At 57.2% G+C, this 92,421-nt stretch carries 82 protein-coding genes; 32 read left to right on the forward strand and 50 right to left on the reverse strand.

The window, feature by feature from the left end:
* Positions 1 to 75: 75 nt before the first annotated feature.
* Positions 76 to 984, reverse strand: a complete 909-nt coding sequence (locus PMI28_RS21425) for a LysR family transcriptional regulator (protein WP_033063167.1) — start codon at positions 982 to 984, stop codon at positions 76 to 78.
* A gap of 104 nt (positions 985 to 1,088) precedes the next feature.
* Here PMI28_RS21425 and PMI28_RS21420 point away from each other — a divergent pair, with 104 nt between their 5' ends.
* The 5 genes from PMI28_RS21420 to PMI28_RS21400 all read left to right on the forward strand — a co-directional run bounded on the left by PMI28_RS21420 (position 1,089) and on the right by PMI28_RS21400 (position 5,647).
* The gene (locus PMI28_RS21420) at positions 1,089 to 1,955 is read left to right on the forward strand and encodes a pirin family protein (RefSeq protein ID WP_007984212.1); all 867 of its coding nucleotides are present in this window, start codon (positions 1,089 to 1,091) and stop codon (positions 1,953 to 1,955) included.
* A gap of 93 nt (positions 1,956 to 2,048) precedes the next feature.
* Positions 2,049 to 2,732 (forward strand): isochorismatase family protein, encoded by a 684-nt coding sequence (locus tag PMI28_RS21415; RefSeq protein WP_007984214.1) that lies wholly within the window; start codon positions 2,049 to 2,051, stop codon positions 2,730 to 2,732.
* 55 nt (positions 2,733 to 2,787) lie between these two features.
* Complete coding sequence (gene ycaC, locus PMI28_RS21410) at positions 2,788 to 3,414, forward strand: isochorismate family cysteine hydrolase YcaC (protein WP_007984216.1); 627 nt, start codon at positions 2,788 to 2,790, stop codon at positions 3,412 to 3,414.
* A 213-nt stretch (positions 3,415 to 3,627) separates the two neighbouring features.
* Positions 3,628 to 5,070: a mechanosensitive ion channel domain-containing protein gene (locus PMI28_RS21405; RefSeq protein ID WP_007984218.1), complete on the forward strand. Its 1,443-nt coding sequence runs from the start codon at positions 3,628 to 3,630 to the stop codon at positions 5,068 to 5,070.
* A 136-nt stretch (positions 5,071 to 5,206) separates the two neighbouring features.
* Complete coding sequence (locus PMI28_RS21400; RefSeq protein ID WP_007984219.1) at positions 5,207 to 5,647, forward strand: carboxymuconolactone decarboxylase family protein; 441 nt, start codon at positions 5,207 to 5,209, stop codon at positions 5,645 to 5,647.
* 22 nt (positions 5,648 to 5,669) lie between these two features.
* Here PMI28_RS21400 and PMI28_RS21395 read toward each other — a convergent pair whose 3' ends face one another.
* Positions 5,670 to 7,262: a DHA2 family efflux MFS transporter permease subunit gene (locus tag PMI28_RS21395; RefSeq protein ID WP_007984221.1), complete on the reverse strand. Its 1,593-nt coding sequence runs from the start codon at positions 7,260 to 7,262 to the stop codon at positions 5,670 to 5,672.
* Positions 7,259 to 8,380, reverse strand: a complete 1,122-nt coding sequence (locus tag PMI28_RS21390; protein ID WP_007984223.1) for an HlyD family secretion protein — start codon at positions 8,378 to 8,380, stop codon at positions 7,259 to 7,261. Before PMI28_RS21390 ends, PMI28_RS21395 begins: the two co-directional genes overlap by 4 nt.
* A 355-nt stretch (positions 8,381 to 8,735) precedes the next feature.
* On the opposite strand from PMI28_RS21390, the gene PMI28_RS21385 reads away from it, so the two are divergent.
* Positions 8,736 to 9,464, forward strand: a complete 729-nt coding sequence (locus PMI28_RS21385; protein ID WP_007984224.1) for a class II aldolase and adducin N-terminal domain-containing protein — start codon at positions 8,736 to 8,738, stop codon at positions 9,462 to 9,464.
* A 1-nt stretch (position 9,465) separates the two neighbouring features.
* Here PMI28_RS21385 and PMI28_RS21380 read toward each other — a convergent pair whose 3' ends face one another.
* The 5 genes from PMI28_RS21380 to PMI28_RS21360 form a co-directional block, all read right to left on the reverse strand.
* Positions 9,466 to 10,530, reverse strand: a complete 1,065-nt coding sequence (locus PMI28_RS21380) for a GlxA family transcriptional regulator (RefSeq protein ID WP_007984226.1) — start codon at positions 10,528 to 10,530, stop codon at positions 9,466 to 9,468.
* 9 nt (positions 10,531 to 10,539) lie between these two features.
* The gene (locus PMI28_RS21375) at positions 10,540 to 12,201 is read right to left on the reverse strand and encodes a choline dehydrogenase (RefSeq protein WP_007984228.1); all 1,662 of its coding nucleotides are present in this window, start codon (positions 12,199 to 12,201) and stop codon (positions 10,540 to 10,542) included.
* A gap of 151 nt (positions 12,202 to 12,352) precedes the next feature.
* Complete coding sequence (locus PMI28_RS21370) at positions 12,353 to 13,522, reverse strand: aromatic ring-hydroxylating oxygenase subunit alpha (RefSeq protein ID WP_007984230.1); 1,170 nt, start codon at positions 13,520 to 13,522, stop codon at positions 12,353 to 12,355.
* 281 nt (positions 13,523 to 13,803) lie between these two features.
* Positions 13,804 to 14,985 (reverse strand): acetyl-CoA C-acyltransferase family protein, encoded by a 1,182-nt coding sequence (locus PMI28_RS21365; RefSeq protein WP_007984232.1) that lies wholly within the window; start codon positions 14,983 to 14,985, stop codon positions 13,804 to 13,806.
* Positions 14,982 to 15,764, reverse strand: a complete 783-nt coding sequence (locus PMI28_RS21360) for an enoyl-CoA hydratase-related protein (RefSeq protein ID WP_007984235.1) — start codon at positions 15,762 to 15,764, stop codon at positions 14,982 to 14,984. Before PMI28_RS21360 ends, PMI28_RS21365 begins: the two co-directional genes overlap by 4 nt.
* A 215-nt stretch (positions 15,765 to 15,979) precedes the next feature.
* On the opposite strand from PMI28_RS21360, the gene PMI28_RS21355 reads away from it, so the two are divergent.
* From PMI28_RS21355 to PMI28_RS21345, 3 genes are read left to right on the forward strand one after another with little or no spacing between them, the layout of a single operon-like run.
* Positions 15,980 to 17,086, forward strand: coding sequence for a polyamine ABC transporter substrate-binding protein (locus PMI28_RS21355; RefSeq protein ID WP_007984237.1), 1,107 nt, complete (start codon positions 15,980 to 15,982; stop codon positions 17,084 to 17,086).
* Between the two features lie 39 nt (positions 17,087 to 17,125).
* Complete coding sequence (locus PMI28_RS21350) at positions 17,126 to 18,544, forward strand: aminotransferase (protein WP_007984239.1); 1,419 nt, start codon at positions 17,126 to 17,128, stop codon at positions 18,542 to 18,544.
* Complete coding sequence (locus PMI28_RS21345; RefSeq protein WP_007984242.1) at positions 18,541 to 19,449, forward strand: helix-turn-helix domain-containing protein; 909 nt, start codon at positions 18,541 to 18,543, stop codon at positions 19,447 to 19,449. Before PMI28_RS21350 ends, PMI28_RS21345 begins: the two co-directional genes overlap by 4 nt.
* A 147-nt stretch (positions 19,450 to 19,596) precedes the next feature.
* On the opposite strand, the gene PMI28_RS21340 is transcribed toward PMI28_RS21345, so the two are convergent.
* Positions 19,597 to 20,334 (reverse strand): anti-sigma factor family protein, encoded by a 738-nt coding sequence (locus PMI28_RS21340; protein ID WP_007984244.1) that lies wholly within the window; start codon positions 20,332 to 20,334, stop codon positions 19,597 to 19,599.
* Positions 20,327 to 20,839, reverse strand: coding sequence for a sigma-70 family RNA polymerase sigma factor (locus tag PMI28_RS21335; RefSeq protein ID WP_007984247.1), 513 nt, complete (start codon positions 20,837 to 20,839; stop codon positions 20,327 to 20,329). Before PMI28_RS21335 ends, PMI28_RS21340 begins: the two co-directional genes overlap by 8 nt.
* 165 nt (positions 20,840 to 21,004) lie before the next feature.
* Between PMI28_RS21335 and PMI28_RS21330 the strand changes: the two genes are divergently transcribed.
* The 5 genes from PMI28_RS21330 to PMI28_RS21310 all read left to right on the forward strand — a co-directional run bounded on the left by PMI28_RS21330 (position 21,005) and on the right by PMI28_RS21310 (position 26,557).
* Positions 21,005 to 21,973: a metallophosphoesterase family protein gene (locus PMI28_RS21330; RefSeq protein WP_007984249.1), complete on the forward strand. Its 969-nt coding sequence runs from the start codon at positions 21,005 to 21,007 to the stop codon at positions 21,971 to 21,973.
* A gap of 13 nt (positions 21,974 to 21,986) precedes the next feature.
* Positions 21,987 to 22,295 (forward strand): cupredoxin domain-containing protein, encoded by a 309-nt coding sequence (locus PMI28_RS21325; protein ID WP_007984252.1) that lies wholly within the window; start codon positions 21,987 to 21,989, stop codon positions 22,293 to 22,295.
* 215 nt (positions 22,296 to 22,510) lie between these two features.
* On the forward strand, positions 22,511 to 23,011 hold the full coding sequence (locus PMI28_RS21320) for a sigma-70 family RNA polymerase sigma factor (RefSeq protein WP_007984254.1): 501 nt from the start codon (positions 22,511 to 22,513) through the stop codon (positions 23,009 to 23,011).
* 40 nt (positions 23,012 to 23,051) lie between these two features.
* The gene (locus PMI28_RS21315; RefSeq protein ID WP_007984256.1) at positions 23,052 to 24,035 is read left to right on the forward strand and encodes a FecR family protein; all 984 of its coding nucleotides are present in this window, start codon (positions 23,052 to 23,054) and stop codon (positions 24,033 to 24,035) included.
* A 98-nt stretch (positions 24,036 to 24,133) separates the two neighbouring features.
* A complete protein-coding gene (locus PMI28_RS21310; RefSeq protein ID WP_007984258.1) occupies positions 24,134 to 26,557 on the forward strand; it encodes a TonB-dependent siderophore receptor in 2,424 nt (807 codons plus the stop codon).
* Positions 26,558 to 26,824: 267 nt separating this feature from the next.
* Here PMI28_RS21310 and PMI28_RS21305 read toward each other — a convergent pair whose 3' ends face one another.
* A complete protein-coding gene (locus PMI28_RS21305; RefSeq protein ID WP_007984260.1) occupies positions 26,825 to 27,976 on the reverse strand; it encodes an MFS transporter in 1,152 nt (383 codons plus the stop codon).
* 165 nt (positions 27,977 to 28,141) lie between these two features.
* Here PMI28_RS21305 and PMI28_RS21300 point away from each other — a divergent pair, with 165 nt between their 5' ends.
* Positions 28,142 to 29,134 (forward strand): diaminopimelate epimerase, encoded by a 993-nt coding sequence (locus PMI28_RS21300; protein ID WP_007984262.1) that lies wholly within the window; start codon positions 28,142 to 28,144, stop codon positions 29,132 to 29,134.
* Positions 29,135 to 29,260: 126 nt separating this feature from the next.
* Here PMI28_RS21300 and codA read toward each other — a convergent pair whose 3' ends face one another.
* The 4 genes from codA to mfd all read right to left on the reverse strand — a co-directional run bounded on the left by codA (position 29,261) and on the right by mfd (position 37,393).
* Positions 29,261 to 30,505, reverse strand: coding sequence for a cytosine deaminase (gene codA / locus PMI28_RS21295; RefSeq protein ID WP_007984265.1), 1,245 nt, complete (start codon positions 30,503 to 30,505; stop codon positions 29,261 to 29,263).
* Positions 30,506 to 30,649: 144 nt separating this feature from the next.
* Positions 30,650 to 33,343, reverse strand: coding sequence for a DEAD/DEAH box helicase (locus tag PMI28_RS21290; protein ID WP_007984267.1), 2,694 nt, complete (start codon positions 33,341 to 33,343; stop codon positions 30,650 to 30,652).
* Positions 33,344 to 33,354: 11 nt separating this feature from the next.
* Positions 33,355 to 33,933 (reverse strand): CsiV family protein, encoded by a 579-nt coding sequence (locus PMI28_RS21285; protein WP_007984270.1) that lies wholly within the window; start codon positions 33,931 to 33,933, stop codon positions 33,355 to 33,357.
* Positions 33,934 to 33,943: 10 nt separating this feature from the next.
* The gene (mfd, locus tag PMI28_RS21280) at positions 33,944 to 37,393 is read right to left on the reverse strand and encodes a transcription-repair coupling factor (RefSeq protein ID WP_007984272.1); all 3,450 of its coding nucleotides are present in this window, start codon (positions 37,391 to 37,393) and stop codon (positions 33,944 to 33,946) included.
* 363 nt (positions 37,394 to 37,756) lie between these two features.
* On the opposite strand from mfd, the gene PMI28_RS21275 reads away from it, so the two are divergent.
* The 3 genes from PMI28_RS21275 to sthA all read left to right on the forward strand — a co-directional run bounded on the left by PMI28_RS21275 (position 37,757) and on the right by sthA (position 42,022).
* Positions 37,757 to 39,220: a glyceraldehyde-3-phosphate dehydrogenase gene (locus tag PMI28_RS21275; RefSeq protein ID WP_007984273.1), complete on the forward strand. Its 1,464-nt coding sequence runs from the start codon at positions 37,757 to 37,759 to the stop codon at positions 39,218 to 39,220.
* 183 nt (positions 39,221 to 39,403) lie between these two features.
* Positions 39,404 to 40,420, forward strand: a complete 1,017-nt coding sequence (locus PMI28_RS21270; RefSeq protein ID WP_007984275.1) for an FAD:protein FMN transferase — start codon at positions 39,404 to 39,406, stop codon at positions 40,418 to 40,420.
* Between the two features lie 207 nt (positions 40,421 to 40,627).
* Positions 40,628 to 42,022 (forward strand): Si-specific NAD(P)(+) transhydrogenase, encoded by a 1,395-nt coding sequence (gene sthA / locus PMI28_RS21265; protein ID WP_007984277.1) that lies wholly within the window; start codon positions 40,628 to 40,630, stop codon positions 42,020 to 42,022.
* Between the two features lie 42 nt (positions 42,023 to 42,064).
* Here the strand turns inward: sthA and PMI28_RS21260 are convergent, their stop codons facing one another.
* Entirely contained in the window at positions 42,065 to 42,787 is a 723-nt protein-coding gene (locus PMI28_RS21260) for a glycerophosphodiester phosphodiesterase (protein ID WP_007984279.1), read from the reverse strand.
* A gap of 14 nt (positions 42,788 to 42,801) precedes the next feature.
* Positions 42,802 to 43,383 (reverse strand): PilZ domain-containing protein, encoded by a 582-nt coding sequence (locus tag PMI28_RS21255; RefSeq protein WP_007984281.1) that lies wholly within the window; start codon positions 43,381 to 43,383, stop codon positions 42,802 to 42,804.
* 94 nt (positions 43,384 to 43,477) lie between these two features.
* On the opposite strand from PMI28_RS21255, the gene PMI28_RS21250 reads away from it, so the two are divergent.
* From PMI28_RS21250 to PMI28_RS21240, 3 genes are all read left to right on the forward strand, one after another.
* Positions 43,478 to 44,728, forward strand: a complete 1,251-nt coding sequence (locus PMI28_RS21250) for a lipoprotein-releasing ABC transporter permease subunit (RefSeq protein ID WP_007984283.1) — start codon at positions 43,478 to 43,480, stop codon at positions 44,726 to 44,728.
* 7 nt (positions 44,729 to 44,735) lie between these two features.
* Complete coding sequence (gene lolD / locus PMI28_RS21245) at positions 44,736 to 45,419, forward strand: lipoprotein-releasing ABC transporter ATP-binding protein LolD (RefSeq protein ID WP_177318956.1); 684 nt, start codon at positions 44,736 to 44,738, stop codon at positions 45,417 to 45,419.
* 63 nt (positions 45,420 to 45,482) lie between these two features.
* Positions 45,483 to 46,727: a lipoprotein-releasing ABC transporter permease subunit gene (locus PMI28_RS21240; RefSeq protein WP_007984286.1), complete on the forward strand. Its 1,245-nt coding sequence runs from the start codon at positions 45,483 to 45,485 to the stop codon at positions 46,725 to 46,727.
* Positions 46,728 to 47,051: 324 nt separating this feature from the next.
* On the opposite strand, the gene PMI28_RS21235 is transcribed toward PMI28_RS21240, so the two are convergent.
* Together PMI28_RS21235 and PMI28_RS21230 are read right to left on the reverse strand one after the other, a co-directional pair.
* On the reverse strand, positions 47,052 to 48,401 hold the full coding sequence (locus PMI28_RS21235) for a heavy metal sensor histidine kinase (protein WP_007984288.1): 1,350 nt from the start codon (positions 48,399 to 48,401) through the stop codon (positions 47,052 to 47,054).
* Entirely contained in the window at positions 48,401 to 49,081 is a 681-nt protein-coding gene (locus tag PMI28_RS21230) for a heavy metal response regulator transcription factor (protein WP_007984290.1), read from the reverse strand. The genes PMI28_RS21235 and PMI28_RS21230 overlap by 1 nt, the downstream gene beginning before the upstream one ends.
* A gap of 155 nt (positions 49,082 to 49,236) precedes the next feature.
* Between PMI28_RS21230 and copI the strand changes: the two genes are divergently transcribed.
* Both copI and queF read left to right on the forward strand, forming a co-directional pair.
* A complete protein-coding gene (gene copI, locus PMI28_RS21225; RefSeq protein WP_007984292.1) occupies positions 49,237 to 49,773 on the forward strand; it encodes a copper-resistant cuproprotein CopI in 537 nt (178 codons plus the stop codon).
* 61 nt (positions 49,774 to 49,834) lie between these two features.
* Complete coding sequence (gene queF, locus PMI28_RS21220) at positions 49,835 to 50,665, forward strand: NADPH-dependent 7-cyano-7-deazaguanine reductase QueF (RefSeq protein WP_007984293.1); 831 nt, start codon at positions 49,835 to 49,837, stop codon at positions 50,663 to 50,665.
* Between the two features lie 171 nt (positions 50,666 to 50,836).
* On the opposite strand, the gene PMI28_RS21215 is transcribed toward queF, so the two are convergent.
* Together PMI28_RS21215 and PMI28_RS21210 are read right to left on the reverse strand one after the other, a co-directional pair.
* On the reverse strand, positions 50,837 to 51,100 hold the full coding sequence (locus PMI28_RS21215; protein WP_007984295.1) for a DUF4404 family protein: 264 nt from the start codon (positions 51,098 to 51,100) through the stop codon (positions 50,837 to 50,839).
* 109 nt (positions 51,101 to 51,209) lie between these two features.
* Positions 51,210 to 51,830: a hypothetical protein gene (locus tag PMI28_RS21210; protein WP_007984298.1), complete on the reverse strand. Its 621-nt coding sequence runs from the start codon at positions 51,828 to 51,830 to the stop codon at positions 51,210 to 51,212.
* Between the two features lie 201 nt (positions 51,831 to 52,031).
* Between PMI28_RS21210 and PMI28_RS21205 the strand changes: the two genes are divergently transcribed.
* The 3 genes from PMI28_RS21205 (at position 52,032) to rssC (ending at position 54,773) form a co-directional block, all read left to right on the forward strand.
* Positions 52,032 to 52,721 carry an MlaA family lipoprotein gene (locus tag PMI28_RS21205; RefSeq protein WP_007984299.1) on the forward strand — a complete coding sequence of 230 codons (690 nt, stop codon included), beginning with the start codon at positions 52,032 to 52,034 and terminating at the stop codon, positions 52,719 to 52,721.
* 388 nt (positions 52,722 to 53,109) lie between these two features.
* The gene (rssB, locus tag PMI28_RS21200; RefSeq protein WP_007984301.1) at positions 53,110 to 54,291 is read left to right on the forward strand and encodes a two-component system response regulator RssB; all 1,182 of its coding nucleotides are present in this window, start codon (positions 53,110 to 53,112) and stop codon (positions 54,289 to 54,291) included.
* Positions 54,291 to 54,773, forward strand: a complete 483-nt coding sequence (rssC, locus tag PMI28_RS21195) for an anti-sigma factor antagonist RssC (protein ID WP_007984302.1) — start codon at positions 54,291 to 54,293, stop codon at positions 54,771 to 54,773. The genes rssB and rssC overlap by 1 nt, the downstream gene beginning before the upstream one ends.
* A 254-nt stretch (positions 54,774 to 55,027) precedes the next feature.
* Here the strand turns inward: rssC and tal are convergent, their stop codons facing one another.
* Positions 55,028 to 55,954 (reverse strand): transaldolase, encoded by a 927-nt coding sequence (gene tal, locus PMI28_RS21190; RefSeq protein WP_007984304.1) that lies wholly within the window; start codon positions 55,952 to 55,954, stop codon positions 55,028 to 55,030.
* 470 nt (positions 55,955 to 56,424) lie between these two features.
* Here tal and PMI28_RS21185 point away from each other — a divergent pair, with 470 nt between their 5' ends.
* Positions 56,425 to 56,799 (forward strand): hypothetical protein, encoded by a 375-nt coding sequence (locus tag PMI28_RS21185; protein ID WP_443200721.1) that lies wholly within the window; start codon positions 56,425 to 56,427, stop codon positions 56,797 to 56,799.
* 72 nt (positions 56,800 to 56,871) lie between these two features.
* Entirely contained in the window at positions 56,872 to 57,501 is a 630-nt protein-coding gene (locus PMI28_RS21180; protein ID WP_033063168.1) for a hypothetical protein, read from the forward strand.
* Between the two features lie 37 nt (positions 57,502 to 57,538).
* On the opposite strand, the gene PMI28_RS21175 is transcribed toward PMI28_RS21180, so the two are convergent.
* The 16 genes from PMI28_RS21175 to PMI28_RS21110 all read right to left on the reverse strand — a co-directional run bounded on the left by PMI28_RS21175 (position 57,539) and on the right by PMI28_RS21110 (position 76,035).
* Positions 57,539 to 58,000 carry a hypothetical protein gene (locus PMI28_RS21175; RefSeq protein ID WP_007984310.1) on the reverse strand — a complete coding sequence of 154 codons (462 nt, stop codon included), beginning with the start codon at positions 57,998 to 58,000 and terminating at the stop codon, positions 57,539 to 57,541.
* Positions 58,001 to 58,068: 68 nt separating this feature from the next.
* Positions 58,069 to 58,902 (reverse strand): UTP--glucose-1-phosphate uridylyltransferase GalU, encoded by an 834-nt coding sequence (galU, locus tag PMI28_RS21170; protein ID WP_007984312.1) that lies wholly within the window; start codon positions 58,900 to 58,902, stop codon positions 58,069 to 58,071.
* A gap of 122 nt (positions 58,903 to 59,024) precedes the next feature.
* A complete protein-coding gene (locus PMI28_RS0128370) occupies positions 59,025 to 59,414 on the reverse strand; it encodes a VanZ family protein (RefSeq protein WP_007984314.1) in 390 nt (129 codons plus the stop codon).
* Positions 59,411 to 61,495, reverse strand: coding sequence for a YjbH domain-containing protein (locus PMI28_RS21165; RefSeq protein WP_007984316.1), 2,085 nt, complete (start codon positions 61,493 to 61,495; stop codon positions 59,411 to 59,413). Before PMI28_RS21165 ends, PMI28_RS0128370 begins: the two co-directional genes overlap by 4 nt.
* Complete coding sequence (locus PMI28_RS21160) at positions 61,492 to 62,259, reverse strand: capsule biosynthesis GfcC family protein (protein WP_007984318.1); 768 nt, start codon at positions 62,257 to 62,259, stop codon at positions 61,492 to 61,494. The genes PMI28_RS21165 and PMI28_RS21160 overlap by 4 nt, the downstream gene beginning before the upstream one ends.
* Positions 62,256 to 62,915: a YjbF family lipoprotein gene (locus PMI28_RS21155; protein WP_007984321.1), complete on the reverse strand. Its 660-nt coding sequence runs from the start codon at positions 62,913 to 62,915 to the stop codon at positions 62,256 to 62,258. The genes PMI28_RS21160 and PMI28_RS21155 overlap by 4 nt, the downstream gene beginning before the upstream one ends.
* Positions 62,916 to 62,928: 13 nt before the next feature.
* The gene (locus PMI28_RS21150; RefSeq protein WP_033063171.1) at positions 62,929 to 64,041 is read right to left on the reverse strand and encodes a polysaccharide biosynthesis/export family protein; all 1,113 of its coding nucleotides are present in this window, start codon (positions 64,039 to 64,041) and stop codon (positions 62,929 to 62,931) included.
* Between the two features lie 1,098 nt (positions 64,042 to 65,139).
* Positions 65,140 to 66,246, reverse strand: coding sequence for a UDP-N-acetylmuramate dehydrogenase (gene murB, locus PMI28_RS29435; RefSeq protein WP_007984325.1), 1,107 nt, complete (start codon positions 66,244 to 66,246; stop codon positions 65,140 to 65,142).
* Between the two features lie 94 nt (positions 66,247 to 66,340).
* Positions 66,341 to 67,081 carry a WecB/TagA/CpsF family glycosyltransferase gene (locus tag PMI28_RS21145; protein WP_007984328.1) on the reverse strand — a complete coding sequence of 247 codons (741 nt, stop codon included), beginning with the start codon at positions 67,079 to 67,081 and terminating at the stop codon, positions 66,341 to 66,343.
* Positions 67,078 to 68,070, reverse strand: coding sequence for a glycosyltransferase (locus PMI28_RS21140; protein ID WP_007984329.1), 993 nt, complete (start codon positions 68,068 to 68,070; stop codon positions 67,078 to 67,080). Before PMI28_RS21140 ends, PMI28_RS21145 begins: the two co-directional genes overlap by 4 nt.
* Entirely contained in the window at positions 68,051 to 69,244 is a 1,194-nt protein-coding gene (locus PMI28_RS21135; protein WP_177318957.1) for a hypothetical protein, read from the reverse strand. The genes PMI28_RS21140 and PMI28_RS21135 overlap by 20 nt, the downstream gene beginning before the upstream one ends.
* A 144-nt stretch (positions 69,245 to 69,388) precedes the next feature.
* Positions 69,389 to 70,453, reverse strand: coding sequence for a polysaccharide pyruvyl transferase family protein (locus tag PMI28_RS21130; RefSeq protein ID WP_007984337.1), 1,065 nt, complete (start codon positions 70,451 to 70,453; stop codon positions 69,389 to 69,391).
* Positions 70,450 to 71,715, reverse strand: a complete 1,266-nt coding sequence (locus PMI28_RS21125; RefSeq protein ID WP_007984339.1) for an oligosaccharide flippase family protein — start codon at positions 71,713 to 71,715, stop codon at positions 70,450 to 70,452. The genes PMI28_RS21130 and PMI28_RS21125 overlap by 4 nt, the downstream gene beginning before the upstream one ends.
* 160 nt (positions 71,716 to 71,875) lie before the next feature.
* A complete protein-coding gene (gene wecB, locus PMI28_RS21120; RefSeq protein ID WP_033063172.1) occupies positions 71,876 to 72,994 on the reverse strand; it encodes a non-hydrolyzing UDP-N-acetylglucosamine 2-epimerase in 1,119 nt (372 codons plus the stop codon).
* 334 nt (positions 72,995 to 73,328) lie between these two features.
* Entirely contained in the window at positions 73,329 to 75,557 is a 2,229-nt protein-coding gene (locus PMI28_RS21115; RefSeq protein ID WP_007984343.1) for a polysaccharide biosynthesis tyrosine autokinase, read from the reverse strand.
* A gap of 37 nt (positions 75,558 to 75,594) precedes the next feature.
* On the reverse strand, positions 75,595 to 76,035 hold the full coding sequence (locus tag PMI28_RS21110; RefSeq protein WP_007984345.1) for a low molecular weight protein-tyrosine-phosphatase: 441 nt from the start codon (positions 76,033 to 76,035) through the stop codon (positions 75,595 to 75,597).
* A 648-nt stretch (positions 76,036 to 76,683) separates the two neighbouring features.
* Between PMI28_RS21110 and rfaH the strand changes: the two genes are divergently transcribed.
* A complete protein-coding gene (gene rfaH / locus PMI28_RS21105; protein ID WP_443200722.1) occupies positions 76,684 to 77,214 on the forward strand; it encodes a transcription/translation regulatory transformer protein RfaH in 531 nt (176 codons plus the stop codon).
* Positions 77,215 to 77,699: 485 nt separating this feature from the next.
* Here the strand turns inward: rfaH and PMI28_RS21100 are convergent, their stop codons facing one another.
* The 5 genes from PMI28_RS21100 to PMI28_RS30485 all read right to left on the reverse strand — a co-directional run bounded on the left by PMI28_RS21100 (position 77,700) and on the right by PMI28_RS30485 (position 82,210).
* A complete protein-coding gene (locus PMI28_RS21100; RefSeq protein ID WP_007984349.1) occupies positions 77,700 to 79,094 on the reverse strand; it encodes an undecaprenyl-phosphate glucose phosphotransferase in 1,395 nt (464 codons plus the stop codon).
* A 351-nt stretch (positions 79,095 to 79,445) separates the two neighbouring features.
* Positions 79,446 to 80,132, reverse strand: coding sequence for a winged helix-turn-helix domain-containing protein (locus tag PMI28_RS21095; protein ID WP_007984353.1), 687 nt, complete (start codon positions 80,130 to 80,132; stop codon positions 79,446 to 79,448).
* Positions 80,133 to 80,166: 34 nt separating this feature from the next.
* Entirely contained in the window at positions 80,167 to 80,754 is a 588-nt protein-coding gene (locus PMI28_RS21090) for an EAL domain-containing protein (RefSeq protein WP_177318958.1), read from the reverse strand.
* A gap of 185 nt (positions 80,755 to 80,939) precedes the next feature.
* A complete protein-coding gene (locus PMI28_RS21085) occupies positions 80,940 to 81,680 on the reverse strand; it encodes a winged helix-turn-helix domain-containing protein (protein ID WP_050548686.1) in 741 nt (246 codons plus the stop codon).
* Between the two features lie 203 nt (positions 81,681 to 81,883).
* Entirely contained in the window at positions 81,884 to 82,210 is a 327-nt protein-coding gene (locus PMI28_RS30485; protein ID WP_157395756.1) for a hypothetical protein, read from the reverse strand.
* Positions 82,211 to 82,288: 78 nt separating this feature from the next.
* Between PMI28_RS30485 and PMI28_RS21080 the strand changes: the two genes are divergently transcribed.
* Positions 82,289 to 83,122, forward strand: a complete 834-nt coding sequence (locus PMI28_RS21080) for an undecaprenyl-diphosphate phosphatase (RefSeq protein ID WP_007984360.1) — start codon at positions 82,289 to 82,291, stop codon at positions 83,120 to 83,122.
* Positions 83,123 to 83,172: 50 nt separating this feature from the next.
* Here the strand turns inward: PMI28_RS21080 and dusA are convergent, their stop codons facing one another.
* Positions 83,173 to 84,168 (reverse strand): tRNA dihydrouridine(20/20a) synthase DusA, encoded by a 996-nt coding sequence (gene dusA, locus PMI28_RS21075; protein WP_007984363.1) that lies wholly within the window; start codon positions 84,166 to 84,168, stop codon positions 83,173 to 83,175.
* 211 nt (positions 84,169 to 84,379) lie between these two features.
* Between dusA and PMI28_RS21070 the strand changes: the two genes are divergently transcribed.
* Entirely contained in the window at positions 84,380 to 84,601 is a 222-nt protein-coding gene (locus PMI28_RS21070; protein WP_007984365.1) for a hypothetical protein, read from the forward strand.
* A 277-nt stretch (positions 84,602 to 84,878) separates the two neighbouring features.
* Here the strand turns inward: PMI28_RS21070 and PMI28_RS21065 are convergent, their stop codons facing one another.
* The 6 genes from PMI28_RS21065 to PMI28_RS21040 form a co-directional block, all read right to left on the reverse strand.
* Entirely contained in the window at positions 84,879 to 85,640 is a 762-nt protein-coding gene (locus PMI28_RS21065) for a transporter substrate-binding domain-containing protein (protein WP_007984367.1), read from the reverse strand.
* Positions 85,641 to 85,746: 106 nt separating this feature from the next.
* Positions 85,747 to 86,670: a copper homeostasis membrane protein CopD gene (copD, locus tag PMI28_RS21060; protein WP_007984369.1), complete on the reverse strand. Its 924-nt coding sequence runs from the start codon at positions 86,668 to 86,670 to the stop codon at positions 85,747 to 85,749.
* Positions 86,671 to 86,673: 3 nt separating this feature from the next.
* A complete protein-coding gene (gene copC / locus PMI28_RS21055) occupies positions 86,674 to 87,057 on the reverse strand; it encodes a copper homeostasis periplasmic binding protein CopC (protein WP_007984371.1) in 384 nt (127 codons plus the stop codon).
* A 52-nt stretch (positions 87,058 to 87,109) separates the two neighbouring features.
* Positions 87,110 to 87,973, reverse strand: coding sequence for a copper resistance protein B (locus tag PMI28_RS21050; protein WP_007984373.1), 864 nt, complete (start codon positions 87,971 to 87,973; stop codon positions 87,110 to 87,112).
* A gap of 10 nt (positions 87,974 to 87,983) precedes the next feature.
* Positions 87,984 to 89,690: a copper resistance system multicopper oxidase gene (locus tag PMI28_RS21045; protein ID WP_007984375.1), complete on the reverse strand. Its 1,707-nt coding sequence runs from the start codon at positions 89,688 to 89,690 to the stop codon at positions 87,984 to 87,986.
* A 108-nt stretch (positions 89,691 to 89,798) separates the two neighbouring features.
* Positions 89,799 to 90,500: a murein L,D-transpeptidase catalytic domain family protein gene (locus tag PMI28_RS21040; protein WP_007984377.1), complete on the reverse strand. Its 702-nt coding sequence runs from the start codon at positions 90,498 to 90,500 to the stop codon at positions 89,799 to 89,801.
* A gap of 81 nt (positions 90,501 to 90,581) precedes the next feature.
* Here PMI28_RS21040 and PMI28_RS21035 point away from each other — a divergent pair, with 81 nt between their 5' ends.
* Positions 90,582 to 92,339 carry a L,D-transpeptidase family protein gene (locus tag PMI28_RS21035; protein ID WP_007984379.1) on the forward strand — a complete coding sequence of 586 codons (1,758 nt, stop codon included), beginning with the start codon at positions 90,582 to 90,584 and terminating at the stop codon, positions 92,337 to 92,339.
* The last annotated feature ends 82 nt before the right edge of the window (positions 92,340 to 92,421 follow it).

Below are 92,421 nucleotides of genomic sequence, written 5' to 3' on the forward strand. Positions count from 1 at the left end.
GGGCTTGCTCGCGAAGGCGGCGCCGCGGTTTTGAAACCTTACCCCTGCGCCCCAATCAACTTGCCGCTGCTGCCATCAGGCAATATCACTGCGGCTGAATTCTTCCCCGAGAAAGTCGATCAACGTGCGCACCGATGGCAACAAGCCGCGACGCGAAGGGAAGATCGCATGGATGACACCGCTTTTCGGTGCCCATCCCGGCACCAACTCGACCAATTGTCCGGTGGCAATTTCGTCGCGCACCACCACGCTGGGCAGATGCACGATGCCGATTCCGGCAACTGCCGCATGGCGCAAGGCCAACAGGTCATCGGTGACCATGCGCGGTGCATGCCGGATCATCGCGGTGCTGCCATCTGCACCGAACAGTTCCCACTGATACTCGCGTTGCGCCGCGCCCCAGTGCAGGCTCGGCAAGCCGCTGAGGTCGGCCGGGGAGGCCGGTGTCGACAGGCGCGAGACAAAGGCCGGGCTGCCGACCACGCTCTGGGTGCTGTTGCCCAGCACCTTCATCACCATGTCGGTGTTCTCCAGCGGGGGGAAGCGCACCCGCAGGGCAATGTCGAAGCCCTCGTGGATCAGGTCGACCCGGCGGTTGGTGCTTTCGATGAACAACTCCACCAGCGGGTACTTGAGCATGTAGCGGGTCAGCATCGGCCCGACCCAGGAGTTGAGCAGCGCCGTCGGGCAACTGACGCGCACCAGGCCTTGGGGCTCGGAGCGGTTGCGCTCGATCAGTTCGGCGGCGCTTTCCGCTTCCACGCGCATGGCCAGGCAGCGCTGGTAATAGGCCTGGCCGATTTCCGTCAATGAGCAATGCCGGCTGGTGCGGTGCAGCAGGCGTACACCAAGGCGCTCTTCGAGTTCGGCGATGCGTCGGCTGAGCTTGGACTTGGGCATGTCCAGTGCGCGCCCGGCCGCCGCGAAACCGTGGTGCTCCACCACTTGGGTGAAGTAGTAGAGGGTGTTGAGGTCTTCCATCATCGTTCTCCAAATAGAACGCTAAAGCTGATTTTTGCAGTCTAGCGCAGCAAAGGTCACGGTTTTAAGCTTTGTCCATGGCTTCACTCACCTCATCAGGAGACACCATGAAAAACATCATCGGTATCTACACCAGTCCACGGACCCATTGGGTTGGCGACGGTTTTCCGGTTCGCACGCTGTTTTCCTACGACAACCTGGGCAAACACATCAGCCCGTTCCTGATGCTGGATCACGCCGGCCCCGCTGAATTCACCCCGACCACCGAACGGCGTGGTGTTGGTCAGCATCCCCATCGTGGCTTCGAAACCGTGACTGTCGTTTACAAGGGCGAACTGGAGCATCAGGACTCCACCGGCAGTGGCGGCAAGATCGGCCCCGGCGATGTGCAATGGATGACCGCTGGCTCGGGGATCCTGCATGAAGAGTTTCACTCCGAAGGTTTCGCCAAAAGCGGTGGCACCCTGGAGATGGTGCAACTGTGGGTCAACCTGCCGGCCAGGGACAAAATGGCCGACCCCGGCTACCAGACGATTCTCGATCGCGACATCCCGGGCATCGCCTTGCAGGACAACGCCGGCAGCCTGCGCCTGATCGCCGGTGAGTTCGACGGTCACAAGGGCCCGGCGCGCACTTTCACCCCGGTCGACGTATGGGACATTCGTTTGAATGCCGGCAAGTTGCTCACCCTTGATCTGCATGAAGGGCGTAACACCGCACTGGTGGTCCTGCGCGGCACCGTTCAGGTCAACGGCCTGGAGTCGGTGCGCCAAGGGCAGTTGGCCCTGTTCGAGCGCAAGGGCGATCAAATGACCCTTGAAGCCGGCGAAGACGCAGTGGTGCTGCTGCTCAGCGGCGAGCCGATCGACGAGCCGATCGTCGGCCACGGACCGTTCGTGATGAACACCGAGCAAGAAATCCACCAGGCCTTCGCCGACTTCCAGTCCGGTCGCTTCGGCCGGATGCACGCTTAACCCGTTCCGTTTCAACCACCCCGTTCTACACAGGATGCGTAGGCCGGTCCGAGGCCAGGGATGGCTGTTGCCTGTAATAAAGAGGAAACACACATGAGTACTGTCAACGCGGCCAATTTCAACGGCCAGAAACCGACCATCGACCCCAACGATGCCGCCATGTTGTTGATCGACCATCAGAGCGGACTGTTCCAGATCGTCAAGGACATGGACGTGCCACAACTGCGCGCCAACGCCATTGCCCTGGCCAAGGCCGCGACCCTGCTGAAAATGCCGGTGATCACCACCGCTTCCGTTCCCCAGGGGCCGAACGGGCCGCTGATTCCGGAGATTCACGAAGCCGCGCCCCATGCGCAATACGTGGCGCGCAAAGGTGAAATCAACGCCTGGGACAACCCGGAGTTTCACGCGGCGGTCAAAGCCACCGGCAAGAAAACCCTGGTGATCGCCGGCACCTTGACCAGTGTGTGCCTGGCGTTCCCGTCCATCGCCGCCGTGCATGAAGGCTACAAGGTGTTTGCGGTGGTCGACGCCTCCGGCAACCACTCGAAACTGGCCACTGATCTGACCGTTGCCCGTTTGTCTCAAGCAGGGGTGGTGCCGATCGACATCATGGCTACGCTTTCTGAGCTGCAAGGCTCGTGGAACCGTCCTGATGCCGAGCAGTGGGCCGCTGTCTACGCCCAGGCCATGCCGCATTATCAATTGCTGATCGAGAGCTACCTCAAGGCTCAGCAAGTGGCGAGCGAACACGAGGCACTGGACTCCCAGCGCTAACCGGTTACCCCACGCCGATTTCACTCGGCATCGATAACATGCGAGGACTACTGCAATGAGTACTTCCTACAAGCGTCTCGACAAGAACAACGCCGCGGTTTTGATGGTTGATCATCAGGCGGGTCTGCTGTCATTGGTGCGCGACATCGAACCGGATCGTTTCAAGAACAACGTGCTGGCCCTGGCCGACCTGGCCAAGTACTTCAAGCTGCCGACCATCCTCACCACCAGTTTCGACACCGGCCCCAACGGCCCCCTGATGCCGGAGCTCAAGGCACTGTTTCCGGACGCGCCGTACATTGCCCGCCCGGGCCAGATCAACGCCTGGGACAACGAAGACTTCGTCAAGGCGGTCAAGGCCACCGGCAAGAAACAACTGATCATCGCTGGCGTAGTGACAGAAGTGTGCGTGGCGTTCCCGGCACTTTCGGCACTGGCCGAAGGTTTTGAAGTGTTCGTGGTCACCGACGCCTCCGGCACGTTCAATGAACTGACCCGCGATTCGTCGTGGAGCCGTATGACCGCTGAGGGCGCGCAATTGATGACCTGGTTCGGCCTGGCCTGTGAACTGCACCGTGACTGGCGCAACGACATCGAAGGGTTGGCCACGCTGTTCTCCAACCACATTCCGGATTACCGCAACCTGATGACCAGCTACAGCACGCTGGCCAACAGCAAGTAACTCCGGCATCACTCATCCCCCTGTGGGAGCGGGCTTGCTCGCGAATTCAGTGTGTCAGGCAACGTTTATGTTGTTTGACACACCGCTTTCGCGAGCAAGCCCGCTCCCACATTTGTTTTTGTGGCGATTGCAGAATCCAGCGAAATCAATTGCTCCTACACTAAGGCCAATCCATGCGATCTTTGCATTATTGGCCCTGGCTGGAGTTGCTTGATGCTGTCATTGCTCACCGAACACCCGCTGATCTGCGCGATGGCGCTGATCCTGATCGATCTTGGTTTGTGGTACTTGCTCAGTGCCCTTGGCAGTGCCTGGCGGCTGCTGGTGCGGGTGGTGATTTTTTCATTGTTCAGCCTGCTGCTGTTCAATGAAGGCCTGAACCCGATGGAGCCGCCGCCCTGGGCCGACAACGTAGCGTTGCACCTGGCGGCCACCGGATTGCAGATTGGCTGGTGGTTGTTCGGCGCGCGGACCCTGACCGTGCTGATTGGCGCGGTGATGATGCAACGGGTCGGGCATACCGGGCGATTGCTTCAGGATTTGCTCGGTGCGGTGATTTTCCTGATCGCGATCATTGCCGCCCTGGCCTATGTACTCGATCTACCGGTCAAGGGCGTGCTGGCAACGTCCGGTGCGTTGGCGATCATTGTCGGCCTGGCCTTGCAAAGTACCCTCAGCGATGTGTTTTCCGGGATCGTCCTGAACACCACCAAACCCTATCAACTGGATGACTACATCTCCATCGATGGCATGGAAGGCCGGGTCACCGACATCGACTGGCGCGCCACGCGCCTGCAAACCTCCCAGGGTTGCATGGCGGTCATACCCAACTCCCTGGCCGCCAAGGCCAAGATCATCAATTTCAGTCGGCCGAACGACATGTTCGGTATCTCCGTCTCCCTGGAAGTGAGCCCGCATGCGCGCCCGAGCACGGTGATCGAGGCCTTGGAGCGGGCCATGCAAGGTTGCCGTGCGCTGCTGGATACACCGTCGCCAAGCGTCGGCCTGAAAACCGCCAGCAACACCGGAGCGGTCTACGAAATCAGCGGTTTTGTCGCGTCGATGGACGAGAAGCGTTCGGTGCGCAATCAACTGTTCGACCTGGCCTACCGGCACTTGCAGGCGTCCGGCGTCAACCTGCTGTCGAGCGTGGAACCCAATCCGCCGATCAATTCGACACGGAAACGGGCGTTGCTGGACAGCTCGCCGATTTTCTCCACCCTGCGTCAGGAAGAGAAAGACACGTTCAGCCAGAACATGACCCTGCAAACCTTTCGCGCCGGGGAGGTGATACTGGAAGCGGGGGAGGTCAGCGATCACTTGTTCATTATCGAGTCCGGCGTGATTTCGGTGACCTTGATGCGCCACGGAGCGCCATACGAATCCGGACGCATGGGGCCGGGGGAGGTGATCGGCGAGGCGGGTATTCTCACTGACAGCGCGCTGCCTGCGCAGTTTACCGCCAAGACATTCTGTGGCCTGTACCGTATCGAAAAGTCATACCTCAAGCCGTGCCTGGATGCTCGTCACGACATCAACAATGCAATGAAGGCCTTGCTCGATTACCGGCTGCAAAAAGCGAAAATCCTGACTCAGGAGCTGCCGGTGACGGTGGCGAAAAAGGGCTTTCTGCAGTGGTTGCGCAATCGGGTGTAAAGGGGGGGGGCAGGTAGGCGCGCTCAAGGTCCAGACGGCACCAGTGGCCTCCTCGACTTCTGAAAAATTGGCTATTTGTGTATGCCGACCGAGGGACTAACGTAGCGACACACCCACTTGCCCTGGAGCACACACCATGCAATCGCGTACCGATTTCTACACCGCCAGCCCCGACGCCCTCAAAGCGATGATCGCCCTGGAAACGGCTGTTTCCAAACTGCCGCTGGAAAAAAACCTGGTCGAACTGGTCAAGCTGCGCGCTTCGCAGATCAACGGCTGTGCCTTCTGCATCGACATGCACACCGCCGATGCGATCAAGGGTGGCGAAACCCCGCGTCGTCTGTTCGCCGTGACGGCCTGGCGCGAGGCGCCGTTCTTCACCGAGCGTGAACGCGCTGCGCTGCTGTGGACCGAATCCCTGACCCAGCTCAGCCTGACCCACGCCCCGGACGAAGACTACGAAGTGGTCAGCGCGCAGTTCACGCCCAAGGAAATGGTCGACCTGACCGTCGCCATCAGCACCATCAACAGCTGGAACCGCCTGGCGGTCGGCTTCCGTAAAATGCCTCAGGCCTGATGTTCAACAAACCGCCGATGCCTCAATGGGCATCGGCACTCGGCGCGGCCGGTGGTTGCACCTTGCGCATCAGGGGCACCATCGCCGTGGCAATGATGAAGCAGACCATGATCATCAAAAACGCGTCGCCATAGGTTTGTGTCTGGGCTTCGCGGTAGGTCAGCAACCATAGTTGATGCAGGCTGGCGGTGACCCCGGCGTCACCGCTCTGGCCGAGGGCGGCGAAGTTGTTGCCGACCTGGGACAGCCATTGGTTGAGCGCCTCGTTGGTGCTATTGAGGTTCTCCGCCAACCGGGTGAAATGCAGGTTGGTGCGGTCGTTGAGGATGGTCGCGCACGCAGCGATACCGATAGCCCCACCCAGGTTACGCATCAGATTGAACAATCCTGACGCATGTTTGAGCCGGGCCGGCGCCAGGCCGCCGAGGGTCAGCGTTACCGCGGGCGGCACCGCCAGTTGCTGGGCAATCCCGCGAAAAGCTTGCGGCAGCATCAATTCCCTGGCCCCCCAGTCATGGGTGATCGGGCTGAAATCCCACATCGATAACGCGAACAGCCCAAGGCCGGTCATCATGATCCAGCGCAGGTCGACGCGGTTGGCCAGAAAGGCGTACAGCGGAATCGCCATGATCTGGAACACCCCGGTGGAGAAAACCGCCAGACCAATGTCCAGCGCGCCATAACCACGCACCCGGCCGAGGAACAGCGGCGTCAGGTAAATGGTGGCGAATAGGCCGATGCCAGTGACAAACGAGAAGAAACAACCGAGGGCGAAATTGCGATCCTTCAAGGCGCGCAGATCGACAATCGGGTTGGCCACATGCAGGGTCCGGCCGATGAACGCCAGGCCGGCCAGGCCGCTGATCCACGCGGTGGTCAGTATCGTGCGGTCGCTGAACCAGTTCCAGCGCGGGCCTTCTTCGAGGGTGTATTCCAGGCAGCCGAGGAACAGCGCCAGAAACACCATGCTCAAGTAATCCGCGCCTTTGAGCAGCGACAGTTCCGGTTGGTCGATCTTGACCAGCATTGGCACGGCGACTGCGACGAAAATCCCCGGCACCAGGTTGATGTAGAACAGCCAGTGCCAGGACGATATGTCGGTGATCCAGCCACCGATCACCGGTCCCAGGGTTGGTGCCAGGGACGCCACCGCGCCGATGGTGGCGGCAGCGATGACCCGTTGCTTGCCAGTGAAGAACACGAAGGCCGTGGTGAACACCAGCGGAATCATCGAGCCGCCCAGAAACCCTTGCAGGGCGCGGAAGGCGATCATGCTCTGGATGTTCCAGGCCACGCCGCACAGCAGGCTGGTCAGGGTGAAACCCACCGCCGATGCGCAAAACAGCCAGCGCGTCGAAAATACCCGCGACAGCCAGCCCGACAGCGGGATCACGATGATTTCGGCGATCAGGTAACTGGTTTGCACCCACGCGGTTTCGTCGGTGCCGGCGGAGAGCCCGCCGCCGATGTCACGCAACGAAGCCGAGACAATCTGGATATCCAGCAGCGCAATGAACATGCCGATGCACATGCTGGCAAAGGCGAAGACCTTGGTCGCCGTCGCCATGTTCGCGGCATTGAACGGTTGCGCCGGGGCGGCGAGGGCGCGGCTCATGGCGCGCTGGCCACGGCTGGCGCTTCAGGCGCTTTGCGCGTGTCCACTTCAGCGGTCACCGACAGCCCCGGACGCAGGTGGCCGAGTACGCTGTCGGCCGGGTCGAGGTGAATCCGCACCGGCACCCGCTGCACGATCTTGGTGAAGTTGCCGGTGGCGTTTTCCGGTGGCAACACGCTGAATTGCGAACCGCTGGCCGGGGCGAGGCTGTCGAGGTGACCGTGGAATTCCTGACCCGACAGCACGTCGGCATGAATCACCACCCGTTGCCCCGGCACCATGTGTGCCAGTTGGTCTTCCTTGAAGTTGGCATCAACCCACAGACCGCTGGTCGGCACCACCGAGAGCAATTGTGAACCGGCCTGGGCATAGGCGCCGACCCGAGCCCGGCGATTGCCGATCACACCATCAACCGGTGCCTTCAGTTCGGTGTAGCCGACATTCAATTGCGCCAGATCGCGTTCAGCCTTGGCCTGGATCAATGCGGCCCGGGCTTGTTGTTTCTGGGTGTCGATCACATTCAACTGGCGTTGCGCGGCCAGCAGTTCAGCCTGGGCGCGGTTACTTTGAGCCTGGGCCGTCTTGAACGTGGTATTGGCCCGCTGGGCGCTTTCCACCGAGACGGCGTTGGTGATCACCAGTTTTTTGTAGCGGGCATCGTCATCCCGCGAACGGGCGGCTTCGGCACCGGCGGCGTCGATGCCGGCGCGGGCCTGGCCGATGACGGCCTGTTGCAGTTGTTCGGTGGCGTCGAGGTTGGCCAGCAAGGCTTCCTGGGCGGCCACAGCGCCTTCGGCCTTGGCCAGGTTGGCACGGTAGTCGCGCGAATCGAGACGAATCAGCACGTCGCCAGCCTTGACCTTCTGGTTATCGGTCACCAGCACTTCCTCTATATAGCCCGCCACTTTCGGCCCGATCACCGTCACATCGCCACCAATGTAGGCGTCGTCGGTTTCTTCGATGAAACGTCCGGCGCTCCACCAATGCGCGCCATACACACCGGCCAATACCAACACTGCGATGCCCACTGTTGGCAAAAGCAGACGTTTGAGCAGGGGAGGCTTGGCGGCAGTCACCGGGGCAGCCAGGTCGGGTTCAACGGTGGGCATGCTGGTCATGGAGGGTTACCTGTTGGAACGGTGGTCAATTATGATGGTTGTAATATGACGCGTGTAATATTTTGTGGCAAGTGGTTTTTGCTGCCGGTCGTCAGGTAGATTTTCCGGGAAGATGAGCTTCTATGTGCGCTGGAGAACCCCTGTGGGAGCGGGCTTGCTCGCGAATGCGGTGTGTCAGCCAACATCGTCGCGGCCTGACACTCCCTCTTCGCGAGCAAGCCCGCTCCCACAGGGGATCCCGGCTGCTTACCCTGACGAGCTGGCGGATAACGGCAATCCGTGTCGTTTCCCGTCAAGTACGTGCAAGGCGTCGCTCTACACTGCCAGGCAACCGATCAACATCCGGGAGCCGGGGATGAATCAATCTGTCGAACAATTGCGAATCCGTCTGGCCTGCGCGTTCCGCTGGGCGGCGCGGCTGAATCTGCACGAGTCCATTGCCAACCACTTCAGCGTCGCGGTGTCGGGGGACGGTCGGGAGTTTTTGATCAACCCTTACGGCGTGCATTTCTCGCGGATCAAGGCCAGCGACTTGCTGCTGCTCAACGCCGATGAGCCCGCCCGCCTCGATCGCCCGGACGCGCCGGACATCACCGCCTGGGCGCTGCACAGCGCCTTGCATCGCAACCAGCCGCATGCCCGTTGCATCCTGCATACCCATTCAAAATATGCGACGGCGCTGGCCTGTCTGGCGGACTCGCGACTGCCGCCGATCGAGCAAAACTGCATGCGCTTTTTCGAACGGGTGGTGATCGACGAGGGCTTTGACGGCATGGGGTTGGGCGACGAGGCCGAACGGGTCAGCCACCTGTTAGGCGACAAGCCGATTCTGTTGATGGGCAACCATGGCGTACTGGTGGCGGCGCCGAGCATCGCCCAGGCGTTTGACGATCTGTATTACTTCGAGCGTGCCTGCGAGACCTACATCACCGCGCTTTCGACCGGCCGCGAACTGCGCATCGCCAGCGACGAAATCGCCCGCAAGACCTGCCGGCAATGGCTCGACTATCCGGGCTTTGCCGACAAGCATTTCAACGCCTTGATGGGGATTCTCGATGAAGAAGAGCCGGGTTATCGCCTGTGAGTCAGTCTGCCTCGAGCGGCCGGTGTTCCTTGCGCAACGGCTGGCGCATCACCGGCGCGGTCCAGACCTGGCTGCGGTCTTCGCTGGGTGGGCAGCCGAAGCGGGCACGATAGGTGCGGGAGAAATGTTCCAGTGAACCGAACCCGGAACAGGCCGCCACTTGCGCGACGCTCAGGCGTGTTTGTTGCAGCAGGCTGTGGGCCTTGGCCAGGCGCAAAGTGATGTAGTACTTGAGCGGCGACAGGCCGGTCTGATGCTTGAATTGCCGCTCCAGTTGCCGTCGCGACAGGCCGACCTGAGCGGCTATCGCTTCGCAATCGAGCGGTTCTTCCAGCGCCTGTTCCATCAACCCGATGGCACGGCGAATCTTGCTGCCGTACAGCCCGGTGCTGGTCAGGCCGCCATCGAGTTGCTGGTCGGCCGGTGCGCGCACAGGCCCCATCAGCAGATGCATGCCGATTTCCCGGGCCAGCTCGCTGTCGAGGCTCTGGCCGATCCAGCCCAGCAGCATGTCGAGGGTGCTGGTGGCGCCGGCGCACGTCATGCGCTGACGTTCCAGAGTGTAGAGCTGTGGCTTGGCGTGGACCCGTGGATAACTCTCCTGAAACCCTTGCAGATTGTCCCAATGCACGGCGGCTGCGTAACCGTCGAGCACGCCGGCCGCCGCCAGCAGTTCAGTACCGGTTTCCACGCCCATCAGCACGGCGCCGAACAACGCCTGTTTGCGCAGCCAGCTCTTGAGCGCCAGATTGCCGCTGTGTTTGTGCACATCGAAACTGGCAATCACCAGGCACACATCAAAGCCCTGGTCGGCCTTCAATCCGTCATTGGCGACGGTGGTCAGGCCGTTGCTGGCCTGCACCGGCTGGCCGTCCAGGGACAGCAGCGACCACTCGAACAAGGGGCGTTGAGTCAGCCAGTTGGCAATGGCCAACGGTTCCAGCACCGCAGCCAGGCCGAAGTTGGAAAACGATGGCATCAACAACACCGCGACCCGCAGCGGCGTGACCTCGCCGCGCCGCCAGGTGAAGGGTGCCTCTGTGCTATTGGACGACTGATTGCTCATGAGTGAACTCTATCGTTGTTGCGTCTGCCACTGTGGATGAATCCACACCGGTACCTCGGCGGCGGGTAGCGACGGCCGGCCACTAATCAGGTCGCTGGCCTTTTCCGCGATCATCACCGTCGGCGCATTGGTGTTGCCACTGACGATCACCGGCATGATCGACGCGTCCACCACTCGTAAACCGTCCAGGCCATGCACCCGCAATTGCGCATCGACCACGGCTTCGGCATCGCCCGCCGGGCCCATCTTGCAGGTGCCGCTGGCATGGTAGCCGGTTTCCGTGACCTGCCTGGCCCAGGCGTCCAGTGCTGCATCACTTTGCGCTTGCGGGCCGGGCACCAGTTCTTCACCCCGGAAAGCGGCCATGGCCGGTTGCGCGATGATCTCGCGCACCAGCCGCGCACCGGCACGCATGTCGGCTCGATCCTGCTCGGTTTTCAGGTAATTGAACAGGATGCGCGGCGGCTGCCTGGGGTCGGCGCTGTTGAGCGTGACGCTACCCAGGCTGGTGGGGCGCATCAGGTCGATATGGATCTGGAACGCATGGCCCGGCACCAGATCGACGCTGCCGGGTTTGACCGCCAAGGGCATGAAGGTCAGTTGCAGGTCGGGATGTTCAATCCCGGCCCGGGAGCGGATGAACGCCCCGGCTTCGAAGTGGTTGCTCGCCGCCAGGCCGTCGTGAGTGGCGAACCAGCGTGCGCCGATCCACCACTTGCCCGGTGCGGTGGTCCACGGGTAGAGCGACACCGGCTGCTTGCAGCGGTATTGCACCACGGTGTCCGGGTGATCGTTGAGGCGCCGGCCAACACCGGGCAAATCATGTTTGACCGTGATCCCCAGATCCCGCAGTTCCGCCGCCGGGCCGACTCCAGATAACAGCAGTAATTGCGGCGAGTTGATTGCCCCGGCGGTCAGTAATACTTCGCGCCGGGCAAAGGCCTGGCGGATCTCGCCGTTGTGCTCGTACTCAATGCCGACGGCGCGTTTGCCGTCGAACAGAATGCGCAAAGCCAGGGCATCGGTGCGCACCTGCACATTGCCGCGGGCCAGGGCTTCACGCAGATAGCCACGGGAAGTGCTCCAGCGCCGTCCGTCGCGGGTGGTGCGGTCCACCGGGCCAAAGGCTTCCTGACGATACCCGTTCAGATCATCGCTCAGGCCATACCCGGCTTCGGCCCCGGCCGCCAGAAACGCCGCGCACAACGGCGTCGTTGTATCGCCCGGGGTGACATGCAGATGGCCTGTCGCGCCGCGGTAATCGTCCGCACCATCGGCATGGGTTTGCGCACGCTTGAAATACGGCAGCACATCCTGATAACTCCAGCCGTCGCAGCCCTGTTCGGCCCAGCCGTCGTAGTCCCGGGCATGGCCACGGATGTAGACCATGCCATTGATCGACGACGAACCGCCCAGCGTGCGGCCTCGCGGCGTGCCGATCCGGCGACCGTCCAGATACGGCTCCGGCTCGGAGCTGTAGCTCCAGTTGTAGCGCGTGCCGCCCACCACCAGGCCCACGGCGGACGGCATGTCGATGGTCCAGCTCTGGTCCGCCGGACCGGCCTCCAGCAACAGAATCCGCACCGTCGGGTTTTCGCCCAGACGATTGGCCAACACGCAGCCAGCGGACCCTGCGCCCACGATCAGGTAATCAAATTCATGATCGGACATGGTTTGGGGTGCTCCCTCAATGAAAGGTCAGGACACAAATCCCTGTGGGAGCGGGCTTGCTCGCGAAAGCGGAGTATCAGGCAATGAAAATGTCGACTGACACTCCGCTTTCGCGAGCAAGCCCGCTCCCACAGGGACTGCATTCGTCCGGTCAGTTCGCGGTCGACCCATGAATCCCGTTAAACACCAACCGATGAAAGTGATGCACCAGATGCTCACTTTCATTGCTGCGCTGGGCATCGATCATGTAGCGGCCCTGATCGTAACCGAGCGAATGCAGGCCTTTCTGCACCGAGATGTTCAGGGCGATGTCCTCCGGCCCCAGATCCTCGTTCATCCACTTCATGCACGACGTACTCACCGCCGCAGTCTCGGCATTGCTGGAGTAGTAGCCGAAGCGCAGTAGCGAGCGCTCGGCGTCCAGCGGAATCATGATGAACGAGCCCAGGAACTCCGAGAACGGGAAGGTGTAGAAGGTATTGTTCGGCCACATGCCGATGTTGAAGAAGCACTCGTCCGGGTTCAGGTCCTTGCGCAGCGGCACGCCGTAGGCTTCGGTCACTGAGAGGTTGGCCGGGGCGATGTAGGTCCACCAATTGTCGCGTTTGCTCAATTGGTAGCCCTTGAAGTCAATCAGCCGGGCCAGGTCGATGTGGCACGGCCCCGACAACTTGAAGTGATAACCCTCGATGGAGTTGTCCATGATCACCTTCCAGTTGGCCGGTACGATCACGTCTTGCTCTTCGATCAGGCGCATGTCGGCCAGGTCTGGAAACACCCGACGCATTTCCTCGTCCGCGCCGGGGAACAAATCCCGCAGGGACGGCGCGGCCGGGTCGAGGTTGAAATAGATGAAGCCACCCATTTCTTCGGTGCGAATCTGCGGGATGTTGAACTGCTGCAACTCGAAGTTCTTCATCTTCTCGCAACGGGGTGCGCTTCGCAGGCTGCCGTCCATTTCGTAGCACCACGAGTGATAGGCACATCGCACCACGCCACCGGTGGTGCCGCGCCGTTCTTCGAGCAGGCGATTGCCGCGATGCTGGCAAACGTTGTGGAACGCGTGGATCTGGCCCTGACGGTTTTTCGCCACCACCACGCTCTGGTCGAACAGATCCGTGACCACATACTGACCCGGCTCGGCGAACTCACTGACGTGCCCGGCCACGTGCCAGGCGTGCATGAAAATGTTGTCGCGCTCGGCCTTGAACAGGGTTTCGTCATAGAAGTAACGCGAGGGCAGGGTGAAGGCTTCTTCCGGGTCCTGATGGTCCCAGCCGTCGATCGGGCTCTGCTGCTTACGGTTCTGGAAACTGTGCATGGGGCGATCTCCTCAGTGACTGGCCGCGCGGTACGGCTTCGTGTTCTGGGAGCTAATCTAGGGTGCGGGGCGGGGGCGGTATTGATCGATTGCGACCAGTTGCGCGGGGAAATCATCAAGTGCCGGTCGCTCCTGTGGGGGCGTTACACGGTCAAATGTGGCGAGGGAGCTTGCTCCCGTTGGGTCGCGCAGCGACCCCGGCTCTTGAAAAGCAGGGCCTGCTGCGCAGTCCAACGGGAGCAAGCTCCCTCGCCACAGGTTTTTCAGCGATTGTTCGGGGCTTAGACGCGTTCGAAAATCGCCGCAATCCCCTGGCCGCCACCGATGCACATGGTCACCAGTGCATAACGGCCACCGGTGCGATGCAGTTCGTGGATGGCCTTGGTGGCGATGATGGCGCCGGTTGCGCCCACCGGGTGGCCCAGGGCGATGCCCGAACCGTTCGGGTTGACCTTGGCCGGGTCGAGGTCGAGTTCCTGGCTGACGGCGCAGGCCTGGGCGGCGAAGGCGATGTTGGCTTCGATCACGTCCAGGTCGGCGACGGTCAGGCCGGCGCGCTTGAGTGCCAGACGGGTGGCCGGGATCGGGCCCAGGCCCATGAATTCCGGTTCGACGCCGGCGTGGGCGTAGCTGACCAGGCGGGCGAGTGGTTTCAGGTTGTTGCCTTGAACCGCCGTACCGGTGGCCATGACCAGTGCGGCGGCACCGTCGTTGAGGCCCGAGGCGTTGCCGGCGGTGACCGAACCGTCCTTCTTGAACGCAGGCTTCATGGCTGCCAGTTGTTCCAGGGACGTGGCGCGCGGGTGCTCGTCGACGCTGAACAGTTTGACGCCTTTGCGATCCTGGATTTCCACGGTTGCGATCTGCTCGCTGAAGTAGCCGTTGGCAATCGCATGGGCCGCGCGTTGCTGGTCTTCCAGGGCCAGGGCGTCCTGCATTTCACGGGTGATGCCGTTGCGCGCAGCGACGTTCTCGGCGGTGATGCCCATGTGGATGCCATGGAACGGGTCATGCAGGATGCCCAGCATGTAGTCGATGACCTGGGCGTTGCCCATGCGCGAACCCCAACGGGCGGCTGGCATCAGGTACGGGCCACGGCTCATGGATTCGGCACCGGCGCCGACGACGATGTCGGCATCGCCGAGCATCAGTGTCTGCGCGGCGTTGATGATGGCTTGCAGGCCCGAACCGCAGAGGCGGTTGACGTTGTAGGCCGGGGTTTCCTTCGGAATGCCGGCGTTCATCGCCGCGACGCGGGAAATGTAGGCATCGCGGGTCTCGGTCGGGATCACGTTGCCCATCACCAGATGGCCAACGAGTGCCGGGTCCACGGCGGCCCGTTGCAGGGCGGCTTTCACGGCCGTGGTCGCGAGGTCGGCCAGTGGCACGTCCTTGAGCGAACCGCCGAACGTACCGATGGCGGTACGGGCGGCACTGACGACGTAGATTTCCGGAGTGTTCATGGCTGGTTTCCTTTCGGTGGATTCTTATCTGTACTGCGATTGAGCAGGGCGTTCAAGGCGGATTTCGCCTCGTCGGTATTCAGGCGCTGGATGAACAGCGTGTTCTCTTCGCGCAGGGTGGCTTCCAGTTCCGGCAACGTCGCCTGTTTCATCAGTTGACGGGATTGGCGCAAGGCCTCCTGGGGCATCGCCAAAAAGCGCTGGGCGATTTTTGTCGCCGCCGCCAGGCATTGCTCGCCGTCATCGAAAGCTTCGTTGGCCAGACCCCAGGCCAGCGCTTCGTTGCCGTCCAGGCCGTTGCCCAACAGCAGCAAACTCGCGGCACGGGCATGGCCGAGCCGGCGTGGCAGCAACAGGCTGGCACCGAACTCGGGACACAGGCCGATGTTGACGAACGGCATGCGCAGCTTGGCATTGCGGGTGACCAGCACCTGATCGCAATGCAACAGCAACGTGGTGCCAATGCCGATGGCCGCCCCGCAGACTGCCGCGATCAGCGGTTTTTGCAGGTGCGTGACGACTTTCATCAGGCGAAACGCCGGGGCGTCCAGATGAGTGGGCGGATTCTGGAGAAAATCCACCAGGTCATTGCCGCTGGTAAAGCAGGCCGGGCCACCGGTGAGGATGATCACGCCGGTTTGCGCGTCTTCGTCGGCGGCCAGCAACAGGTCGGCCAGTTGCGTGTACATGGCATTGTTCAGTGCGTTGAGCTTGTCCGGGCGGTCGATGGTCAGCGTCAACACGCCGTCGTGTCGCTCGTGTTTGATCAGGTCGGTCATCGCAGGCTCCGCAAAGTCGGTTCAGGCTGCCACTTTAAGCGCCGGACAAACCCCGGATCTATGGCAAAACGGGTCAACTGCACTGCCGCTTTTTGCCATGCCGGTGCGCCAAAAGCGACACACACCCATTCGGGGTATGGCTGCGCCCGGCGAATCCGCCAATAGTGGGGGCATCCGCTCATCCAGAGCCGAACTCGCTATAAGGTGCATTTGCTATGGGCAAGACGCTGCTTAAGGTGATTTCCAGTCTGTTTGTTGTACCGCTGACTTTGAATGCCTACGCCGCTCAAGTGGACGACAGCAATACGCTGCGGCTGTACAACTGGGCGGATTACATCGGTGAAAAAACCGTGGCCGACTTCGAAAAGGCCAGCGGCATCAAAGTCATCTACGACACCTTCGATGCCTACGAAACGGTGCAGGCCAAATTGCTCACCGGCCACTCCGGTTATGACTTGATTGTGTTGAACGCGTCCCTCGCGCCGCCGTTGATCAAGGCCAAGGTGTTCCAGCCACTGGATAAAAAGTTGCTGCCGGGCTGGAGCAATCTTGACCCGAAAGTCTTGCAGGACCTGCAGGGCTTTGATCCGGGCACCACCTATTCGGCGCCCTACACCTGGGGCAGCAATGGCGTCACGTACAACGTCGACAAGATCAAGGAACGCATGCCGGACGCGCCGATCGGTTCGCTGGCGATGATCTTCGATCCGAAGATCGTCTCGCGCTTCGCCGACTGCGGCGTGACCCTGCTCGATGCCCCGACCGAAGTCATTCCCATGGCCTTGAAGTACCTGGGACGTGACCCGAACAGCGCCGCCCCGGCAGATCTGAAAGCCGCCCAGGACTTGCTGTTGTCCGTGCGGCCGTACATCCGCAAATTCGACTCGGTCAATTACCTGACCAGCCTGCCCAACGGCGACGTGTGCATGGCCATGACCTGGTCCGGCGATTACGCCACGGCCATGGCCCGCGCCGCAGAAGCCAAGAAGCAGATCAACCTGGCCTACTTCATCCCCAAGGAAGGCTCGCTGATCTGGTTCGACAACATGTACATCCCGGCCGACGCGCCCCATGTCGCCAATGCCCACAAATTTCTTGAGTACCTGATGCAGCCGCAGGTGATGGCGGATGTAAGCGATTTCATCAATTACGCCAACAGCAACGCGGCGGCCACGCCGTTGTTGAGCGCCGATGTGCGCAACAACCCGGCGATCTACCCGGACGCGCAAACCCGCGAGCGCCTGTTCCCGCAGAAGACCCAGGATGCCAAGGACATGCGGGCGATCACCCGGGTCTGGAGCACCGTGAAAAGCGGCATCTGATTTGTTCGATCGTTAGTCAATTCGGTTAGAGGTTTATTTATGGCGACGCCAACACGCAGCGTTTTTTCCCCAGCGGACGAGTCCCGGCTGGTCAAGGCCGACAAGGCTCACCATATGCACGGTTATCACGTGTTCGACGAACACGCCGAACAAGGCTCGTTGAACATCGTCGCAGGCGTAGGCGCCTACATCTACGACACCCAGGGCAACCGTTTTCTCGATGCGGTGGGCGGCATGTGGTGCACCAACATCGGTTTGGGCCGTGAGGAAATGGCCGAGGCCATCGCCGATCAGGTGCGGCAACTGGCCTATTCGAATCCGTTTTCCGACATGTCGAACAACGTGGCGATTCAGCTGTGCGAAAAGCTCGCCAGCCTGGCCCCCGGCGACCTCGACCATGTGTTCCTGACCACCGGCGGCTCCACCGCCGTGGACACCGCCTACCGGTTGATTCAGTACTACCAGAACTGCCGTGGCAAACCGGAGAAGAAGCACGTCATTGCCCGGTTCAACGCCTATCACGGCTCCACCACCCTGACCATGTCGATCGGCAACAAGGCCGCCGACCGGGTGCCGGAGTTCGATTACGCCAACCCGCTGATCCACCACGTCTCCAACCCGAATCCGTACCGCGCACCCGATGGCATGGACGAGGCGCAGTTCCTCGAATTCCTGGTCAAGGAGTTCGAAGACAAGATCCTGTCGATTGGCGCGGACAAGGTCGCCGGGTTTTTCGCCGAACCGATCATGGGCTCGGGCGGGGTGATCATTCCGCCCCGGGGCTACCTCAAGCGCATGTGGGAGGTCTGCCAGCGCTACGACATCCTGTTCGTCGCCGACGAAGTGGTGACCTCGTTCGGGCGCCTGGGCAAGTTCTTCGCTTCCTGGGATGTGTTCGACGTGCAGCCCGACATCATCACCACGGCCAAGGGCCTGACCTCGGCTTACCTGCCGCTGGGCGCGTGTATCTTTTCCGACCGCATCTGGAAAGTCATCGCCGAGCCGGGCAAGGGCCGCTGTTTCACCCACGGCTTCACCTACAGCGGCCACCCGGTGTGCTGCACGGCGGCGCTGAAGAACATCGAAATCATCGAGCGGGAAAACCTGCTGGCCCATGTCGACACGGTGGGCGCTTATCTGGAAGAGCGCCTGGCCACCCTGCGCGACTTGCCGCTGGTGGGGGATGTGCGCTGCCAGAAACTCATGGCCTGCGTGGAGTTCGTCGCGGACAAGCGCACCAAGGAATTGTTTGCCGACGAAATCAACATTGGCGAGATGATTCACTCCCGAGCGCAAACCCGGGGCTTGCTGGTGCGGCCGATCATGCACCTCAACGTGATGTCGCCACCGTTGATCCTGACGGTTGTCCAGGTCGATGAAATCGTCGAGACCCTGCGCGTGTGCATTCTGGAGGTGGCGGCGGAGCTTCAGGCCAGCGGCCAATATGGCGGCCAATGAATTCGCCCTACAGGCTGTTATCAAGGGCCTGCGCACCCGCTAGACTGCGGGGCATGAGCAAACCAGACGACGATACGCTGATCGCAATGCCCTTCGGGGCCTTGCACAAATGGCATGGGGGAATGCGCGAGGCATTCGCCCATATCGATGAGCCTGACGCCTTGCAATACCTGGCGTCAGCGTTGGCGCAACTGGTGTCCGTCGAGTCGATGATGATCAGCCTCGAGCGCAAGGACCGCGCACCACAGCTGCTGCATCAGCGCGGGATTGCCCAGGAGTACCAGGTCTCGATTCTGGAGCGCTATTTTGCCGGGGGCTATTTGCTCGACCCTTTCTGCCTGGCAGTGGAGCAAGGGTTGGCACAAGGGTTCTATCACCTGGAAGAGATCGCGCCGGACAACTTCTTCGACAGCGACTATTACAAGACCTACTACCTCAAGGCAGGTTGTTCGGAAGACAGCTACTACATCGTCGATACCGGCAATGACACGAAGATCTCCGTCAGCCTGTTTCAAGGTTTCGGCGGTGAATGTCTGGGCGTCGAACAGCTGAATCTGTTGCGCGCCGTCGAACCGTTGGTGCGCGAATTCATCAGCGAGTTCAGCCAGCGTGGCATGCATCGCAGTAGCGGGTTCGGGAGCGATAACGAGCAAGGCCTGCGCGATGATCTCAAACATCGCGTACAGGCGGCTTTCGAGAACTTCGGTTGCGAGTTGTTGACCGAACGCGAGCGGCAAGTGGCGCACATGGTGTTGCGCGGGCATTCAGTGAAGTCCACGGCCAGCCAGATGAGCATCTCGCCGGAAACCGTGCGCATGCACCGCAAAAACCTGTACCTGAAACTGGAGGTGGGTTCGCAGTCGGAACTGTTTGCGCTGTTTATCGAGTGGTTGCGCAAGCATTGAGCAAAGTGGAGATCAAATGTGGGAGCGGGCTTGCTCGCGAAGAGGGAGTGTCAGTCGACATCATCATTGACTGACATACCGCTTTCGCGAGCAAGCCCGCTCCCACAGGGTTTTGTGTCATCTGTTTCGGTGCGATTCATTAGAAATCTACGGTTTGAGCATTTGGCTGAACGCCTCCAGCTCACTTTTCTCCAGATCGGAAACCAGCACGAAGCGCATGTGGTTTTCTTGCCAGGACACGACGTTGAAACCTCGGATCGTCTGGCTCTGTCGCGGCTTGTCGGCCTCCTGCACGGGCAATATGAACACATTGATTATGTGCCTGGCCCGGCCATAACTCAGGGCCGCCGTGGTCTGATGCTGCAGATAATCCAGCCGTCCGCCCAGCAGGGGAAAACCTTGTGCGGAGTAATCGAGTACCGGCGGCGAGAAGTCGAGTTTGCCGGTGAACCAGGGTTTCACGGTGTGGCGGTCGGACGACACCACATCGTTCAAATGCTCGCCCATCAACGAGCGCACATGGCTGGAAACCGCCTCGTCCATCAACGGCTGTTCGCTGCCCGGCGTCGCTACATACAACACCACCGCCAAGGCCAGCGCCGCCGCTGAAAAAGCGGGTGCGAACCATTGGCGCCAACGCTCGACGAAGCTGGCTGCCGGGGGATCAGGGGCGAACACCCGGGCAGTCAATGATGCAGGTGCCGCGTAATACGGCGCCCGTTGCTTCACACCGGCCTTCAGCAGCTTCGTCTGATCACGCAACCGCGCGCACTCGGCGCACTCGGCCAGATGCCCGGCCACATTCGCAGCCGTCGCCGAATCAAGTTCCTGGTCCAGATAGCCATGCATCAGCGTCTGGCAAACCGTGCAGTCGAGTTCATTCATGATCGTGCAACTTCAGTAGTTCGAGCTTGAGCATGGCCCGCGCCCTGGCCAGCCTCGACATGACGGTGCCGATGGGAATGTCGACCACCAGGGCGATGTCCTTGTAGGGCATGTCTTCGAGTTCCTTGAGCACGATCACCTCACGAAACGCCGGCGGCAGGGCGCACAGGGCTTGCTGGATCAGCGCCGCATTTTCGCTGTGGATGGCCAGCAGTTCCGGGGTCTGGCTGTGACTGAGCGTCTTGTCGTCTTCGGGGAGTTCATCGCCGATGGCGACCCAATGGTGGCCGGCCGAAGCCTTGAGCCAGGTGTAGCTTTCGTTGCGCACGATGGTCAGGAACCAGGCCTTGGCGTTGCCATCGGCGAAGCGGTGCAAAAACCTGAAGGCGCGCAAGGCGCTTTCCTGCACGACATCGGATGCGGCGCTGTCGTTGCCGGTGAGCCAGCGCGCGAGGTTGTAAGCGGCGTCCAGGTGGGGCGCAAACAGTTCCTCAAATCGCTTCATAGTGGTTCCCGCACTGTCCCACCCCTAATAACCGTGGTGCGGCGCATTTTATTCCCGGAAAAAAACTTATTTTTCATCTGGAATAAAGTCCCGTTCCGCTCGGTTTACCTCGTGTCAGCTACATCACCCGCTTCACCACTGTAGTACGCCACCGAGGGCATACCGATGGACATTCATGCAAAAAACCAACGACGCACCGACGGCCCGCTCAACCCCGACCGCCGGACGCTGCTCAAGTGCTCGGCATGGGCCGGGGCAGGCGTGATCTGGGCCCTGAGCGGCGGCATTCCCCGGGCCTTCGCCCTGGATGAGGCGGGCAATGTTTCCGACCCCAAGGCGCTCGCCAGCACCTTCCACTTCGTGCAGATCAGCGACTCGCACATCGGTTTCAACAAGGAGGCCAACCCGGAACCGCTGAAGACCTTGCAAGTGGCGATCGACAAGGTCATTGCGCTGCCAAAACGGCCCTCGCTGATCCTGCACACCGGCGATATCACCCACCTGTCCAAAGCCGACGAGTTCGACACCGCCGCACAATTGCTCAACGGCCTGCCGTCCACCGTGCACTACGTGCCGGGCGAGCACGACACCCTCGACGAGGGCGGCGGCAAGCTTTATCTGGAGCGCTACGGCAAGGGCACCAAAGGCAATGGCTGGTACAGCTTCGATGACCATGGCGTGCACTTCATTGCGCTGGTGAACGTCTTCAACTTCCAGGCGGGCCGTGAAGCGACCCTGGGCGCCGATCAACTGGCCTGGCTGGCCGACGACTTACGCGCGGTGACCAGCAGCACGCCAATCGTGGTGTTTACCCATATTCCGTTGTGGACGATTTATCAGCCATGGGGCTGGGGCACCGAGGATGGTGATCAGGCGATTGCCATGCTGCGCAAGTACGGTTCAGTGACGGTGTTGAACGGGCATATCCACCAGGTCATCCAGAAGGTCGAAGGCAATATCACTTTCCATACCGCTCGCGGCACGGCTTATCCACAACCCGCGCCGGGTACGGCGCCGACACCGGGGCCGATGACGGTAGCGGCTGATCAGTTGCGCAATTATCTGGGGATTACCGATGTGCGAGCGACCCAGGGTGAGCACCCGCTGGCGCTGATCGATTCGACACTGGTTTAGGGGAGGAGGCGCAATGAAAATGCGATTGTTGGCCGTTGCCTGCCTGATGGTATCGATGCCGGTGTGGGCTCAGGAGGTGAAAATCGATATCAAGGAATTCATGTTCGGGCCCAAGGATCTGGAGGTAGCCGTGGGCACCAAAGTGACATGGGTTAACGACGACGAGATCCCGCACACGGTGGCGGAAACCCACAAGGTGTTTCGCTCCGGGGCGCTGGATACTGGTGACAGTTATTCCTGGGTGTTCAACACGCCGGGGGAGTTCGAGTATTTTTGTGCGTTGCACCCGCAGATGATCGGGAAAATTGTGGTGAGTCAGTAGGCGCGCCGCAGGCTGCGATCTTTTGACTTTGGGGTTATTGAGGGCTGTTGAGGTTCAACGTCGGCGTTTTTCTTTGGTTCTGTGCCGCCATCCAGCGTTCCTGACGAATTGCACAATGGCAGGCAGGCAAGGTCATCGACCACGGGGCCGCAAACCATTGCTTCTGGTTAATAGGAAGCATTATTATTCGCGCCCCGTCTCCACAGCACACCGCAATGACCCTCAAGCTGCCCCGCAGACACGGCTTTTTCGAGCATTACGAAGAGTTGGTTGGCACCTGGACCCGTCGCCTGAGAAATCGTCAGCAGGCCGAGGACCTGGCCCACGATACCTTCGTGCGGGTGCTTGAGTCCGATTCGGCGCTGGTGGAGCAGCCCCGGGCGTATTTGCACCAGACCGCGCGCAACATCGCCGTGGATGGTTATCGGCGTGAGGACCGGCGGGGCGCCATGGAGTCCGAGGCGATTGATCTCAGTGAGTCGCCGACCGGCGACCCGGAGCATTTCATGCACGCGATCCAGTTGGCTGATTCCATCGAACAGGCGCTCACCGAGCTGCCGGTCAACTGCCGCAAGGTGTTTGTCTGGCAGAAAATCGAGGGCCTGACCCAGGCAGAAATCGCCGAACGCCTGGGCCTGTCCAAGAACATGGTGGAAAAGTATATGATCCGCACGCTTCGGCATCTGCGCGATCGCCTGGACGGGTTGCAGTCATGATCGGCCGCGCCATCTCCTCCCCAGCCAGACAGGAACTTCCATGATGGATACTCGTGATTGCGCGTGCGGGCAAACAACGGTGCGCGATGACGCGGCGCAGTGGTTTGTGCGTTTGCAGGAGCCTGTCACCGATGTCGCGGTGCGTCGCCAGTTTCAGGCCTGGCTGGACGAACACCCCCAACACCGAAACGAATTCAAAGTACTCCAGGATTTGTGGGGCGCCGCCGACCTGGTGTCGGCGGCGCGTTTGCGGGCTTTGTGCGAAGCCCCGGCGGTGCTGAAAAAACGTCGTCCTGTGCTGCGTTACGCGGTGGCTGCCAGTGTGCTGGCCGTGGCGCTCGGCCTGGGCTTGTTCAGCGGCCTGAATCATCCGGCGCCTTACTCCGCCGAATTTTCAACGGCCCTGAATGAGCGCCGCCATGTGGTGCTGCCGGACGGCTCGATGGTCGACCTGGACAGCCGCAGCCGGATACAAGTGCGGTTTGAAAAGGATCGTCGCAACGTCGTTTTGACCGCGGGCGAAGCGATGTTCAGCGTCGAACACGACACCAGCCGACCTTTTGTGGTCGAGTCGGGCAGCGGCAAGGTCACGGTGACCGGCACCCGTTTCGATGTGCGTCGTGGCGCCAGCGAAACCCGGATCGTGGTGGAGCAGGGCACCGTCAAGGTTCAAGGGCGCGACGCCGCCGACAACGACTTCATCAATCTGACAGCCGGCCTTGGCACCCATGTCGATGCCCAGGGCAAGGTCGCGGCCGCCTACGCCGTCAACCCGACGGAAATGACTGCCTGGCGCGGCGGCAAACTGGTGTTCAACAATGCCAGCCTGGCCGATGTCGCAGAGCAGGTCTCGCGCTATCGGGAGAAACCGCTGAAGGTCGGCAACACGGCGGTGGGCAACCTGCGCCTGACCAGCGTGTTCAAGTCCGATAACACCGATGCGCTGCTCAAGGCCTTGCCAGGCATCCTGCCGGTGGCCGTGCGCACCCTTGGCGACGGCAGCCAGGAAATAATTTCAAAATAAAATTCAGGTTTTTTTCGAGTTCATCGTCTTCCTGTTCAACTGCAACTGGTTTGCATTAACAAACGCACACTCTTGCGATCCACAGGACTACGTTCGACGTGAAAAACTCCACCGCTAAAAACAACAAGCTCCCTTGGTTACCGCTGGTCCTCGCGCTGGCGGTCAACGCTGCGCTGCCCCAGGCCTTTGCTGCCGACGGCATCCACATCCCGGCGCAACCCTTGGGGCAGGCCTTGAGTCAGTTGGGCCAGCAAACCTCGCTTCAGGTGTTCTTCAGCCCTGAACTGGTCGCTGGCAAACAGGCTCCGGCGGTGGATGGCAACTTGTCTGCGGAAGACGCACTGCGCCAGTTGTTGCAAGGCAGTGGCCTGCAATACCAGATCGATGAAGGTTCGGTGACGTTGATGCCGGCGCCGACTTCGGCGGCAAACGGTCCATTGGAACTGGGCGTGACCGACATCAAGGTGGTCGGCGACTGGCTCGATGACGCCGATGCCGCCTTGGTGCAGAACCACCCCGGTGCACGAACCGTGGTCCGCCGCGAAGCCATGGTCGAGCAGGGTGCGATGAACGTCGGTGACGTGTTGAAGCGCGTTCCTGGCGTGCAAGTGCAAGATGCCAACGGCACCGGTGGCAGCGACATTTCCCTCAACGTCGGCGTGCGCGGCCTGACCTCGCGCCTGTCGCCACGCTCCACCGTACTGATCGACGGCATCCCGGCGGCGTTCGCGCCTTACGGTCAGCCGCAACTGTCCATGGCGCCGATTTCCTCCGGTAACCTCGACAGCATCGATGTGGTGCGCGGTGCCGGTTCCGTACGCTACGGACCACAGAACGTCGGCGGTGTGATCAACTTCGTGACCCGCGCGATCCCGGAAAAAGCCTCCGCGGAAATCGGCACCACCCTGGAAACTTCGCAGCGCGGTGGCTGGAAGCACATCGACACGGCGTTCATGGGCGGTACCGCCGATAATGGCATGGGCGTGGCGCTGTTGTACTCCGGCGTGAACGGCAACGGTTACCGTGAAAGCAACAACGGCAACGACATCGACGACGTGATCCTCAAGACTCATTGGGCGCCGACCGATGTCGACGATTTCAGCCTCAACTTCCACTACTACGATGCCAAGGCCGACATGCCCGGTGGCCTGACCCAGGCGCAATTCGACGCCGACCCGTTCCAGTCCGTGCGTGACCACGACAACTTCAGCGGCCGCCGCAAGGATGTGTCGTTCAAGTGGGTGCGGCAGATCGACGATCGCACCCAGGCCGAAGTGCTGACCTACTACACCGACAGTTTTCGTGGCAGCACCATCGCCTCTCGTGACCTGAGCACACTTAACTCCTATCCGCGCAGCTACTACACCTACGGTATCGAACCACGGGTGTCCCATGTGTTTGATGTGGGCCCGACCACCCAGGAAGTCAGCGTCGGTTACCGTTACCTGAAAGAAGCGATGCACGAAGAGGCCAGTCGCGTGGCGCTGGTCAACAACGAGCCAGTCGTGCGTCCGGGGGCGGACGGCCATGTCTATCAGGACCGCACCGGTGGAACCGAGGCCAATTCGGTCTACGTCGATAACAAGATCGACGTCGGCAACTGGACCGTCACCCCGGGTATTCGCTTTGAGCACATCAGCACCGATTGGCACGACCGCCCGGTGCTCGATAACGCCGGTAAACGGGTGCCGGAGAAAAAACGCAGCATCGAAAGCAACGAACCGCTGCCGGCCCTGAGCGTGATGTACCACATGTCCGAGGCCTGGAAACTGTTCGCCAACTACGAAACCTCGTTCGGCGCGCTGCAGTACTTCCAGCTGGGGCAGGGTGGCATTGGCAACAACACCGCCAACGGCCTGGAGCCGGAAAAGGCCAAGACCTACGAAATCGGTACGCGCTACAACGATGACGTGTGGGGCGGCGAAGTGACGCTGTTCTACATCGACTTCGACGATGAACTGCAATACATCAGCAACGATGTGGGCTGGACCAACCTCGGTGCGACCAAGCACCAGGGCATCGAAACGTCGGTGCACTACGACCTGGCTGCGCTGGACCCACGCCTTGACGGCCTGACCGCCAACGCTGGCTTTACCTACACCCGTGCCACCAGCGAAGGTGATATCCCCGGCTTCAAGGGCCGTGACTTGCCGTTCTACTCCCGTCAGGTGGCCACCGCCGGCCTGCGCTACGACATCAACCGCTGGACCTGGAATCTCGATGCGTTCGCCCAGTCCAAACAGCGCTCGCCAGGCACCGGGGTGAACGCCGACGGTAGCTTCAACGGTAACTACATCACCGAAGGCACCGCCGACGGCCAGTTCGGCGACATTCCGGGTTACGTGACCTGGAACGTGCGTGGCGGCTATGACTTCGGCCCACAGGTGTCGAACCTGAAACTGGGTGCGGGGGTGAAAAACATCTTCGACAAGCAGTACTTCACCCGTTCCAGCGACAACAACTCGGGCATGTACGTCGGCGCGCCGCGCACGTTCTTTGTGCAGGCCAGTGTCGGGTTCTGATCAACACCGAGCAACCTGTGGGAGCGGGCTTGCCCGCGAAGAGGCCATTACATTCGAGATGAATGTGGGCTGACACACCGCCTTCGCGAGCAAGCCCGCTCCCACAATGACCGCATCGTTCACAAATCATGTGTACGACGCCAACCCTGTGGGAGCGGGCTTGCTCGCGAAGAGGCCGTGCCAGTCGCTATCAATGTTGACTGTCAGACCGCTTTCGCGAGCAAGCCCGCTCCCACATTCGCTTCGCAGGCATTCCGGTGGGACTTTTCAGACCTTCAACACCTTCCCGCCAATCGCCACCGCCACCAGCAACAGCGCCATCAAGGCAAAGGCAAAACTCAAGCTGCTGCCATGGGCGATGAAGCCGATGACGGCAGGGCCTGCCAGGATGCCGGCATAACCCAGGGTGGTAATGGCCGGCACGGCGATGCTTTCGGGCATGACGGTCTGTTTGCCCACAGCGGTGTACAACACCGGCACAATGTTCGAGCAACCGGCACCCAGCAGCGCATACCCCAATAGCGCGGCTTCCCAACCCGGCGCGAACGTTGCCAGAAACAGTCCTGAAGCGGCCGTCAGCCCACCGAACACAATCACCCGTGTCGCGCCCAGCCGTCCTACGATTTTGTCGCCGGTCAAACGCCCGGCCGTCATGGTCAAGGCAAACGCCGCATAACCGAGCCCCGCATACGCCGTGTCGATGCCACGTTCCTGCGCCAGGAACACCGCGCTCCAGTCCAGTGCCGCGCCTTCGGCGAGAAACACGATGAAGCACATCCCGCCAATGAACAGGACAATGCCATGGGGCACCGCGAACGCCGGCCCCGAACGCTCACTGCCGTAGGGCAACAGATGCGGCACGGCCCTGGCCAGCGCGATCAGCAGCATCACGATCACCACCAGTGTGGCCCCCAGTGGAGAAATACCCAGGCCAAGCAACCCGCTGACGCCCGCCGCCCCGACAATCCCGCCCAGGCTGAACAGGCCATGGAAACCCGACATCATGTTTTTGCCGCTGGCGCGCTCGACGATCACCGCTTGCAGGTTGACTGTCGAATCCACCGTGCCGAGACCCGCGCCGAACATGAACAAGGCAGCGATCAAGGCCGGAATCGACGACACCGTCGCCAGCAGCGGCAGGGCGGCACAGATCAGCAACGTTCCGCCAGCCGTCACCCGCCGGCAGCCGAAGCGCGTGGCCAGGATCCCGGCCAACGGCATCGCCAGGATCGAGCCTGTCCCCAGACACAACAGCAACAGGCCCAGGGTGCCTTCACTCAGTCCGGCCCGGGCCTTGGCATAAGGCACCAGCGGTGCCCACGCGGCGATACCGAACCCGGCGATGAAAAAGGCGATGCGCGTGGACATTTGCTCCAGGCGGCCGGGAACGAAGGTGGTTTGGTTGTTGAGGCTGGTCATATCAATCCCTGGCAAAAAACGTCACGTCCTCAACGGACAGTGATCGACCGGCGAGGGTTCGATCAGTGCCCGGAAAGTTTGCGGAGCAATCAGCGCGACATCGTTACACAGCGCCGGTGTTTTTCGCGATATGTTGAGCCATTCCAATGACACGCGGAGGGCGCCATGGCGCAGAGGTACGATGCACGGGGCAATATTTATATCGTGGTAGCTCCCGAAGAACTGCGCCGCCAGGGCATTGACCTGCCCAAACAGGCCAGCCAGGCAGCGCAAACACTCGAAGCCTGGGCGCTGGCCGCCATCGAGGCTTGCTGTAGCTGGGCTCCCGGCACGCAACCGTCCGGCAGCAAGGAGCATCGCAGCGACGGTTTGCTGGTCGGCCCCTTTCAATCATCGCCCCCTTTTGATCTGTTGATCGTCAACACCGACGGCACCCTGGCCGAGCGCAGCGGCAACGGTCTGACGATTTTTTCCCAGGCGTTGAGCGACCAAGGGCTTTTACTCCGCGACGAAGCCTGTCTGCTCAGGGTTCACCACGACAAATCCGACACGCCCTCACCGGGACAGACTTCGGTGAGAACCGCACAAGTCGAGGGCGCAAAGGGTTTCTGGCTTGATCTGGGCCAGCCTGGGTTCGGGCCTTCGGCGGTCAGTGCCGTGGGGGTTGAAACAGCGCTGTTGAATGGCCGCGAACTCAGCCACCTTGAGCAATTGTCGGCACTCAATGGCGCATGGTCGCGCAGCCAGTTCGCGCGGGTCGGTAATCCGCATTGCGTGACGCTGGTCGAAAACGCCGACGACTTGCCGAGCAATGAGCAGATGCGAGAAGCGCAATTGGGTGAAGGGCTGATGCGCATCGCCTACGCGATGCCAACCGGGGCAGGGCGGCCCTGCGTGGCAGGGGTCAATCTGCAATGGGCAATGCGCTTGTCTGACGGGCATATCGCTGCACGGGTGTTCGAGCGGGGCGAGGGACCGACGGAGTCGTCGGGGACCAGTGCCAGTGCGGTGGCATGCGCGGCGTGGCGGGTGGGTTGGGTGACGGCTGGTGAAGTGAAGGTGACGATGCCGGGTGGCACGGCGCCGATCTTGCTGGAAGAGGAGCAGGGGGAGTTGAGTCGGGTCAGCCTGTTTGGTACGGCTCGGTTGATCGATTGACTTCAAAATAGCCTTCGCGAGCAAGCCCGCTCCCACAGGGTTTTGTGAACGACACAAATCCCTGTGGGAGCGGGCTTGCTCGCGAAGAGGCCAGATCAGTCAACACCAAACTCAGCTCAGCTCAGCTCAGCTCAGCTCACTGAACTCCACCACCGGCATCGTGCGCTTCATCAACACCTTGCCATTGCGCACCGAGTACAGCGGCAATCCCTGGCTGCGGATCACCTCGTAATCACTCTCCGCCGACAGAATCAGCAGATTCGCCGGCCGTCCACGCTCCAGGCCGTAGCGATCGCCGAGGTTCATGGCTCTGGCGCTATTGTCCGTCACCAGATCCAGCGCACTTTGCAGGTTGCGATAGCCGAGCATGTGGCAGATATGCAGCCCGGCTTCGAGCACCCGCAAAATGTTGCCATTGCCCAGCGGATACCATGGGTCGACGATCGAATCCTGGCCGAAGCACACGTTCATGCCTGCTTCCAGCAACTCGTTGACCCGGGTTACGCCCCGGCGTTTCGGGAAATTATCGAAGCGCCCTTGCAGGTGGATGCTTTCAGTGGGGCAGGAGACAAAGCTGATCCCCGAATGCCCGAGCAAGCGAAACAGTTTGGCGCAGTAGGCGTTGTCGTAGGAGCCCATGGCCGTGGTGTGGCTGGCCGTCACCCGCGAACCCATGTCGCGGCTGCGAGCCTCTTCGGCCAGTACTTCGAGAAAGCGTGAATGCGGGTCGTCGGTTTCGTCGCAATGCACGTCCACCAGGCAACCGCTGCGTTCAGCCAGGTCCATCAGGAACTTCACCGAACTGACGCCCTGATCGCGGGTGTATTCGAAATGCGGAATGCCACCCACCACGTCCGCGCCCATGCGGATGGCTTCCTCCATTAATTGGCGACCATTGCGGTAGGACTCGATGCCTTCCTGGGGGAACGCGACGATTTGCAGGTCGACCAGGTGTCGGCTTTCCTCGCGCACTTCGAGCATGGCTTTAAGCGCGGTCAGATGCGGGTCGGTGACATCGACGTGGGTGCGCACATGCTGGATGCCGTGGGCGGCGAGGGTCTGAATGGTTTTTTTCGCCCGGTTCTTGGTGTCTTCCAGGGTGATGGTCGCCTTGCGCTCGCCCCAGCACTCGATGCCTTCGAACAGCGTGCCGCTCATGTTCCAGCGCGGTTCACCGGCGGTCAGGGTCGCATCGAGGTGGATGTGCGGCTCGACAAAGGGCGGCACCACCAGATTGCCACCGGCATCCAGATCGTCAGGGCCCAGCGTCGGGGCTTCGATCTGGCGGGTGACGCTGCTGATCAGGCCGTTTTCCAGGTACAACTCATGCAGGCCTTCCTGGTTGCGCAGACGGGCATTGATGATATGCATCAGGCAGATCCTTTTAGCGAGTCGAGTAGTCAATACCTTTACGTTAGCTCGGGGGTGGCAACCCCTGCCAGTGACATTGATCAGCACAATCCAAATGTGGGAGCGGGTTTGCCCGCGAAGAGGCTGGTTCAGGTACCGCCAATCTCAGCGTTTTTCGAGGTTTTCCGGAAGTGGCGCAAACAACGCCTCGATATCATCGCTCTGCAGTTTCCAGTCCCCGGCCTTGCGCCCATCCAGCACGCCGGCCGCGAGGTCGGACTTTTCCTTTTGCAGGTGCTGAATCTTTTCTTCCACCGTACCGCGCGCAATCAATTTGTAAACGAACACCGGCTTCTCTTGGCCGATGCGATACGCCCGGTCGGTCGCCTGGTTTTCTGTCGCCGGGTTCCACCAGGGGTCGTAATGAATCACGGTGTCCGCTTCGGTCAGGTTCAGGCCAACGCCACCGGCTTTCAGGCTGATCAGAAAAATCTGACGTTTGCCGCTTTGGAATTCCTTCACGGGTGTGCGGCGGTCACGGGTCTGGCCGGTCAGCAGGGCGTAGGCCACGCCGCGTTTGTTCAGCTCGTCTTCGATCAGCGACAGCATTGAAGTGAACTGCGAGAACAGCAGGATCCGCCGACCCTCCTCGAACAGTTCTTCGAGCATTTCCATCAGGCTGTCGAGCTTGCCTGACGTGCTGCCACGGCTTGGCAGGGTCGCCTCATTGACCAGGCGCAAATCGCAGCACACCTGACGCAGCTTGAGCAGTGCTTCCAGAATGATGATCTGGCTGCGGGCCACGCCTTTGCGGGTGATCTCGTCGCGGACTTTCTTGTCCATGGCCAGGCGCATGGTTTCGTACACATCGCGTTGGGCCTCGTTGAGTTCGACCCAGTGGATAATCTCGGTTTTCGGCGGCAACTCGGTGGCCACCTGTTCCTTGGTGCGGCGCAGCAGGAAAGGTTTGATCCGGCCGTTGAGGTGCTGAAGCCTGACCTCGCTGGTGCGTTTTTCAATCGGCACGCGGTAATCGCGGTTGAAGCTTTTGACGTCGCCAAGCCAGCCAGGCAAGAGGAAGTGAAACAGCGACCACAGTTCACCGAGATGGTTTTCCAGCGGTGTCCCGCTCAGGCACAGGCGCTGCCGGGCATTCAGCTCGCGGGCAGCCTGGGCGGCCTTGCTGCCGGGGTTCTTTATGTATTGCGCTTCATCCAGCACCAGGACGTGCAATGGCTGCGCGGCCAGGCGTTCGACATCCTTGGGCAGCAGCGCATAGGTGGTCAGGATCAGATCGTAATCAGCCAGCTTGTCGAAGTGTTTTTTGCGGCTGGCACCGCAGAGCGCCAGTACTTTGAGCTGCGGCGTAAAGTGTGCCGCTTCGTCGAGCCAATTGGGGATCAGGCTGGTCGGCATCACGACCATGCACGGCCGATCGAGGCGGCCGGCGTTTTTCTCGCTCAGAACGTGCGCCAGTGTCTGTAGGGTTTTGCCCAGGCCCATGTCGTCCGCGAGAATTCCGCCCACGTCCAGTTGCCGCAGCGATTGCATCCAGCTCAAGCCCTCAAGCTGATACGGGCGCAGCGTCGCATTCAAACCTTCCGGGGCGGTGGCCGTGTGGTCCTTGATGTCGCGCAAGCGCTGGGCAAAGGTGCGGATCTGTTCTCCACCCTCCCAGAGCAGTGGCATGTCTTCCAGCGGGTTCAGGCGCGTGGCATCGGCCTTGCTCAGACGCAGCGTGGTTTCGCCGGGCTCCTGCAGGTAGAACTCGCCGAGAGTTGCCAGTACCGGCTTCAAGCGGCCAAAGGGCAGGGCGACTTGCAGCGGGCCGTACTCGGAGTTCGGACGATTGGGGATGTTGACCAGGATCAACTCGTCGTCGCGTCGTCGGGCCAGGCGTTCCGGGTTGAGGATTTCGGTGTGGGAGCGCATCAGGTTGAGCAGGATCGGCAACAGGCTCAGGCGTTCGCCGTTGACGATGATCCCCAGTTCCAGATCGAACCAGTCGCGCTCCGGTGCCTGGTCGACAGTGGCGTACCAGTCGTCTACCGCGGTCAGGTCGAAACCGAAGTCCTCGTCGATCTGCAATTCCCAGCCTTGGGTGCGCAACTTCGGCAGTTCATTGAGAGTAAAGGTCAGCCAGGCGCTGTCATTGACCATCTCGAACAGCTCGCCGGCACTTTCCGGCAACGCCTTGCTTTGCCGGGTGGCGACTTTGAAGCCGAGGATTCGCAACTGTTCCCGGTAGGACTGTTCAACTTCCGGGTGGCGTTTTATCCGCAGCGTCTGGCTTTCCTGGCGAATCAGGATGTCGGAATTCTTCTGTCCGGAAACATATTCGTCCAGATAGCTGAAGGACAGCGCCGCGCGATGCTGAATGTAACGCTGCATTCGGCCGTTGCGCGGTTCGAAGGCGCTGAACTCGATGCTGGCCAGCCACAGGCGCGGTACCGGTTGCACATTGTCCACCAGCACTTGTGGCGGTGCTTTCGGGCTGCGGTTTTCCAGGACTGCCTGGAGTTTTTCCAGGAGTTCGGCGTCTTTGGCGGCAGCGGGGTAGTCGAGGGTTTCCTGCACTTGCAGGAGCACCGCTGCACAATGTTTGCAGTTGTTGTGGACCGGGCAGGAGCATGTGGCGTCGACCATCAGCAGGGTGCCCTTGGCTGACTCGCGCAGGCGAATGGTCTGGCGGTAAACGTTACCGCCAGAGCCCTCGCAAGCGGCGATGATCGTGGCGTCGCCGGCCTCGACGATGCGAACACGATTCTCCAGCGCGTAGCGGCGGCCACGTTCCAGGCTCTGTTCCTTGAATCGGCTGACCCAGGACGGCGCCAGGGGTTTGCTCAGGGTCGCAGACATAAGGAGGTCAATCAGTCCGGAATTTCTTCGGGGACTGGCCGAGGTGCAGGGGCGGTCAGTGAAGTGATCTTGATCAACAGGCCGAGGTGGCCGTTGTCGAGGAAGTTCAATTGGCCGTTCTTGGTGTGGCTTTCCTGTTTCAGGCGCTCGCTGGCTGTCACCATGCCATTGCCGTCGATCTGGTTAACCCAGAAATCGGCGTCGACGTCGGTGAATCGTCCGAGTTTCATGCTCAGCGTGCCCTCGATCGGGAACTGACCATATTGTTCCTTGCCGTCGCTGATCGCCACTTTGCTGGCGTTTTCGCCGAGAGTCTGTTGCCAGGCCTTGTGCAGCAATACCGTGTAGTCGGCGCTGCTGGTGAGTTTTTCCACCTCGCCATTCAGGCTTGGCGTGCGCAGGCTGTCGGGGCTGACGGGTTGGGCGCCAGCGGCCCAGTCTTCCGGTGCAGCGCGGCTGACAATCGCCGGTACGGCGTTTTGCCGGACCAGAATCATTTCGACCTGATACAGGTCATCGGCAAATGCCGTGGGTGCGACCAGCGCTGGCATCAGCAGGGTCAGCAAGGTCAGTGAGCGAAACAGGCGCATGCGGCGTCCTTCAAGCAGTTTTCGGAACGAGGCGCTCGAACAGCGCCTCTACAGTATTAAAGCGCTCTTCCGGGCGCTCCATTGGAACCATGAACTTGAACATCGTGGCGCCTTCGAATTTGTAGCGTTTTGGCTGGCTCTGGATCAGCTTGATCAGGGTCAACGGGTCGACCGGCGTTTGTGCGGCGAACTCGACGCGGCCGCCTTGCGGGCCGCCATCGACTTTCTTGATGCCCAGTTGCTCGGCCTGCAATTTCAATGCAGTGATGCGGATCAGGTTCTTGGTCGGTTCCGGCAACAGGCCGAAACGATCGATCATCTCCACCTGCAAATCCTTGAGGCCGTCCTCATCGGTGGCCGAGGCAATGCGCTTGTAGAGAATCAGGCGGGCGTGGACGTCCGGCAGATAGTCCTCGGGAATCAACGCCGGTACGCGCAAGTTGACTTCCGGACCGCCGCCGAGCGGTTGGTCGAGGTTCGGCTGCTCGCCCTTGCGGATCGACTTCACTGCGCGCTCGAGCATTTCCATGTACAGCGTAAATCCGACAGCCTGGATCTGCCCGCTCTGGCCGTCACCGAGCAGTTCGCCGGCACCACGGATTTCCAGGTCGTTGGTCGCAAGCACGAAGCCCGCGCCGAGGTCCTGGGTGTTGGCAATCGCTTCCAGGCGCTTTTCGGCGTCCGGGGTGATTTGCTGGCGCGGTGGCGTCAGCAGATAGGCGTAGGCCTGGTGGTGGCTGCGTCCGACCCGGCCGCGCAACTGGTGCAGCTGTGCCAGGCCGAACTTGTCGGCACGCTCGATGATGATGGTGTTGGCGCTCGGTACGTCGATGCCGGTCTCGATGATGGTCGAGGCGATCAGCACGTTGAAGCGCTTGTGGTAGAAGTCGCTCATCACCTGTTCGAGTTCGCGTTCGCGCATCTGCCCGTGACCGATGCCGATCCGTGCTTCCGGTACCAGCTCGGCGAGGTCGGCGGCGCATTTCTCGATGGTCTTCACGTCGTTGTGCAGGTAATAGACCTGGCCGCCACGCAGCAACTCACGCAGCAAGGCCTCTTTGACCGTGCTCTTGTTCTGCTCCATGACGAAGGTGCGTACCGACAGGCGACGGGCCGGCGGCGTGGCGATGATCGACAGGTCGCGCATGCCCGACACCGCCATGTTCAGCGTGCGCGGAATCGGTGTGGCGGTCAGGGTCAGGATGTCGACTTCGCTGCGCAGGGCCTTGAGCTGTTCTTTCTGACGGACACCGAAGCGGTGTTCTTCGTCGATGATGACCAGTCCGAGGTTTTTGATCTTCACGTCGTCCTGCAGCAACTTGTGAGTGCCGATGACGATGTCGATCTTGCCTTCGGCCAGATCGGCGACCGCCGCATTCACTTCCTTGGCCGACTTGAAGCGGCTCATCACTTCCACGGTCACCGGCCAGTCGGCGAAGCGGTCGCGGAAGCTGTTGTAATGCTGCTGGGCGAGCAGGGTGGTCGGCACCAGAATCGCCACTTGGCGACCGCCGTGGACTGCAATGAACGCGGCGCGCATCGCCACTTCGGTCTTGCCGAAGCCGACGTCGCCGCACACCAGACGGTCCATTGGCTTGGGCGCGAGCATGTCTTCGCGCACCGCTTCGATGGTGGTTTGCTGGTCGGGGGTTTCTTCGAACGGGAAACCGGCGCTGAAGGTGGCGTAGTCGGCTTTCGGATCGGCGAAAGCGTAGCCTTCACGGGCGGCGCGGCGTGCATAGATGTCGAGCAGCTCGGCGGCCACGTCGCGTACCTGTTCGGCGGCTTTGCGCTTGGCCTTTTGCCAGGTTTCGGAGCCGAGGCGGTGCAGCGGGGCCAGGGCATCGTCGCTGCCGGTGTAGCGGGCGATCAGGTGCAGGTTGGCCACCGGCACATAAAGCTTGGCGCCTTCGGCGTATTCCAGGGCGAGGAATTCAGCGGTCTGGTTGTCGATTTCCAGGGTTGCCAGGCCCAGGTAGCGCCCGACGCCGTGGTCGATGTGCACCACGGGCGCGCCTTCACGCAGTTCGGTGAGGTTCTTGATGACGGCATCGTTGTTGGCATCGGCGCGCTTTTCGCGGCGACGACGCTGCATCACGCGCTGGCCGAATAACGGACTTTCTGCGACGAGGGCAAGAGCCGGGTCGTCGAGCAGCAAGCCTTCGTCGAGCGGGGCGATGGTGATCGCCAGGCGCTCCTTGCCGGCGACAAAGTCCGGCCAGCTGTCGACGGTTTTCGGTCGCAGCTTCAGGCGTTCCAGCAACTCCAGCAGCACTTCGCGCCGGCCCGCGGATTCGGCGGTGAACAGCACGCGACCGGGAAATTCGTCGAGGAAGCTCGACAGCGCCGCCAACGGCTGGGTGGCCTTGGCTTCGATGGCAAGGTTCGGCAGTTCCCGGGAAGGGAAGCGCTCGCGACCGGCGCCGGTTTCCACGTCCTGTTGACTGGCAACCACCCGCGGCCAGTTTTTCAGGCGGGCGAAGCAGTCTTCCACCGGCAAGAACAATTCGGCCGGTGGTAATAAAGGACGGGATGGATCGACGCGGCGTTCTTCATAACGATTGCGCACGTCGTTCCAGAAGTTTTCCGCCGCTTGCTCGATGCCCGGCAGGGAAAACACTTGCGTGTCCTGGGGCAAATAATCGAACAGCGTCGATGTTTCTTCGAAGAACAGCGGCAGGTAGTACTCGATGCCGGCCGGAGTAATCCCGCTGCTCAAGTCCTGGAAGATCGGGCAACGGCGGAAGTCGACGTCAAAACGCTCACGGAAGCGTGCCTTGAAACGGGTGACCGCTTCTTTCTGTAGCGGAAATTCCCTGGCCGGCAACAGCTTGACCGAGTCGACCTTGTCGATGGAGCGCTGGTTCTCCGGGTCGAAGGTGCGCAGGGTTTCGATTTCGTCATCGAACAGGTCGATGCGATACGGCAACTTGCTGCCCATCGGGAACAGATCGATCAGCGAACCGCGAACGGTGAATTCGCCGTGCTCATACACCGTATCGACATAACGATAACCCGTGGCTTCGAGCCGGGTACGCATTTGCTCGACGTCGAGTTTCTGGCCGATATCCAGCACCAGGCTGCTGCCGAGCAGGAATTTGGTCGGTGCGAGGCGATGCAGGGCGGTCGTGATCGGCACCACCAGCACGCCATGGCTCAGTTCCGGCAACCGATACAGGCTGGCAATGCGCTGGGAAATAATGTCCTGGTGCGGCGAGAACAGGTCGTAGGGCAGGGTTTCCCAGTCGGGAAAGTGCAATACGGGCAAATCCGGGGCGAAGAAACCCAGCTCCTGTTCCAGCCGTTCGGCACTTTGGCTGTCGGCGGTCAGTAGCAGGGTAAAGCGCTTGGCAGCGCTGGCGGCCTCGGCGATGGCCAGGCTCAGGGCGGCACCGGGCAGGTTGCCCCAGTGCTGTTTACCTGCCGCGGCAGGGAGAAGCGGTAGACGCAGAACGGGCACGGAAGGTTGAGCTCCAAGCGTTGCGACAAAGTCGGTAATTGTAGCGGTCTACGATGCCGCCTGTCAGTTGCTGACTGCGTCTAATGCGCCGGTGTGGCGAAATGTAGTGGTAAAGACAAAATTCGGCGGTTTTTTACCGGGAATCACTGAATATGTAGTGGCAAATACAACGAGTGTTACGGAGGGTTACGGACAAGGAGGCATGACCTCCAAAAAATTGACTGTGCTGAAAGCCCCGGTTTTACTGGGCTGGCGCGAGGCGTAATTTTTTTGAACGACGATTTGTTACGTAATGCACGACGGGCGCGCATTGCTACGGCTGTCACTCGGCGGCATAATGTAGCCCCTTTTTTCTGCCCCTACATGTGGAAGGTTCCCGTGACTCAGAAGCCCGACCAGTGTCTTGGTGAATGGATCGACCGTGAAGCACTCGCAGAAGCGATGATTCCGCTTATCGGTCAGCTCTACCGCAATAACAACGTGGTGAGCTCGATCTATGGCCGCAGCCTGATCAATCGTTCAGTCATTGCGATTCTCAAAGCTCACCGCTTTGCTCGTCACCGTCAGTCCGACGAAAGCGAGCTGTCCGTCCACGAAACATTCCCGCTGATCAAAGCGATGAGCGAGCTCAAGCTCGGTGCCGCTTCGGTGGACCTGGGCAAGCTGGCGGCCAAATTCAAGGCCGAAGGCAATGGCCGTACTGCCGAGCAGTTCGTCCGTGAAGAACTGGCTGACGTGGTTGGCCAGCAAAATGCTTCCGCCCGCAAAGGCACTGATGTTGTCCTCTACGGCTTCGGTCGTATCGGCCGTCTGCTGGCGCGCATCCTGATCGAGAAAACCGGTGGTGGCGACGGCCTGCGTCTGCGCGCCATCGTTGTCCGCAAGGGCGCCGAGAACGATCTGGTCAAGCGTGCCAGCCTGCTGCGCCGCGACTCGGTTCATGGTCCGTTCGATGGCACCATCACCATTGATGAAGCCAACAACACCATCACCGCCAACGGCAACCTGATCCAGGTTATCTACGCCAAGAGCCCGGCCGAAGTCGACTACACCCAGTACGGCATCGAAAACGCTCTGATCGTCGACAACACTGGTGTATGGCGTGACGCCGACGGTCTGGGCCAGCACCTGGCCTGCCCGGGCGCTGCCCGCGTGATCCTCACCGCACCTGGCAAGGGCGCGCTGAAGAACATCGTGCACGGCATCAACCATGGCGACATCAGCCCTGACGACAAGATCATCTCGGCGGCTTCCTGCACCACCAACGCCATCGTGCCGGTGCTCAAGGCAGTCAACGACAAGTACGGCATCGTCAACGGCCACGTCGAAACCGTTCACTCGTTCACCAACGACCAGAACCTGATCGACAACTTCCACAAGGGCAGCCGTCGTGGCCGCGCCGCGCCGCTGAACATGGTGATCACCGAGACCGGTGCTGCCACCGCAGCCGCCAAGGCGCTGCCAGTGCTCAAGGGCAAGCTGACCGGTAACGCGATTCGTGTTCCGACGCCGAACGTGTCGATGGCCATCCTGAACCTGAACCTGGAAAAGGCTACCACTCGCGAAGAGATCAACGAGTATCTGCGCCAGATGGCCATGCACTCGGATCTGCACAAGCAGATCGACTACGTGAGCTCCCAGGAAGTGGTTTCCACCGACTTCGTTGGCTCGCGCCACGCAGGCGTAGTGGACGCAGAAGCGACCATCACCCAGGATAACCGCGTTGTGCTGTACGTTTGGTACGACAACGAGTTCGGTTACAGCTGCCAGGTGGTTCGCGTGATGGAAGACATGGCCGGTGTAAACCCGCCAGCATTCCCGCGCTAAGCCTTAGCTGCACATGAAAACGCCCCGACTTTGATCGGGGCGTTTTTGTTTGTGCTGCTTTTGTCTGTTAAGAGATGTGTTGTTCGACTGGCCTCTTCGCGGGCAAGCCCGCTCCCACAGTTCTATCGCATAATGGCTGGCCTTGGCGGCGTGTCAGGGGATGTTTTTGGGGGAGCTCGGGAATTGTTGATCAGGTGGCAGGGAGCGGTGTTTTTGCTGCTCGGCGCACTATCAGGTTGCGGCAACAGCGACACCCTGGAAAGCTTTGGCGGCCCGACCATGGGCAGCACTTATTCGATCAAGTATGTGCGCCATGCCGGCCTTCCGGCGCCGGACGAAGTCCGCGTCCAGGTTGAGCAGATCCTCGCTGACGTCGACCGGCAAATGTCGACCTACCGTAGCGACTCGGACATCGAGCGCTTCAATGCATTGCCGGCCAACCGCTGTCAGGCAATGCCGGCGTCGATCCTCGAGCTGGTCCGCGTAGGCGAGCAACTGTCAGTGCAAAGTGAAGGTTCCTACGATTTGACGGTGGAGCCGTTGTTGAACCTCTGGGGATTTGGTCCGCAGGCCCGTGAGGAAAAAGTCCCGACCGCCGAAGCGCTCGCCGAAGTCCGCAAGCGCGTTGGCCACCAGCACTTGCGCATCGATGGCGAGCGGTTGTGCAAGGATGCCGCCGTCGAGGTCGACTTCAACAGCATCGCCGCCGGCTATGCTGTGGACACGATTGCCGCAAGACTCGAGGCGATGGGCATTCGCAATTTTCTCGCCGAGGCGACGGGCGAGCTCAAGGCGTCCGGCAAGAAGGCCGACGGTTCGCCTTGGCGCATCGCATTGGAAGAGCCGCGGGATGATCGACAGGTGGCCGAGCGCGTTATTGATGTCGACGGCTATGGCCTGTCCACCTCCGGCGACTACCGGAATTATTTCGAGCAGGGCGGACAGCGTTTTTCCCACACCTTCGATGCGCGCACCGGTGCGCCGGTCTCACATGCCTTGGCGTCCGTCACGGTGATTCATCCTTCAGCGTTGATGGCCGATGGCTTATCGACGCTGTTGCTGATTCTCGGGCCGGAACGCGGTTGGGACTACGCAGAAAAACACGATATCGGTGCATTTTTTGTGATTCGCGCCGATACAGGTTTCGTCACACGCAGCAGTCACGCTTTTGAACGCCTCAGTGGCAAAAAAACCGAGTGATTGCGGCAATTTGAGCATTGAAAACTGGCGTTGTAGCGCAGGCAAAAGTAGCCTACGACGCGACCAAGGGTTAATGTGCGCGGCGTTGACGCTTCTATAGACTGTGTCCGGGTTCTGCACTGGCCCCAAATTGTTCCTTCACGCCACACTTGGGCGTGATTTAGCCGCAGGTGCCGAGGGTGCCGCGGCCTGTTCTGAGGAGTACGCATGGCTGTCTACAACTACGACGTGGTGGTGTTGGGTTCCGGCCCGGCGGGGGAAGGCGCGGCAATGAACGCCGCCAAGGCAGGCCGCAAGGTGGCGATGGTCGATAGCCGTCGCCAGGTCGGCGGCAACTGCACTCACTTGGGCACCATCCCGTCCAAGGCACTGCGTCACTCGGTGCGGCAGATCATGCAGTTCAACACCAACCCGATGTTCCGGGCCATTGGTGAGCCGCGCTGGTTCTCGTTCCCGGACGTGTTGAAAAGCGCCGAAAAAGTCATCTCCAAACAAGTTGCTTCGCGTACCGGCTACTACGCCCGTAACCGCGTCGACGTGTTCTTCGGCACCGGCAGCTTCGCCGACGAGCAAACCATCGAAGTAGTCTGCGCCAACGGCGTGGTCGAAAAACTGGTAGCCAAGCACATCATCATTGCCACCGGATCGCGTCCTTATCGCCCGGCGGACATCGATTTCCACCACCCGCGTATCTACGATAGCGACACCATCCTCAGCCTCGGCCACACCCCGCGCAAACTCATCGTTTATGGCGCCGGCGTGATCGGTTGCGAATACGCCTCGATCTTCAGTGGTCTGGGTGTATTGGTTGAACTGGTGGACAACCGTGGCCAGTTGCTGAGCTTCCTCGACTCGGAAATTTCCCAGGCGTTGAGCTATCACTTCAGCAACAACAACATCACGGTTCGCCACAACGAAGACTACGACCGCGTCGAAGGCGTGGACAACGGCGTGATCCTGCACCTCAAGTCCGGCAAGAAGATCAAGGCCGACGCCTTGCTCTGGTGCAACGGCCGTACCGGCAACACCGATCAGCTGGGTCTGGAAAATATCGGCGTGAAGGTCAACAGCCGTGGCCAGATCGAAGTCGACGAGGCGTACCGCACTTGCGTGCCGAACATCTATGGCGCCGGTGACGTGATCGGCTGGCCGAGCCTGGCCAGTGCCGCCCACGACCAGGGCCGTTCGGCCGCTGGCAGCATCGTGGATAACGGTAGTTGGCGTTTCGTGAATGACGTGCCGACCGGCATCTACACCATTCCGGAGATCAGCTCGATCGGCAAGAACGAGCAGGAACTGACCCAGGCCAAGGTGCCGTACGAGGTGGGCAAGGCGTTCTTCAAGAGCATGGCGCGGGCACAGATCGCCGGTGAGCCGCAAGGCATGCTGAAGATCCTGTTCCACCGTGAAACCCTGGAAGTGCTGGGCGTTCACTGCTTCGGCTATCAGGCGTCGGAAATCGTGCACATCGGTCAGGCGATCATGAACCAGCCGGGCGAACTGAACACGCTGAAGTACTTCGTCAACACCACGTTCAACTACCCGACCATGGCCGAAGCCTATCGGGTAGCGGCGTACGACGGCCTCAACCGGCTTTTTTGAGCGGCTCCGGCCGGTGGCCTGAGCCGGCCGGGGAGACCGATTTCAGCAATTCTCGAGCGTGGCGGTGGCCAAACCGGGAAAGTCTGTAATCAGGCTGTCAACGCCGAAGTCGGCGAGCCTGCGCATCAGCGCAGGCTCGTTGACGGTCCACACCGACACATGCAGCCCCTGACGCTGTGCCCTTTGCAGGCGTTCCGGCGTGCACAGGGTCCAGTTCAACGCCAGAATCTCACAGCCATAGCTGGCCGCGACCTTCAACGGGTCAAGCCAGGCATACTCGGCCACCAGTCCACGGGACACATCCGGCACTAGCTCCAGCGCGGCCTTGAGCACTTCACGCGAGCTCGAGGTGATCGTCACCTTGTCCATCAGCCCATGACGCTGGACCATTTCGCGAATCGCCAGCACGGTGGTCGCGGCACGCATCCGTGATGCGCTTTTGACTTCCAGTTGCCAGTGATCGAAGTCGCACTTCTCGAACAGTTCTTCCAGCGTCGGAATCGGGCATGGCTTGATCCAGCCCGGGCCGCCCTTGCGTGCGTCGTAAGTCACAAGCTCGGCCGCCGTGTGTTCGACGACTTTGCCGCGACGGTCGGTGGTGCGCTTGAGGGTCGGGTCGTGGATGACCATCAACTCGCCGTCCATGGACAGGTGCAGGTCCAGTTCGCAGCGACGCACGCCGTGCTTGAGACATTCCTGAAAGCTGGTCAGGGTGTTTTCCGGTGCTTCGCCCTTGGCGCCGCGATGGCCGTAGATGAGGGTCACGGTTCTTCCTTAAATTAATTGCCTGATTCGAGTTGTTCGCGGGCCTGGCGTCGTTCCTGGGCCTGCTTTTGCAAGATGTGGCGGGCCAACAGTTGGCGCTGGGCGTCGGTCAGGTGTTCGAACTCGGTGCCGACGTCATACCTGTCGCCCTTGCGGTCGCAATGAGTGACACGAGCGCGCAACAGCAGGCCCAGGGCTTGCGGCATCAACACCAGCTTGACCGACAGGCGTGTGCCGGTGGTAATGGGCGATGGGTGCTGAAAGTCGATACCGCCTTCGGAGATGATCACCGGCTGCGGTGCGCCGATCTGCCCGAGCACTGTCAGGGCGACGACCTGACTCAGCAAATCGATGCGTTTGTTCTGGGATTTGAGGAATGCGGCGGTCGTGCGGTCGCGTTCGCTGATCTGGCGCAACAGATGTTGCGACTCGAATTCGCTCAGGTGCAGTTCGCTGAGCAGGTTGAAGAGTGGGGACGCATCCTGCAACACTTCCTGGCCTGCGGCTTCGGGAGCGGACAGGGGCCGAATTTCCAGTGCGATCGTGTCCTCGATACGGTAGTATTCGCGGCGATCTTCTTCATCTAATGTCGACATGGCGAACCCATGGTAGCGGCGGTGGTCTGAGTGTAAAGCTGGTTATCGACCCCCGCCACAAGGACGTTCCTTTTCCCTCCGAACAAGCCCCGACATGTTCAGACCTCTCTTCGTATTTATCGGCACGCGTTACACCCGTGCAAAGCGTCGCAATCATTTTGTGTCATTCATTTCCCTGACTTCGATGATCGGGCTCGCCCTTGGCGTGGTCGTGATGATCGTAGTGCTGTCGGTGATGAACGGCTTCGATCATGAGATGCGCACCCGCGTGCTGGGCATGGTGCCCCACGCGACTATCGAGTCCGGCGAGCCGATCAGCGATTGGCAAAGCCTGGCCACCAAGGTCAAGCAGAACCCGCAGGTGACGGCCGTTGCGCCGTTTACGCAAATGCAGGGTTTGCTGACCAACAATGGCAAGGTCTCGAAAGTCCTGCTCAATGCCATCGACCCGGAGCAAGAGCGCCAGGTGTCGATCATTGATCACTTCATGACCCAGGGCAAACTCGACGACCTGGTCCCGGGCGAGTTTGGCATTGTCATCGGCGACAAGGCGGCAGCCAAACTCGGCGCGGCGGTTGGCGACAAGCTTACTTTCGTCGCACCTGAAGTCACCGTGACTCCGGCCGGGATGTTCCCGCGCATGAAGCGTTTTACCGTGGTCGGCATCTTCCACGTCGGTGCCGGTGAGCTTGATGGCTACCTCGGCGTCACCAACCTTCAGGATCTGGCCCGGCTGCATCGCTGGAAACCGGATCAAGTCCAGGGCCTGCGCCTCAAGTTCGATGACCTGTTCCAGGCACCACGCACCGCGTGGAGCATTGCCCGCGATCTGGGCGAGGACCGCTACTACGCCCGCGACTGGACCCGCACCCACGGCAACCTGTACCAGGCGATCCGCATGGAAAAAGCCATGATCGGCCTGTTACTGCTGCTGATCGTTGCCGTCGCGGCATTCAACATCATTTCAACGCTGGTGATGGTGGTGAACGACAAGAAGGGCGACATTGCGATCCTGCGCACACTGGGCGCCACGCCGGGCACGATCATGCGCACGTTCATGGTGCAGGGCACGGTGATTGGCGTGGTCGGCACGGCAATCGGTGCCGTGGTCGGCATCTTCGCCGCGTTGAACGTCAGCGCCGCGATTTCGGCCCTCGAAGGCCTGATCGGCCACAAATTCCTCAACGCCGACGTGTATTTCATCGATTACCTGCCGTCGCAAGTGCAGAGCCAGGACGTCGTCATGGTCTGCGCCGCCGCGTTGGTCCTGAGTTTCCTCGCCACCCTGTATCCAGCCTGGCGTGCCGCGCGCACCCAGCCTGCGGAGGCGCTACGTTATGAGTGAGTCGGGCATGAGTGATAAAGCAATCTTGAGCTGCCGCAGCCTGGGCAAGTCCTACGAGGAAGGCCCGGAATCGGTGGAAGTGTTGGCCGGCCTGCAACTGGAGTTGCACCCGGGAGAGCGTGTGGCGATTGTCGGCAAGTCCGGCTCGGGCAAAAGTACCTTGCTCAATTTGCTGGGCGGCCTCGATACACCGACCAACGGCAGTGTCTGGCTCGACGGTGAAGAGCTGTCGGCGCTGAGCGAGAAGAAACGCGGCCTGCTGCGTAATCGTGCCCTCGGCTTCGTGTATCAGTTCCACCACCTGCTGCCGGAATTCACCGCCCTGGAAAACGTCTGCATGCCGTTGCTGATCGGCAAGACTGCGATCCCCGAGGCGCGCCAGCGTGCCACGGCGTTGCTGGAGCGGGTAGGGCTGGGCCATCGCCTTGAACACAAGCCGGCCGAATTGTCCGGTGGTGAGCGTCAGCGCGTGGCCATCGCCCGCGCCCTGGTGAACAAACCGGGCCTGGTGATGCTCGATGAGCCGACCGGCAACCTCGACTCTCACACTGCCCAGGGCATCCAGGACTTGATGCTGGAGCTCAGCACCTCGATGCGCACGGCGTTCCTGGTGGTGACCCACGACATGAACCTGGCCCGCCAGATGGATCGCGTCCTGCACCTGCAGGAAGGTTGCCTGACTCCCATCTAACGGATTGAAACCCGATGCCTGAAAAGGCGTCGGGTCTTTTATTTTTATACGGTGCCCCAGCGAATGTTCAGACCGTTATCGATCTTTATCGGCACGCGCTATACCCGCGCCAAGCGCCGCAATCGCTTTGTTTCCTTCATCTCGATGACCTCGATGATCGGTCTCGCCCTCGGCGTACTGGCGATGATCGTGGTGCTGTCGGTGATGAACGGTTTTCAGCGCGAAATGAGCTCGCGCATCCTCGGCATGGTGCCGCATGCCACCATCGTCGGCGTCAACCCGATTGATGACTGGAAGCCCGTGGCAGCGGCCGCGATGAAAAACCCGGAAGTGACGGCGGCGGTGCCGTTCACCGAGATGGAAGGCATGCTGTCCTACAAGGGCACGATGCAGCCCATCCAGGTCAGCGGTGTCGACCCGGCGCTGGAAGGCCAGGTGTCGATCGTTGCCAAACACATCGTTCAGGGCAGTCTCGAAGCCCTGAAGCCGGGGGAATTCGGCGTGGTGATCGGCGAGATCACGGCACGCCGTTTCCGCTTGAACGTTGGCGACAAGATCACCCTGATCGTGCCGGAAGTCAGCAATGCGCCGGGCGGCATTACCCCGCGCATGCAACGGCTGAATGTGGTCGGTGTGTTCAAGGTCGGTGCGGAGCTGGATGGCACCATGGCGTTGATCAACATGGCCGATGCCGCGCAAATGCAGCACTGGGAACCGAACCAGGTGCAGAGCGTGCGCCTGGCGGTGAAGGACCTGTATGCCGCGCCGCAAGTGTCGAGCGACATCGCCAGGGGGCTGGGCGCCGCCTACAAGGCTGACGACTGGACCCACACCCAGGGCAGCCTGTTCAGTGCGATGAAGATGGAAAAAACCATGATTGGCCTGCTGTTGCTGATGATTGTCGCGGTGGCGGCGTTCAACATCATCGCGACCCTGATCATGGTGGTGAACGACAAGGGCGCGGACATCGCGATCCTGCGCACCATCGGTGCCACGCCGCGGCAGATCATGGCGATCTTCATGGTGCAGGGTACGGTGATCGGGATTGTCGGCACCTTGATTGGCGGTGTGTTGGGTGTGATTGCCGCGCTGAACGTCAGCGAGATGGTCGGCTGGATCGAGCGTGTCAGCGGGCAACACATCTTCAGTTCCGACGTGTATTTCGTCAGCAACCTGCCGTCGGAGCTGCAAGGCGGCGATGTGGCGTTGATCTGCACGGCGGGCTTTGTCCTGAGCTTCCTGGCCACGGTTTACCCGGCATGGCGGGCGGCGAAGATCGAGCCGGCTCACGCGTTGCGCTATTCGTAAGCCGTTACACCGCTTTCGCGAGCAAGCCCGCTCCCACAGGGGAATGCATTCCAAATGTGGGAGCGGGCTTGCTCGCGAAGGGGCCGGTACTGCCGGCCTCAATCCCCTCTTGGTAACTCAATCACAAACCTGGTCCACCCATTCTCCCACAGGGGAATGCATTCCAAATGTGGGAGCGGGCTTGCTCGCGAAGGGGCCAGTACTGCCGGCCTCAGTCTCCTTTTGGTAACTCAATCACAAACCTGGTCCACCCATTCTCCCACAGGGGAATGCATTCCAAATGTGGGAGCGGGCTTGCTCGCGAAGGGGCCGGTACTGCCGGCCTCAATCCCCCCTTGGCAACTCAATCACAAACCGCGTCCACCCATTCTCCGATTCGCAACGAATCTGCCCGCCATGGGCGCGGATGATCGACCGGGTGATCGCCAACCCCAATCCTGCATGTTCACTGCTGCCTTCGCGGCGTGCTGGATCTGCACGGTAGAAGCGGTCAAATAGCCGCGGCAGTAACTGGGCGTCTATTGCGCTCCCTGTGTTTTCGACGCTCAATCTCAGGTCATTCGCTTGCTCGACAATGTTTACCCGAACCTCGCCATCGACGGGGGTAAAACGTAGCGCGTTATCCAGTAAGTTGGACAATGCTCGCCTCAACATACTGCGGTCGCCTTCCAGGCACCCATGGCCTTCCCGTGCGAGCGTCACCTGCGCGTCTTCGGCCAGCGGTGCAAAAAACTCCAGTAACAGATCCGCTTCCTGTCCCAGCTCCAATGGCTCGCGTTTGGGGATCAACAGTCCATGGTCAGCCTTGGCCAGATAGAGCATGTCGTTGACCAGTTGCGCCATCCATTGCAGTTCTTCAAGGTTGCTGTGCAGGGCTTCGCGGTAGTCTTCGATGGGGCGAGGGCGGGTGAGGGTGACCTGGGTGTGGGTCAGCAGGTTCGACAATGGCGTGCGCAGTTCATGGGCAATGTCGGCGGAGAAGGCGGACAGGCGCTGAAACGAGTCGTCGAGGCGTCCGAGCATGGCGTTGAAGTTGTGGGCCATTTCCGCCAGCTCCGGCGGCATGTTTTCTTCAGGCAACCGCGCGTTCAGCGATTGCGCGGAAACACCGCTGGCCACCGCACTGATCCGCCGCAACGGGCGCAAGCCGCTGCGTGCCGCCCAGGCGCCAAGCAGTGCGGTGGCCAGGGCTGACAGGCCGACGGTCAGCCAGATCAAATGCTGCATGCGTTGCAGAAAGTGCTGGTGGTGTGTGATATCCAGCAACAAAGTCAGTTGCGGTGAATCGGGTTTGTCCGCGAAAAGCGGTGCATTCAGCACGCGGTAATCCGTGCCTTCATGGCTCACCGTCGACAATCCCGGCTGGCGCGGCAATGCCTGTGGAATGGTTGTCGAGCTGTCATACCAGCGCCGGCCGTCGCTGCCAGTGATTCGCAGGGACAAATCAGCCTGTCGGCTCAATTCTTCTGCCAGCTGCACTTCGCTATCTCTGGACTGAAAGTCGTGCAGGTCCCGGCGCAAGCCCATCAGCTTGCCGTCCAGCAGTTGCTGGTCGAGTTCAATGAAGTGCGCTTCGCTGGCGCGGCTGAACAGCACGCCGGCGAACAACGACACCACGGCGGTGCAGGCGGCAAACAGCAGCGCCAGGCGGCTGCTCAAGGACAGCTGGCGCATCAGGCGGGGCGCTCTTCAAGGACGTAACCCATGCCGCGCACGGTGTGGATCAGTTTGTTGGGGAATTCATCGTCGATCTTCAGGCGCAGACGGCGGATCGCCACCTCGATGACATTGGTGTCGCTGTCGAAATTCATGTCCCAGACCTGGGACGCAATCAGCGACTTGGGTAAGACTTCGCCCTGGCGGCGCAGGAGCATTTCCAGCAGGGCGAACTCCTTGGCGGTCAAGTCGATACGCTGCCCGCCGCGTTCGACCCGGCGACGGATCAGGTCCAGGCGCAAATCGGCCAGTTGCAAGCTGGTTTCCTGTGGCGTGGCACTCCCGCGGCGCAACAGGCTGCGGACCCGGGCCAGCAGTTCGGAGAAAGCAAACGGTTTGACCAGATAGTCGTCGGCGCCCAGTTCGAGGCCATGAACCCTGTCCTCCACGGCGTCCCGCGCGGTCAGAAAAAGTACCGGGGTGTCCAGGCCAGCGCTGCGCACCGCTTGAAGAATTTGCCAGCCATCTCGACCGGGCAGCATCACATCGAGAATCAGCAGGGCATATTCGCCGCTGAGGGCCAGTTGCTGGCCGGTGCTACCGTCGGCCACCAGCTCCGTGTTGAAACCGGCCTCGGCCAGGCCCTGGCGCAGGTAATGGCCGGTTTTCGGTTGGTCTTCGACAATCAGCAGTTTCATGGGCGGCTCATGGCAAATGGAACGAACGCTTTATACCGTGGGAAGCATTCGCACAGGGCAACCTGACAAAGTTGTAATCTGGCTGTCAGGTTACGGGCAGTGGCAGCAGTTTAGAGTTTTGCGCACGCTGAGCCTTATCTTGTTGGAGTATGACGATGTTTTTACGCAAATTCGTGGCGCCAATCGTTTGTTTGCTGGCGCTGAGTTCACCGGTGTGGGCGGACGCCGGGCATACCTACGATTTCGGTCAACCGGCCCCGGCGGCCAAGGCGACCCGCAGCGTCGAGGTGGTCATGGGTGACATGTCCTTCACGCCGAAGGCCATCGACATCAAGGCCGGGGAAACCGTGCGCTTCGTGCTCGTCAATAAAGGCCAGTTGTTGCATGAATTCAATCTGGGTGATGCGGCGATGCACGCCAGACACCAGCAGGAAATGTTGCAGATGCAACAGAGCGGGATGCTGACGCCAACCGGTATGAAAGCGATGGACCACGGCAACATGGCTGGCATGGATCACGGCAAAATGGACCACGGCATGAAACATGAAGACCCGAACAGCGTGCTGGTGGAACCGGGCAAGACTGCTGAGCTGACCTGGACCTTCAGCAAGGCCACCAATCTGGAATTTGCCTGCAATATCCCCGGCCATTACCAGGCTGGCATGGTCGGCAAACTGACTGTCAGTCAGTAAGCACTCAAAGGCTGGAGCAAAGGCTGATAGAATCCGCTGATTCTTCAGTCAGGTTTCCGCCATGCATCCCGCAGCCGAACATTCGCCGCTGGGCAAATCCAGCGAATACATCGCCACGTACACACCTTCCTTGCTGTTCCCGATCCCGCGCACCGCGAAGTGGGCGGAGCTGGGCCTGACGGCCGAAACCCTGCCGTATAAAGGCGTGGACTTCTGGAACTGCTTCGAACTGTCGTGGCTGTTGCCGTCGGGCAAGCCCGTGGTCGCCATCGGCGAATTCAGCATTCCGGCGGACTCACCGAACATCATCGAGTCGAAGTCGTTCAAGCTGTACCTCAACTCCCTGAACCAGACGCCGTTTGCCGATACCGCGAGCCTTGAGGCGACGCTGGTCAAGGATTTGTCGGCTGCCGCCGGCAAGCCTGTGGGTGTGCGCATTCGCAGTCTCAAGGATGTCGAGCGCGAAGGCGTCGTGGCCTTGCCGGGCGTGTGCATCGATGAACTGGATATCAGCGTCAGCAACTACGAGCAGCCACGGCCGGAACTGCTGCGTTGCGATGATTCGCGTATTGTCGAGGAGAGCGTGCACAGCCATTTGCTCAAGTCCAACTGCCCGGTCACCAGCCAGCCGGACTGGGGCAGCGTGGCGGTGGAGTACCGCGGTGCGGCGCTGGACCACGCGAGCCTGCTCGAGTACATCGTCAGCTTCCGTCAGCATTCGGACTTCCATGAGCAGTGTGTAGAGCGGATCTTTCTCGACCTGCAGCGGTTGCTCAAGCCGGAGAAACTGACGGTGTATGCACGTTATGTGCGTCGTGGCGGGCTGGATATCAACCCGTATCGCAGCACTGAAGACGTGCAACTGCCGAACCATCGCCTGGTCCGCCAGTAAAGCTTTAATGTGGGAGCGGGCTTGCTCGCGAAGGCTGCTTCACATTCAACGATGATGTTGACTGACCCACCGCTTTCGCGAGCAAGCCCGCTCCCACAGGGGATTTGCATTGTCAGTAGAAATGAAAAAGCCCTGCTATTGCTAGCAGGGCTTTTTTGCATCTGGCGGGGTTCAGATCCCCATGTTGGCCAAGGCCAGCCCGATGTTGCGCAGGGTGCCGGCAAGTGTTGGATGTTCGAGTTCGAAGCGCTCAACGGCCAGGTTGACGCCATCGGCGAGGCTGGAATCCGGGGTTTTGGTTTCAAGCTCAAGCTTCAATTCAATCTGCTGCATGAGCTCGTACAGTTCGGCGCGTTCTTCTTCAGACAACGGAGGATTCTGGTCCAATTGCTCGCGCAGGGCATTGAGCTGTTCTTGCAGTTCGCGGGCAGGCATGGCGTTCTTCCTTCTATCGATAGGCACTGGCATAGACCAAGGCAGCACGCCAAAGGTCTATGGCTGACCTTTAGATTAATCCACTCGTGCATAACGTGCATGATCTCTGTCAGGGCTTTTCGCCCTTGAGTCGACGCAGGCAGATATCGGCCAGGCAGGTGTCGAGTTCACCGAGGTGATCGATCACCGAATGCACGCCCAGACCGAACAGTTGCATCGTGGCCTTGGCGCGTTTGATGTCGCGTTCCTGCGGGGGCAATGCTTGCCATTCCTGGGGCGTCAACCCGCACAGCGAGCCGCAGGACGCCAGGCCGATGGTCCACAACCCGGCATTGAGTCCCGATTGCAGCAAGCGGGGCTCGCCGCTCACCAGTACACAGCCGTCGAGTCGCTCGACGTTCAGGGTCATCAAGGCTTGCCAGCAGGCATTCGGGGCGGGCCATGGATTATTTGTTGCTGGATGTTGCGTGGATTTGATCCATTCCGGCAGCGCAGCGGCCAGGGATTGGCTGAGGGCCGGGGGAAGATCGTCGAGCCAGGCGCAAGGGATTTGCTGGCGCTGCAAGCTGCGCAGGCTATCCAGTGCGCCGGGTGTGGCCTCGGCGTGTTCGCTCGAGTGACTGCCGTGCCGGTGCGTGTGTGCGCCGAAATCCACCAGGCAGCCACTGAGCCCGAACAGTACGGCGGTGAGGCTGGGTGCGGTTTGGGGCAAGGCTTCGGCGAGTGGCATGTGGACGTCCCTGAAATAGCCTGAAGGCTAGCGGGCGACGGTGACAGTTGAGTGACATGGATGTGAATCGCTCACATTTGGCTCGATTCCTTCGGTCTGGATTTCGTGCAAAGTGCCTTAAACGGCGTTTACGTCTTATACTTGCCTACTTATTGCCTGGGCCAAGTGCCCGAGCCAGTACAAACCAAGGAGTTTTTTTCTATGCGCTGGAGCAATTATCTAGCCAGGATTTGTGTGTGCGCCAGTGCGATGGTGGTTCCGTTCGTTGCCCAGGCAGCGACGGAAGAGGATCCTTGGGAGAGCGTCAACCGCCCGATCTACAAGTTCAACGACGTGATCGACACCTACGCCCTCAAGCCCCTGGCCCAGGGCTACCAGTACGTGACGCCGCAGTTTGTCGAAGACGGCGTTCACAATTTCTTCCGCAACATCGGTGATGTGCGCAACCTGGCCAACGATATCCTGCAGGCCAAACCTCACGCCGCAGGCGTTGATACCGCGCGAATCATTTTCAACACCACCTTCGGCTTGCTGGGCGTGATTGATGTCGGCACCAAAATGGGCCTGCAACGCAATGACGAAGACTTCGGTCAGACACTGGGTTACTGGGGTGTCAGCAGCGGCCCTTACGTGATGCTGCCATTCCTGGGGCCAAGTACCTTGCGTGATGCGCCGTCGAAGTACGTCGACAGCTATACCGGCGCTTATCGTTACGTAAACGACATTCCGGTGCGTAACTCGTTCTGGGCCCTGGACATCATCGATACCCGGGCCAACCTGCTGTCGAGTGAGAAGCTGATCACCGGCGACAAATACACCTTTATCCGCAATGCGTATTTGCAGAACCGTGAATTCAAGGTGAAAGACGGTCAGGTCGAAGACGATTTTTAACATCGACCGGTAAATTGAGAAGGCGGCCATCAAGGCCGCCTTTTTTTGTCTGCGAAGTCCCGCATGCGGATGAAATCGCGCTTTTCGCTGTAGTCCCGACCGGTTTGACTCATGGAATCAATCCTTCCATTGGGTTACGGATTTGCCTGTTCTTATAACTCTCTGTGATTTGACAAATAAAGACGTCAAGCGACCATCGGCGTGAGCTTGAAACGCCCCGCGGATGGGAGTACCGTCTGCGCCTTAGAAGGGCACCTCTGGTGTACATGTGTGTAGGGCGAATGCCCGAAAGCGGTGCGACAGAGAGGCTAGAAAGCGAATCCAGTAGTCAGCGCCGGGTCAAACCCCCGCCTGCTACGCCAACCTAATTCTGGCGCCGTTTGCCCACATGCCAAAAACCAGTGCCACGCTGCTGATAATCGATGATGACGAAGTAGTGCGCGCGAGCCTCGCCGCCTATTTGGAAGACAGTGGTTTCAGCGTCTTGCAGGCCAGCAATGGTCAGCAGGGTCTACAGGTATTCGAGCAAGACAAGCCTGACTTGGTCATCTGCGATCTGCGCATGCCGCAGATGGGCGGACTCGAACTCATCCGCCAGGTGACCGGGCTATCGCCGCAAACGCCGGTGATTGTGGTTTCGGGCGCGGGCGTGATGAACGACGCGGTCGAAGCCCTGCGCCTGGGCGCCGCGGACTACCTGATCAAGCCTCTCGAAGATCTGGCCGTGCTCGAGCACTCTGTGCGCCGGGCCCTTGATCGCGCGCGCCTGCTGCTGGAGAACCAGCGCTACCGCGAGAAGCTGGAAAAGGCCAACCGCGAGCTCGCTGCCAGCCTGAACCTGCTCCAGGAGGACCAGAACGCCGGTCGCCAGGTGCAGATGAACATGCTGCCGGTCAGCCCCTGGGCCATCGACGAGTTCAAATTTGCTCACCAGATCATCCCGTCGCTGTACCTGTCGGGTGATTTCGTCGACTACTTCCGGGTCGACGAACGCCGGGTAGCCTTCTATCTGGCGGACGTTTCCGGTCATGGCGCCTCTTCAGCCTTCGTCACCGTGCTGTTGAAGTTCATGACCACGCGCTTGCTGTTCGAGTCCAAGCGCAGCGGCACCTTGCCGGAATTCAAGCCTTCAGAGGTCCTTGGTCATATCAACCGGGGCCTGATCAGTTGTAAGCTGGGAAAACACGTCACAATGGTCGGTGGAGTCATCGACGAGGAGACCGGTTTGTTGACCTATAGCATCGGCGGTCATTTGCCGTTGCCTGTGTTGTACACGCCAGACAGTGTTCGTTATCTGGACGGGCGTGGTCTGCCGGTGGGCCTCTTCAACGAAGCCACCTATGAAGATCACGTGCTGGAACTGCCGCCGACGTTCAGCCTGACGCTGATGTCTGATGGCATTCTGGATCTTTTGCCAGAACCCACACTCAAAGAAAAAGAAGCAGCATTGCCTCAACGGGTCAAGGCTGCGGGCGGCACCCTGGATGGGTTGCGGCAGGTTTTTGGATTGGCCACGCTAGGGGAGATGCCGGATGATATCGCCCTGTTGGTGTTGAGCAGGAATCTTTAATGAGTACCGGTAGAATCCAGTTCGCCGAGCAGGAAGGCACCTTCGTCCTGAAGTTCGTCGGTGAAGTTCGCCTGACCCTGTGTTCGGCGTTGGATGCGACTATTGAGCGGATCTTCAGCGCGTTGAATTTCAACACGATCGTGATCGATCTGACCGAAACCCGCAGCATCGACAGCACCACACTTGGCCTTCTGGCCAAGCTGTCGATCCTGTCGCGGCAGAAAGTCGGGCTGCTGCCGACCGTCGTCACCACCCACGAAGACATCACGCGTCTGCTGCAGTCCATGGGCTTCGAACAGGTGTTCAACATCGTTGACCAGCCGGTACCGTGCCCGGAGTGCCTGGACGACCTGCCAGATCAGGATCAGTCCGAAGAAGTGGTGCGGATCAAAGTGCTTGAAGCGCACAAAATCCTCATGGGCCTGAACGACACCAATCGTGAAGCCTTTCATGACCTGGTGAATGCGCTCGAACGGCACTGATTTCGCAGAGAGTGGGGCTTTTGTGGTGAGGGGGCTTGCCCCCGTTGGGCTGCGAAGCAGCCCTGAAGCAGGCAACTACATTCCTTCTGAGATACCAGGTTGCAGACTTCGCGGCTGCTGCGCAGCCGAACGGGGGCAAGCCCCCTCGCCACAAATGATCATTTTCTCTAAACCATCATCTGGCACATAATCGAGCGACACAAAAAAGGGCGAACCCACCAAGGTTCGCCCTTTTTGCATTACACCAATTCAGATCACAGCTTGGCCTGCAACAACGCCTCAAGCTTCTCCTGATCCCGGGCGAACTGACGAATACCTTCAGCCAGTTTTTCGGTCGCCATCGCATCTTCGTTGGACAACCAACGGAACTGCGATTCATTGAGGCTCAGGCGCGCTTCACCGGCATGGCCCGGCACCAGTTTGCGCTCCAGCTTGCCGGTATCCGCAGCCAGCTTGTCGATCAAGTCCGGGCTGATGGTCAGGCGGTCGCAGCCGGCCAGTTGCTCGATCTGCCCCAGATTGCGGAAGCTCGCCCCCATGACCACAGTCTTGTAGTCATTGGCTTTGTAGTAGTTGTAGATGCGCGTCACCGACTGCACGCCCGGATCATCCGCGCCGGTGTAGTCGTTGCCGTTGGCTTTCTTGTACCAGTCGTAGATACGGCCCACGAACGGCGAAATCAGGAACACCCCGGCGTCGGCACAGGCGGCCGCCTGAGCGAAGGAGAACAGCAGGGTCAGGTTGGTCTGGATGCCTTCCTTTTCCAGGATCTCGGCAGCGCGGATGCCTTCCCAGGTGGACGCGATCTTGATCAGCACGCGGTCGCGGCCAATACCGGCCTTGTCGTACAGTTCGATCAGGCGATGCGCACGCTTCAACATGGCGTCGGTGTCGAACGACAGGCGCGCATCCACTTCGGTGGAAATACGGCCCGGAATCACTTTCAGGATTTCTTGCCCCACGGCCACGCCAAAACGGTCGCTGGCCAGGCCCACATCGCCCTTGCAGTCGTTGACGCTGGCGTTCAGCAGTTCGGCATAAGCCGGAATGGCCGCAGCCTTGAGCAGCAGGGAAGGGTTGGTGGTGGCGTCCACGGGTTTAACGCGAGCGATAGCTTCGAAGTCGCCGGTGTCGGCAACTACGGTCGTCATTTGTTTGAGTTGTTCCAGCTTGGAAGTCATGGGCGTGCTCTGTCCTATGGATCTGTTGACATTACCCGAGCGCTGACAGCCACTCAAGGGTGCGTGCGTGTATCAATGCCCCCTGTGGCAACAACCTGAAAACGGGTGTTTGAAAGGTGGGCGCGGTATCGATAAATAGGATGCCAATCGGGCTGACAGGTTCAACTCATCTGACGGTTAGCGCCGTGTAATCAGATCATTCGAAGCCTGAATCCTCTGTTAACTCTCGCGGCACCTTACGTGTAATTAACGATATCGTTGAAGTCTATATAGTTCGATTGCGGGCTCAATAATTGTTATAAAAAGTCAATTAACACCTTGGTCAAGTTAGTCTTCGCGCTAGCAGGTGTAATGTTATCTGGCAGAAGTTTTGATCGTTAGAATACGTCCAGTACAAATATAAAATAAAGTGTAATGTAATAATTGGGAATGTGTGTTTGTAGAAATAACTTCACAGCGTGAAGAGGTATATGTGTTTGGATGCGTTTGATGATTTGATGCTTGGCTATGCACTAAAAAAATTGACCGACGTATTTGAAGAAATCGTGGAGGTTTCGAAAAACACCGCTTCGGACAAAGCGACGTGCTTGCTAGATATCAGACAATCCAAAACCGCAAAGAAAATCCCCATCTGGCTGGGGCGTCTGCGAGGCAACACCCCATATCAAGTGACCCATGTCCTGATCGATCAGATGCACGCCTCTCGAAAACTCAAGCGCAACCAGCGTTTCGCGGCACAAGTTGCCTTGCTGGAAGCGCTGGTAGAGGACGGACTGGCAATGCACATCGCCAGTTATTCGGTGGTTGTCGTAGAGAATCGTCTGAAGTGCTTTGTTGATCGATGAGCGTTGTATCTACTGAACACGCACCCGGTGTCCATTGCACTGGAAAATTGCATGAGGCGGTGAGGAAGTAGATTGGAGTCAAAACTGTACATCGCTCAATACGCCGGAATCACCGTCATGCTTCCAGCGGCCATGGTCGTCGCAGGTTGGTTATGGTGCATGGCATCCAGAAAACTCGCCGTCCTTTGGCTAGGCGTACTGTTCGTAGCCTATTTTGTCGTAGGCCTCAGTAAAGTGCTGTTCAAGGGCTGGGGAATCGGCCTGGAAAGCCTGAATATCGCGGTCATCAGCGGCCACGCGATGAACGCCTGCCTGGTGTCGACCGTTGTACTGAGTTTGCTATTTCGCCAACTGGATCATCGCCTTCGATGGCTGGCACTGGGGGCGGGGCTGCTGTCGACCTGGTGGTTCAGCGTCCAGTATGTCGGGCAGACGATTCATCCTCTGCCGGAAGCCATAGCCGGAGCGGTTGTGGGGTCAGCCGCGGCGTGCATATTTCTTTTCAGGCTGGAGAGTAAGGAAATCCGCAAAATTCCCCGGCAGGCGCTGGTGCTGGGGCTGGCGGTAATTCTACTGAGTACGGGGATTCCGAAGTACACCGCTGAGGGGGTCTTGAACTCGCTGGCGGTGACTCTGTCGGGGGCAGAAAAGGCGTTTATGCAGCCTCATTGGCGCTCTCCTGGTGCGTCGTCACGGTTGTAGTTTCGGTTTGATGGCGGGTTTTGGCCAGAAAACGACGCTAGGACTCACTACTGCTTTTCTCGTCAATCCGAGCCAACAGTTCTGCAGTTTTCAATTGCATCAGGGCTACATCGCCGCGACTCTCAACGGTTAGCAGGATTTCAGGCTCGGTCTCCGAAAGGTGGACTTTGAAACGCCACTCAGTGAACGTCAGGCTTAGGCCATTGCTCTCGTCCATGTCCAGTGCCTTACCGGCATACAGGGAACAGAGATGTTCTAGTACGTCAGTCGGATTGCGGACTGCACATCGAATTTCCCCGGAGGAGGGGAAGAGCCCAATGCGTTCCACCAGTAATCTGGGTTGAGTGGAGTTTGCGGAAGGTGCTCTTTCGTACGTCCGCAACCAGGCCATCAATCCACTGTTGCCCTCGGTGAACTTCTGCCCAAAAACCATATTGCCCGGTGCAAAAGGGTCCAGCGATGTATAGACAGAGTCGATCGGTGATCTGGAAGCGTTCATAGTGGTCTGCCTCGCAAAAGGTTTATGGCCGCTCAGAAACGCGGCACCCAAGAGCTAAAAATTACCGTTTACAGGCCTTTTTTATAAAAATTTTCATAACAGAAGTTGGTCGCGTCGATATAACCTTCCGCTCCGCCGCAGTCAAAGCGGTGACCTTGGAACTTGTAAGCCAACACACAGCCACTTTGTGCCTGCTTCATCAATGCATCAGTGATCTGGATTTCTCCACCCTTGCCGGGCTCGGTATCGGCAATCAAGTCAAATATATCGGCCGTCAGAATGTAACGACCAATAATGGCCAGATTGGACGGAGCATCTTCCGGTTTTGGTTTTTCAACCATACTGTTGACCCGGTAAATACCTTCGCGAATCTGCTCGCCAGCGATCACTCCGTACTTGTGCGTCTGATCGTTGGGTACTTCCTGGATGGCAACGATCGAGCACCGGAACTGCTTATAGAGCGCGATCATCTGCGACAGCACACCATCGCCTTCCAGGTTCAAACACAGGTCGTCAGCCAGCACCACCGCAAACGGCTCGTCACCAATCAACGGCCGACCAGAAAGAATGGCGTGCCCAAGCCCCTTCATCTCCACCTGACGGGTGTAGGAGAAGGTGCAAGTCTCCATCAGCTCACGAGTGCCCGACAGGAACTTCTCTTTTTCGCTGCCGCGAATCTGATGTTCCAGCTCGTAGCTGATATCGAAGTGATCTTCCAAAGCCCGCTTGCCACGACCGGTAACGATCGCCATGTGCTGAAGGCCAGCATCCCGTGCTTCCTCAACTCCGTACTGGATCAACGGCTTGTTGACGATCGGCAGCATTTCCTTTGGCATCGACTTGGTGGCGGGCAGAAAGCGCGTGCCATAGCCGGCAGCAGGGAACAGACATTTACGGATCATAGAAGCGTCCTTTACTCCAATGTATAAGAGAAACCATCATTTACTGCGGACAGCACTAAGTTGTCCCCGCCAATGGGCAGTGCCTCCCAATTCTCGTTATGCTCACGGACGAAGCCATGGTCTTAAGTATCCGTGAGCTCAACGGATTGTTTGACTGGCTGCTTACAACGCCACGCAATCAAACCGATCAACACACCGACAGTATTGGCCAAGGCGTCGTAAGGTGATGCCGTGCGCAGCGGCATCAGTGCTTGTGCATATTCGATCAGGATCCCCGTCAGCAGACAGCCCAAGGCGATCCAGCGCGCTTTGACCCGCAGGAAGGCCAACTGGCAACTAAAAGACAATGCGAAAAAACCAACCAGGTGATGCAGCTTGTCTTCCTGGGCAAAGGCTTCGGGAATCGGTTGCGCTCGCAAAGCGGCGGTCAGCAAGACCACACTGACGATGATGAAAAACAGCGTGCGTATCCATTGGGAAAGTTGTGTGGCACCCAGGAGTAACGAACTCATTCGGTGATCTTCTCAAAGTTTTTATAGAACGCATCGCTGTCGCGGCCATTGGTCATGGTGTACAGCGAATATTGGCGATTAAGACGCGCGCCACCATCACGGGTCAGCGGAGCCCAGACCAGGTTGGCGCGACGCATCGTGGAAACGCTCATCAACTCGTCGAACGGGACCGAGATATAGATACCTTTGTCGAAGCTACCCTCGCCGAACTCTTCTGACGTGGCCGTGGTGCGGGTGACCCAGCCGCCAAACTTCACGCCGTTACTGAACTCATGCGACAGATCGAACGTGGCACCCCAATCGCGCGCCAGATAACGTCCAACACTGACCGCCGCCTGCAAATCGAAAGGCAGTTCGGTATAGGTGGTGATGTGACCGGTCGCGGTCTTGTAATCGCGCAGACCAAAACCCTGGTCAAATTCGCGCTGGCGTACATAGTTCAAGTCTGCACCCACGGCCCAGCGCTCGCCCATAGGGCGGTACAACAATTCACCGCCGACCCCGGCGAACATTGACTCCAGGTAACCGCCATACACCATGCCAAACAAGTCTTGATCCAGTTGCTTGGCATGGTTGAGCTGAAATGTCGGCATCGTTACATCAGAGGTGATGACGTACTTGCGCAAATCGGTCCGCACTCGGGGCAGGTTGCTCGGTGCGTCGTACTTGAACTTTTCAAAGTTGTTCAGCAGATTGGTGCTTATGACCCCGCTCGTCCACGTACTGCGGGTAAAGCGGTATTCTGCGTCCACATCAGCAGTCAGTTGGTACAGCATGCCGTCGGGACCGCCAATGTTTTGCTTGTAACCCAAGCCGATACCATAGTTAAAACGCTCGAGGGCCTGGGTGTACAACGTGTTTTCAATGTGTGGCGTGGCCCGGTTCAATTCGGTGGTGCGGTGCAGGTCTGTAAGGTCTTGTTGGTTGTTCACCACGGCCCGGAAGGTTTCGCGCGGCACACTGGTTTCTTCCACGGGCATGTCGTAACGCTTGTTCACCATCGTGAACCAGTCGATGTCGTCATTCGCGCTGTTGTCCAGAATCCGGCTGGCCCGGCCCACGCCTTTGGCGGAGTAGAAATAGCGCGACTGTTCGCCATACACAATCAGCTCGGAATCGCGCTGAGCGATACGCTCGACCTTATAACCTGCGTTGTTTTCCAGCCGTTTGGAAACCCCCGCCCAGTCGACCTGATCGAGCGGTGTGGTTGGCTCACGTGCCGGCAGCGCTTCGACAGCGGGGTCGTAGCGTTTGGCCGGCGCCTTGCGGCTGGTGAAATTGGTATGAAAAGTAATACCGAACAACGCGGTGTTGCCGCGCTCCCAACCGGCGCTCAAATCGACTGAGTCAGTTAGCTTGAACACCGCCCCGATGTTGATGGGCGAGTCCTGCTTCAGGCTATTTTTCAGCGGCTCGTGCCTGTAGTCGTTACCGTCGAACTCGAGTTTCAAGCTCAAGGGCGACCAGGGCGTCTGATAGGCCACGCCGCCAAACAACGCGGGCGAGCCTCGAAAATACGAGCCGGTATTGACGTTGCCCGCGTCCGCGCCCGTGTTTACCGGGCGTGTATCAAAGCGCTCATCGAGGTACCCCAGCGGGTTTTCGAAATCCCCGCGGTTACCGATGTAGCCCCAAGCAACGCCCAGGCTGAAATCCAGATCATAGTAACGTTTGTTCGCCACAAAGTATTCGCTGGAAAACAGACCGGTACCCCCGACATCCCGAAAGCCGAGCGCGACCTCGGGCAACCAGTGGCTTTCTTGCCAGAGGCGGGCTTTGACATCGACCGCCTTGTCTTTATAGCTTTGGTCGCCGCTTAATGCCTCGGCCCCGTATTTACGGTCGCTGATAGCGGTATAACGAAAACTGCCTTCCAGCCAGTCAAGGGGCTGTATTGAAATGCTATAGCGCGAATATGGGTCGGTCCGGTTGGCGTTCAGACTGAATTCGCCGGCGGGTGCCATCCGTGCGGTGGGGGTTTGCAACAAACCCACGCCACCGAAATCATTCTGGGTAAAACGTGGCTCTCCATGAGCCAGGCTGTAGGGCAACAACACTACGGCGGCAAAACGTAACTTCAAGGGGCCACCTCGGGCAGCGGTTGGGTGGCGAGAAACTGGGCAAGCTGCTCGTTCAAGTCGGGTGTGGGCAGGTCCGGATTATCGTTGCGCACGGGCACCAGAATTGTGCTGCCTGCGGCGGCAAACACTCCGTCTTCGCGGTTCCAGGCGGCGTTGCCGACTCGCTTGACCTGGCCATCGGGCTGAATCAGCCACAGGTAATCGGCATCAGCGTCGGTCGCTGGCAGACAGCTTTTGAGATATTCATGGGCTTGTTGCGGGGCGCGATAAGGCAGCGTGCAGGACTTTTCCACTGCGCCCAGGACGGTGACCGTAGACGGGCGTCGGGGGTAGATCAGATGGTCGCCGTCATTGAGCGAGTAATTGAGGGCGAACGCGACCTCCAGCGCTACGGGGTCGAGCACCGCGACTTTTCGGCCGGTGACGGGTAGTCGGCTGACCTCTTCAAACAGGCGCGCAGCCAGAGCTGCAAGGCTGTTGTTGTCTTCCAGCAGGGCGCCACGTTGAAGCAATTTCAAATCGAACAGTACGCCGGCTTTAAGGCGGGTTTGCTGCTCCATCAATGGCTGGTGCAGCCAGGCGGCGGCCAGCCAGTAACTTTCGGCGTTCGGGCGTCCCTGGCTGACGGCATCGAGCAAGCGTGTGCCTGGCACGAATGTGAAGGATCCAGCGTTTAGTACGTCACCCGTGACCGTGACAGCGGCCTGAGTCATCGCGGAACTTGCCAGCAACAGGCAAGCCGACAGCGTTTTCAAATATCTCACCGAGCCGTCTCCCGGTCAGGGCGCAATTGCACAATCTTCAAGAAAAGTTCCGGCGTGAGATGTTGTTCGCTTTGCAGGATCAAGCCATCGTCAGGCCTGACCCAAAAACGGTTGGTGGCCTTGAATCCCAGCTCAGGTATGTCGATGCGTTCGTCTATGCGCTGCAACGCATAGTCCTTGTCCAGGATGGTGACGGTTTCGATGGCCTCTCGACTGAATCGACTGTTGACCGCCAGCCCGACCCGCGGACCCTGATAGGTATCTATCCAGCGGGTACTGCTGTAACCATCGGGCAATCGCTGCAAGCCAAGTTTGAACGGCGACTCACCGTCGAAGCGCGTGCCATCGAGATTGATGCCCAGGCCGACAGTGCGCACGATCAGACCATCGCGCATCAACAACACCTGTTTGCCGGAGGCGACCCAGAACTCCAGGTCGCCCTGCTGGCGAAGTTTCGCCAACACACCTTCGCTGGAGTCCGTGGTGACCTTTATCTGCGCATAGGGCACGGCCTCCACTTGCTCCGCAGTCAATTCCAGCGACGGGGCGCCCTGTGTGGCGGCTTTAAAGGTATCCAGGGACGCCTGCATCAACGGATTGCAGCCACACAGCAGTAAACCCACCGCCAGGCATGAGCTGTTACGCAAAGTTTTCAAAGCGGCTCAAACCTTATCGACTGCTGGCTTCACTGAGATTGTTTGTGGCCGCTGCTCCGGTACCCAAGACAACGGCAGATGGCAGCAACTGGCTGATCAAGCGGTTCCAGCGGGTCACGCCTGCAGGGCCGACGTAGACAATGTCCTGGGGGTGCAGATCGAAGCGGCTGGCGAGAGCAAATGCGGTAGGCGATTCGGCGTCCAGCTGAAAGACTTTTGCCGGCTCGGTTTCAAGGTTCTCGGCACCCCGAATCACGTACAGCGCATTGCCATTGGATGTGGCCTGGTTCAGTCCACCGACCGTTCCGACCGCATCCGCCAGATTCATCCGATTGATTTTGAACGTGAGCGCCCGAGGCTGGTTGACCTCACCCATGACGTAGATCTTTTTCCGGTCGTTGTAGGGCAGGTACAACTGATCGCCGTCTTTCAAATAGACGTTATGCAACTGCGAGCCTTTGCTGTTCAGCGAGTCCAGGTCGAGCGGATACTCACGTCCGTCCCGGGTCAGTGTCAGGCCGGCAAGGTCGGCATTCAATGGATCGACAGTAGCGGTACCCATGGCTTCGACGACACTGAGCGGCGACGTGGTAATGGGTTGTTGACCGGCTTTCAAAATAGCACCGGAAATGACTACTTTTTGACTGGCAAAGCGCAAAACACTCAAGTCAACCTGGGGGCTGTCGACGAATTGAGTCAGGCGCTCGGCAATAAAACCGCGAAGCTCCTCGATGGTTTTGCCTTCGGCATGAATATTGCCGATATAGGGGTAAAACATGGTGCCGTCCGGCCGTACCAGGCGACCGTTCGCATCAATTTGCTGTTGCGTACCCGATGGCGCAGTCAGCTCAGGATGGTCCCACACGGTGATGTACAACACATCATTGGCGCCAATCCGGTAAGCACCCGGCTTGTACGCCAACAACTCGGCGGGCACCGAGGCTTGCACTTTTGTCGCCGCGTTCTGGGCAATCAGTTTGGGCGTTATCGGAATCAACTCGATCCGACTGCTTTCCGGTGAGCCTTCACGGCCGACCTGACTGGTATCCAGGTGTTGACCGGGTGAGAACATACAGCCTTGCAGGGCAACACCTGCAAGCACAGCGAGCGACAAACTACGAATCATGATTGAGGACACTTGTGGAGGGAACACATCAGAACGAAACCACCCGGATTGCTCCGGGTGGTAGAAGGCTATCGACCTCGCGGTGCGCTTAGCGTGTACCGGTGGTGCCAGTGGTGCCAGTAGTGCCAGTAGTGCCGCCGTCATTGTTGCTTCCGCCACCACTGGATGACAGTGCTGCGGCTCCGGCTATAACCGCAGCGCCGATGCCGAGAGCAGTCCCTGTGGTCAGGCTGCCCACGAGAGGGGTGTTCAGACTCAAAGGAGCGTTTGCTGCGGGTTTTGCAGGTGTGCCTGGAGCAGATGACGCTGCAGGAGGCTCAGCGGCCAAAACGGAGGCACTCAAAGAAAGCATTAGAACGGAAGCAAGTAGTTTGGTCATGGTAGATTCCTTTTTGATGCATCGTCGGTATTGGCGGTGAAACTAAGAAGCGAGCGTGCGAGGCCAAAAACTCTGAGCGTCCAGTAACGTTAAGGATAGTATCGATTCGAACTCGATGAGAGTGGACCTCTGGGTCATTCCTCAGTGAGATTTATCTTGCGATTATCGCCTCAAGAATACCTGCGTAGGACGTCTAACGGGTCTGACGTTTTATAACGCGACCACTGTTTCTAACAATTGTTATCGGGTATGTGGTGGAAATGTCGTGGTTCGCACCTGATTTCCACGCCATACAAGTGATGAATAGTGCCACTGGACATAGCGTTGTGGGTTAGCGGCTTGCCAGTGCGAAGTATCGGCCATCATTTCCGGTAAGCCGCGCCTGGCCTTCCAATCCAACTCATGGGCGACCTTTTTTGGGGCGACCCAAGCATTACGCTAATGGCTTTCCAAGCCGGCTGATTTAGCTTTCGCCGCACAGTATAAAATAATCAACTACCGAAAAAAACTGTGTGCGATTTTTGATTTTTTCGGGAAGGCTTCACTATTTTTCATAAGCGCACAGTATTGAAAATTACGAATTCTAATTGCTGTTAAGTGATCTCTATACTCTAAGCCGCTAAAACCATTGTTTGTGAACGCTCTATCATGCCCTAGATCCCTCGTTTGCATTGAAAGGTTTATAGCTTGGCTGAGAAGCTCGGTATGATTAGAGGGTGTTATAGTATAACCACTTCGGCCTCTAGGGAGATATTGAATTTCGATTTAATATCATGCTGTATTTGGCTCATAACATGCAGTACGTCCTCTCCGGTAGCACTTCCGGCATTTAATAAAACAACAGGACGTTTTGTATCGGTAAGTACGTTATTTGATTTTTTTCCGGCCCAATTGGTTTTTTTCATAAGCCAGCAAGCAGATATTTTAACCGATTGTTTGTCGTGCTCGAACCATTCGATTTCTGGGAACTGATTTCTTAAATCCTCAAACTCTGCATAAGGTAAAATAGGGCATTTAAAAAAACAACCGCAATTTCCTATTTTGTCAGGGTTGTGAAGGGTCTTGGTCCTAATAACACTTACAATCTTGCGCTTGATTTTAGCAGGGAGAATACAAAGCGTTAAAATATCCCGAATGCAAGAAAAGCTAAATTTGATTTTTGGCCGAGGGGAAAATTTAAGCGTTATACTTTTAAAGGAAAGACGTATTAGGCGAAGGGTGTCCTTCAGAAATTCGAGCTTTGAATATTTTGTTGAGTGGATCAGTTCTTTTACTGATAAATTTGATTTGCATAGTCTAAAGGTAACATAGCAAATGAAAAGTTCAGGTTTGGATTTGAAATGACTAGTTCGATAGCCAAACTCACATTCGTCTTTACTTAGATCACTGAAAATCCCAGTATTTAAGTTGTAGCAATGAACCGTTTGAATGAATGTAGAAGCTTCCACGCCGTATGCACCAATATTTTGCACTGGTGCCGCGCCAACCGAACCTGGAATTAAGGATAGATTTTCCAACCCGAGATAGCCTTTGCTAACGGTAAAGCCTACAAGGTCATCCCAAACAACACCAGAACCAACTTTAACTAATACATGGTTGTTGTCGTCTTCAGTCGTTTCTATGGTGCTTAGATTGGACTGCACTACTAGGCCGTCTACAAAGCTTCTAGGGATAATGTTATATCCACCACCTACGATTGAGGTCTTTGAAGTGAAAAGTCCACCTTTTCCTTTGCTGACCAAGCTATCGACAGTGTGCACTTTAAAAATCTCAGTGCAATGTGATTTAACTTTGAATGAGTTTTGGATTTTATTACTCAGGTTCATAGTATTGACTTCGTGATCTAGATGGGCGGGTGGTTGATTTAAGTGAGTTATAAAGCAGAGCCTTGGAGAGGTGTCGCGCTTCTAGCTACTTCGGCTATGATTTAGTTTTTAGTTTCCTCTGAATTAACATTTTCAGGAAGGCAAAGTTTGACGTTAAATACCTTTTCCACATGCGTCGCGGCTCTTGATAAATCCTGAATGCCCATTCCAAACCGGAATTTTGCATCCATCCAGGAGCACGTTTAACTTTTCCAGAAACGACATCAAAACTACCACCGACGCCCATGATAAATTCGACGTTAAGTTTCGGAGCCCAATTGTAGATAAACATCTCTTTTTCAGGCGACTTGATACCTATAAAAAGCATATTCGCACCCGATGCATTGATCTGATCGACTATTTCAGCCTCCCTTCCCCAAAAATAGCCATCGTTATATCCTGCTATTTTTAGATTGGTTAATCGGCTCGAAACGTTTTCAATCATATTCTCTAGTACTAGACTAGTAGCGCCAAGAAAATACACAGAATACTTGTTTTTTTCTGCGACTTCTAATAACTCAGTGAACAAATCTACACCAGCTACCCGTTCGGGAACTGCGAGGTTTAGTAGTTTCGCCCCCCATAACGCACCCATCCCGTCGATATTAATAAGATGAGAGCTATTGACTGCCTTTAAAAGTATTGGGTCTTTTTGGCAGTTTACAATGGTTGCAACGTTTAAGTCGCTTCGAACAAAACACTTTCGCCCGCTGTCTATAGATGCACAGATTTTTGAAATGGTCTCTGCTTTTGAATCAAGTTCGTAACGGAGGCCGAATAGATTGTTGTCGTTCATTTAGCATGCACCTTTAAAACTGTTTTATATCTTGATAGCATTTCATCTACTGTAAAAAAGTCATGCCGCTTTGTGGGTGTGTTATTGTTGTCTAGCCAGTTTTTTTGGTTTTTGTAACATGTGGTTATTTTTTCAACCAAGTCTATTGGATCATTGGGTGTGAAAAAATACACTCCTGCATCGTTATCCTTTTTTCGGAATACTGGGATGTTGGATGCTAACACCATATGTCGTCTTTCCAATGCCTCATAAAAAACCAGACCGAAACCCTCGTATTGAGAAGGGACAACTAATAGATCTATATTTTTGAGTGTAGTAAATGGTGTTTCAGAATAACCATGAAGTACAATGGTTCCTTCCATTTGTTCTGATTGGATTTTTGCTAATAGTAATGACTCAAGCTCTCCTGAGCCGACGATGTGTAGTTTGGTTTTAATATGACTATTTTGCTTTGAAAATATAATAAAGGCATCAAGTAGGACATCAATTCCTTTTTCAACACCCAGGCGTCCAATATATCCAACTTCAAATAGGTCATTGTCTAGGTGCTCAAAGTTTTCTGATGGATTACTCGATACCCCATTAGAAATAGTCACGACATTGAGTTTTGGGTTTAAATCGAGCAGATAGTTTTTGACTTCGGGTGATACTGCAATGCATTTAGTATTGCTCAGGAGGCTGAATATATAATTTTTATTAGGAAAAATACTATGGCATACGAATATAGCATTGATTCTTCTGGTAAGTATAAAGGGTAGAAGAAACATGCGGTGGTGAATAATAAATGTGTTGTTTGGGTTTTTGATTAATTCGATAGCAAATAATAAGAAGGCATAGAGAGTGCTCGATCGCCGTTGACCATTTTTATCTAGGATATAGTCAAATGAAATGATTTTTGATTCTTCTGCGTTGTCGTCATAAAGAAGCTTTAATATTTTTTGCGCGCCTCCTAATTCCTTGGAAGAATGGTTAATTAAGTGGATTAGCATTCTGTTGTCCTCTGAATATTCCACATCTGATTACCATTAGGGGAATAAGGTACATGATAAAGCCGTAAATCGGATAGAATAAAGATGAGAGATATAAGCAAGCCACAAATATTGGTGGGGATAATGTTCTGGATTTTTTTCCTATGTTAAATAAATCATATGCGAAAATCGCAAAAGAAATTGCTCCCATCTCAAATAAATATACATATATTTCAGCGTTGTCACGTCTGGTTAGTGCTTGGTCAAAAGTGTAGTTACTCCTACTGAACTCTAAAATGTTGGAGTAGTAACCCCAGTTAGAGAGTCCGTGGCCAATCATTTTTGTGACTAGGTTATCGGTTAACCAAATGTTGATAATGTTTGCTGCGGTGTAGGTCCTGGCCATGGCCGACCTATCATCAAAGTCATTTACAGCTACGGAGAAATAAAAATAGATAATGGCGGCAGTAGCAACGATAGCGATTGGGATTATTCGTCGGAATGATTTTAAGTGCCGCTCAGCGTAAATGCTAAACACACAAATAGCTAAGAGTATGAAGATGGTTCTATTTTCACTCAGATACAGACAAAGGATTGATAAGGAAGCCAATCCATAATCAGTCCATTTTTTTTGTTGTTGATGATAATAGTATAAAAAAAGCCAAGAAAATAAAGCAAGTCCATACCAGTTAGGCTCTAAAAAAAAGCCTCGCATACGGGTCCCTAGATTTCCTTTGTTTGCGTAGTAGCTGGAGTCCAGTCCCCGGAGTTCTAATTGAATATTAAATAAGTTAATAAAAAGATATTGTATGAGTCCCGTCGAAACCAATGTAACAACTGCAAGTTTAGAGAGTTTGCTCCAGTTAACGTAAGCGTACACATGGTTTATGAATATATACATCAGCGCATAGATGGCTAAATAAGACAGTATGGAAAAATACACGTCTAAGTTCTTTGCCAAGGCTATGTGAGCTATTGAGTATATAAGTAAGATCGATGTGGGCTTGTCTAGAAGGTTTTTAGTCAGAAAGGGTTTATTTGAATTGATGTTGTTTAGAGTGATTAATAGTAATGTTAGTAGCCCAATAAGTATGCCGGGCTGCATAAATATTGGGCCGACAGGGATTTTAAGTACGCTGTCAAAACATAACAAAAAAACCATTGTGTATACAATATGACTCAGTTTGAGCTTCATTCTTATCCCTTGTGGATAATACCCTCCTTTATTCATGTCTGCGCCTAGGAATTATGGTCATGTTATTAGATGGTGTCGCGCCATCGGATAGTGATCTGCTCGTTCGGCTACACACGATTTTAATAAGCGCGATGGTCATCCTAATCATTGTAGTGCTCGGTCTAAAAAATTTTGAGAATATTTAATAAAGTCTAACAGTTTAGATTTGTCGTATTTCTGCCAAATGTTTCTACTCTTAAGCTCGTCGATATTGTCGTAGGCGACACAGCTTAAGTCTGTTTTATTTAGCAGGCTTAAAGGCCTAGCGTTTTTTTCATCCTCTAGGTGCGTTACAAATACTAATGGTTTCTCAAAGTTGAGCGATAGTGCGGTGCCGTGGAACGAGTTGGTGCAAACTAATGTTGCTGATTGAACTATGCCTACCCAGTCACTGGGTGAAATATCCAATAAACAATGATCTGCTGCATCGATGGGTTTGTCACCAATGTGGTATACAGGTAAACCTGTCATGTTCTTTAGAGCGATTATAAAATCATTTAGTTTGCTTCGGGTGCTCTCAGAACTGACCTCGTATGAAACTATATATTTCCCAACAGGGACACGCTTGTAGCTCGCAATACTGTCATATTTGCTAATTAGGAACGTTGGGTCAATAACTAACTCGGGAGAGTGGTGGAGTTTATTTTCAAGAAGGTCTAGTTTGAGATGTTGTTCCCTAACTCCAATGCTATCAAACGACCTGGTATACTGGCTTAGTTGTGTATGGTCTTGTGATAGCGCGTTTCCACCAGCGCTTGCCGCATACGCTATTTTTCGTGCGTTGTTAGGTGCGAAGTTTAAAAAGAAAGCAGGGTCGTATTTTTTTCCTGTGATGAACTTATTCCATATTTGATCGCTACCGCAAACTACTGCAAAATAATTGTTAAGTTTGCGAAAGTCTTTTTGGCTCGTTACGCTATGCGTGGTTAGTGCTAGATGTTTTTTTGTGAATTGTCTGAATAAATACAATCTTTTGTACTTGAGGATTGTCTTGCCTATGCCTTTGGCTGGGCGAAGAATTTGGTAAGATAAGTACCATGGCTTGTAGTTGATGATTTCAGAATTAAATCCTTTGCTTAGAATGTAACTTTGAAGGGCGTAGGCTTGCAATACAGCACCATGATTTAATACCCCGTGAAATGTTAGGGTGTATACAGCTTTAGCGGTCATTGTTTACTGTCCTTGAGGAAAATTGCATCGCACTGTAGGTGCCATATGTATTTGTACTTTTTTATAAATATGTTGGAGACGACATTGCTTAGTAGCATCGCTGAAAGCGTGGATATTGCTGCGCCTTCTATTCCCATTAATGGAATTAATATGAAGTTTAGAGTGGCTCCTAAGATTAAGGCCATGATCGACTTGTAGAACACAATGCTTGAATTGTTATCGGCTATAATTATTTGCGAGCTGGCTGCCCCTAGAGCTATTACAAATGGAGTCAAGAAAGAAATTTTTAAAATGCTTTCGGCCTCCGCATATGCCTCGCCATAAAGTATGCTTATGATGTATTTGCTCGCACCTAATAAAATGAGTGACATTGCCAGCCCAAGAAATGCAATGTTACGTATGTATTTCATTCGCGTGTTTTGATATTCAATACTATCTTTCGTTAAGCGGAATATGGATGGGGAGTTGGTTTGGCTAATGAGCATTGGGGCTATAGAGAAAACAGTGATAATGTTGGCGGCAGAGCTGTAGATTCCAAGTTCGTAATTGCCAAGCATATACTTTATCATTATTTGGTCTATTCTCTGAAGAAGTATGACCACGAAGCCAGATAGTACAAGCGGTCCAGACTCTATGATGATTGATCGTATACTAACGAGGTCTGGTTTTGTAAGCTTGAATCTATAAGCGACTTTGTACATGGCAAAGCCTAGTATAGAAACCATTGCTGCATCAAATATTCTTATGTATATATATGAGTTTATTGTTAGGTTTTCGTTAAATAGCCAAAGAAAAAAGGCGAATGAAGCAATAAGAGAGATGGCCTCAACCGCACAGTTGGCTATGTTGTTTCTATTCGCTATGAACGCATACTTGAATACTTTTAGACTGGAGGCGATAAAAATAACGGAGTACAAAGCCAAGTAATTTTTCCAACTGATGTTGGTGTCTGTAACGCATGAAAAAAATGTTGTGATTAAAAAACCAGCTGTACTGAAAGAAAGGCAAATGGCTATGGCATTTATTATGATTTTATTTTCACTTTCTCCCATTGAGATTTTTTTTATCATCACGTCTTGAACTCTAAACTCAGTTATTACACCCATAACTGTTGCTACTGATATTATAAAAGAAAGAGTTCCGAAGTCTTCCGCGCCTAACGACCTTGCACTAATAACATTAAGTATGAATATTTTACCTAGCTCAATGCCCTTCGATACTAAAGAACATAGTTGGTTAATTATTCGGTTGCCGATTAGCATGTGATGGCAGACTCTTCAATTTGATTTTTTGCGGCCGCCAAAGAGATAGTGTCCAGGTGGACGCAAAGGAATATTTTATTGCCCGACAACTGTTTACGGTTTGCTAGATGTATTTTTTAAGTGAGATAACCGCTGAGCAAAGCAACAGCGGCTAAGCGGCTTAATGATTGAGCAGCGCTTCAAGAATGCGCTGGCAGGCATTCCCGTCTCCATAAGGATTATGGGCGTAACTCATGGTGCGGTAGGCGACCGTATCGGTGAGCAAGCGGTTCAGTTCGCGGGCGATATCCGCGGTTTCGGTGCCGACCAGTTTCACCGTGCCTGCGGCAACAGCCTCTGGGCGTTCTGTGGTATCGCGCATCACCAGCACGGGTTTGCCCAGGGACGGCGCTTCCTCCTGGATGCCACCGGAGTCGGTCAAGATGATGTGCGCACGGCTCATCATGTGGACGAAAGGCAGGTAGTCCAGGGGCTCGATCAGGTAGATGTTGTTAATGCCGGTCAGGAGTCGATTGACTGGCTCGCGTACATTGGGATTGAGGTGCACGGGATAGACGATATCAACCTCTGGATGTTGCTGGGCAACCTCCATCAACGCCTGACAAATGCGCTCGAAGCCGTCACCGAAACTTTCCCGGCGATGGCCGGTAACGAGGATCAATTTTCGAGCGGGGTTCAGAAAGGCTGCCGGCGTAGAGGCTTGGGCAAGCAGTGCTTGGTCCTGGTCGAGGCGTTTGACGACATCCAGCAGGGCATCGATCACTGTGTTGCCAGTGACGACGATAGTGTCCGGATTAACGCCCTCACGTAGCAGATTGGCTTTTGAAGTTTCGGTTGGCGCGAAGTGCAGGTTGGCCAATGCACCGGTAAGTTTACGATTGCCTTCTTCCGGCCATGGAGAGTAGAGGTTACCCGTGCGCAAACCGGCTTCGACGTGCGCAACCGGAATCTGCTGGTAGTAGGCCGCGAGGCTGGCAGCAAAAGTGGTGGCGGTATCCCCGTGAACCAACACGATATCGGGTTTGAATTCTGCCAGGACTTTCTTCAGCCCTTGCAAGATCGCGCTGGTGACATCGGTCAGGTCCTGGCCGGGTTTCATGATGTTCAGGTCGAAGTCTGGCTCAATGGCAAACAACCCCAACACTTGATCGAGCATTTCACGGTGCTGGCCGGTGACGCAGACTTTTGCCTCAAAGCGTTCATCTGCCGCCAGCGCCAACGCAAGTGGAGCCATTTTAATGGCCTCAGGACGGGTACCAAAAATGCATAGGGTCTTCATAGGGCGATCCATTGCTATGTTCGTAACTGAAGGTGGAGGTTTGTTTGGCATGACATAACAAATGTCGTTTCAATCTATGCTGTATATAGGACCTGTAACCCGGCCTTTATTTGTCGAGAAAATACGCCGTATTAGCGGAAACAATCGATGTGGGGCAGTACGAATTTGATTTTTTCCACGCTACCGCCCCAGGATTAATTGCCAGTCCCTGAGAGCCGTATTATCTATTAATGTCTGCATCTTTTTTCAGCTGCAGGTAGCAAGGCGGAATTGATGTTGCTACCGCCATGCACTTCTGCTCGGTGGTAGCGCGATATTCATCAAAATGAGTGAACTAAACGCTCTCTGACTTATATTCGTAGTTGTAATAACCATAATCGGCATAGCCATATTTGGCCGAGGCGCGTTTTTCAACGCCATTGAAAATGGCGCCTTTCAAATCAATACCATTTTGAGCAAAGCGGCGCATGGTCAATTCAATTTCACGAACAGGGTTAAGTGCAAAGCGCGTCACAATCAAGCTAGTGCCCGACTGGCGACCGACAATCGCCGCATCCGTCACCGCCAGCAATGGTGGGGTATCCAGAATCACTAGGTCGTACTGGGCGCTGACTTCGTCCAGAAAGGCACTGAAGTTCGCGTGCATTAGCAGTTCTGAAGGGTTGGGCGGTATTTGTCCGCGGCCGATAACGTCAAGATGCTCGAATTCAGTTTTATTGATCGCGGTTGCCAGGTCGCAGCGCTTGACCAGTAAATCCGACAGCCCGTTTTCAGCGGGAGTCCCGAATACTTTATGCAAATACCCTTTGCGCATATCCACGTCGATCAGCAAAACACGCTGGCCGGTCTGAGCGATGACTGCGGCAAGGTTTGCGGATACGAACGTTTTACCTACCTTGGGGCTCGGGCCGGAGATCATCAGGCGATTATTACTGGCTTCGAGCATGGCGAAGTGCAGGCTGGTGCGCAGGCTGCGTAATCCTTCTATGGCCAGGTCGGTGGGGTGACTGCTGGCCAGTATGGGGGCGGCGTTGTTAGCGCGGCCTCGGCCACTTCGCAGGGTTTTGTTTTCTTCACCTTTTTGCAGTGTGCTGAAAGGAATGGATGCATACACTGGCAATCCCAGCTGTTCAATTTGATCCGGATTTTCCACGCCGCGGTTAAGGGCTTTGCGAAACAACACCACTGCAATAGCGAGGGAAGCACCGAGCAAGGTGGCGATAATTACTATCAGGGGCTTCTTGGGTTTAACGGGCTTTTTCAGATCCACATCAGCGGTGTCGATCAAGCGCACGTTGCCCACGGTGCCGGCACGCATTACGTCCAGTTCCTGGGATTTATTCAGGAGCTGGGTATAAATTTCGGTGCTGACTTTTACGTCGCGGGTGAGGCTAAGCAGTTCTTGCTGCGTTGAAGGCAAGCCTTCGACTTTTTTGGCCAAGCCATCCTGCTTGGCTGTCAGCTCGCCTAATTGGCTGAGCAAGGCCCGATAGGCGGGGTGCTGACGGGTAAACTTGCGATCCATTTCCGCTTGCTGCAATTTCAATTCGGAGATGCTGGTATCCAGCGCCACGATCTGATCGAGAATGGCTTTGGCTTCCAGGCTGATATCGATGGATTTACTGCGAATTTGATACTTGTTCAGGGCGTTTTCGGCTTTTTCCAGGTCTTTACGGACCTGAGGCAGTTGATCTTTTAGGAACTCCAGGCTTTGAGCCGCTTCGGCCGATGTCCGCTCGACATTTTGCCTTACATAGAGCTTGGCGATTTCATTGAGGATTTGAATGGCTTCGGCCGGTTTCTCGCTCTCAAGAGCCATTCCGATCATGCCGGATTCTTTACCGCGCTCTGATACATCAAGTACCTTTTGGTACTTCAAGATGCTGGTCAGGCGTGGGTCACGTACAATGTTGAACGTTGTGCCAGGATTGGCCTGCAGCACCTCGACTTGCAGTTTGATTCCGTCCTGGTCATAGGCCTGACCCACTTGGCTTTGGACCAGGACATTGTCGTCTTCATCCAGCAACGTGAAGTGGCCGTTTTCACCGTTGACCAAGGTTAGTTCCTGGCTCAGGAGCTCTTGTGGGAGCTCAAGCTGAAATATTTTCAGGGTTTCACCACCCCAGGCAAAGCTGTTCATGCCAAACCAGGGCGTCGCAACCGTATTATCAGCGTCCGGTTTGAAATGACGAGCAATAAAGTCGCCGATCACCGGAAATCGGTTCGGCTCAACAGTGATATCCAGGGATAGATTCTCGACAACCTTGCCGATGATGGCACGCGACTTGATTAATTCGATTTCTGTGGTTGAAGGTGACTCTTTACCCAACATGCTGTTGATATCGGAGAAACCGAGCATGTCATTTTTTTTTGCCTCCACCTGTATCAAGGCCGTTGCCTGGTAAACAGGATTGGCCAACAGCGCATACGCCGTGCCAACGGCCATAGAGGCAGCAGTGATCCCGGCAATCAACCATTTATGATCGACCAGTGTCCCGAGTAGGCCCATCAAGTCGATTACATCATCATCGTCATGTGAGGTTAATGCTGGAGTTTGCTGCATAAGTGGGTTCTTTTTTAACAGGTATTCGAGGAGTGGTTTAGCGTGCGAGACGCCGTGCCCAGGCGGTTACTGCTTCTTCAATCAACGCGTATGCATGCACAAAGGCAGGTTTGCCTTGACGGTAGGGGTCGCTGATTTCGCGGTTGTTCTGCCACTTGCCCAGCAAGAAGACCTTGCCTCGCGCTTCAGGCGCGATCTTGAGAACACGGTCTATGTGGGACTGCTCCATCACCAGGATCAGATCCGATTCGCTGATGGTGGCGGGGGTCAGTTGATTGGCTTTGTGCTCTTTTGGCAGATGGCCATGCTCTTCCAGTACGGCCCGGGCGGTGGGCTCGATAGGGTGGTCCTGTAGCGCGCCAAGACCCGCGGAGCTGACTTCGATGTCGGACCTGCCCAGTGCATCCCGCAGCAAATGTTCTGCAGTGGGGCTTCGGCAAATGTTGCCAATGCAAACGATGAGAATCTTGTTAAACAAGGCAACCTCCCTGGAAATTCCACACTTGCGGTGATGGTGCAATTGGAAAGACTGAAATACTGTTTTTCTTCAATGGCACTTTTGTTACGGCTTGCAGCTATTGGGTGTGTGCCTCTTTCCGTGAGGAATTGCCGTACTGGATGAAACAGTTCACTGCGAAGACTCTGGTCTGCTGGAATCTCGACTTGGAGCGTGCTTGACAGTTGCTGTGCTAAAAATCATAACTGGCAACCCACGACAAACTCAACCATTAAATGCCACGTGATTATTCAGCGCATACGGAAAAAAAATATCAATATATAAAGTCAGATATTAAATAACACCACCAACTCTTAAAATAACATTGCTGGCTATTATCTGACAGATTTTAACATTCTCGGCTTTTTTGTGTTGTGCAGTATTGGGCTGTGTTAAATAGCGTGAGGTACGGTTTGATGATAAGTATAGGGGATTGCTTTGGGTAAAGCGTTCTCCAGCATTCGTTTATTGCCAATGAGTTTCGCGTGTTTTTAAAGGGCACAGTTTCCATGATCGGTCAACTCCGTTTTCCAGCTGTGTTTCCATCCTTGGGAGAAATCCGTCGCAAGGTCGAGGAGAGAACCACGGAGCTACTTGACCACACAGGCGCAGAAGGGGCTGATTGTGTCCATCCATAGTGCTTCGGCTGTTCAAGCGAACTTGCCTGAGAGTCTCACTGCTAGCGCGTGGTATTTGGTTCAATGCAAGGCGAACCAGGACGAGCGTGCAGAGATCAATCTGGTTAACCAGGGGTATACCTGTTTTCGCCCTACGCACCGGCGCGAGCGTGATTTGCAGGGGCGTAGGCGGATTATTCGCGAATCGCTGTTTCCGGGTTATCTGTTTATCCAGCTTGGCTCAGGTGAGAGCTGGGCACCTTTGCGTTCTACCCGTGGTGTATTGCGAATTGTCAGTTTTGGAGGCAAGCCGCTGCCCGTAGGTGATGACTTGATCGCACAACTTTATAAGCACGATAGCGAAGCCCCTATGGAGGCCCTGTTTGCCTGTGGAGAGAGGGTGCGAATCAATGAGGGGCCTTTTGTCGATGTGGAAGCGATCTTCCTGGCGATGGAGGGAGAGCAGCGTGTGTTGCTCCTGATGACACTGCTGCAACGTGAGCAAAGAATTAGCGTCCCCCTGATTAATATCAGTAAGCATTGACACGGCGCGTTGGTCCCGGCCCGCCAATCAACGAGCAGATACCATTCTGGCAACAAAATTAGTTGCTCTCGTCTTCGCCCCCCCCCCCCCTCAGTAGGCATTAAGCTTTTTTCGCAGCACCGGGAAGGTAGCGGTCTCAGTCAGGACCGCATCTTTATGGCGTAGCTGACGTTCCGGCTCGCGAACAGATTTATGCCGTCACGCGATTGCCCGATATCCACTTTTTTGCGGTCAACTACCGCCGTTGTGCTTGCCTGATGATAAGTCCGGGCATGCCGATATTGCCCTGAATCTGCTCAGCGGGCTGTACGGTATCGAGCGGAGATTTAAAAGAAGTTGGCGATGAACATCGCCGGGAAAGTCGACAGCAGAACAACCTGTCGCTGCAGTTGCAGGCGTGGCTGGTGAAAGATCCAGCCACGAGTGACGAGGCTAACGCAGTGCGCAAATGGCTTGCTTCTCCTGGTTAGCCTGCAGGTGCACCATCAATAAATGTCTTTCGACAACAAGGTGAACGGCGTCTTCAGCAGGATTTTCACATCCAGCCACAACGACCAGTTATTGATGTACTTAAGGTCGATCTCGACGCGCTTCTGCATCTTGTCGATGGTGTCGGTCTCGCCGCGGCAACCGTTGATTTGAGCCAGTCCGGTGATCCCCGGTTTGATTCGGTGGCGCGCCATGTAGGCGAGAATCTTGCCGGAGTAGTAGTTATTGTGCGCAACGGCATGAGGGCGTGGCCCGACCAGCGCCATATGGCCCTGCAAGACGTTGAACAATTGCGGCAACTCATCGATGGAAGTGCGACGGATAAAGCGCCCGATCGGGGTGATCCGCGAGTCGTTACGACTGGCTTGCTTGACCTCGTGATCGTCGTGCACACGCATCGAGCGAAACTTCCAGACCTTGATGACCTTCCCGTTCCACCCGTGACGGTCCTGTTTGAAAAATACCGGACCATGGGAGGTGAGTTTGACGGCCAGGCCAATGATCAACAGTAGCGGGCTTAGAGCGATAATGGCCATCAGCGCCACGCTTTTATCGAGCAGGCTTTTGCTCAACGCGGCAGTGGGTTGGCTGGTCAGCGGGCATTCAATCAAATGGATTGCCGGCATGCCATCCACATCACTGACCGAGTGATTGAGCAGCGTCAGGCTGTTCAAGCCCGGGACCCAGACCACATCTACGTTGGCATCCAGCAAGTCGACATACATTTCTTCGATTTGTGCCGCTTCGCTCAGGGGTAGCGTGATGTACAGGCGTCGGATGTCATGAGTCTTGATCAGTTCGAGTAGTTCCTCTTGCGGGCCTACGACAGGTGGCGCGCCTGTCTCCAGCAAAGGGGGGGTGTCGGAGCTTACCAGGCCGACCAATGGGAAGTGCTCGAGAGCACGAAGCTTGTTAGCCAATCCCAGCGCCAGCTCGCCAGTACCCACAATCAGCGTTCTACGCTCAATTTGAAGCGTCCGTTGGTAGTACTTCGAAAAACCATGCAGCGGGATGTACAGCAGCGCCTGCGCGATGTAGCTGCAGACAGCCCATATCAGAATGATTTGACGAGAAAACAGTTCATTAGCCTTGCAGAGAAAGGCGACAATAGCTAACGCCGCCAGTGTCATTGACCAACCCATCAGGAGTCTTACCAAGCCCTCCAGGAAATTGTCTTTCTTTGCGTAGACACCACACCAGGAATAGGCTGGAACCGATGCAAGCACAGTAAGCGTTGCGCATACTCGATAATAGAACTCAACCGTACCCGTCTGGTAATAAACCAATATTAATAACAGGGCAACAACAAGGCCTTGGCCAAGTATCCACTGTCCCCAGAAGGTCAGTCCTTTGAGGGTGGTATTTCGATTGATACGAAGATTGTTAACCATACGATATCCCCAAAATACGTCCATTCGCGTTTCGACAGACAAGAGCCAAAATTAATGCAGTAAGAGTTGTTTTTGTTGTTAGATGGCGGAGCATTGATGATCGAAACGCCAAGAGGGCGGCGTCGTCATCAATGCATAGGTTAATTTATTAGTGCAAGCACTGTCTGACGACTTTTAACGAGTGGATGGTGTATGGGATTGATATATATGGGCGAGAAACGCGTTAGAAATAGTCTGGCTTCAGCTTTTTTAACGCGACTTTATAGAGGGGTGGTGAGGCAGATAGGGGGGGTAAAATGGCGTGCTTTTTTATTGTTGTATTGCACTGCCGGGGCGAACAATCTTAATTGCTCAAACTGGATTTTTCACGCGTACGATTTTCTGTATCAGGCAGTACCCGCGATTCCTGACGGCACGAAAAAGACGTTCACCATTACTGGCGTTTTTAAACTTTTCCTGTAACCGGCTTAGACACATTTCGAGACCCCGATAATGTTCAGGTTCTCTGCCGATGCTGCGGATAAGATCGTCCTTGCTGACCACGCGATCATCATGGTGCAGCATTTTTTTAAGCAGTGTGGCCTCCAGGCCAGTCAAGACAATTTCCACGTCATCTTTGATCAACGCGTCGCTGCCATCGCTCAGTCGCCAGGTTTCAGTCAGTGGCGTGTGCGGTATGGCCGTCTGGGGGGTGTATTCCTGGGTGTCGTCTCTGGAGTTGCCCACAGTTGATGTGAAGTGAGTGAATTTAGTTACGGATTGGGCAGCTTGCCATTCGGACTTGAACGTCGAAAGGATGCGCTGAGTATCATGCTTGATAACCGGCGGGACCATTCTGGCCACATGCGGGGAAATGAATTCCATTAGCTTGGGGGCAGAAGTGGGTGGCGCAACACCTTCAAAAAACATCTTTGCCTGTGAAGTACCATAAGTGTTATATCGCTTGCTGGACAGTAATGCCTCAAGCTCCAGTTGTAGTGCAGGGTTGTGAGTAACTACCACAAAGTATTTTCTTGGGAGGGTTGTGCTGCTATCCATGGCTCTCTCCTGTGTTGCACGTCTGGGTGTCGATTTAAAGGTTGTCGGCAGGGGAGTAGTGACTCCCTTGAAAGTAATCAAAGGGCAGCGCGCGTGCCAGTATATGGCTGGCAGCATGCTCGACTCTGTCCGCTATAAAGGAGACTTTAGTGTTGTGACTGAGCATGGTCATACGTTCGTGCAGACGATTGAATAACTCCGGATTGCCACTGAGCTTGAGGCTCAAGTCTAGAGAGGAAATGGAAATCTTTATATAGTCGAATAGATTCATGGTTGTAAAGATTTCGATACGTTCATCGTCGATGTTGTAGTCGTCGAGTGCGATTTCTATACCGTGATCTTTCAATAGATATACGTTGTGAAGGATTTTCTTTTTTTCTGCGAAACTGACCGCCGAGAGGGGGAGCTCATTGAGTGCGATAACCAGTGTCTGGCCCAATTCGCGCAGAGTGGCGCCGGCCTGTATCAACTCTTCTGTGAGCGCAAAGTTGGCGAGATCTGACTGTCCTACGCAAACAAATCTACGGCTTAAGTATTTGTTTCCGTTAGTAGTGTTGCGATCTTTTAGCGAGAAGGCAATGAGCCTGGTTTGCATCAGTACTTCACTGTAGATCCCACTCATCTGATACGCCTCTGGCGCGTAGGACGCGGAAGCAGAGTCGTCAAAATGTATTCTGATCTCGCTGCCAAACGGGCAGTCATCCCGAGTGAGGATCAATTGTCGAGACAGGTAATGCTCAGCGTGATCGTAAAGTGGCACGCTCCCTGTTGCGTTCATAATACAGAAACTCCCTTCTACATTAAAAATCAGGTTGTCGAGATCAGACCCCTGATTAAACGATATCCATGCCCGCGAATACTTTGTATGGCGTTGGTGCCGTACATGCCTTTTATTTTGCCGCGAAGGCGGCTGATGGATTTTTCCAAGGCTCTTGGATCATAAAAATTAATATTAAGGCCCATGACGTTGGCGATTTCATCATGGCTTAATATATGATTTTTTGTTTGCGAAAAAGCCTCAAGAATTCTCATTTCCGCAAACGATACGTCAAGTCTTTTATAGTCCCCAATAAGGCACATGCGAGTGGGGTCTAAAAACAGGCTGTTTTTCCTCTGCCATTCCGGGCTGTCAAAAAACTCGGAAAGTACCTCGGCATTTTCGTCGGGGGTACTGTTGAGATTTATGCAGTAATCGGCTCCCGCAAGATAGTACTTCATCTTGTTGAAGGTGCCTGGACCGATGATGGCTGCGGAAATTATTGACGCCAGATTGTCGGCGCGAAGGCCTTCGATCAAGGTGAGGCTTTCAGCAATCGCTTGAGGGCTTTCAATAACGATAAAGATCGCACGGTATGAATTAGGACTCTTGTTCCTATTGAATGAGTTGCTGTAGCACATTGCATCAACGGCAATATCCTTGCCTACGTGGCTTGCGACTAATTCCCTAAAGCCCTCAGCTAGCGTATGGGTTCGACCGATGGTGAGAATACCTGTCTCCTCCTTCACTTCGCTGTGGCCTGAAGTCGTTATTTTCCCTATAAGCATCATGCTTTGACTCGGATGGGTGCTGGCATTCGAATGTTAAAGCACCCATTCTCAATTGTGACTGACAATTGGTAACATTTCATCGGAATTTGAAGCAGTCGACACGTTTTTTCTAACATTGTTGATGAATCTGACGTGATCGCTTGCTCTTTCGCGGTATGGGCGGGGGAATGCCCGGGACACTTTGTGCTAGGTGGAGCATAGCATTATGCCATCTTTTGCGTCGGCGTCCCGATTTTTCGAGCCCATAGGCTGTACATGTGGCTGAAGGTTGTATCGCGCTTCGTTTCATATCCAGGGAGTATCAAGTCTTGAAAATTTCTTGTTTGCCAGATGCACTCAAGCTTTTTTTGTGAGGATATATCCATTAATAACTGATCTATAACTTTTTGCGGGTCAGTGCTAGTGGTGGACATTTGATAACGACCAGTTTTAATGCGCGGCTTAATGCGTTTTACTCTCGTGTTGGCCAAACGGGTTTCATCAGGGCTAACTAACGTCAGGTCTGATATTTTTCTTTTCTGGATGCGCATTGTTGCGATGAAGTCCAAATGTTCGAACAGTCAACAGACCCTTCACACGAGCACTGCAAGGGTCTAAACGGGGGATAAATGGATTTTTGGACAACCTTCACAGTGTTGATTTTAGGTATGGTCGAAGGGCTCACGGAGTTTCTGCCCATATCAAGTACCGGGCACCAGATCATTGTGGCGGACTTGCTCGACTTCGATGGCGAGCGGGCGATGGCCTTTAACATCATTATTCAACTGGGGGCGATTCTGGCGGTGGTCTGGGAGTTCCGACGCAAGATCCTCGAGATCGTCAGCGGTTTACCAACCCAACGCAATGCACAACGTTTTACCTTGAATCTATTGATCGGCTTTATACCGGCCGTTGTCCTGGGTGTTCTGTTCGCCGACAAGATTCACGAGTACCTGTTCAACCCGATCACCGTGGCAATGGCACTGGTTGTGGGTGGCATCATCATGTTGTGGGCCGAGCGACGTGAACATGTGGTGTACGTTGATCACGTCGACGATATGCGCTGGACGGACGCCCTCAAAGTTGGTTTCGCGCAATGCCTGGCGATGATTCCCGGTACTTCACGCTCGGGATCGACCATTATCGGGGGGCTGTTGTTTGGTTTGTCGCGCAAGGCGGCGACCGAGTTTTCCTTCTTTCTGGCCATGCCGACCATGGTCGGCGCCGCGGTGTACTCGGGGTACAAGTACCGCGACCTGTTTCAGGCCAGTGACCTGCCGGTCTTTGCCCTGGGCTTCGTGACAGCATTCGTGTTCGCCATGATTGCCGTACGGGGTCTGCTCAAGTTCATCGCCAGCCACAGTTACGCCGTGTTCGCCTGGTATCGCATTGCCTTCGGTTTACTGATCCTGGCGACCTGGGTATTCGGTTGGGTCAACTGGACTGAAGCGGCGGCGGTCTGAACAACAGCACCAGGTTGCGTGGCTTGCAACTTGGTGCTTCATGCTGACGCTTAACGTCCTTCCAGCAATTGCGCTGCCTGATCCAGCAACGCCAAAGGCTCTTTAGCCTTGTGAATATCCACCGACAATAGCTGCCGAAATTTGCGTGCTCCCGGAAACCCGGTGCCCAGCCCAAGTACATGCCGGGTGATGTGGTGCATCGAACCACCTGCAGCGATATGCGCCGCTATATAAGGACGCAACTGCGCCAGCGCCTCAGCCCGGCTGATCACCGGCGCCGAACTGCCGAACAACTGCTGATCCACCTCGGCCATCACATAAGGGTTGTGATACGCCTCACGGCCCAGCATCACGCCATCAAATGTCTGCAAATGCTCATGGCAGGCTTCCAGCGTCTTGATCCCGCCGTTCAGAATAATCTCCAACTCCGGAAAATCCGCCTTCAACCGCGCGGCCACGTCATAGCGCAGAGGCGGAATGTCGCGGTTTTCCTTCGGTGACAACCCTTCCAGAATCGCGATCCGCGCATGCACCGTAAAACTCGTGCACCCGGCATCCCGTACCGTGCCGACGAAATCACACAGTTCTTCGTAACTGTCGCGCCCATTAATGCCGATACGGTGCTTGACCGTCACCGGAATCGACACCGCATCACGCATCGCCTTCACACAATCGGCCACCAACTGCGGATGCCCCATCAGGCACGCGCCGATCATATTGTTCTGCACCCGATCACTCGGGCAGCCGACATTCAGATTGACTTCATCGTATCCATGGTCTTGCGCCATGCGTGCGCAGGCAGCCAAGTCCAGTGGGACACTGCCGCCGAGTTGCAGGGCGAGCGGGTGTTCGGCTTCGTTGTGACGCAGGAAGCGGTCGTGGTCGCCGTTAAGAAGCGCGCCAGTGGTGACCATTTCGGTGTAGAGAAGCGCGTGCCTGGAAAGCAGGCGCAGGAAAAAACGGCAATGGCGATCGGTCCAATCCATCATCGGCGCAACGCTGAAGCGGCGGGAGAGTGGGGTGGGTGTGGCGTTGGTTACGGGCATGGGGGATCTGGAATCGGTGAGGCTGGGAGGGCGGAGAGTTTATCAGGATTGGGGCTTGTGGGGTTTGGGTGAGTCCGGATACGCCAAAGTACACGCGCAATCTGAACCAACGCTGACTTGCCGAAAAGTTTCATGATGTGTCGTTGAAGTGAGGCATAGGATAAACACCAAAGGTCACGTCACCGCGTCTCACTCCCACAGGAAGAAAAAAATGTTCGCAAACCTCGTCAAAGTCTCGCTGATTGCCGGTGCTTTGTTGTTGAGCGCCTGTTCGGGTGTGAGCACCCATAGCGATTATTCGACCGACTCGGTGCAGCCGGCCGGCTTTGGTCCGGGGCCGACCAAGAGCAACCCCGACAAGATGAATTTCCATGGCAGCGCACTCGGCAATAGCTTCGGCGAATACGGTTCAGGTTTGCTGCACGACGATTGATACGTGGTCCGCAATGAAAAAGGGCGCTCCTTTGGGAGTAATGCCAGTCAGTAAAAGCGGTAATGCGATCTGTAGCAGCTGCCGAGCCCGCGAGGCGGCGTTCGACTGCATAGCAGTCGTGAGTCCAGCTGACGCGGCCTGCCTGACGTACCGCAATGACTGATTTTACGACTGCTTCGCAGCCGAACGCAGCCTCGCGGGCTCGGCAGCTGCTACAAAGTATCTGACTGGCATTACTCTTTTGGGAGTGCCCTTTTTTGTGAGAAAAAAACATCCGTTACTTGGCGTCAGGCACCGCCAGCCACTTCCGCAGAATTTTCTGGTAATTGCCCGTCGCCTTGGCCAGGTGTAGCCACTGATCGATGTACTGTTGCCAGGTGATGTCGTCGCGGGGCAGCAGGTAAGCCTTTTCACCGTATTGCATGTAGAGCGTGGGGTTGACTGCGCACAGGCCCGGTTTGAGCTTCTGCTGATACAGCGCCTCGGATGCGTCGGTGATCATTACGTCAGCCTTTTTATCCAGCAGTTGCTGGAAGATGCTCACGTTATCGTGCAGTTGCAATTGCGCTTGGGGCAGGTAGGCGTGAACGAACGCTTCGTTGGTGCCGCCGGCAGGTTCGACCAGGCGAACCGAGGGCTGATTGATCTGTTCGACGGTCTGGTATAGCGCCTGGTCTTCGCAGCGCACCAAGGGGATTTTGCCGTCGACGCCCAGCGTGGTGCTGAAGAAGGCTTTTTTCTGGCGTTCCAGGGTGACCGAGATGCCGCCCATGGCAATGTCGCACTTGCCGGCGAGCATGTCGGGCATCAGGGTTTTCCAGGTGGTGGGCACCCACTCGACCTTGACGCCAAGGCTGTCGGCCAGAGTGCGGGCCATGGCGATGTCGATGCCGGAATACTCGCCGTCCTCGGATTTGAACGTGTAGGGCTTGTAGTCACCGGTGGTGCACACACGCAGTTGCCCCTGTTGCATGACGCTGTCCAGATGCGAAGGTTCTGCCTGGGCACCAAGGGAGAGTGCGAGCAAACCGCCGAGCATCATTGCTCTTTTGATTTTCTTCATTGTTATCGGTCTTTTGTGCAGAAGTGGTGTTGAAGCAGGGGAGTGTAGTGAAACATTCACCGCAGTGAAAAATGAATGCCCCCTAAAGATTGCTCATTTCCACTTCCGGACTCAACGTCCCCAACCACGCCACCAGCCCCACAATCACTACCGCAGCGGCCATTTCCAGCACCACGCTGCGCCGAAGTGCGTTAGCCGCCGCGCGATATTGGCCCACCCACAACGCCCGCTCCAGCAAGGGCCCAAGTTGAAAGCGGTTCAACGCCGCCAGCACCAGCATTCCGGCAAACAGCAGCACTTTGATAGCCAGTAAAATTCCGTAAATGCTGAGTAATGCCTCGTCGAGTTTCGGCCCGACGATGAACAGGTAGTTCACGACGCCCGTCACGGTGATGATCACAACAATCACCGCACCGATAAGTTCGAATCGCTTAACAGCGCGAGCCAGCAAGCGTATGTGTGCTTCGGTTTGCTGCGCCATCAACGCAAACGCAAGCAGCGCGCCGAGCCAGGCCCCCGCCGCCAACAGGTGCAGGATGTCCGATGCAAAGTGCCAGTAACGGCGACTGCCTTCGTCCATGGCGCCATGTCCGCTCCAGGCCAGGCTGGCGAGGGCGATGCCGCTGGCAGTGGCGGCGATCAACAGGCTGATGCCGGGCGCTCGTGGATTGAGCATTACCGCCAAACCCGCGACCGCCAACGCAATCATCCGCACAGCCCAGGCCAACCCCATTTCTGTCTCGAACAGCATCATCTCGAGGTGAGGACGCAACTCGGCAATGTCTGACTCACCGCTCATGGCGCGGACCATCAATACCATGCCAGCGATGGACAGCAGCGCGCCGAGCACGACTGTTCCCGTCAACAATCGGCGCAAAGGCAGCACCGTCCCGGATAGCCGTTGCTGTCCCTTAAGGCTGTAAAGCCCGAACAGCGCTACGCCAAACAACAGCATCAAATCCACATACAACACAAACCGCAGAACGACGTTGGCCGAGTCGCTCATCGATCATTTCACTTTGAACGTAACGTTGCCGGTGATCGGGTGGGTGTCCGACGACACCGCGCGCCATTCGACTTTGTAGGTGCCGGGAGTCAATGAGGCTGTCGGGGTGATGAACATGGTTTTCGGATCACTGCCGCCGCTGACCTTGGCCTTGACCGGCATCGGGGCGTGGGCCATGCCGGACATTTCGGTCATCAGCAGTTTTGCGCCGGAAAACTGGGTGACGAGATTTTCGGAAAAGTGCAGTTCGATCTTATCGGGTGGCGCGCCTGCCGCGCCTTCCGCTGGGGTGGAGGAGAGTAGTTTGGGGTGGGCTTGAGCGAGGGTGCTAATAAGCAGGCCGCTGAGCAACGCGATTGCGACGGCGGTGGGTTTGATGATGCGCATGCAAGGTCCTTTACCGCTTGAAGCGGTTGTTGTTGGTTTGAGGTAAGTCTGTTCAGAACCACAGCCGAACACCGAGCACGAGGCGTGCTTCGCTGCGGTCCTCGCCTTCGTTGTTGGCGTAGTCGGCGGTATTGCCGTAGGTGCGGTTCCAGGTCACGCCGAGGTAGGGCGCAAATTCCCGGCGGATTTCGTAGCGCAGGCGCAGGCCGGCTTCGGTGTTGGACAGCCCCGCGCCGACGCCCCGTTGCGGGTCGTTTTTGCCGTAGGCGTTGAGTTCGACGGTCGGCTGCAGGATCAGCCGGTTGGTCAGCAGGATGTCGTAGTCGCCTTCCAGCCGCACGGCGCTCTGGCCGCCTTCACCAATGAAGGCCGTGGCTTCGGCTTCGAAGTTGTACAGCGCCATGCCTTGCACGCCGAACGCGGCCCAGGTTTGCGGGGCGCCGGGTTTGAAATCCTGGCGCACGCCGCTGACCACGTCCCACCACGGGGAAATGGCGTGGCCCCACAGGGCCTGGATTTCCGCGTCCTCGGTCACGCCGTTGGTGCGCTCGCCTTCGGAGCGCAGCCACAGGCGATCAATGTCGCCGCCGACCCAGCCGGACAAATCCCAGGCCAGGGTGCTGCCGTCATCGGCGTCCTGCCACTCGAGTTTGTCGGCGAGGAAAAATGAATTGAGCGTGCTGTCATGTACGTGGTGACCGGCGGGATCTGCATACACGGCAGCGCGGTCGGCATCGGTCAGCATCGGGATCGGTGTGCGACTTTCGCTGGGCGCGGCGGGCTGCATCTGGCCTTCGTCCATGCCTTGCATCTGGCCGTGGTCCATCTGGCTGTGATCCATGCCTTGCATGTCATCGCTGGCGGCCATCGCCGTCGAAGTCACGAGTGCTAAAAAAACCGGGGTGAATCGAATCATGGGGTGCGCCTCATTCTTCCACGCGAACTTCACGGAACATGCCCATTTCCATGTGGTACAGGAGATGGCAGTGATAGGCCCAGCGGCCGAGCGCATCGGCGGTGACCCGATAGCTGCGCCGGGAGCCGGGAGGCATGTCGATGGTGTGTTTGCGCACCATGAACTGGCCGTTCTCGTCTTCGAGGTCGCTCCACATTCCGTGCAGGTGGATGGGGTGCATCATCATCGTGTCGTTGACCAAAACGATCCGCACGCGCTCGCCGTACTTGAGGCGCAGTGGTTGTGCATCAGAAAACTTCACACCGTTGAACGACCAGGCGAATTTTTCCATGTGGCCGGTCAGGTGCAGCTCGATGGTGCGGCCAGGTTCGCGGCCGTCCGGGTCTTCGAAGGTGCTGCGCAGGTCGGAATAGGTGAGCACGCGGCGCCCGTTGTTGCGCAGGCCCATGCCGGGATCGTCGAGTTTCGGCGAGGTAGACATGGCTTGCATGTCTACTAGCGGGTTGGCGGTTTCCGAGGCCGGGTGGGATTGCATGCCAGGCATGTCGCCCATGGCCATGTTGCTGTGATCCATGCCCGCCATGCTGCCGTGGTCCATGCCACCCATGCCCATGTCATCCATGGTCACCAGCGGGCGCGGGTCCAGTAGCGGCAGCGGCGCAACCCGTCCGGCCTTCACTGCCAGAGTGCCGCGTGCGTAACCGGTGCGATCCATCGCCTGGGCGAACAAGGTGTAGGCCTCTTCGGTCGGCTCGACGATAACGTCGAAGGTTTCCGCCACGGCAATGCGGAATTCGTCGACGCTCACCGGTTTGACGTGCAGGCCATCGGCGGCGACTACAGTCATTTTCAGGCCGGGGATGCGCACGTCGAAGTAGGTCATGGCGGAACCGTTGATGAAGCGCAGCCGCAGCTTTTCCCCCGGGCGGAACACCCCGGTCCAGTTCGTATCCGGCGCCTGGCCGTTGATCAGGTAGGTGTAAGTGGCACCACCGACGTCCGCCAGGTCGGTAGGATTCATCTTCATTTCGGCCCACATCGTGCGGTCGGCGACGGTCGGTCCCCAACCTTTCTCGCTGACATCGTGGATGAAGTCGCCCGCGGTGCGCTTGTGGTAGTTGTAGTAATCGGACTGCTTTTTCAGCGTCTTCATCAGGCCGGCCGGGTCTTCGTCGGTCCAGTCGCTGAGCATCACCACGTAGTCGCGATCGTACTGGAACGGCTCCGGGTCCTTGGCGTCGATCACCAGCGGGCCGTAGACGCCGGATTGCTCCTGAAAGCCCGAATGGCTGTGATACCAGTAGGTGCCGTTCTGCCGCACGGTGAACTGGTAGACGTACAAACCGCCCGGCTCGATGCCCTTGAAGCTCAGCCCCGGCACGCCGTCCATGTTGGCCGGCAGCAAGATGCCGTGCCAGTGAATGGACGTGCTGTCCTTGAGTTTGTTGCGCACCCGCAGTGTCACCGTATCGCCTTCACGCCAGCGCAGCAGTGGGCCGGGAATGCCGCCGTTGATGGTCAGTGCGGTGCGCGGGGTGCCGGTGAAGTTGACCGGGGATTCGCCGATCAACAGGTCGAAATCTTTACCGGCCAGCACCTGCGGTTCGCCGGGACTGCTGATCGCCCAGACAGGCGTGCGCCATAACCCGAGGCCGCCGAACAGCCCGCCGATGGCCAGCCCTTTGACGAAGGTGCGTCTTGAAGTGTGGGAATGCATGCCGTGTGTTCCGCCCGTCAGCCTGTTGAACTTGTCGACGAGGCTAGAGGGCGGTGCCTTTCAGCAGGCTGAGGCGGGGATTACAGTTTTGACAGGTGGGGGCGTTGCTTACTGGCGTGACGTGGACTTTTCCCTCGAGGCCACAGTGTCGCTGCCGCAGTTGATGTAGGACGACGACTTCAACCAGCGCTGGTCCGGGTAGTAGGAAAACAACAACTGGCCGTCCTTCATCGAATCGATCAGCCGATGGGCAATCGCCGGTCTGACGGCCGGGCAACCCAGGCTGCGGCCGATCCGTCCATTGGCGCGGGCCAGCACCGGGCTCACGTAGGGCGCGCCGTGAATGACGATGGCCCGGTCATAGGCGTTGTCGTTGAAACCGGGCTCCAGGCCTTCCATGCGCAACGAGTATCCGTTCTGGCCGCGGTAGCTTTCCTGAGTGCGGAACAGGCCGAGGCTGGTGGCGTAGCTTTCATTCTGGTTGGAGAACAGCGTCGCCATGTTTTCGCCGCTGTTGCGGCCATGGGCGACGAGTTCGTGAAACAGCAACTTGCGCCGTTTAAGATCGAAGACCCACAGACGTTGTTCAGTCGAGGGCAGGGAGTAATCGATCACCGCCAGTCTTTGGGCTGGGGCGATACCTTGGGCACGGCTGCATTGGGTGGCACGAACGGCCAGGGCAATCACTTTGGCGTCGGCGCCTGGTGCTGCTTTGACCAGCGCGTTTTCAAGCGAATCGGCGTAGGCTGACGTTACTGAAAGGCACGTCAGTAAAATGGCAAATAAAAGGCCAAAGCGGTTTAGCGCCATAGTCGGGTCTCATCATGATAATTTCGAGTCTAGCAGCGCGCGGGAAGCTAGCCGCTTGAAACGGGAGATTAAGGATTATCCATGGTGCAATTAACAAGGTCATTCGTCATAAGCCGCATATTTTTTATGGGCTTTCTGATCAGTGGTGCAGCGCTTGCGCAAACTTCGCCGATCGAGCCGGTATCTGCTGCGAGTAGCACCATCGATGCCGCGGCGCCCGACGATGCGGTTGGCCAGGCGATTCAGGCGACGCTGGAGCCGCTGCGAACGGCTTTTCCACCGTTGCTCACCTCCAGGCGCCATCAGCGTGTGGATGTCAGCCGGGTGGTGCTGGATTTCTATATGCATCGCAACTATCGCGCCGCATGGGCCGATGATCGTGATGTGGCCCAGTTATTCAAGAGCCTCGAAGACACCCGGATCGACGGCTTGAATCCGGCGGATTTTCGCATCACCGAACTGGCTCAAGCCCATGAATCGCTGGTAGCGGCCGTGCCTTCCACGGCGCAACGGGCGATGTTCGACATGGCGGCGACCCGCACGTTCATCACCGCGCTGCTGCAACTGCGACGGGGCAAGGTCGATCCGGCGCGACTGGACATTCACTGGAATTTCGATCCTGCCGGCGGTGATGCCCGCGAGGACATGAACAACCTGTTTGCCGCCCTCGATGCCCATGACGTGGCGCGTGCATTCGCCGAGGCGCCTCCTCAAGAAGAGATTTACCGCAATTTGCGTGAGGGCCTGGCCCGGTTGCGCCAGGTCCGTGATGCGGGCGGCTGGCCGAAAGTCACCGAAGGGCAATCGCTCAAGCCCGGCATGGACGGGGTGGCGGTTGCACAATTGCGTGCGCGTCTGGTGGCGGGCGGTTACCTGGACTCGCACCTGTCGAAAAAGGCCGGTTACGACGGCAAGGTCATTGCCGCGGTGAAGAAGTATCAGACCGAGCAATACCTGGGTGCCGATGGCGTGGCGGGGGCGGCGACGCTGGCGGCGCTGAACGTGCCTGTAGAGGCGCGGATCGATCAGGTGCGGGTCAACATGGAGCGCGCCCGCTGGCTGTTGTACAAACTTCAGGGCACGTTCGTGATCGTCGATATCGCCGGATACAAGGTGGCGATGTACCGCGACGGTCTGCCGATCTGGCGTTCACGGGTGCAAGTCGGTAAACCGGTGCGCAGTACGCCGGTGTTCCAGGCCGAAATCACCTACATCACGTTCAACCCCACCTGGACCGTGCCGCCGACCATCCTCAAGCAGGACGTGATTCCAAAAATCCAGAACGATCCTGGCTATCTGGAGGCCAACCGGATTCGCGTGATTGATCGCGAAGGCAATGTGCTCGATCCGTCGAGTGTTGACTGGAACAACCCGCGTGGCATCCATCTGCGTCAGGATGCCGGGCCCGACAGTTCGCTGGGGCAGGTGGTGATCCGCTTCCCCAACGACTATGCGATTTACCTGCATGACACGCCGCACCGCGAGTTGTTTGCCAAAACGGTTCGGGCCACCAGTTCAGGCTGCATCCGTGTGGAAAACCCGTTGCAGCTGGTCGAGCTGTTGTTCAACGACCCGGTGCGCTGGAACAGCGACGGCATTCAGAAGCAGCTGGCCAATGGCAGGACCGAGAACATCCTGCTGCCGGTGAAAGTGCCGGTGCTGTTGGCCTATTGGACCGTGGACCTGAGCAATGACGGGCGGGTGACGTTCAAACCCGACATTTATGATTACGATGCCAGGGTGCTGCAAGGCTTGAGTCAGCCTGTGAAGTTGCCCGCTCTGGACTTGCGTCGTGCAGAGATACCGCTGGTGGTGACGGGGCAGAGCAATCAACCCTGAAAGGGTAAAAAAGGCGCCACTGGGGCTAATGCCAGTCAGTTAAGCAATTTCAGCCGCGACACCCTTTGTAGCAGCTGCCGAG

The organism is Pseudomonas sp. GM48, from assembly GCF_000282335.1.
In the GTDB taxonomy this organism is placed as follows: Bacteria; Pseudomonadota; Gammaproteobacteria; order Pseudomonadales; family Pseudomonadaceae; genus Aquipseudomonas.

Bases quoted from the DNA above. Each gene is read 5' to 3' on its own strand.
- PMI28_RS21145 (WP_007984328.1), bottom strand. From the start codon at position 67,081: ATGAACGACAACAATCTATTCGGCCTCCGTTACGAACTTGATTCAAAA.
- PMI28_RS21210 (WP_007984298.1), bottom strand. From the start codon at position 51,830: ATGCCACTCGCCGAAGCCTTGCCCCAAACCGCACCCAGCCTCACCGCC.
- PMI28_RS21355 (WP_007984237.1), top strand. From the start codon at position 15,980: ATGGGCAAGACGCTGCTTAAGGTGATTTCCAGTCTGTTTGTTGTACCG.
- PMI28_RS21275 (WP_007984273.1), top strand. From the start codon at position 37,757: ATGTGGAAGGTTCCCGTGACTCAGAAGCCCGACCAGTGTCTTGGTGAA.
- PMI28_RS21330 (WP_007984249.1), top strand. From the start codon at position 21,005: ATGGACATTCATGCAAAAAACCAACGACGCACCGACGGCCCGCTCAAC.
- PMI28_RS21080 (WP_007984360.1), top strand. From the start codon at position 82,289: ATGGATTTTTGGACAACCTTCACAGTGTTGATTTTAGGTATGGTCGAA.
- queF (WP_007984293.1), top strand. From the start codon at position 49,835: ATGCATCCCGCAGCCGAACATTCGCCGCTGGGCAAATCCAGCGAATAC.
- copD (WP_007984369.1), bottom strand. From the start codon at position 86,670: ATGAGCGACTCGGCCAACGTCGTTCTGCGGTTTGTGTTGTATGTGGAT.
- sthA (WP_007984277.1), top strand. From the start codon at position 40,628: ATGGCTGTCTACAACTACGACGTGGTGGTGTTGGGTTCCGGCCCGGCG.
- PMI28_RS21135 (WP_177318957.1), bottom strand. From the start codon at position 69,244: ATGAAGCTCAAACTGAGTCATATTGTATACACAATGGTTTTTTTGTTA.
- PMI28_RS21070 (WP_007984365.1), top strand. From the start codon at position 84,380: ATGTTCGCAAACCTCGTCAAAGTCTCGCTGATTGCCGGTGCTTTGTTG.
- PMI28_RS21050 (WP_007984373.1), bottom strand. From the start codon at position 87,973: ATGATTCGATTCACCCCGGTTTTTTTAGCACTCGTGACTTCGACGGCG.
- murB (WP_007984325.1), bottom strand. From the start codon at position 66,246: ATGAACCTGAGTAATAAAATCCAAAACTCATTCAAAGTTAAATCACAT.
- PMI28_RS21095 (WP_007984353.1), bottom strand. From the start codon at position 80,132: ATGGATAGCAGCACAACCCTCCCAAGAAAATACTTTGTGGTAGTTACT.
- PMI28_RS0128370 (WP_007984314.1), bottom strand. From the start codon at position 59,414: ATGAGTTCGTTACTCCTGGGTGCCACACAACTTTCCCAATGGATACGC.
- PMI28_RS21215 (WP_007984295.1), bottom strand. From the start codon at position 51,100: ATGCCTGCCCGCGAACTGCAAGAACAGCTCAATGCCCTGCGCGAGCAA.
- PMI28_RS21285 (WP_007984270.1), bottom strand. From the start codon at position 33,933: ATGCGCCTGTTTCGCTCACTGACCTTGCTGACCCTGCTGATGCCAGCG.
- PMI28_RS21365 (WP_007984232.1), bottom strand. From the start codon at position 14,985: ATGAACACTCCGGAAATCTACGTCGTCAGTGCCGCCCGTACCGCCATC.
- PMI28_RS21035 (WP_007984379.1), top strand. From the start codon at position 90,582: ATGGTGCAATTAACAAGGTCATTCGTCATAAGCCGCATATTTTTTATG.
- PMI28_RS21150 (WP_033063171.1), bottom strand. From the start codon at position 64,041: ATGATTCGTAGTTTGTCGCTCGCTGTGCTTGCAGGTGTTGCCCTGCAA.
- PMI28_RS21420 (WP_007984212.1), top strand. From the start codon at position 1,089: ATGAAAAACATCATCGGTATCTACACCAGTCCACGGACCCATTGGGTT.
- PMI28_RS21085 (WP_050548686.1), bottom strand. From the start codon at position 81,680: ATGATGCTTATAGGGAAAATAACGACTTCAGGCCACAGCGAAGTGAAG.
- PMI28_RS21040 (WP_007984377.1), bottom strand. From the start codon at position 90,500: ATGGCGCTAAACCGCTTTGGCCTTTTATTTGCCATTTTACTGACGTGC.
- PMI28_RS21340 (WP_007984244.1), bottom strand. From the start codon at position 20,334: ATGAATGAACTCGACTGCACGGTTTGCCAGACGCTGATGCATGGCTAT.
- wecB (WP_033063172.1), bottom strand. From the start codon at position 72,994: ATGAAGACCCTATGCATTTTTGGTACCCGTCCTGAGGCCATTAAAATG.
- PMI28_RS30485 (WP_157395756.1), bottom strand. From the start codon at position 82,210: ATGCGCATCCAGAAAAGAAAAATATCAGACCTGACGTTAGTTAGCCCT.
- PMI28_RS21385 (WP_007984224.1), top strand. From the start codon at position 8,736: ATGAATCAATCTGTCGAACAATTGCGAATCCGTCTGGCCTGCGCGTTC.
- PMI28_RS21315 (WP_007984256.1), top strand. From the start codon at position 23,052: ATGATGGATACTCGTGATTGCGCGTGCGGGCAAACAACGGTGCGCGAT.
- PMI28_RS21350 (WP_007984239.1), top strand. From the start codon at position 17,126: ATGGCGACGCCAACACGCAGCGTTTTTTCCCCAGCGGACGAGTCCCGG.
- copC (WP_007984371.1), bottom strand. From the start codon at position 87,057: ATGCGCATCATCAAACCCACCGCCGTCGCAATCGCGTTGCTCAGCGGC.
- PMI28_RS21130 (WP_007984337.1), bottom strand. From the start codon at position 70,453: ATGACCGCTAAAGCTGTATACACCCTAACATTTCACGGGGTATTAAAT.
- PMI28_RS21380 (WP_007984226.1), bottom strand. From the start codon at position 10,530: ATGAGCAATCAGTCGTCCAATAGCACAGAGGCACCCTTCACCTGGCGG.
- PMI28_RS21405 (WP_007984218.1), top strand. From the start codon at position 3,628: ATGCTGTCATTGCTCACCGAACACCCGCTGATCTGCGCGATGGCGCTG.
- PMI28_RS21250 (WP_007984283.1), top strand. From the start codon at position 43,478: ATGTTCAGACCTCTCTTCGTATTTATCGGCACGCGTTACACCCGTGCA.
- lolD (WP_177318956.1), top strand. From the start codon at position 44,736: ATGAGTGATAAAGCAATCTTGAGCTGCCGCAGCCTGGGCAAGTCCTAC.
- PMI28_RS21425 (WP_033063167.1), bottom strand. From the start codon at position 984: ATGATGGAAGACCTCAACACCCTCTACTACTTCACCCAAGTGGTGGAG.
- PMI28_RS21045 (WP_007984375.1), bottom strand. From the start codon at position 89,690: ATGCATTCCCACACTTCAAGACGCACCTTCGTCAAAGGGCTGGCCATC.
- PMI28_RS21185 (WP_443200721.1), top strand. From the start codon at position 56,425: ATGTGTTTGGATGCGTTTGATGATTTGATGCTTGGCTATGCACTAAAA.
- PMI28_RS21140 (WP_007984329.1), bottom strand. From the start codon at position 68,070: ATGCTAATCCACTTAATTAACCATTCTTCCAAGGAATTAGGAGGCGCG.
- PMI28_RS21415 (WP_007984214.1), top strand. From the start codon at position 2,049: ATGAGTACTGTCAACGCGGCCAATTTCAACGGCCAGAAACCGACCATC.
- PMI28_RS21115 (WP_007984343.1), bottom strand. From the start codon at position 75,557: ATGCAGCAAACTCCAGCATTAACCTCACATGACGATGATGATGTAATC.
- PMI28_RS21240 (WP_007984286.1), top strand. From the start codon at position 45,483: ATGTTCAGACCGTTATCGATCTTTATCGGCACGCGCTATACCCGCGCC.
- PMI28_RS21395 (WP_007984221.1), bottom strand. From the start codon at position 7,262: ATGAGCCGCGCCCTCGCCGCCCCGGCGCAACCGTTCAATGCCGCGAAC.
- galU (WP_007984312.1), bottom strand. From the start codon at position 58,902: ATGATCCGTAAATGTCTGTTCCCTGCTGCCGGCTATGGCACGCGCTTT.
- PMI28_RS21370 (WP_007984230.1), bottom strand. From the start codon at position 13,522: ATGCACAGTTTCCAGAACCGTAAGCAGCAGAGCCCGATCGACGGCTGG.
- PMI28_RS21175 (WP_007984310.1), bottom strand. From the start codon at position 58,000: ATGAACGCTTCCAGATCACCGATCGACTCTGTCTATACATCGCTGGAC.
- PMI28_RS21400 (WP_007984219.1), top strand. From the start codon at position 5,207: ATGCAATCGCGTACCGATTTCTACACCGCCAGCCCCGACGCCCTCAAA.
- PMI28_RS21320 (WP_007984254.1), top strand. From the start codon at position 22,511: ATGACCCTCAAGCTGCCCCGCAGACACGGCTTTTTCGAGCATTACGAA.
- PMI28_RS21390 (WP_007984223.1), bottom strand. From the start codon at position 8,380: ATGACCAGCATGCCCACCGTTGAACCCGACCTGGCTGCCCCGGTGACT.
- PMI28_RS21375 (WP_007984228.1), bottom strand. From the start codon at position 12,201: ATGTCCGATCATGAATTTGATTACCTGATCGTGGGCGCAGGGTCCGCT.
- PMI28_RS21125 (WP_007984339.1), bottom strand. From the start codon at position 71,715: ATGCTAATCGGCAACCGAATAATTAACCAACTATGTTCTTTAGTATCG.
- PMI28_RS21290 (WP_007984267.1), bottom strand. From the start codon at position 33,343: ATGTCTGCGACCCTGAGCAAACCCCTGGCGCCGTCCTGGGTCAGCCGA.
- PMI28_RS21335 (WP_007984247.1), bottom strand. From the start codon at position 20,839: ATGAAGCGATTTGAGGAACTGTTTGCGCCCCACCTGGACGCCGCTTAC.
- PMI28_RS21235 (WP_007984288.1), bottom strand. From the start codon at position 48,401: ATGCGCCAGCTGTCCTTGAGCAGCCGCCTGGCGCTGCTGTTTGCCGCC.
- PMI28_RS21305 (WP_007984260.1), bottom strand. From the start codon at position 27,976: ATGACCAGCCTCAACAACCAAACCACCTTCGTTCCCGGCCGCCTGGAG.
- codA (WP_007984265.1), bottom strand. From the start codon at position 30,505: ATGCATATCATCAATGCCCGTCTGCGCAACCAGGAAGGCCTGCATGAG.
- tal (WP_007984304.1), bottom strand. From the start codon at position 55,954: ATGACTTCCAAGCTGGAACAACTCAAACAAATGACGACCGTAGTTGCC.
- PMI28_RS21360 (WP_007984235.1), bottom strand. From the start codon at position 15,764: ATGACCGACCTGATCAAACACGAGCGACACGACGGCGTGTTGACGCTG.
- copI (WP_007984292.1), top strand. From the start codon at position 49,237: ATGTTTTTACGCAAATTCGTGGCGCCAATCGTTTGTTTGCTGGCGCTG.
- PMI28_RS21090 (WP_177318958.1), bottom strand. From the start codon at position 80,754: ATGAGTGGGATCTACAGTGAAGTACTGATGCAAACCAGGCTCATTGCC.
- rssC (WP_007984302.1), top strand. From the start codon at position 54,291: ATGAGTACCGGTAGAATCCAGTTCGCCGAGCAGGAAGGCACCTTCGTC.
- PMI28_RS21300 (WP_007984262.1), top strand. From the start codon at position 28,142: ATGGCGCAGAGGTACGATGCACGGGGCAATATTTATATCGTGGTAGCT.
- dusA (WP_007984363.1), bottom strand. From the start codon at position 84,168: ATGCCCGTAACCAACGCCACACCCACCCCACTCTCCCGCCGCTTCAGC.
- PMI28_RS21255 (WP_007984281.1), bottom strand. From the start codon at position 43,383: ATGTCGACATTAGATGAAGAAGATCGCCGCGAATACTACCGTATCGAG.
- PMI28_RS21345 (WP_007984242.1), top strand. From the start codon at position 18,541: ATGAATTCGCCCTACAGGCTGTTATCAAGGGCCTGCGCACCCGCTAGA.
- PMI28_RS21205 (WP_007984299.1), top strand. From the start codon at position 52,032: ATGCGCTGGAGCAATTATCTAGCCAGGATTTGTGTGTGCGCCAGTGCG.
- PMI28_RS21325 (WP_007984252.1), top strand. From the start codon at position 21,987: ATGAAAATGCGATTGTTGGCCGTTGCCTGCCTGATGGTATCGATGCCG.
- ycaC (WP_007984216.1), top strand. From the start codon at position 2,788: ATGAGTACTTCCTACAAGCGTCTCGACAAGAACAACGCCGCGGTTTTG.
- PMI28_RS21230 (WP_007984290.1), bottom strand. From the start codon at position 49,081: ATGAAACTGCTGATTGTCGAAGACCAACCGAAAACCGGCCATTACCTG.
- PMI28_RS21100 (WP_007984349.1), bottom strand. From the start codon at position 79,094: ATGGTTAACAATCTTCGTATCAATCGAAATACCACCCTCAAAGGACTG.
- PMI28_RS21065 (WP_007984367.1), bottom strand. From the start codon at position 85,640: ATGCTCGGCGGTTTGCTCGCACTCTCCCTTGGTGCCCAGGCAGAACCT.
- rssB (WP_007984301.1), top strand. From the start codon at position 53,110: ATGCCAAAAACCAGTGCCACGCTGCTGATAATCGATGATGACGAAGTA.